This window comes from Streptomyces sp. NPDC008238, from assembly GCF_042956445.1.
Taxonomy (GTDB): Bacteria; Actinomycetota; Actinomycetes; order Streptomycetales; family Streptomycetaceae; genus Actinacidiphila.
Genome location: NZ_JBIBGK010000023.1, coordinates 1 through 111,245, shown reverse-complemented (window position 1 = coordinate 111,245; position 111,245 = coordinate 1). Strand labels below are relative to the sequence as shown.

The window sequence follows — 111,245 nt, the reverse complement described above, 5'->3', positions numbered from 1 at the left end:
CGCGGTCGTGAACCTGCTCACCCACCCCGACCAGCTCGCGCTGGTGCGGGAGGGCAAGGCGAGCTGGGAGTCGGTGGTGGAGGAGACCCTGCGGCACTCCACGCCCACCTCGCACGTGCTGATCCGCTTCGCCACTGAGGACGTCCCCGTCGGCGACGCGGTCATCGCCAAGGGCGAGGCGCTGATCGTCTCCTACGCGGCGCTCGGCGGCGACGAGAAGCAGCACGGCCCCAGCGCCGGCGTCTTCGACATCACCCGCGAGCACCCCATCCGGCACATCGCCTTCGGCCACGGCCCGCACGTGTGCCCGGGCGCCGCGCTGTCCCGGCTGGAGGCCTCGGTCGCGCTGCCCGCCCTCTTCGAGCGATTTCCCAAGCTCGACCTGGCGGTCCCGGCGACGGAGCTGCGGAACAAGCCCGTCGTCACCCAGAACGACCTCTATGAGCTGCCCGTCACGGTGAACTGACCTACCGTCGGTGGTCCGGCACCGCCCCGCGCCGCTCGAGCCGGCGCGCGGCGGTGCCGGTCCCGTTCCGCCCCACGGAAGGGCCGGCCGCCGTGCCCGGCGAACGGTCACCGTTCGGCGGGGGACTGGGTCGCGAGGGTCTGGGCCGTGCCGGTGGCGGAGGCCCGCTCGATGGCGTCGATGAGACGGTGCCGGTCCAGGGCGTGGCGGAAGTCGGGGACGGTGCGGACGCCCTCGGCCAGGTCGCGGGCGAGCCGGCCGTACAGACGGGCGACGTTGCCGGCCACGGAACGGGAGAGTTCGGCGGTCAGGCCGTCGCCGAAGTACGGTGCGGGGACCTCCAGGGGCGCGGCGGTGGCGTCGGCGCCACGGCCTCCGGCCAGGGAGAGGTCGGCGACCTGCATGTTGCCCCAGTCCGCGGTGATGACCAGATCGCCCTCGGTCCCGTTGATCTCCCAGCGGAAGTTGTCACCCCGGGAGGTGCCGCCGCGGTAGAACACCGAGGCGGCCGCGCCGCCGGCGAGCGTGCCGATCACGGCCACCTGGTCGGGAGCGGTGACGGGGACCGTGCCTCCGTCCTCGGTGATCCGCGCTCGCGTGCGACCGACCACGAGGTTGGCGCTCAGCGTCGTGAAGTCACCGAGCAGGTGGTTGAGCGGGTCGACGGCGTGTGAGAAGGGCGAGGTCAGCGGGGTCGCGCCGTTGGCGTTGTCGTAGAAGTAGGCCGCCTGCCGGGTGGCGGCCTCCGGACCCCAGACCATGCCCGAGCCGACCATGGTGGTGCCGATCACACGGCCGACGTACCCGTCCTTGATCAGGTCGTGGGCGTACCGCACCTGCGGCGCGTAGCGGCCCTGGGTGCCGATCACGCTGCGCACCCCGGCCTTCTCCGCGAGCTCCGTGAGGTGCCGGGCCTCGGCGAGGCCGTTGCCCAGCGGCCACTCGCTGTAGACGTCCTTGCCCGCCTCGATGGCGGCCGTGAGCAGTTCCAGGTGCTCGCTGACCTTGACCGCCACCACGACCAGGTCGACGCCCGGGTGGGCGAGGAGCTCGCGGTGGTCGTCGTAGGCGGCCACGCCGTACGTCGCCGCCGCGGCCTCCGCCGAGCTGCGCCGGGAGGTGCTGACGGCGCGCAGCTCGAACGCCGGGGACGCCGCGAGGGCGGGTACGTGCGAGATCGAGGCCCAGCCCGTGGTGCTGCCGCCGATGATGCCTACGCCGATCGTCTTCATGGGGGTTCTCCTCGTGCATGGCCTGCCGCCGCGGATCTGCGGTCACCGCCGCGCGGCTCTTACAGTGGGGGGACACGCGCGTCGCGCTCGGGCACCGCCGACTGCTCACGGTCGAGCGTGGTGCCGCGGGCGGACGGCGACAAGAGAGCACTTCGAAGTGCCCAGGTATCCCGGAGGGAACCGTGGCCGTGGCAACTGCAGGAGAACTCCGGTCCCAAGCGGCCCCCGGGGCCCCCGGATGCCGGGAGGAGTCCCGTCCGCTGATCCGCAGCGTGCTGGAGCGGATCGGCGACAAGTGGAGCGTGGTCGTCGTCTGCCAGCTGGGCGAGTCGACCTACCGGTTCAACGAGCTGCGGCGGCTGACCCGGCCCATCACCCAGCGGATGCTCAGCGTCACGCTGCGCGCCCTGGAACGGGACGGCCTGGTCGCCCGTACCGTGCACCACACCGTCCCGCCGCAGGTCGACTACGCGCTCACCGAGCGCGGCCGCTCGCTCCTCCACGTCGTACGCGACCTGGCCGGCTGGGCCGACGCCCACGCCGAGGAGATCAGCCGGTCCCGTGCCGAGTACGACACCCCCGATCCCTGATCCACGGCGGCCGCGGCGGGCAACGGGAGCACGACGCCGGCCCGCGCACCCCGAAGGGGTCGCACAGGCCGGCGTCACGCAGGGCCGGGCACGTCAAAGGCAACCGGCACCCGTGGATGTGATGTGTCGTCAGACTCCGACGTCGCGGCCGTCCTTGCGCCACACCACGACGACGGAGGGGCGGGGGATCCGCTTGCCGCCGTCGGGCCAGCGCGAGGACGGGTTGTCGTACGTGGAGCCGTCGGTCTCACCGGGGTGCTGCACGGCGACCAGCACGCGCTGGTCCTGGATGATCGGGCCGCAGGTCTCGGCGCCCTTGGGCACGCTCAGGAACTGTCGCACCTGACCGCGCTTCTCGCCCTTGACCGCGACGCCGAAGAGCGCGTCGTGGGTACCGAGGGTGCCCGGCGTGCCGTCGGTGGAGATCCACAGGTTGCCGTGCGGGTCGAAGGCCACGTTGTCCGGGCAGGAGATCGGGCTGACGTCGTCCTTCGGGAAGCCCGCGAAGTAGGTGGACGGGTCGGAGGGGTCGCCGGCCACCAGGAACAGCCGCCACGCGAAGCGGTCGGCGGCCGGGTCGTCGAAGAACTCCGCCAGTTCCAGCACGTGCCCGTGCTTGTTCTCGTTCCGCGGGTTGGCCTCGTCGGCACCGGGGGAACCGGCCTTGCCGCGGTTGGTGTTGTTGGTCAGCGCCACGTAGACGCGGCCGGTGCGCGGGCTCGGCTCGACGTCCTCGGGGCGGTCCATCTTGGTGGCGCCGGCCTTGTCGGCGGCCATGCGGGTGAAGAGGTAGACCTCCTCGGCGGTCATGCCCGCCACGAAGGACGTGGTACCGCTGGCGAGCTTGATCCACTCGCCGGAGCCGTCGAACTCGCCGTCCGAGGGCAGCTTCCCGCTGCCGTCGAACTGGCCGGCCGGGCTGTCGCCGGTGAGCCTGGCGACGTAGAGCGTGCCCTCGTCCAGCAGCGACAGGTTGTGCTCGCGGACGGCCCGCCCGCTGCCGTGCCGCATCGCCTTGCTCGCCACGAACTTGTACATGTAGTCAAAGCGCTCGTCGTCGCCCATGTAGACGACGGGACGGCCGTCCTCGGTGAGGCGGGGCTGCGCGGCCTCGTGCTTGAAACGGCCGAGCGCGGTGTGCTTGCGCGGTGTGGAGTCCGGGTCGAAGGGGTCGAGCTCCACGATCCAGCCGAAGCGGTTGACCTCGTTGGGCTCCTTGGCCAGGTCGAAGCGGTCGTCGAACCGCTCCCACTTGCGCTCGCTGGCCGCGCCGGCGACGCCGTAGCGCTTCAGCCGCTCCGCCGTCACCGGGTCGGTCACCGAGGCCGCGTTGCCGAAGTACTGGTTGAAGTTCTCCTCCCCGGAGAGCACCGTGCCCCACGGGGTGGTGCCGCCGGCGCAGTTGTTGAGGGTGCCGAGGACCTTCGTGCCGGTGGGGTCGGCCTTGGTGCGCAGCAGGGGGCTGCCCGCGGCGGGACCGGTCAGCCGGAAGGCGGTCCTGGTGTGGATCCGCCGGTTCAGGCCGTGCCGGTTCACCGGGTACAGGCGGCCGGAGTGCCGGTCCTCCTCGACCACGACGACGCTGAGGCCGTGCGCGGCCCAGGCGATCTCGACCTGTGCGCGGGTGGGGTTCGCCGCGTCGTAGCCCGGGAACATGAGGATCTCGTCGGTGTACTCGTGGTTGGCGACGAGTACCTGACGGCCGCGCTCACCGGGCAGGTCGAACAGGTGCAGGAAGTCGTTGTTGTAGCCGAACTGGGCGGCCTGCGCCGCGGCGGACTGCCGCGCCTGGTCGAACGCGGGGGCGCCGCGCAGGATGGGGTCGCCCCAGCGGATCACGACGCTCTGGGCGTAGCCCTCGGGGACGACGACGGCGTCCACGGTGTTCGGCGCCACGGGCCGGAAGCGCAGGCCCTTGGCGGCGTCGGGGTCGACGGTGCCGTGACCGCCGTGGCCTCCGTGCCGCGCCTCGGGTGCCGCGGCGGCCACGTCGGTGCCGGACCCGACGGCTACGCCGCCCGCGGCGGCGGCCAGGGTGACCACGGCGCCGGTGCGCAGCATGGTGCGGCGGGAGAGCGCCTCGGCGACGACGTCGCCGAGGTACGCGTTGCCGCTGGTGTTCGGCGCCTCGTGGGCGCAGGCGTCACCGCACTTGAAACGGCAGGTGAGGGCGGACCTGCCACCGTCGTGGCGGGGGAGCAGCGGAAGAAGTCTGTGCGGCCGCACAGTGCCTCCAAGTCTATGGTCCGGTATAGGGAATCCCATGGGACGGTAAAGAGGCGTCTTCTCGTGGGGGTGGCCGGAACATGAACCACGAATGAACCGGTGAGCGGACAACGGTCCGGTCCCCCCACGCGACCCGCGTGCCCCGCCTCCCCGGACGACCCCGGCGCACTCGCCGCCCGGCGCCGGCTGCTCCGGCACCACCAGGCTCGAGCGGCGCCCCCGGGCCGCCTGATCCGCGACGACGGGCCCGGTACTTCTGAACGGGTTCGCGCCCGGCGGCTCTGTCGGTGCTCGCTCGTACCGTGTTGTGCATGGGGTATGACCTGCACATCACGCGGCGCGACGACTGGTGGGACGACGAGGGACCGGAGATCGGTCGGCAGGAGTGGGAGGCCGCTGTCGCCGCGGATCCCGATCTGGTCATGCAGCCCGTCCCTGACGGCTGGCCGGCCGACGCCTTCAGTTCGGCCTTGATGACGACGCGACCGGAAGGGGAGGACGCCACCGAGGTGCTGCACTGGGACGAGGGTCTGGTCAGCGCCAAGCACCCGAGCGACGTGCTGATCGCCAAGATGTGCAATCTCGCGGGGCACTTGGGGGCAAGGGTGCAGGGCGACGACGGTGAGCACTACGACCGTTGAGTGTCCGGCGCCAGGTGGCGCGTCGAGTGCCGGGCGTCGAAGCCGGACGTGGTGGGGCCATGGCCGGGTCCGGCAGCGGCCGCGCGGTGCCGGCACGTCGCCCGGGCGTGATCGCGTCGCCCTTCCTCGCCGTCACGGCTGCCGACGCGAGACCGCTCAACATCAAGCCCGGCCGACCTGGCGCAGGTCCCCCGCTGGCGCACCCAGCTCTCACAGCCGAGCAGGCGGGACTCCCGCCTGAGGACGTCGAGCGCGGCCCGGAGCCCGTCGGCCGCGGCCTGGAACGCTCGCGTCGTCTCCGGGCCCAGCGTCGGATCGGGCGCCGCGTCCACACCGTTCGGGAAGTCGTCCGGGACGGCAGCGGCGAACCGTGCCCGGGCGCCCGTGTACAGACGCATGCACCGTTGGAGCTCGGCCGCGCAGTCCGCCCACACCGTCGGCGCCGGCCTCCCCTTGGTGCGCCCCAGGAGGTGGTTCAGCTCCGCATGGGCGGCGATCGACTCCCCGGCCAGGGTCCGCCTCTGGGCACCCGCGTGGCGGTGGGTCAGTACGTCGACGAACACCTGGTGAGCGCTCGTGCTCCGGTCCACGGCGTTCGGTCCCTTCGTTGTTCCCGGCCCGGCGTTGCCCGATCGACGACCGCCGCGGTCACGCCGGGGCGGCAGCGGGCAGCGTCACTTCCCAGGTGTCCACGGCGAAGTGGAGGCCCATGCCGTGTGCGGCGTAGAGCCGCGGCGCCCCCGTGGTGTTGTCGGTGTCGACCCCGAGGCCCAGGGTGTCGCGGCCGCGGGCGGCGTAGACCTGGAAGGCGTGACGCAGCAGATGGCCGGCGACGCCCCGGCCCCGCGCCTCCTTGCGCACTCCCACGTTGCGGATCCACGCCATGGCCGCCCGGTCGTCACGGGTCAGGGCCGCGCCGACGTCGCCGGCGCCCTCCAGCGAGGCGATCCAGACCAGGGACCAGTCCATGCCCGAGCCGAGGTCGTCGAGCCACTGCCGGTAGGTGCGCCGCTGGTGGTCGAAGTGCTCCGCGAAGGTCTCCTCCAGGAGTGCGTGGACGCGCCGGCGGTCCGTCTCGTCCACGCAGTCGCGCAACGTCAGTCCGGGCGGGGGCTCCGGGATGGTGTCCACGGAGGCGGACAGCGGCCGGGTCAGCACGTGGTAACGCCGGACGGTCCGCCAGCCGCGCCGCGTCAGGAGGGCGGTGTCCACCGTGGGCTCGGTGTTGAGGGAGAGGTGGACGACGGCCCGCTCCGCGCCGTTCTCCGCGGCGCGTTCGGCCGCCCGCTCCTGGAGCAGGTCCAGCAGCCGCTCGCCCGCCTCCTGGTGGGCGGGGAGGACGTAGTGGTCGACGTCGATGCGTTCGGCGCCGGAGTCGTCCCACAGCAGCCCGAACGCGACGGGTGTGCCGTCCTAGTGCACCAGCCAGGAGTTGCGTTCCAGGTCCGCCTCGGGGTGGACCAGGGACGTCTCGACCGTCCCCAGGTCGGTCTCGGGCCGCCCGAGCTCTGCGACGTCGACGGCGTTGAGCAGGTCGCAGATGACGGTCGCGTCCGCGGGGGTGGCCCGCCGCACGGTGATGGGCATGCCGCAACTCTCCGTACGGACACCGGCCCCGCGCAAATGCTTTTCGCGCGGGGCCGGTCCGGCCGGGGACGGCGTCCGTGTCGGGCGCCCGTGTCAGGCGTCGGCGGTCTCGTTCGCCGGTCGGTCGGCGTCGGTGCCGCCGTCCGTGTCCGAGGCGGAGTCGGTGCCGGTGTCCGCGTCACGCCGGGCGGGGACGGGAGCCTCCACGGCCTCGCCGGCCGCCTCCGCCGCGTCGTTGTCCACGCCGGCCGCAGTCGCCGGACGCGCCGCTGCCGCCGGAGCGGCGGACGACGCGGCGGACGACCCGGCGGGGGCCGCCAGGGGCACGGCGGGTGCCATGACGTCGAGCTGGCCGGGCCGGCGGTCGCGGCGGACGTCGCCGACGATGAGGGCGACCACCGCGGCCGAACCGACGAACTCCAGCAGGCTCTGCGAGGTGTCCACGGCCGTCACGGGCATCGTGCCGAACGCGTAGCCCCACAGGTCCGTGAACGCCGACGGCATCATGAAGAGCGACAGGCCCACCGAGAAGCCCGGGGCCGTGGGCCGCCGCCGGGCCGCGAGCAGCATGCCGGCGCCGCACAGCACGGTCAGGCACACCCACTGGTACGGCGAGGGAACCGCGAGGATCGCCCGGCCGCTGCCCTTGCCGACGATCAGGTCGGTGAGCACCCCGGGGCCGACCTGAACGGCCGTCACGGCGTTGCGGCCGATGTAGAAGACGTTGAGCACGGCGAGCAGCAGGCCGGAGGCGGTGGCCGTCACCTTCACCGGGCGGACGCCGCCCGTCACCGCGTCCGAGGCGGCGGCCTCGTACTCCATGTGCCGGGCCAGCAGCAGGAGCCCGCCCAGGACGAGGGCGAGCACCACGGCGAGGACGGCCGTGCTGCCGACCGCGTTCAGCGAGGCGCCCTTCAGGGTGCCGAACCACGGGTCGGAGGGCGAGTCGAGCAGCAGGTACCAGACGGCGGGGAGGCGGAAGCCGAGGGTCACGGCGCAGGAGGTCATCAGCAGGCCGCCGGCGCCGCGGGTGCGGAACAGGGCGGCAAGACCGGCGCAGAGCTGCAGCGCGGCGAGGCCGAGGTCGAGCGAGGAGGTCGCCGACAGACCCGGCACCCACCCGGTGGTCCACAGCGACCACGCACCCGGCAGACCGCGGACAACGATGTCGTAGAGCAGCCAGGACGCCGTCTGCGCGAACAGTGCGAGGCTGAGCAGTGCCACCGCTATCCGCAGTTGATTGATGGACATCCCCGGACGGTTCATGGCGCGCTGTCCCCTCGACGGCCAAACGTGGTTGAGTTCACAACTATCCCAATGACGGTGCAGAGCATAAACGGTCACCCAGGTACCCGCGCCAATCCGCCCCCGGCGCGCCCACCTTGCGGAACCCGGTGGGAACGGCAGGCCAACGGGAAATGAATGACGGCCCATCAGGGCGATTCGGCGGGCCCCGTGGAATGATGCCGGAGCCGTTGAACAGCCAACGAAAAAAGGGGAGTTGGGCATGACGGCGAGGACGCTGGCAGTAACGGGCGCGGCGGGCGCCATCGGGTCCGTGGCGCGCGCGGCGCTGCGCGGGGAGACGGCACGGCTGGTGCTGCTCGACCGGGTCCCGTTGGCCGTCGAGGCCCCGGGCGAGGAGGTCCACACGGTCGACCTGCGGGACGCCGGCGCCGTCCGGGCCGCCCTCGAGGGCGTCGACCTGATCCTGCACCTGGCAGGCATCCCCGACGAGGCCCCGCTCGCCGACCTGCTGGACGTCAACGTCCTGGGCACCCACCACGTGCTGGAGGCCGCCCCGCCGGGGCGGTGCGCGGCGAGTGGTGCTGGCCGGCAGCAACCGCGTCACCGGCTTCTACCCCGCCGGGCACCTCACCGGCCCGGAGGAGCCGGTCCGCCCCGACGGCCTGTACGGGGTCAGCAAGGCGGCCGTCGAGGCGCTGGGACGGCTCTACGCCGACAAGTTCGGGCTCTCCGTCGTCTGCCTGCGCATCGGCAGCTTCGAGGCGGAGCCCGGCGAGCCACGGCACCTGGCGACCTGGCTCAGCCACCGCGACGCCCTCGGCTGGATCAGGGCCGCCCTCTTCGCGCCGCCCGGCGTCCGCTTCGCCACGGCTTACGCCGTCTCCGCCAACACCCGCCGCTTCTGGGAGCTCCCCGACCCGTCGGTGCTCGCCTACACCCCCGTCGACGACGCCGAGCGGCACGCCCCCCGCCTGACCGCCTCCGGCGACGCCGCACCGGACCCCGCGGCGCCCCAGGGCGGCCCGTACGCCCTCCCCGAGGTCACGCTCGAACAGCTTCCGGACCGACCTGGGGGCGGCGCTGTCGGCGGCGCATGATGGGATGCCGGGGAACACCACCGCAGACGTCCCCGGGGAGAACATGCCGATGCCTCCGTACCCTTCGCTCACCCATGCCCTGGCGGACGCCTTGGTGGACCTCGCCTGGTTCGTCGAGGACACGGACGACGAGATCATGGACCAGGACGACGCCCTGAAGGCCCTGGAGGGCGTGGCCGCCGTCTTCGACCGGATGCCGGAGGCCCAGCGGGCCGCGTTCCTCGACCTGCTGGGCGAGATGACGGCGGCCGAGGCCGACCCCCGGCGCCGCGCGTTCCTGGAGGACTTCCCCGAGGACTTCGGCCTGGTGGACTAGGACGTCCCCCGCCGTATCGCGGGCCGGCGCGCGCCGTCGGGTGCCCGGCACGCGATGCGCGGGAGAGGGCCCGGCTCAGCCCGGCTCAGCCCGCCGCGAGCCGCGGGTCGAGGAGGCGGTGCAGACGGTGGGCGACGGGACGGAAGCCGCGGCGCGGCCAGAACGCCGACGAGAGCGGGTTCGCCGCCCGCCAGTCCGTCACGCACACGCGGAACCCGCGCCGGGCCGCGTCCGCGAAGGCGTGCTCGGTGAGCCGGCGCCCCACCCCGCTGCCCCGGCACTCGGGAACGGTCGCGGCGAGGAGCAGTTCGACGGAACCGCGCGGTGCCGTCAGCGACACCTCGTCATCGGGCACGGGCCGCATGACGCAGAAGCCCCGTACCCCCTCCGGCCCTTCGGCGAGCCAGTACGCCACGGCCGGGTCCGCCAGCAGCTCCGCGTGGCCCGGGCGCAGGCCCTCGTAAAAGGACGGCTCGACGAAGGCGAAGACCGGCGGGCCCGTGTGCGCGTCGGGGATCAGGCCGAACAGCGGCTCCAGCGCGGTGAGGTCCTTCGGCCCGGCGGCCCGTACGTCCTCATGGAAGCGGCCCGCCCCGGCCGCCAGGTCCGTCACGGCGTGGATCTGCTCGTAGGCGAAGCACTGCGAGAGCCAGGCCGGCAGGTCGTCGAGGGCCGCGACGGCGTAGTGGTGCAGCCGCCCCTCGCGCAGCCACGGGCCGGACAGGCCCGCGTACAGCCCGCGCAGGACGCCCTCGTCGCGTGCCGCGTAGTGTCCGGGACCCGTCCACACGTGCCGTCCGCGGACGTCGTCGCCGGGCACGGCGAGCAGGTACCCGGCGGGCGTGCCGTCCGCCGTCTCCGCGATCGCGCCGCGGGCGCCCCGTTCCCAGGCGTCCCGCAGCAGGGCCGCGCAGGCGGCCGGTTCGGCGAAACCCGGGCCGAGTGCCGCTTCGCGGGCGAGGTCGCGACGGTGGCGGGCGGCGAGGAGGCCGGCCGCGGCGTCGAGGTCGGACGCCGCGAACGGCCTGGTCGTCGGTGCGTTCACCGGTGTCTGCTTCCCGTGGTCAGCCCTTGCGGGCCTCGATCAGATAGCGCTGCGAGTACGCCACGAAGGGTCCGTGCCGTTCCATGAAGCCGTGCAGCTCGGCGAGCCGCTCGCGGTAGGCGTCCACCGCGAAGCCCGGCACGATCCAGATGACCTTGCGCAGGAAGTGGACCACGGCGGCGATGTCGTGGAACTCCATGCGCAGTGCCTCCTGGCGCAGGTCCACGACCTCCAGGCCCGCCGCCTCGGCGCGGGCGGCGGCCTCCACCGGGCTGGAGCCGGCGGTGGTCGTGAAGGGGTCAGGTGTCGCGTGCGCGGCGACCGGTCGCGGCCCCATCAGGTAGTCCGTCAGCTCGCGCACCGAGCCCGCGCCGACCTGCTGGGACAGGTAGGTGCCTCCGGGGCGCAGCACCCTGTGCACCTCGTCCCAGCGGGTCACCACCGGGTGGCGGCTGACGACGAGGTCGAAGCGGCCCTCGGGGAAGGGGAGGTCGGCCGAGTCCCCGGCCTCCACGACGGTGGCGCCGAAGGGCGCCAGGTTGCGGCGGGCGATCTCCAGGTTGGGCGGCCACGACTCCGTGGCCGCGACCACCGGCGGGGCGGTGGGCACGGTCGCCAGGACCTCCCCGCCGCCGGTCTGGATGTCGAGCACGGCCGCGGCCCGCGCGGCCCGCTCGGCGAGCAGCCGGGCGTAGCCCCAGGACGGGCGCTGCTCGGTGGCGCGGCCGGTGAACCAGGAGAAGTCCCAGCCCTCGGTCGGGACGGCCTCCCCCTCGGCGAGGAGATCACGGAACGCGGACATGGGCGCGAGGATGGCAGACGCACCCGACGCGGCGCACCCGTATTACGCCCGCGCCCGCCGTCCGGCGTCGCCCCGGGGCGTCAGCAGCCGCTCGCCAGCGGGGTGAAGGACATCGGGGTGCCCTCCTCGGAGCCGGCGGCCGTGCGATAGGTGGCGGAGTCGACCTTGTACCAGACGTCGTCGCGGGTGCGGTCGCCGCCGACGTCGTCCAGCTCCACGCACCAGCGCTCCGCCGACACCACGCGGCTGTAGGACTCGGTGCCCTGCTGGACCTTCCGGCAGTCCTTGTAGTGCTCGGTGGTGTACCAGGTCCGGGTCGACTTGCGCTTGCCGGAACCGCTCGAGGACGTGTGCCGCACCTGCCGCGTGCGGTCGGTGCACCGCTGCACCATGTGCGGGCGCCGCCCGGTGGTCGTCCTGCGCCCCACGTGCCGGTGGTCGTTCAGCCTCCCCGTGACGGGCGGGTCCGCCTTCGCGACCGCGGTGGGCGTCCCGGCGGAAGCGGCGGCCGACGGCCTGGATCCGGCCACGGCGACCGAGTCCGGGCTTCCGCAGGCGCCCAGCAGGGCGGCCAGGAGCGCGGCGGCCACGGCGGCGGAGTACGGGCGGCGTTGTCTGTGCACTTCTCTCCTCGATGAAGGTGACGGTGGACATGGAGATGAACGGTGATGTGGACATGGATGCGACGTGAAGGAGCGACGGACGTCCGGTGCCCGCCCGGATCATGACGCGACGGGGACGGAAAGGGTTCCCGCCTCATTCGCCCGACTGTGACGGTGTTCTGATGCCGCGTGCCCGTTCGTGGCGTCCGATGCCCGGACGCGGGGTAGGAACCGGGACGGGGATGGCTGGAATTCGTAGTCCTTGCCCGGGTCGCCAACGGCCCGGGAAGGGGGGATCTCGGTGGGCAAGACGTCTGCGTTCGTCCGTGTCGACGGCCCGGGAGGACGGGCCGCGCACAGCCGCGGGACGGTACGGGAGCGGGCCGGGGGGCCCGTCCACGTACCGGGCCCGTCACGGCTCAATCCCGCCCTGGGGCAGGTGGAGCCGCAGGTCATGGCGTGGGCCCGGCGCGCCGGCCTGCTCTCGGCGCCGACCTCGGGTCAGGCCGGCCGGGAACGGCAGGTCGCCATGGCCGGGCACGTGTGGCCGTGGGCGGCCCCGGCCCGGCTGACGGAGCTGGCCCGGCTGACGCTGTGGATGTTCGCCGTCGACGACGACAGCGACACCGGCCCGGTCACGGGCACCGGCGGCCGTCTCGACGCCATGGCACGTGCCGTCGGCGGCTGGGCGCGCGCCGTACCCGCGTCGGCGCCGCCGGCCGTCCGCGTCCTCGCGGAGGTGGTGCCGCGCGTGACCGCCGTCATGGGGCCCGCCTGGGGCGACCGCTTCCGCCGCCACCTGGCCGCCTGGATCCGTACCAACCAGGACTCGATCCGGATCCGGGCCGGCCACGAGGTGCCCACCCCCGAGGCGTACGTCGCCTGGCGGCGGGTCTCCGGTGCGACCGGCTGGTGCTTCGACCTCATCGAGTACGCCCAGGAGTCGGAACTGCCCGCGGCGGTCTGGTACTCGCCGGCCTGCCGCGCGCTGCGCGAGGCCGCCGCCGACGTCATCGGCTGGACCAACGACCTGTTCTCGGTGGAGAAGGAGCTGCGCTCGGGGGAGACCACCAACCTGGTCCTCGTCCTGCGCCGGCACCACGGCCTGACGCTGGACGAGGCCGTCGAGGAGACGCGGCTGTGGCACGCCCGCCGTGTCGCCGCCCTGCGCACCGCGACGCGCGACCTGTACGCCACCGCCCTCGCGGGCGACCTCAGTCCGGCCCAACTCGCGGCGGTCTGCCAGTACGCGGACGGCATCCACGCCTGGGCCCGCGGTTTCCTCGACTTCTCGTACGCCTCCGACCGCTACCGCGCCCCGGGGGGATAGCCCGCGGCGCCACCGGGAATGCACCACGGCAGGGAAGTACCGGGGGAACGGGGGGAGTACGCGATGGCTGCCGGGAGGGGCCGCAGCGCGGGCGCGGCGGGCTGGCTGCTCAGGATGCTCGCGGGGCTGGCCCGGCCGGCGCTGACCGTGCTGCTCGGCCCGCCTGGCGCGGTGGCCGGGGCGGCGACCGAGACCGCGGCCGCCTCGGGAGGCCGGGCGCTGGAGCAGACGGCCGGCCGCCGGCGCGCACTGCCCGGCCTGCTGCGGATCTCCCGGCGCGGCACGGCCCCGCTGGTCGCGGACGTGGCCGACCCCATCGGTCTCGGCGTCCACCCGGCCGCGCCGGGCGGCGGCGGGACGGCCGGCTTCGGCCGCGTCCCCGTGTTCGTCGGCCGTGACGCGATGCCGCAGGCGGAGGCGGTACTGAGCGGCGGCCGGGGCTTCCTGCTGCTGGTGGGGGACTCCACGGCGGGCAAGACCCGGCTGGCGTACGAGGTGGTGCGCAAGCACTTCCCGCGCCACCGGCTGGTCGTCCCGGACAGCCGCGAGGCGATGGTCGCGCTCGTCGACCCGGTGTCCCGGTGGCACCGGGCCGTGGTGTGGCTGGACGACCTGGAGAACTACCTCGGCGCGGGCGGGCTGACGGCAGGTCATGTGCAGCGGCTGCTCGACGCCGGATCGGGCCGGGTCGCCGTGGTGGCGACCATGAGCGCCCGCCAGCACATCCGCTTCGGCGCCCGCTCCGCCGCCGACGACGAGCCCGGCGGCGACGTCCTGCGCTCGGGCCGCGAGGTGCTGCGGCTGGCCTCCGTCGTCCGGGTCGACCGCACCTGGAGCGAGGCGGAGCTGGCCCGGGCCCAGCACCACACCGACGACCCGAGGATCAGGGCCGCCGTCAACGGCGCCCGGACCGGCAGCCGCGGGGTGACCGAGTACCTCGCCGCGGCGCCCCAGTTGCTCGACGACTTCCGCAACGCCTGGGCGGCCGGGGCCCGCCCGCGGGCCGCCGCCCTGGTGGCCGGTGCCGTGGACGCGCGGCGCGCCGGGCACCACCGGCCGCTGCCGGAGGACGTCCTGCGCCGCCTCCACGAGATCCACCTCGAACTCCACGGCGGCAGCAGCCTCCGGCCGGAGTCCTGGGAGGAGGCGCTGAGCTGGGCCACCGACCCCCTGCACGCCACCTCCAGCCTCCTTCTGCCCCGCGACGACGGCGCGTACCTCGCCTTCGACTACCTGCACCAGACGCTGGACGAGCAGGTGCCCCCGCCGCGCATCCCGGACGAGGTGTGGGAGATCCTCATCGACCACGCGGACCCGGTACGCGCCCTGGACATCGGCGCGACCGCCTACCAGCGCGGCGACCTGCACCACGCCATGGCCGCCTTCGACAAGGCCGGCGCCGACCCCGGTCAGCTGCCGCGTCAGTGGTACGCCACCTGCGTGGGGGAGGCGGGCGACCCGCGGCGCGCCGCGGACCTCTACCGCGAACTGGTCGAGGAGGCCGAGGGACGCGGCGGCCCCGACGCCAAGGAGACGCTGGAGAACCGCAACTCCCACGCACGCTACCGCGGCATGGCCGGCCACCCCGCGGAGGCCGTCGGCCTGCTGCGCGGTGTCATCGCGGACCGTACCCGCGTGCTCGGCCGCGACCACTCCCACACCCTCAACAGCCGCAACAACCTCGCGCTGTTCCTCGGCGAGACGGGACGGCTCGACGAGGCGGTCGCCGAGTTCCAGTCCGTGCTCGCCGACCGGACCCGTCTGCTGGGCGCGGACCACCCGCACACCCTCAGCAGCCGCTACGGCTACGCCTACCTGCTCGGCGACGCCGGCCGCCCGGGACAGGCCGCCCGGCTCTTCGACAGCCTGGTCGCCGACCGTTCCCGGACGCAGGGCCCGTACCACCCCTACACGCTCAACAACCGCCGCCACCACGCCCACTTCCTCGGCGAGGCGGGGCACGCCGCGCGGGCCGCGGGGCTCTTCGAGGAACTCCTGCGGGACTGCCTGAAGGTCCTCGACCCGCTCCACCCGGACACCCTCGCCGTCCGCCACGGCCGGGCCCGGTTCCTGGGCGAGGCAGGCGACCCCGGCCGCGCGGCGGCCCTGCTCGACGCCCTGATCCAGGACGGCCGCGGAGCCGGCGCCCACGGCCCGGACAGCCCCATCCCGCTGCTCTGGCGGCGCTACCAGGCGGTGTTCCTCAGCGAGGCCGGGGCGGCGGAGGAGGCCGTACGGCTCCTGGAGGCGCTGCTGACCGAGAGCGGCCAGATCCTCGACGCCGGGCACCCGCAGCTGTTCGCGGTCCGCGCCGCCCACGCCCGCTGCGTCCTGCGGGCCGGCCGTACGGCCGAGGCCGCCGACCGCTGCGAGCGGCTCGTCGACGACTGCCGCGAACGGCTGGGCGAGGACCACCCGCAGACGCTCACCGCCCGCGGCGGCCACGCCCGCTGCCTGGCCGCCGCCGGCCGCCACGGGGAGGCGGCGGCGCTGCTGGAGATCCTCGTCCAGGACCGCACCCGCGTCCTCGGCGACGACCATCCCTCCACCCTCAACAGCCGCAACGCCCACGCCTGTTCGGTGGGTGCGTCGGGCGACGCCGCGCGCGCCGCCCGGCTGCTGCGCCAGGTCCTCCAGGACCGCGTGCGCCACCTCGGCGAGGAGCACCCCTGGATCGCCAGGACCCGGGAGGAGCTGGCCCGCTTCCCGTGACCGCGCCGCGCCGCGCCGCACGGTCAGCCGCGGGTGACCTGCCCGTCCACCAGCCGCCACAGCCCGAGCGGGTTGTCCGGGGCCAGCGCCTCGGGGAGCAGGGCGTCGGGGAAGCCCTGGTAGGTGACGGGCCGCAGGAAGCGCTCGATCGCGCTCATGCCGACGGAGGTGAACCGGCTGTCGGTGGTCGCCGGGAACGGGCCGCCGTGGACGGTGGCGTGGCCGACCTCCTGCGGGTGGGCGAAGGCGTTCACCACGATCCGGCCGGTACGGCGCTCCAGGACCGGCAGCAGGCGGGCGGCCTGCGGGTGGTCCTCCTCCTCGAGGTGCATCGTCGCCGACAGCTGGCCGCGGAAGCTCCGGGCCACCTCCGTCATCTGCTCCGTGCCGCTCAGCCGGACGAGGAGCGCGGCCGGCCCGAAGACCTCCTCGGCCAGCGCGGGTTCGGCCAGGAACCGGTCCCCGTCGACCTCGAGCAGCTGTGCGCGGCCCTCGTGGGCGCCCTCCGCCTCCGGGCCCACCGCCACGGTGGCGGCACCCGAGTCGCGCAGGCGCTGCGCCCCGCGGCCGTACGCGTCGTGGATGCCGGGGGTGAGCATCGTCCGCGCGCCCATGGCGCCCACCCGTGCCGCGGCCGCCTCGCGCATCTCGGCGTACCCCGGGCCGTCGACGGCCAGCAGCACGGCGGGCTTCAGGCAGGCCTGGCCGACGTTGACGAGCATGCGCTCGGCGAAGCCGTCGCCGATCTCGCCGCCGCGCGCCGCCAGGGCCGCGGGGAGGACGAAGGTCGGGTTGACGCTGGTCATCTCGGCGAAGACCGGGATCGGGTCGGGACGCAGTTGCGCCCGCCGGTACAGGGCCATTCCGCCGCCCTCGGAGCCGGTGAAGGTGACCGCCTTGACCAGCGGGTGGTCCACCAGGGCCTCGCCGATCGCGTTGCCGGCTCCCCGGACCATCGAGAACACGCCCTCGTGCAGCCCGCAGTCGGCGACGGCGCCCTGGATGACGCGCCCCTGCAGCTCCGAGGCGCCGGGGTGGGCGTTGTGGGCCTTGAGGATCACCGGGCAGCCCGCGGCGAGCGCGGCGGCGGTGTCGCCACCCGCGACCGAGTACGAGACCGGGAAGTTGCTCGCGCCGAAGACCGCCACCGGTCCGATCGCGATCCTCTGCATGCGGTGGTCCGTGCGCGGCCTCGGCCGGCGTTCCGGCTGGGCCGGGTCGACGGCGGCCTGCCGGAAGCGGCCCTGCCGGACCACGTCGGCGAACTGCCGGAACTGGCCAGCGGACTTGACCGCCTCCGCCTCCAGTTGTGCGGCCGGCAGGCCCGTCTCCAGGGCCGCCCGCTCGGCCAGTTCGCCCTTGATCCCCTCCAGCCGGTCCGCGATGAGTTCGAGGAACGCGGCGCGCTCCGCGAGGCCGGTGCGGTTGTAGCTGTCGTAGGCCGCGTCGGCCAGTCGCGCCGCGCGGTCGACCTCGGCCGCTCCGCCGAGCGCGAACTCCGGTCCGAGCGGTTCGCCGGTCGCCGGGTCGAGCGCCTTCATCGTGCCCTCGGTCGCGGGGACGGACGACGCGCCTATGAGCATCTCTCCGGTCAGTCGCATGTCAGTGGTCTCCGTTCCCCAGGGTCTTCAGCAGGTCGGCGGTGGTGGTGATGGAGTGGGCGTAGGTGGGGCCGTTGAGCTCGTGGGCGGCGTGCATCATCTCGGGGCGGTAGGCCGCGGTGGCGTCGCGGACGAGCGTGACGTGGTAGCCGAGCTCCATGGCGTAGCGGCCGGTGGACTCGATGCAGGTGTTGGCGAGCAGACCGACGACGACCACGTGCGTGATGCCCTGCTGCTTGAGCCGGAAGTCCAGGTCGGTGTTGGCGAACCCGCTCTGCGACCAGTGCTCCTGGACGACCACGTCCCCCTCTGCGGGCCGGAAGTCGGGGTGGAACTCGCCGCCCCAGGTGCCCAGGGCGAAGGTGTGCCGCTCCTGGATGAGGCGGTGCGTCGGATTGGGGTGCCGCCAGTCCTCGTAGTCGCCCTCCTGCCAGCGGCGGTGGGGAACGAAGAAGACCTTGTGGCCCGCGGCGCGCCCCGCGCCGACGACGGCGCGCAGGTTGCCGAGCAGGCCGACCTCGGTGGCGACGGGCTCCAGCACGGGCCAGACCTTGCCGCCCTCGGACAGGAAGTCGTTGTAGGGGTCGACCAGCAGGATCGCCGTGCGCGTGGGGTCGTAGGTGTCGGTCATGACGGGTCCCTTCCCATCTGGATTATTTGCATCATCCTCATTCAGGATTACTCTCGTCATCCTGGAAGTCAAGGAACGACGGCGAGGCACCGAGATGACCCCTGACGAACTGCGCGCATCCCTGACCGGCGGCTGGCGCCTGGTCTCCTACGAGGCCACCGACGTCGTGACCGGAGAGGTCGTCGAGCCCTTCGGGCCGCAGCCCCGGGGCCTGCTCACCTACGGCCCGGACGGGTGCATGGCGGCCCAGATCATGCAGGCCGGGCGCCCGGAGTTCCGCCACGGGCGGCTGGAGGAGGGGCTGCCCGGGGAACTGGCCGCGGCGGCCGCGGGCTACCTCGCGTACGCCGGCACCTTCGAGGTCCCGGCGGCGGACACGGTCGTGCACCACGTCGAGATGAGCCTGTTCCCCAACTGGGTGGGCGGCTCCCAGAAGCGGATCGCCGACCTGGCAGGACGCCGGCTGCGGCTGAGCCTGCCCGGCCCCGGCAGGATCTGGGGCGCGCTCCGCACGGGCGTGCTGACCTGGGAGCGCGCGGGACGGTAGCGGCCGTCCCCGCTGCGCGACCCCGTACGCGGACGCGGAGCGCGGGCGCCATGGCCCGCGTTCCGCGTCCGCGTACGGGAGGCGACTACGCGCGTACGGCGGGAGCCGCGGCGCTGTCCGCGTCCGTCCCGCCGGGCCGGGCGTCGTCACCCCGGCGGGTGCCGGTACGGCGGGCGCGCAGGCCGTACCGGGCGAGCGTCAGGCCCGCGAGGAGCAGGAAGCCCAGGCCGCCCGCCACCACGCCGTGCCAGCCGCGGGCCGAGAAGAGCACGCCGGCGACGGCCGAACCGACGGCGCCGCCGGCGAAGACCGCGAACATGTACACCGTGTTGAGCCGCCCCCGGATCGCCGGTGCCGCGGTGAAGATGCGGGCCTGGTTGGCTATCTGGCCGCTGGTCACCCCGTAGCCGAGGAGGTTGCAGCCGACGGCGAGGACGACGAGCGACCGCCCCGCGGCCCCGAAGAGGACGAAGGCCGCCACCGCCGAGACGGCGGAGAGGGCGTTGACCGCGAGCGGGCCCCAGCGGTCGGTGAGCCGTCCCGAGTAGCGGGCGGCGAGTGCGCCCGGAACGCTGCACAGGCCGAAGAGGCCGACCACGGCCGGGCCCAGCCCGATCGGCGGTGCGGTGAGGTGGAAGGCGAGCGTGGACCAGAAGGCGGAGAAGGAGGCGAAGAGCGTCGCACCCAGCGCGGCCGACAGGCGCAAGGGGGCGTGGTCCACGAGCAGTCGGGGGAGCGAGGCCAGCAGCCGCCCGTAGCCGCCGGAGGCCGCGGCCCCGTCGGGCCGCCCGGCCGGCATGTAGCGGGGGAGGACCAGCAGCAGCGCGGCCGTGGCCGCCGCCGCGACCAGGAAGCCGGCCCGCCAGGTGCCCGCGGCCTCGGCGATGAGCCCGGAGGCGGTGCGCGAGAGCAGGGCGCCCATCGTCAGCCCCGTGCCGACCGCCCCGAGGACCCGTCCGGCCTGGCCCGGGGCGGCCATGGACGCGACCGTCGGCATGATCACCTGCGGGAGCACCGTGCTCGCCGACAGGACGAGGGTCGCCATGCCCAGCAGGGCGACGGACGGCGCCGCGGCACCCGCGAGGAGCGCGACGGCGGTCACCGCCAGCAGGACCCGGGACAGCCGGCGCAGCCGGGCCCGGTCGGCGAGCGGGACGACGGCCACGATGCCCAGCGCGTAGCCGATCTGCCCCGCCGTGGCCACGAGGCCCGCGGCGGAGGCGGAGATGCCGAAGCCCCGGGCGATCTGGTCGAGGAGGGGCTGGGTGAAGTAGATGTTGGCGACCGTGATCGCCGTCGCCGTGGCGAAGACGGGGAGGGTTCCCCGCTTGACGCCGGGCCGGGTTGCTGCGGTGGTCATGGGTCCTCGCGGAGGGTTCGCGGGCGGGAGGGGAGCGGTGGCGGGGCCTGCTCCGGTGGAGGCCCGCGACGGATGCGCTCCTGGATGATCGATGTCATCCTCACAAACAGGATGATGCGTGTCATCCTGAATGTCAAAGGCCCGCACGAGGGTCGTACGAGGGCCGTACGAGGGTCGTGCGGGCCCTGGGTGCGGCCCCCGGGGTGTTCCGGTGGGGCGGTGTATGATGTCCGTCATCCACATGGGTCGGCCCGGTCCGACGTAGCACCCGGGAGGTCAGGCGATGGGTCACTCGCAGGCAGCGAAGGCCGAGTCGCGTGAGAAGGTCCTGCGGATCGCCGCCCGCCGGATCCGCGAGGAGGGCATGACACGCCCGGGCGTCGCGGAGCTCATGCAGGAGGCCGGGCTCACCCACGGCGGCTTCTACAAGCACTTCACGTCGCGCGACGACCTGATCGGCCAGGCCGCCGCGCTGGCCCTGGCCGACGGCGAGGACAAGATGGCCGCGGCCGCCCGAAGGGACCCCGAGGCGCCCCGCTCGGGCCTCATCGACGCCTACCTCAGCGCCCGCCACCGGGACGCCCCCGGTACCGGCTGCGCCCTGGTGACCCTCGGCGCCGCCGCCGGTCGCGGCGACGAGGCGCTGAAGCAGGCCTACGAGCAGCAGGTCCGCAACTACCTCGAACTCATCGGTGAGGCGGCGCAGGGCGACGACCCCGAAGCCGCCCAGGCCGACGCCATGGTCACCCTCAGCGCCCTCGTCGGCGCGATGCTGATCTCGCGCGCGGTCGCCGACCCCGGGCTCTCCGACGAGATCCTGACCATGGTCGCCGGACGTCTGAAGGACGCGGACGCGCCCGCGCCCGCACCGGCCGAGGTCTGACCGCACCCCCCGCCCCCAGCGGCCCGGTGGGAATGAACCCTTTCATCCCCTTGTACGGTGGTGAGGGTACGAGTACCGGGAAGCCGCGAGGGCGGACCATGGCGACACGGATCCCCTCCCTGGTCGGCCGGCAGGCCGAGACCGAGGCGATCGAGGCCCTACTGCGCCCCGTGGACGGCCACGGCGGCGCATTGGTGCTGCGGGGCGAGGTCGGGATCGGCAAGACCACGCTGCTGGCCCTCGCCCAGGACCGGGCGGCCGAGCAGGGACGGCGGGTGCTCGCTCTGGCCGGTGTGCAGGCCGAGTCCCACCTGCCGTTCGCGGGGCTCCACCAACTGCTGCGCCCAGTGCTCCAGGACACCGGCCGCCTCCCCGGGCAGCAGCGCGAGACGCTGCTCGCTGCGGTCGGCCTGCGCGACGGCGGCAGCCCCGAGCCCTTCCGCATCGCCCTCGCCGTGCTCGACCTCCTCGCGGAGTGCGCCGCCGACCGGCCGCTGCTCCTGCTCGTCGACGACGTCCAGTGGCTCGACCGGTCCACCAGCGACCTGCTCGCCTTCGTCGCCCGCCGGCTGTCCTCGGACCCCGTCGTGCTGCTGGCCGCCGCCACCCAGGGAGAGTCGGAGCCGCCGCTGTGGGAAGGCGTCGGGGAACTGACGGTGAGTCGGCTCGACGCCGACCACGCCGCGCGACTGCTGGACGCCGGCGCGCCGGCGCTCGCCCCGTTCGTCCGCGCACGGCTGCTGGAGGAGGCCGACGGCAATCCGCTGGCCCTGGTCGAACTCCCCCTGGCCGCCGGGGGACTGGAGTCCGTCGCGGTCATCCCGCGCTGGCTGCCGCTGACCGTCAATCTCCAAGGCGCCTTCGAGACCCGTATCCTGGACCTGCCGGAGACGACCCGCACCCTGCTGCTGGCCGCCGCCCTCGACACCGAGGGGGCCACCGGTGACGTCCTGGCCGCCGCCACCACCGTGACCGGCGGCCCCGTCACCGTTGACGGCCTCGAACCGGCCGTGGACGCCGGGCTCGTCCACGTCGACCGGGACACCGTGCGCTTCCGGCATCCCCTGGTGCGCTCCGCGATCCACCAGGCCGCCTCCGTCACGCAGCGCAACGCCGTGCACGCCGCGCTCGCCACGGTCCACGCCGCTCGGCCCGACCGCGCCGTGTGGCACCTGGCCGCGTGCACCGTTCCCCCGGACGGGGCCGTCGCCGAGGGCCTGGAACGGTGCGGGGAACGGGCGCTGCGGCGGGGCGCCGTCGTCGCGGCCGTGCACGCCTTCGAGCACGCCGCCGCCTTCGCCGACGCCGGCCGTCAGGCCGACCTCCTGCTGCGCAGCGCGGAGTTGGCTGTCGGCCTCGGCCGCCGCGACCTCGTCCGCCGCCTGGTGCGCATCACCGAGCGGCTGGAGCTGACGCCCAAGGACACCGCCCGCCTGCTGTGGATCTCGGAGTCCCTGATCATCTGCGGAGGCCGGGAGCCGGTCGCCGTGCGCACGCTGCTCCGCACCGCCGAACGCATGCGCGCCGACGGCGAGACGGCCCTGTCGGTCCGGCTCACGGGTGCCGCCGCCGCCCACCTCTACCGGGGCAACGGGGAGTCCGCGCTGCACGAGGAGGTCCTGCGCGCCGCCGACCGGCTGGCCGCCGAACGGGACGGCCGCTGCGACACGGCGTGCGCCGCCATGCTGCTGATTGCCGCGCACGCCGCGCCCGTCGAGCGCGCCGCCGCGGTGCTGGACGCCGCCCGTGCCGTGGCCGACCGGACGGACGACTCCGCGGCGCTGCACACCACGGCCCGCGCGCTGTGGTGCGTCGGGGCGCCGGAACGCGCGGACCCCTTCCTCACCGCCGCCGTCGAACGCCTCCGCCACCAGGGGCGGCTGGCGTCCCTCGCGGAGGCGCTGGCCCTGCGCGCCTCGGGACGCGCGGCCACCGGCCGATGCGATCCGGCACGCCTGGACGCGGACGAGGCGCGCAGGCTCGCCCGGGAGACCGGCCAGCCCGAATGGGAGGCCACCGCGCTCACCGTGCTCGGCTGCGTCGCCGCCCTGCGCGACGACGCGGCGACCGCCCACCGGCTGATCGGGCAGGCCCGGACCATCGCCGTCCGCCTGAACTCGCCCCTCCTGCACGCGACGGTGCGCATGGCCCGCGGCACGGCGCTGTCCTGCAGCGGTGAACACGCCGAGGCCTACGCCCAGTTGCGGTGGCTGGCCGACCCCGCCGACGCCGGGCACCATGTGATGACGGCGCTGTGGACCGTGGGCGACCTCGCCGAGGCCGCCGCGCACTGCGGCGAGAAGGAGGACGCGCGAGCGGTGCTGGAACGTCTCGCACCGCTGGCCGGCCGGACGCCCGCGGCCCGCGTGCGGCTGGCCGCCCGTCACGCCCGGGCGGTGCTGGCCCACGGGGACGAGGGCGAGGCCGCCTTCGCCTCCGCCCTGGACGCCGACCTCGCGGGCTGGTCCCTGGAACGGGCGCGCCTGCGGCTCGCGTACGGCGAGTGGCTGCGCAGGCAGCGCCGCGTGCTGGAGTCCCGGGCCCCGCTGAGGGCCGCCCGGGACGCCTTCGACGACCTGGGCGCGGCGGCGTGGAGCCGGCGGGCGCGGCAGGAGCTGGAGGCCACCGGCGAGACCACCCGGCAGCGCTCGCCCCGCGCCGCCGACCGGCTCACCCCGCAGGAACTGCAGATCGCGATGCTGGCCGCCGAAGGGCTGTCCAACAAGGAGATCGGCGCGCGGCTCTACGTCTCCCACCGCACCGTCAGCACCCACCTGTCGCGGATCTTCCCCAAGCTCGGCGTCACCTCACGCAGCCGGCTGGCCCGCTTCTTCCCCCCGGGGTCCTGAGCGCCCGGGTCCTGAGACCCGGGGACTCCGAGCCACCGGGGCCCCCGAACCCGGCCGCGGCACGGATCACGCGGCGGCACGTCCCGCCGCGCCGCCGGCCCCGTCCTCCGTGTCGCCCCTGATGAGGTCGGCCGCCCGTTCCGCGACGGCCAGCACGGTCGCGTTCGGGTGCGCCGACACCGGGGACGGCATCACGGAGGCGTCCGCGACCCGCAGCCCCGACACGCCGTTCACCCGGAGCTCCGGATCGACGACGGCGTGGTCGTCGGACCCCATGCGGCAGGTGCCGCCCGGGTGGAAGAAGCTGCCGACGCTGCGCCGCACGTAGTCCTCCAGGAGCCCGTGGCTGAAGGCGGTCGGCCCCGGCAGGACCTCCTCCTTGCGCCACACGTTCAGCACCGGCTCGCTGCCGATCTCCTGGGCCATGCGCACCCCCCTGATCAGGCGCTCGACGTCGGAACGCGAGGAGAGGAAGTTCGGGTCGACCAGCGGCGCGCTGCGCGGGTCCGCCCCGGCCAGGCGGACCGAGCCGCGGCTGCGGGGCGTCATCAGGCCCACCACGAAGCTGTAGCCGTTCTCCGCGCCCCCCAGCGTCGGCGGCACATAGGGCGCGCACAGGAACAGCAGCTGGATGTCGGGGGCGGTGTCCGCGTGCGTGCTGCACAGCGCGGCGGCGGCGTCGAACGCGGGCCCCGTCGGGGCGGGTACCTCGCGGGAGGCGGAGAAGTTGACGACGGTGACCGGATGGTCGTGCAGATTGCCGCCGACCTCGCGGAGGTCCGCCTCGACGCCGATGCCGTGCGTCCGCAGTTCGTCGGCGGGGCCGATCCCCGACAGCATGAGCAGGTGCGGTGAACCGACCGCACCGGCGGCGAGGACGACCTCGCGCTCCGCCCCCGCCCGTTCGACGGCGCCGTCCCGGCGGTACTCCACGCCCGTGCACTGCCCGTGGTGCACCAGCAGCCGGTGCACCTGCGCCCCGGTGACCACGGTCAGGCCCGGCCGGTGCAGCACCGGCCGCAGATAGGCGTCGGCGGCGCTCTGCAGGGCCCCGTCGACGATGTTCAGGTCCAGCCAGCCGCCGCCCTGCTGGTGGCGGCCGTTGAGGTCGGTGCTGATGGGGTGCCCCGCCGCCTGGACGGCGCTCAGGCACGCGGGGGACAGCGGGTGGACCCGGTGCGGAGGCGCCACCCGCATGGGCCCTTCGGTGCCGCGGAACGCCGGGTCACGGCCCGCCGCCCGCTCGCTGCGCCGCAGATAGGGCAGCAGGGTGTCGAAGTTCCAGCCGGTCGCGCCCGCCCGCTCCCAAGCGTCGTAGCCGGTCCGGTGCCCCCGCAGGTGGACCATGGCGTTGATGGTGCTCGATCCGCCGAGCGCCTTCCCGCGCGGGTACGGCAGCACGGCACGGCCCGCCCCGCGCTGCGCCACCGTCCGGTCGCCCCAGTCCATGCCGCTGCCGACCGATCGCGTCCACCACGCGGACGAGCCCGTCGTGGCCCGGGCCGGCCCCGCCTCCAGGAGCAGCACCCGGAACCGTCCACCCTCCGAGAGACGCGCGGCGAGCACGCACCCCGCGCTCCCGCCACCGACGACGATGTAGTCGTAAGCCGTCATCGCAGACCTCCGTGTCGACGCGTCCGCGGTCGCCCGGTCCTCGGCCGCGGACACAGCAAAAACTAGGGCGAAACCCGCCGAAAGGCGTCCGTCAAGCTACGTAACGGCGCTCCGCGGGGCGCCCCGCCATCCGTACCGCCGTACGTCATCGGGCGCCTGCGGCGCCCCCCGCCGAGGGCCCTGACCGCAGGGATCCGCCCGTTACATCCCTTGTGCCCGGTGTGCGTACGATGGGAGGGGTTCAGGACGTTGGCCACCCGGCCCGGGCGCGGTCGCCGGAACACCGGCTCCGCGGGCGGGCGGCGAGGAGCACAGGGTGACGGTTCAGGACAGGGATCGGCTCGGTCACCGGATGCTGGCGGGCCTGCTGGCCGACAGCCACCTGATGCCCCTGGAGCAACTGCCGGCCAAGGTGGCCGAGCACGCCCTGCCGGCCGGCCTCGACCACGTGACGATCTACCTCGCCGACCTCCAGCGCCGTGTACTGCGCAATCTCGCCGAGGACGGCGCGGACGAGTGCCGGCGCAACCACAGCGCCGAGCTGCGGATCGAGGGCACGGTGCCCGGCCGCGCCTTCCAGTACGGCCGGCTGCTCCCCGCCGTCTCCTCCTGCCCCGGCAAGTGCCGCTGGTGGGCGCCGCTGCTGGGCGGTTCGGAACGGCTGGGCCTGCTCCGCGTGACGACCGAGGGCGACGACCTGCGCACCCGCGAGGACGTGCAGTCGCTGGCCGACGCGGTGGCCCTCATCGTCACCGCCAAGCGCGACTACAGCGACGTGTACGCCCGCACGGTGCGCACCGAGGCGATGAACGTGGCCGCCGAGATGCAGTGGCGCCTGCTGCCGCCGCGCTCGTACTCGGACGGCCGGGTGGTCATCTCCGCGGCGCTGGAACCCGCCTACCGGGTCGGGGGCGACGCCTTCGACTACGCGCTCGACGGGCCGGTGGTCCACCTGTCGATCTTCGACGCGATGGGGCACGACACCGCGGCCGGACTGACCGCGAGCCTCGCCATGGGCGCCAGCCGCAACGCGCGCCGCCGCAAGGCGGACCTGGTCGAGATCACCGAGGAGATCGAGCGGGCGGTGGTCGAGCAGTTCGAGGGGACGCGCTACGCCACCGGCGTCGTCGCCCGCCTCGACACCGGGACCGGCCTCTTCGAATGGGTCAACCGCGGCCACCACCCGCCGATCCTCATCCGCGGCGGCCGCTGGGTCGCCGAACTCGCCTGCTCGCCCGGCGACCCCATGGGACTGGGACTCGGCGTGGCACCGCAGGTGTGCCGTGAGCAACTGGAGCCGGGCGACCGCCTGGTGATGTACACCGACGGCATCCCGGAGGCGCGTACCGTCACCGGCGGGGAGTTCGGCCTCACCGGGTTCCTCGACTTCCTCATCCGCCACCACGCCGACCGGCTGCCGCTGCCCGAGACCCTGTGCCGGCTGATGCGCCGGGTGTCGGACCACCAGGTGGGCGAGTTCCAGGACGACGCGACGGTGCTGTTCTGCGCATGGCTGGGGTGCTCCCCGGACAGCACCGAAGGCGCGGCGGCCGTCGCCGGGGTGCCGCTGCCGCAGCGCGCGACGGACGGAGCCCTGCCCCCGGTGCCCGCGATCGGCGGTGAACTCCCCGGCGCGGCCGACGTCATGGCGCCGGACCGGCACTCTTGAGGGGGCACCCGGGTGAACCGCCGTTTCGCCCACCCCGCCCCTGGGGCAGGAGCCCCGACCGGGGCGGCGTCGCCGCATCCCGTGGCGGAGGGAGACTCCGATGACCGGCGGTTCCATGAAGGCGGTCGGCTGGGCGAGGTCCTTCCCGGCGTCGGGCGGGGCGCGCGCCGGCCGGCACTGGACGCGTGAGCATCTGGCCACCCTCGACTGGACGGCGCACGCCCCCGGAACGGTCGACGACGTGCTGCTCACGGTGTCGGAACTGGTGACCAACGCGCACGTCCACGCGCACAGCGCCGCCGACCTCGTCCTGACCTGGGACGGCAGCCGCCTGCACGTGAGCGTCCACGACGCCGACCACCAGGTGCCCGTCGTGCGGCTCCCCGAGTGGACCGCCACCGGAGGGCGCGGACTGGCGCTGGTGAACGCCGTCGCGGACCACTTCCACGCCCGAACCCGGACGAACGGCAAGACGATCACGGCCTGTTTCACGCCGCCCGGTGGCGAGCTCGCCGAGCCTTCACGAAATCTTCCCCGTCGCCCCGGCCCGGACCGCCCGTCCCGGGGCAAGCGCAGGGCAACGACATGCTGCTGAACGGCAACAGGGCCGAACGGCGACGCGGCCGAACCGGGCCCATGAGGGGGCGTCCATGCGAGCACTCACCGAGCGCCTGTCCCTGCGGCTGATCACCGGGACCCGGCGGTTCCTCGATCTGTCGGCGGACTGCGAGTACCGGGCCGACGACCCGTACACCGTCCGCATGCGCTTCGGCCCGGGCGGTGCCGACGAGGCGGAGTGGGTGCTCTCCCGTGAGCTGCTGCTGGCCGGGCTCGCGGCCTCCGCCGGGGACGGCGACGTCCACGTCGAACCCGGCGGCCACGCCCACACCCTGATCACCCTCGCCGGCCCCGGCGGCACGGCCGTCCTGCAGGTCGCCACGGGCGAGCTCGCCGCTTTTCTGGCCGCGACCGCGCGACTCGTCCCGCTGGGCACCGAGGGCACCCGCATCGACTGGGACGCCTGCATCGCCGGGCTGCTGTCGGCCTGAGGCGGGCCGCCTGAGCCACCCCTCAGGGGGCGGGCACGCCCATCGGGTTCGGGTACGGCAGCGCCACCGCGCAGGCCCGCGCCACGGCGGACAGCACCGTGACGAGCCGTTCGACGGCCTCCGGGGCCGACGCCTCCCACGGCCGCCCGGCGGCGCGGTCGGTGGCCTCCTCCAGTTCCCGGTGCGCCTCCCGCCCCGCGACCGTCGCGGACCCGTCCGCGCCGAGCAGGCCGCGGGCGGCGAGGCGGGCCGCCGCGGCGTCCCACTCCCCGTCGGTCCACCCGCGGTGCGGCTGAAGTTCCGTACGCGGCAGGTCGATGCCCGTGCGCAGCACCAGCGCCTCGCACCCGTCCAGGCCCGCGGCGACGAGCGCCGCGACATGGCCGTCGCCGCGGTGCTCGCGCAGCAGGGTGGCCTGGTGCCAGAGGGCGTCGAGCGGGTCGCCGGGGGAGGGGAGCGCCAGGTTCGCGGCGGCGAGGACGCGGCCCGCGATGTCGAGTCCGCCGGTCACCTGGCGCAGCAGCTCCACCGCCTCCGCCACCGCGGCCTCCCGCCCCGCCAGCAGCCGCCGCAGGGCGGCGCCCGCCCCGCGCCGTCGCGCCTCCAGCGCGCGCTCGGGCGGCGCGAGAGCCCAGACGCCGGGCAGGGCGCGGGCCACCATGCCCGGCGCGAAGCCGAAGAAGGCGGCCACGACGGGCTCCGGGCCGACCGGGCCGAGGGGTGCCGCGCGACCTGCGAAGTACCCGCGCCAGTAGCCGCGCAGCCCCGCCTCCTCGTACGCGGCGCGCGCCTCGGGCGCGAAGTAGGTGACGGCGTGCACCGGTTCGGCGAGCCGCCAGACGCGCCGGGCGGTGGCGGCGGCCTCCGCCGGCGTGACGGTCGCGCTCATCGCCGGCCACCTCCCTGCGGCACGTCGGCGACCAGGTCGCCGGAGAGGTCCGTCCTGGCCTCGATCGCCCGCAGGACGGCCACCATGTCCGCACGTCCGCCGCCCTGTTCCACGGTCTCGCCGAAGAGGGCGTGGCAGACGTCCAGCAGCGGCGAGGCCAGGCCGGACGCCCGGGCCGCCTCGGCGATGAGGCGGTTGTTGTGCAGCACGTCCGCCGCGGCGGCCTGCGCGGAGAAGTCGCGCTCCCGCAGTTTCGGTGCCTTCATCCGCGACACCGCGCTGGCCATCGGCCCGGCGTCCAGGACGTCGAGGAACTGCCCGGTGTCCAGGCCCTGGCGTTCCGCGAAGTGGAAGGCCTCGGTGAGCCCGGTGACCATCGTGATCAGGAAGAGGTTCACCGAGAGCTTCATCAGTAGCGCCCCGGGCACGGGACCGCAGACGAACGACTCCCGGCACACCGGGGCGAGCAGCGGCCGCACCTCCTCCACCGCCTCCGGGTCACCGGCGAGCATCGTCACGAGCTGCCCCGCCTCCGCGGGCTTGCGGGAGCCGGAGACCGGAGCCTCGACGTAGCGGCCGCCCGCCGCGCGCACGGCGGCCTCCAGGCCATGCGAGTACGCGGGCGAGGTGGTCCCCATGTGCACGACGACGTGCCCGGCGACCCGGGCCGCGAAGTCCGGGGTGCCGCGGCCCAGGACGGCGTCGACGGCGGCGCCGTCGGCGAGCATCAGGACCACCACGCGGGCCCGGTCGCACACCGCGCCGGGCCCGTCGGCCACCTCGGCCCCGGCCGCGCGCAGCGGGGCGCACCGGGCGGCCGTACGGTTCCAGACCACGAGCCGCGTCCCCGAGCCGGCCAGCCGGAGCGCCATGGGCTGCCCCATGATCCCCAGGCCGATGAAACCCACGTCCGTCACTGCCCACCGCCGTCCCCGGCCCGTCCGGCCGATCGACCCGCGCCTTATGACGGCTGTCATAAGCGCTATGACAGCGGTCATAATAGACCCGTGGCGCCGGCCGCCGGCCCCGTTGCGCGACGCGCGTCGCTAGGCTGACGCGCACCGGGCACGGCCGCCACCCCGGGCGCGGGCGGACGGAAGGGCAGAGGGCGGGAGGTCGGCGATGACCGGTTCGGAGCGGGGTCCCCGCGAGCGCATGGTCTTCAGCGCCGCGCAGCTCATTCGCCGCGGCGGCGTCACGGCGACCGGCATGCGCGACGTCGCCACCCACGCGGGGGCGCCCCGGGGTTCGCTGCAGTACTACTTCCCCGGCGGCAAGGAGCAGTTGGTCAACGAGGCCGTCGGCTGGGCCGGCCGCTACGCCGGCAACCGTGTGGCCCGCTTCCTCGCCGCCCTGCCCGAGCCCACCCCCGCGGGGCTGTTCGCCGCCATGGTCGGCCAGTGGACGGACGAGTTCCTGACCTCCGGCTACGACGCCGGCTGCCCGGTCGCCGCCGCCACCGTGGACTGCGCCGGGACCTCCGACGCCACCCGTACCGCGGCGGCCGCCGCCTTCGCGACCTGGACCGGGCCCGTCGCCGGGGCGCTGGAGGGGATGGGCGTGCCGGCCGGGCGGGCACCGTCGCTGGCGACGCTGATGATCAGCGCCATCGAGGGTGCCGTCGTCATCGCCAGGGCGGAACGTGACGTACGCGCCCTCACCGCCGTCACCCGCGAACTCGGCCCGCTGCTGGACGCCTCCGTCGCACCGCGCGGCTGAACCGGCGGGCCGCCGGCCCGTGGCGTGCGGCAGCCCGTCAGGCGTCGACCGCGCGGGTGGTCCCGGCCCAGGCGTCCAGCTCGGCCAGGCGCGCGCTCAGGGCGTTGCGCATCGCGTCCGCGCCGGCGACGCCGAGGGCCAGCCGCAGCGGCGGGCTGTCGCTCGCGGCGGCCGTCCGGATGCCCGCCGCGATGCGTGCCGCTGACGCGAAGGCCGACGCGGGCTGCGCGCCGATGGCCTTCTGGACCTCGCGGACGGTTGGGGTCGTAGTCGGGGATGGCGGCCGCGACGTCGAGGTTGCCGAGGAACCCGGTGGCGGTGGGCCCGGGCTGGACCATGGTGACCTTGATGCCGAGCGGGGCCAGCTCGTCGGCGAGGGCGTCCGAGAGGCCCTCGACGGCGTACTTGGTCGCCGCCAGGAGCCCGACGCCGGAGTGCGCGCTCTGCCCGTAGAGCGAGGAGCCCTGGAAGACGTGGCCGGACCGCTGGGCGCGCAGCACCGGCAGGGCCGCCCGGAGCACGTTGAGCACGCCGAAGACGTTCGTGTCGAAGATGGCGCGGGCCTGCTCGTCGGTGGCCTCCTCGACCGCCCCGAAGAGGCCGTAGCCCGCGTTGTTGGAGACCACGTCGATGCCACCGAAGCGGTCCACCGCCTGCGCGACGGCCGCCGCCACGGCCGCCTGGTCGCGCACGTCGGTGTCGATCAGCAGCAACCGGTCCGGGTGCGCCGCCCGCAGCTCGGCCAGCGACGCGGTGCTGCGGGCCAGCGCGGCGACGTTCTCCCCGGCGTCGAGCGCCTGGGCGGCCAGTTCACGGCCGATCCCCGACGTCGCCCCGGTGATCAGCCAGGTACGGGCCCGGGTCTGGGGTGACTCTGTCATGTTTACGACCGTAATACCCCTATCCGTCTTCCTCGACCCGACCGCCCTGGCCCGGGCCGCCAACGCCGAGCACCGTGCGGTAATCCGTTTGAAGCGGGGGCCGGTGGAGGTGCAGGCTTGCGCGGTGATTCCCGTGCTGTCCCCCGCCTCCCTGAGCTGGGACGAGGTGGACCCCGCCCGCCATTCCTTCGACGCCGCGTCCGCGGCGCAGGTGGTGCGTTCGCTCGGGCCCGCCCGGCGTGTGCCCCGCCGACCCGACGTCTCGGCCGGCGACCCGGCGACGAGTGCCTGGAGCGATGGTGCGGGGAGGCTCTGGGCCGACGCCATGTCGCACGCCCTCATGGAGCGCTGTGGCCGCTGGGCGACGGGCTGGCGCTGGGCCCACGACGAGGGCGACTTCGACGGCGGGCCGGTCGGCAGCTGGTGCTGCCCCACTCACTCGCTCACCACCCCGGAGGAGACGCTCGCCCGTGTCGCCGCGGCGCTGTGCGAGTGGCGCGGATGGCTGGAAAGCCTCGCCGGATGGTTCGAGGCGTACCCGCTGGACCTGGCGGCGGTCGAGGACCAGCGGATCCTGTGGGAGCGTGCTGCCCGCAACCTGATCCTCCAGGTGTCCGACCGCACCGGCGGCGGCATTGCCTGGTACAGCCACTGCGAGCAGGTGCTCATGTGGTTCCTCAGCCGCTGGGGAGTCGCGCCCGACGTCGCGCGGGAGCTGGTCGACGAGGCCATCGGCGGTCGCTTCCACAGTTGGGCCGGCGCCGACACGGTGCTCGCCGAGGAGGTCGCGGAACGGCTCGCCGTGTCCCTGCGGCCCGGCGACGGCGCGGGCACCGCCGGGCCCGCGCAGGATCATCTGCGGCGCTGGCTCGAGGTCCGCGCGACGGTGCCGTGGCGGAAGGCGCCGGACGCCGTCCCGGAGGGCCCGCTTGCTCCTGCCTCCGCCCTCGTCCCCAGCCGCGACGGCGCCGCGGAGGACATCCGCGCCTTCGACGGCGCTTTGGACCCCACGAGGGCGGAAGGCCTGCTCGCCGCCCTGGAACACGTGCGGGCCGACGCGGCACGCGGCGCCACACTCGACGTCGAACTGCTCCAGGGCTGGCAGCAGCACGTCCTGGGCACACCGCAACCGCCGCCGTTCCGGACCCTGCCCGCCTTCGCCAAAGGCGGCAGGGAACGCTACGGCATCGGCCCGGACACCCGCGACCGCCTCGACGCCTGCCTGGCCGGGAGCGCGGCCGGCGGCGAGGGGTCCCTCGCCCTGACCGCCCGTGCCGCCCGCGCCTGTCTGGACGTCTGCTTCTTCCATCCCTTCGACGACGGCAACGCCCGGTCCGCGTTCCTCGCCCTCGTCTTCGTGCTCGCCCGGGAGGGCGTCGTGTTGCGGAGAGTCGGCTTGCTGCGCCGCTGCACCTTCCGGGCAGACGACCCCCAGGACGCGCTGAGCCTCGCCCGGTACATCGAGGTCCACCTCGCGGGGACATGACACGGTTCCGCCGCCCTCGCCCCCCGGCCCGACGGCTAGGACGGCACCTCGGCGCCCGGTGCAGGCCGCAGGCCGGCCGCGGCGAGGAAGTCGGCGAGTTCGATGATGCCGCCGCCGGTCCCGTCGTCCCACCGTGCCCAGAGCGCGGACCCCTCGCCGTCCCACGTGTCGGGATCCGCGTCCGGATGCCGTTCGACGCTCCCTTCGCCGTGCCGGTACCGCAGGTACAGGTACTGACCGCCCGTGGTCCATGCGTCCCACTGGGACGGGAAGCCGTGGCAGGTCTGCACCACTCGTGCGAGGACCGAGTCCTCGTGCAGGTGGACCTCGACGGGGCCCAGGTGCCGTTCGTGGGCGAGGACCAACTCGTCGTCGAGGGCGAGCAGGCGCACGCTCCCGCCCGGGAACCCGAGCCGGAGACCGGCGGCGAAGTCCGTGCGGCCATCACGGTGGCGGATCTCGCGGACCCATCGGATCGGCAGGCCGACGAACCGGGTCACCGCAACGCCCGGTGCGCCGTCCGTGACGGTGACATGGCCGTACTGCCCCATCGTGCAAGGCTCGTGGGGCCGGTCGATCCTCAGCGACAGGCCCGTCCCCGGCGTGTGGAACAGGACCGGGCCGAGGCCGTCCACGTGGAGCCACAGCTGCAGCAGGGAAGGGACGTCGTCGGCGTAGTGGTGCCAGGCCGTGGTCACCCGCAGCAGTCGCTTGCCGACCAGGTCGGCGGCGAACAGCTCCTCGTCCTCGATCATGCGCCGATGTTCGCATGACGCGCACCCGCACCGGGTGCACCAGCACATACTGGTCGTTGTGCGCGCTCCGACCGGCCCGGCCCGGAACGCGGGCCGGCCTTAACCGCGCACCCATCCATCAGCCCATCAACACGCGGACGGTACAAGGACATGTGCGGCCGTTACGTCTCCACCCGACGCCCCGAGGACCTGGTGCAGCAGTTCCGGGTCACCGAATGGAACCCGGAAGCCCTCGTGGCGCCGAGCTGGAACGTCGCCCCGACGGACAGCGTCTGGTCGGTCCTGGAGGGCGTCGACCGGGAGACCGGCGCGCTGGAGCGGCGGTTGCTGCCGCTGCGGTGGGGGCTGGTCCCGTCCTGGGCCAAGGATCCCGCGGTCGGGTCCAGGATGATCAACGCCCGGATGGAGACGGTCCACGAGAAGCCGGCCTACCGCCGGGCGTTCAGCCGGCGCCGCTGCCTGCTGCCGGCCGACGGCTTCTACGAGTGGGTCCCCGTCCCGGCCACCGAGGAGCGCAAGGCCTACAAGCAGCCCTACTTCATCGGCCCCGAGCAGCAGGGCCAGGGCATGGCCTTCGCGGGACTGTACGAGTGGTGGCGGAACAAGGAGGTCGCCGGCGACGACGACCCGGGCGCCTGGCTGGCCACGTGCACGATCATCACCACCGAGGCCACCGACGCCGCCGGCCGGGTCCACCCCCGGATGCCGCTGACCATCGCGGCCGCCGACTACGACGCCTGGCTCGACCCCGAGCACCAGGACCCGGAGGAACTGCGCGCGCTCCTGACCGCGCCGGCCGACGGTCACCTGGCCGTCCGCCCCGTCGGCACGGCGGTGAACAGCGTCCGCAACAACGGCCCCCACCTGCTGGACGCGCCCGCCTGACCCGGGCCGCCCCGGCACGGCCACCGGAGGCCGGGCGGCCGGTCTCGGCGCGCCGCGACCTCGCCGCGACGTTACGGTTTGAGCAACGGCGTACTCGGCCCGGCCCGAGTGCGGGCAAGCCCGAAACCCTGCGTTCCCACCGGAGCGAGGAGGCCTCAGGATCATGCCCTACGCAACAGCCAAGGACGGGACCCGGATCTTCTTCAAGGACTGGGGGACCGGCCGGCCCGTCGTGTTCTCCCACGGGTGGCCGCTGACCGCGGACGCCTGGGACCCGCAGATGAAGTTGATGGTGGACCACGGTTTCCGTGGCGTCGCCCACGACCGCCGCGGCGGCGGGCGGTCCGACCAGCCGTGGGACGGCAACGACCTCGACACCTACGCCGACGACCTGGCGGCCGTGATCGAGGAACTCGACCTGCGCGACATCATCCTCGTCGGCCACTCGACCGGCGGCGGGGAGGTCACCCGCTACATGGGGCGGCACGGCACCGGCCGGGTCGCCAAGGCGGTGCTGGTGGGCGCGATCCCGCCGCTGATGCTGAAGACGGAGGCCAACCCCGAGGGCCTGCCGATGGAGGTCTTCGACGAGATCCGCGAGGGCGTGGCCACCGACAGGTCCCAGTACTACCAGGACCTCAGCGCCCCGTTCTACGGCGCGAACCGCGACGGCTCGACCGTCAGCCAGGGGACCCGCGACGAGTTCTGGCTGTGGAGCATGTCGGTGGGCATCAAGGGCGCCTACGACTGCGTCAAGGCGTTCTCCGAGACGGACACGACCGAGGACCTCAAGAAGATCGACGTCCCGACGCTGATCATCCACGGTGACGACGACCAGATCGTGCCCATCGTGGCCGCCGGCGCCAAGAGCTCGAAGATCGTCAAGGGAGCGGTCTACAAGGTGTACGAGGGAGCCCCGCACGGGCTGGCGATGGTGCCGAGGTTCGCCGAGCGCTTCAACGCCGACCTGCTGGAGTTCGCGGGCGGCTGAGCCGGCGGCGTACCTGCTCCCGGCGCACGGAGCCGTGGGGCGGGGCCGGGACACGGTGTCACACGACCGGGGGGTCGTCCGGTCATGAACTACCGGAAGCGCCTCCTGGCTCCCGCCCCGGCGTTGTCGTCGTGGCCGGGTCCGGGTGGCGCGGTAGACCCAGCCCCCGACCGTCCCAGAGGTCCCCGATGACCCTCCGGCTCGACTCCGCCGCCCAGAACCTCCTCTTCCGCGAGGCGCGCACCGCCAACGCCTTCACCGGGGAGCCGGTGACCGACGAGCAGGTCCAGGCCGTGTACGACCTGGTCAAGTACGCCCCCACCGCCTACAACCAGCAGCCGCTGCGCATCGTGCTGGTGCGTTCCCCCGAGGCCCGCGAGCGCCTGGTGCGCCACATGAACGAGGGCAACCGGGCGAAGACCGCCGCGGCGCCGCTGGTCGCGGTCCTGGCCGCCGACAACGAGTTCCACGAGGAGCTGCCCGCCCAGTTCCCGGCCTTCCTGGAGGCCAACGAGGTGCTCTTCGCCGAGCGCCCGGTGCGCGAGGCGTCGGCGGCCTTCAACGCCGCGTTGCAGGTCGGCTACTTCATCCTCGGCGTGCGGGCGGCGGGGCTGGCCGCCGGCCCGATGACCGGCTTCGACGCGGACGCGGTCGACAAGGAGTTCTTCCCCGACGGCGACCACTCCGTGCTGGCCGTGGTCAACATCGGCGAGCCGGGCGAGAACGCCTGGCGCGAGCGCGGCCCACGCCTGCCGTACGACGAGGTCGTCACCACCGTCTGACGTCGGCCGTCCGCCGGTGCGACCGGCCGTCATCCCGAGCGCGACCGGCCGTCGCCCCGGCACGCGACCGGCCGTCACCCCGAGCGCGACCGGTCGCGCGCCGGGCGGCGCCGGTCGCCCGGCGCGCGGCCCGGCCGGTCCGCACGGGCCGAGGGCACCGGCGGCCGTCCCGCACGCGTGTCCCCGCCGGGCGCCCCGCGGCCGCGACGGCGGCGCCGTACGCGCTCGCCGCGGGCCACGAGGCGCAGCCTGGCCAGTACGGCGAAGCGTTCCTGCTGCGCCCGGGCGGCCTCGTCCAGCTCCTCCATCAGCCGGTGCGAACGGTGTTCCAGGGCCAGCTCGTCGAGGATGCGGTCCACCTCGGCGAGCAGCGAGCCGTGCAGCTGCCACGCCCCCGGGTGCTGCCGCACCCGCTCGAGCAGCATGTCGGCGACCTTCTCCCGGCTCGCGCGGGCCGCCGTCAGCTCCGCGGCCAGCCGGCCCTCGGCCTCCTCGGCGTTGCTGCTGACCTGCGTCGTGACCAGGACGGCAAAGCTGACGAGCGCCCCTCCGAGATGCCCGAAGAGTTCCTCCAGGGCGACCGCCACGTCGCGGTCGAACAACGGCTCGCCGGTGCCGCGCCGCTTGGCGAGGTCGGTCAGCGACCGCGCCATGACCCGCAGCACGACGACGCAGATCTCCAGGGTGTCCAGACCGGTCCTCAGCACCACCCGCGACAACAGGCCCTCCTTGACGCGGGGATTGAGCCGCAGGCTGTCCTCGGCCCGGCGCAGCGCGGTGTCGACCTCGGCCACGTCCTGGTCGAGGCGGCGCGCCTCGTGCAGCCGTGCCGCGGCCCGTTCCACCGTGGCGGGGGAGTCCAGTTCCTCCGCGCAGCACAGCAGGAGGTGGCGCATGCGGCGGGCCAGGTCCTCGAGGGACGCCCCGGCGGTCCCCACCCACACCGGCGGCGCGAACAGGACGTTGAGCAGCAGTCCCACCCCGGCCCCGATCAGGGTCTCCAGCACGCGGTCCCAGGCCTGCACCGTCAGCTGGCTCACCCCGAGCACCAGCATGGCGCTGATCGCCACCTCGTTGACGAACTCGTCGACCCGCACGAACTGCCCGATGACCAGCGCCGCGAGGATGATCAGCCCCAGGCTCCACCAGGTCAGCCCCACCAGCGCGCTGAATCCGACGGCGATCAGCACCCCGACCACCACGGAGTTCACCCGGCGGATGCCCGTCGTGAGCGTCGAGTAGAGCGTCACCTGCACGACGAGCAGGGCGGTGAGCGGCGCCGTCAGCGGGGCAGACTCGCTACTGACGTGCACGGCGATCACGTACGAGATGGTCGCGGCGACGGTCGCCCGCGCGGTCAGGGTGACGACCGGGTCCCGGCTGCGGCCGGCCAACCAGGTCACGGCATCACGTATAGGCATCTTCTGCCTTTTCCCGAACAAACATCGCGTACACCTGTGAACATCAACTTCTGGTGCACGGGAGCCGGTGGCTACGCCGCGGAGGTGTCCAGCGGCTCCGCGGCCAGCAGCGCGGCGAGTTCGGCGCGGTGCAGGCCGGCTATCGGGGCCACCAGGTCCGGGTGGCGGAGGAGGACGGACGCCGCGCGGTCGTGGGCGCCGGGGGAGGTGAGCCGGAGGGCGTCGCCCGCCAGGGAGGGGCCGTGCTCGGTGGCCGCCACGGCCGCCACGGCGGAGGCGGCCAGGGCCGGGTCGGAGAGCAGGCAGGCCGCCCAGCTCACGACGACCTCGTCCACCCAGGTCCGCCAGCCGGTGGCGGCCTCCCCCACGGCCTCGTGGTCGGCGCCGGTGCCGGAGACCCGGTCCAGCCGGTCCGCGCCGCCGGGGGCGAGCAGCCCGAGCAGGGCGGCGTCCAGTGCGGTCGGGTAGCGCAGGGCGGCGGCGACCATGGCGGCCTGGCGGGCCTGAGCCTCGGCCAGGGCACGGCTGAGCGCTCCGCCGGTCGCCGGGTAGGCGGACAGCAGCCACCGGGTGGCCGCGGCGATGACCGACGAGAACTCACTGTGCATGCCGGGCGGACCGTCCTCCGTGCGCGTGGATGCCGCGCCCGTCCGGTGCGCGGCGCGCCCAGCGTACGCAAAACCTCGCTTTCGCGACATGAGCCGCATCACGCCCGCGACCCGCGAGGACCCGGCGCAGGGTCCCGGAAGGGACGGGAACCCTGCGCCGCCGCCCGTGTGCGGCCGGAGGTCAGGACCGGCCGCGGCCGCTCACGAAGTCGCGGGCGCGGTCGACGAGGCCCGCACCCGGGGCGAGGATCTTGTTGGCGGGAGGGGTGTCCGGCGCGGCGGGGTGCGGGCGGGTGGGGGCGAGGGACTTGGCGCGGCGCACCTTGTCGCCGAGGTCGTCGAGCGCCTCGGGGGTGCACGCGTCACCGAGCAGGGGGAACAGCCTGCCCTCCTCGTCCTGGACGTGCGCGGTCACCTCGTCCATCAGCCGCATCAGCAGGGGGTGGAACCGGCCGTCGTGCGGCGGCAGCTGTTCCAGTTCCTTCAGCAGTTCCTCGATCCTGGCGTGGTCCGCGATCTCCTTGTCCGCGATGCGGTCCCCACCCTCGACGTGCTCGCGGACGGCCGGGTAGAGGTACTGCTCCTCCGCCACCGAGTGCCGCACCAGCTCGATGGTCACCTCGTCCACCAGCTCCCGCAGCGCCGGGTCGCCGGTCGACATCGACTGCATGCGGTCGAAGACCTCCTCGACCTCGCGGTGGTCGGCCAGCAGCTCAGCGATCACGTTTCCGCCGTGTCCCATTCCCTCACGCCTTTCCGTGCGGCAGTACGGCCCGGGCGTGCGCCGGGGCCGAACCCCATGCATTCCACCCTCCCGGTGCCGAGCCCACCGGGCGGGGCGGTCACCACCCGCCCGGCGGCACCTGTTCAGGGACGTGCGCGGGGCCGGCGGCGCGGGTCCGCGCGGGCGATCAGAAGAGCCACGTCGTCGTGGTCGTCCGCGCCGCGCAGCTCGCGCAGCAGCCGGTCGCAGGTCTCCTCCACCGAGGGGTCCGGGGTGCCGAGCAGGTCCACGAGCAGGGCGAGGCGTTCGTCGATCGGGTCGTCGCGGGTCTCCACCAGCCCGTCGGTGTACAGCACCAGGCGGTCACCGGGCGCCAGCGTGACGTCCGTGCTCTCGAACGCGACGCCGCCGACCCCCAGCGGCGTCCCTGTGGGCAGGTCGAGCAGCTGCGGTGAGCCGTCGCCGTGCACCAGGACCGGGGGCAGGTGCCCGGCAGTCGCCAGCCGGCACTCGGCGCTGCGCGCGTCATACAGGACGTACACGCAGGTCGCGATGTAAGGGTCGAGGCCGCGCGTGATCTTGTCGAGGTGGCCCAGCACCCTGGCGGGGTCCAGGTCCAGCTCGGCCAGCGTGGAGGTGGCGGTGCGCAGCCGCCCCATGGTGGTGGCGGCGTCGATGCCGCTGCCCATGACGTCGCCGACTACGAGCGCGGTCCGGTCGTCGTCGAGCGGGATGACGTCGTACCAGTCGCCGCCCACCTTGCTCGTGGCCTGCGCGGGGCGGTAGCGGGCGGCCACCTCCAGGCCGGGGTGGAAGGGCTGCGGCTCCGGGAGGAGGCTGCGCTGCAGGGTCTCGGCGGTGTCGCGCACCTGCTGGTACCAGCGCGCGTTGTCGATGCACACGGCCGCGCGTGCGGCGAGTTCGCAGGCGAGGGTCAGGTCGTCCTCGTCGAAGGAGGTGTCCGTGCGGGCCCGGCTCAGGCCCAGCACGCCCAGCACCTCGCCGCGGGCGATGAGCGGGACCGCCATGCACGAGTGGACGCCCGCCTCGGCGAGCAGCCGTGCCGACCCGGGGTCGGGACTGATGCGTTCGAGGTCCTGCCTGTCGGCACGGGCGATCATGTGCGGGCGCAGCGTGCGCACGCAACCGGCCGAGAGGTGGTCGGCGTGGTACGTGACGGCCTCGCCCGGGGCCGGGACGGCCCGGGTCGCGTCCGTCGGGTAGGCGCTCCGGACCGCGAGGGAGCGGAACACCGGCGGGTCCCGGTGCGGGGCGGTGCCGCGCCGGTCCAGGACGGCGTCGAGGATGTCGACCGCCGCGAGGTCCGCCAGGTCGGGCACGACGACCTCGACGAGTTCCCGTACCGTCCGCTCCACCTCCAGGGCGGTGCCGATCCGGGCGGACCCCTCGGCGATCATCGCCAGCCGGCGCCGGGCGCGGTCGGCCTCCGCGGCAGCGCGGTGCCGGTCGGTGATGTCGACGACGACCTCGGCGACGCCCAGCACGTGCCCGCGGTGGTCCTCCAGCCGGTACAGCGACACCGCCCACGCGTGCTCCTCGCGCGGCCCCGACGGCGCGTGGCCGACGATGTAGCGGTCGACCATCGGTACGCCCGACGCCAGCACCTGCCGCATCTCGGCCTCCACCGCCCGGAACTCGGGCCCGGGCAGGACGCCGCGGAAGGTGCGGCCGAGGTGGTCCCGGACCGGGATGCCGTGGAACCGGGCGAGCGCGGGGTTCAGGGAGAGGTACCGCAACCCGGTGTCCAGCACCGCGATGCCGATCGGCGACTGCGAGATCAGCCGGGTGGACAGGGCGACCTCCTGCTCCACCTCGCGCATGGTGGAGCGGTCGGTGGCGAGGCCGAGGATGTAGTGGTCGCCCAGGCTGTCCATCAGGCGCATGTTGCGGAACTCCACCAGCCGCCGGCTGCCGTCCCTGCGGCGGACCGGGAAGGACCCCGCCCAGCTCTCGCCGGTCTTCATGATCTCGGAGAACAGCCGGTCGACGAGCCTGCGGTGCGCGTCGTGCACCAGCAGGTGGGCGGCGTGTCGGCCGACCGCCTCCTGCGCCGTGTAGCCGAACAGCTCCTCGGCCTGCGGGCTCCACATGTCGACCCGGCCGTCACCCTGCAGGAGCACCGCGGCCACGCCCAGGAGGTCCATCAGTCCGCTCGGGCCCGTGGAGACCTCGTCCTGCCCCTCCGGGCCGGTCGTGTGCCGATCCGCGTCGTCCATGGTGGGGGCCTCTTCCGCCTGCCGTTCCGGCCGGTCGGTCCGCCGTCCCCGCCGCCCTTGCCGGTGGGATTCCATGGTCCCCCCGCAGCCGTGGCGGCGCACCCCTCGCGGCGGCCCGGTACGGGGCCCGCGGCGCGCCCCGTCACGGCACACGTCGGCTTGCGGGGACCGCGAGGAAGACGCACACAATGGTCAGCAGGTGGGGCTTCTGACGCGGCCGGCGGCACCGTCCGTCCTGCGTGCCGGTCCGGGACCAGTGGAGGAAAGCCCTGTGAGTGTTCTACCGCCCTCGCTCGCGCGCCCCGAGGGCCCGCCCGCCGGTCCGCTGTCCGGCCCGGACGGAACGGACGAGGGCAGGCCCCCCGGCCAGGACCCGCCCGGGCGGCGGCGCCGGACCCCGACGGTCGTCGTGGGGGAGCCGCCCCCGCCACCGGGCGAACCGCCGGACGACGGCGGAGGCGGCGGTGGCGGCGACGGCGATGGCCCCGGACGTCCGTGGTGGCGCTCGGTGCCCAAGGTGGCGCTGCTCACCGCGGCCGTGGTGGCCGCGGTGGCCCTCGCCGTGGTGTACACCCGGCCCGGCGGGGTGTCGGGCGGCAAGCCCGGCGAGCTGTTCCTGCAGACCGCGGGCAGCGCGGGACCCGACCCGTTCACGCGGTCGACGGCCGAGGGGACCGCCGCCCCTTCGGCGCCGCCGGCCCTGCCGACCCCGTCGGCCACGGGGGGCACCGTGCGGCAGGTATACAGCGGCAGCACGCCGGGACTGTACGGCGGCACGCGCGACGTCGCGAGCTGCGACGTGGAGAAGCAGGTCAGCGCCCTGTCCGCGGACCCCTCGAAGAACAAGGCGTTCGCCAGAGTGCTGGGCCTCACGCCGTCCGAGGTGCCGGCCTACCTGCGGGACCTGACCCCGCTCCAGCTCCGCGCCGACACCCGGGTCACCAACCACGGCTACCGCGGCGGCCGGCCCACCGCCTTCCAGTCGGTGCTGCAGGCCGGGACCGCGGTCCTGGTGGACGACCGGGGCCTGCCCCGGGTGCGCTGCGCCTGCGGCAATCCGCTGACCCGGCCGGTCGAGCAGAAGGACGGCGCCGACACCGTCGGCCAGGCGTGGCCCGGCTACCAGCCGTCCAGGACGGTGGTGGTGGCGCCGGCGTCCCGGCCGGTGAAGGAGTTCGTGGTGCGCGACCCCGCAGGCGGCCAGTGGTTCACCCGGGACAGCGGCGACGGCAAGGCCACCGGCGACGAACGGACGACGGCGCCGCAGAGCGTGCCGTCCGGCAGCCCGCCGGGTTCCCCCGGGGGTTCGGCGGCGGCCTCCGCCACGCCCACGGGGGAACGGGGCGGGACCGCCCCGCAGTCCCCGCCGCCCGGTACGGGCCCCGCCCCGCGCACCCCCGGGCCCGGAACGCCCGCACCTCCGGGAGGGGAGAGTCCCCCGCCCGGCGGTACGGGCCCCGGACAGCCGTCCGGCCCGGCCGCGTCCAGGTGACGCCTGCCGGGCCGGCACCGGTGCCCCGGTCTCAGTACGTGGTGAAGTCCGCCATCATCGCCATGTCCTCGTGCTCGAGGTTGTGGCAGTGGATCATGAACTTGCCCGTGTAGTCCGTGAAACGGACCGCCACCTCGACGGTCTCGCCCGGGCCCGTCGCCACCGTGTCCTTCCACCCCGCGTCGAACGCCCCCGGCTTCTTGCCGTTGCGGGACAGCACCCGGAACGCGTCGAGGTGCACGTGGACCGAGTGGAAGAACACCGAGGTGAACTTCCAGATCTCGACCGAGCCGAGCTTCACGTTGGCCAGTGCGCGGCCGGGCTTGTACGGCAGGTCGTTGATCGTCCAGCCGTCACGCGAGTGCCGGAAGGCGAAGGTGCGGTGCGCCACGGCCTTGCTGGGGTCGAGCACGGTCGCCGGGTGGCGCGACAGCCGGTTGGGGATGTGGCTGTCGTCGTGCGGCTTCCGGGACGACGGCGAGACGTCGAAGCGCATGACCTGCGCGGTGCTGCCGCTGCCGTACCGGTTGACCAGGCGCACCTTGGTGCCGGGCCGGTAGCGGGCGAAGTCCACGACGATGTCGAAGCGTTCGGCGGGGGCGATGCGCAGGCTGTCGTGCGCCAGCGGGCGGCCCAGCAGTCCGCCGTCGCTGCCGATCTGCAGCAGGCCCTTGCCGCCGGGCGGCGGGGGGTCCAGCTCCAGGCGGAAGTCCCGGACGTTGCAGCCGTTGAGGAACCGCAGCCGGTAGCGCTGCCGCTTGACCCGGTGCACCGGCCACGGGGCGCCGTTGACCAGGATGACGTCGCCCATCATGCCGAAGTGGTGCGCGTGCACGACGCCCGGCTTGTGCATGCCCGAGTCGACCGCGGGGTAGAGCAGCGACCCGTTCTCGCCGAACGCCCGGTCGGCGAGCAGCAGCGGGATGTCGCGGGAGCCGCGCGGCAGGTCGAGCGCGTCCTCCTCGTCGTCCGTCAGCAGGTGGAACCCGGCGAGGCCGCGGTACACCGCCGGGCCCGTGTAGCCCATGCGGTGGTCGTGGTACCAGAGCGTCGCGGCGCGCTGCAGCATCGGGTAGGTGTAGCTGCGCTGGCCGTGGCTCATGCGGCCGGACGAGCCGTGCATCTCGGGCATGCCCGCCATCGCGTCGTCGTACGACATGCGGCTGCCGACCGGCATCGTCAGGTCGATCGGGTAGCCGTCGCTCTCCTCGGGCGTGTGGCCGCCGTGCAGGTGCACGACGGTCGGCTGGGGCAGCTCGTTGCGGTGCGTGACGACCGTGGTGCGCCCCGAGCGGGAGAGGATCGTGGGCCCGGGGAAGTAGCCGTCGTACGTCCAGCAACTGGTGCGCAGTCCCGGGAGGATCTCCAGCTTCGCCGCGCGCTGGGTCATGTTGTAGTAGTCGGTCGTCGGGGTCCGCAGCGTGGGCTGGAGGACCGGCGGGATCGGCAGGGGTACCTGGTACGGGCGGGGGAGCCGGGCCTTGCTCCGCAGGACCCCGCCCGGTGGTACATCGGCAAGCGGTGTGCCCGCCCATGCCCTGCTCGTCGCGCCCGCCCCTACGACGGCCGCCCCCGCGGCGAGAAAACGGCGCCTGCCGATGCCTTCGATCACGTAGGGCTCCCAAATGTGACGATTTGCGCAATTTTACGGTCGGCGACACAATAGCCCGCCCGAGCCGTGCGCAACGGCGCCACACGCGGGCCCCGCGAACAACCTCGGACCGGCCCGGCGCCCGTCCGGCCCGCCTTCCCGCCGTCCGGCCCGCCGCCCGGCGCCCGGATCAGGGACGTCGGCGGGCCCGTCCCACGACGTCGTGCCGGGGGTCGAGCACCGCCGCGCCGACGCCGGCCAGGACCAGCCCGGCCGCCAGCAGCAACCCTTGTGGCAGCACGATGCCGATCAGGATCCAGGCGAGCGCGACGGTCAGCAGGAACCAGCCCGTCCGCCGCCGGTACTCACGCGGCGCGCAGGGGCGGCCGGTCCGCAACCCCTCGACGAAGCGGGGGTCCGTGCGCCTCGTCTCGGCCGCGATGTCCTCGATGGCCTTGCGCGGGTGCGGCATGGTGTCCTCCTCCCGGAGACGGTGGGCCCTGTCACGTCCACCGTCGCCCGCGCCCGCCCGCGGAACCATCGGGTCCGGCACCCAATCCCGCGGTCCGGAAATGGGTGCCGGCCCCGATGGCGGCCACCCCCCGGGCCGGGGCAGGCTGGAAGCGGGACCCGGGTGCCCACCACCCGCGGCAAGAGGAGCGCGGCGTTCCCGCCCGGGCGTCACCGCGGTGCCGGCGGACGGTGGGGGTGGCCCCCCGGAGGAAGGCGGGACCATGTCGCTGTACTGGCGGATCTTCCTGCTGAACGGCGCGGTGCTGGTCGTCGCCACGGTCCTGCTGCTCGGGCCCGTTACCGTCTCCACCCCCGTCCTGCTGGGCGAGGCGCTGGTGATCGGCGTGGGACTGGCCGCGATGCTCGGCGCCAACGCCCTGCTGCTGCGGGTCGGCCTCGCGCCGCTGCAGCGGCTGAGCCGGGCGATGAACTCCGCCGACCTGCTCCGTCCCGGCGGCCGCCCCGCCGTCACCGGATCCGGGGAGGTGTCCGCACTCATCACGACGTTCAACGCCATGCTCGACCGCCTGGAGACCGAACGCGCCACCACCAGCGCCCGCGTGCTGTCCGCGCAGGAGGCCGAACGGCAGCGCATCGCCCGGGAACTCCACGACGAGGTCGGCCAGACCCTCACCGCCGTCGTCCTGCAGCTGGGACGCAGCGCGGACCTGGCCCCCGGACCCCTGGGCGACGACCTGCGGCAGGTGCAGGAGACCACCCGCGCCGGGCTCGACGAGATCCGCCGCATCGCGCGGCGGCTGCGCCCCGGCGTCCTGGAGGAACTCGGCCTGCGCAGCGCCCTGCGCGCCCTGGCCGGGGAGTTCTCCACCCCCGGGCTCACGGTCGTCGACGTGGACCATTCGGCGCCGGCCCTCCCGGCGCTCGACCACGAGACCGAGCTGGTGCTCTACCGGGTGGCCCAGGAGGCCGTCACCAACGCGGCCCGGCACTCGGGCGCGGACCGGGTGGAGATCCACCTGGGCGCCGTCCCCGGGGGCGGCGCCGAGCTGCTCGTCCGGGACAACGGCAAGGGCCTCGGCCAGGTCCCCGAAGGTGCCGGGATGCGCGGCATGCGCGAACGGGCCCTGCTCATCGGCGCCGCGCTGACCGTGGGCGCCGCCCCCGGCGGCGGCACCGACGTCCGTCTCGACGTACCCGCGCCGCCGGCGGACGGCCCCCGATGACCGCCCCGCCCCCCACCCGCATCCTCCTCGCCGACGACCACGCGCTGGTGCGGCGGGGGGTCCGGCTGATCCTCGACGGCGAACCCGACCTGACCGTCGTCGCCGAGGCCGGCGACGGCGCCGAAGCCGTCGCCAAGGCCCGCGCCGCGCCCGTCGACCTGGCCGTCCTGGACATCGCCATGCCCCGCATGACCGGCCTGCAGGCCGCCAGGGAACTGAGCAGGCTCCGCCCCGGCCTGCGCATCCTCATCCTGACGATGTACGACAACGAGCAGTACTTCTTCGAGGCCCTCAAGGCCGGGGCCAGCGGATACGTCCTGAAGTCCGTCGCCGACCGCGACCTGGTAGAGGCCTGCCGGGCCGCCGTGCGCGACGAGCCGTTCATCTACCCGGGCGCCGTCACCACCCTGATCCGCAGCTACCTCGAACGCGCCCGTCAGGGCGAGCCCCTGCCCGCCCGCGCCATCACCGAACGCGAGGAGGAGATCCTCAAGCTCGTCGCCGAGGGCCACACGTCCCAGGAGATCGCCGGCCTGCTCTTCATCAGCGTCAAGACGGTCGAGCGCCACCGCGCCAACCTCCTGCAGAAGCTCGGTCTGCGCGACCGCCTCCAGCTCACCCGCTACGCGATCCGGGCCGGACTCATCGAGCCCTGACCCCGCCCTGACCCCGGCCGCCGGGCTGCCTCACGCCCCGGCGAGGACCTTGTCGACCTCACCCAGGAAGGCGTCCAGGTCCCTCGGCGTGCGCGAGGTGACCAGCGGGTACCCGGCGGAGGCGTCGCTCACCACCGGCTCGTCGACCCAGGACGCGGCGCCCGCGTTGAGCAGGTCCGTCCGCACCGAGGCGTACGAGGTGAGCGTCTTGCCCTTCGCCACGCCCGCCTCGACCAGCGCCCACGGGCCGTGGCAGATCGCCGCGATCGGACGCCCCGACGAGGCGAACGCCCGCACGACGTCCATCGCCCTGCCCTGCAGCCGCAGGTTGTCGGCGTTGATCGTCCCGCCCGGGATGAGCAGCAGGTCGAAACCGGCGGGGTCCACCTCGTCGAGGGTGGTGTCCGGTTCCACGACCTTGCCCGGGTCCTTGTCGCCGACCAGTGTCTGTACGACGTCCCGCCGCGTCGCCGCGACGGTCACGTCGGCGCCCTTCTCACGGAGGTGCTCGACGGGGACGACCAGTTCGTCCTGCTCGACCCCGTAATTGCTGACGACCGCCAGGACGCGGCGGCCGCCCGGAAACTCTGCAGCCATGGGTTTTCCTCTTCTGTGCCTTATATGCCTTCTGTGCATTCTGCGCGCTTCTTGTGCGAAATAGGCACCTGCCCGGGAGTCGGCCGGGGAAACGTGGCCTACGGGCCGCCCGGCCGGCGACGAGCAGGACTCACTCGCCGCAGCCGGGGTAGGCGGACGGTCGGAAAGCGAGGAAGGGATCGGCGAAGGGGCGGGCGAAGAGGGAGCCTGCGATGAGCGAAGCGCGGCAGCCGCTCGGCGCCGATCAGCTCGAGGCCAGGGCACTCGGCCCCAGTGGACTCATGGACCTGCTGGGAGTCGCCGCGGTCCTGCTCGAGTCGGACGGGCGCATCGACATGTGGAGCCCGCAGGCGGAGCAACTGTTCGGCTACTCCGCGGGTGAGGCGGTCGGCCGTTACGCGGCGCCGCTGCTCGTCCGGCCCGAGCACCGCGACGACGCCATGAAGTTGTTCACCGAGGTGCTCGAGACCGGCCGCAGCTGGTCGGGGGCGTTTCCCGTGCGCCACAAGGACGGTTCGACCCGGCTGGCGGAGTTCCGCAACGTCCGACTGACGGACAGCCGCGGCCGCGTCTACGCCCTGGGGATAGCCACCGACCGCCCCGTGCTGCAACGGCTGGAACGCGGCCTCGCCCTCTCGCTCCAACTGGTCGCCCAGTCCCCGATCGGGCTCGCGGTGCTCGACACCTCGCTGCGCTACCTGTCCGTCAACCCCGCCCTCGCCAGGATGCACGGCATGACGGAGGGCGACCACATCGGGCGCCGCTTCCGCGAGGTGCTCCCCGGGCCCAGGTTCCGGATGGCCGAGGACGCGCTCCGGCAGGTCCTGCGCACCGGCACCCCGATCGTCGACCGGTACGTCGTCGGCCGCACGGCCGCCGACCCCACCGCCGACCGGGCCTGGTCGGTGTCCTACTTCCGGCTGGAGGACCGCAACGGGAACGTCCTGGGCATCGCCACCTCCGTGGTGGACGTCACCGACCGGCACCGCACCGCCCAGGAGGCCGACCGGGCCAGGCGGCGGCTCGCCGTGATCGCCGACAGCTCCGCCCGCATCGGCACGTCCCTCGAGGTGGAGGACACCGCCCGCGAACTCGTCGACGTCGTCGTCCCCGAGCTGGCCGACTTCGCCGCGGTCGACGTCCTCGACTCCGCGCTGCGCGACGACGGCGGTGAGCCCGGCCTCGACCGCCCCCGCTTCCGCGCGCTCTCCTCCAAGTGCGTCGACGCCGGTGACGCGGCCGGCGCCTTCGGCAGGGCCGGCCGGCTCGTCAGCTACGCCCCCGACCACCTCGCCGCGCGGTGCCTGGACACCGGCCGCCCGGGCCTGATCACCCACGCCGACGAGCGGAGCCTGGTACGTGTCGCCCGTGACCCCGACGCCGCATCGCTGCTGGCCCGCGCGGGCGTCCACACGGCCATGGCGGTCCCGCTCATCGCCCGGGGCGTGATCCTGGGCGTCCTCGGCCTGGCCCGCGCCGGCACCCCCCAGCCCTTCGACGAGGACGACCAGACCCTCGCCGGCGAACTGGCCTCCCGCGCCGCGGTGTCCATCGACAACGCCCGCCTCCACCAGCAACTGCGCAGCACCGCCGAGACCCTGCAGCGCAGCCTCCTGCCGCAGCTCCCGCCCGCCCACCCCCGCCTCGAACTCGCCGCCCGCTACTGCGCGGCCCAGGCCAGCAGCGAGGTGGGGGGCGACTGGTACGACGTCATCCCCTTCGACGACGGCCGGGTCGCCCTCGTCGTCGGCGACGTCATGGGCAGCGGCGTCCCCGCGGCGACCACCATGGGACGGCTCCGCACCGCCACCTCCACCCTCGCCGGCCTCGACCTCGACCCCGCCCAGGTCCTCGGCCACCTCGACCGGATCACCCACGGGCTCGACCCCTACATCGCGACCTGCGTCTACGCGGTCCACGACCCCGCGCGCGGGGTCTGCCACCTCGCCAACGCCGGCCACCTGCCCCCGGTCGTCGTCCGCGCGGGCAAGCGCCCCGAACTGCTCGACCTGCCCACCGGCACCCCGCTGGGGGTGGTCGGCGGCGTGCCCTTCGAGAGCACCACCGTCGACCTCGTCCCGGGCGACCGCCTCGTCCTCTACACCGACGGCCTGGTCGAGACCCGCGACCGCGCCATCGACGAACGCCTCGACGACCTGCTCCGCCTCCTCGACGCCCCCGACGAGCCGGTCGAGGAGACCTGCGACCGCCTCCTCGCGGCCCTGCGCCACCCCGCCGACCGTGACGACGTGGCCCTCCTCATCGCGCGCCCGAAGGACGTGTGACGAAGCGCAGGGCAGCGCAGAGCTCGCCGTCCACCGGGGGCAAGGCCCCGCCGCGATCGACGGGGCCGCGCCCCGCGAAACCGGGGTGCGGGACGGCGGTGCGGTGGTGTGGGATCGGGGCATGGCGATCGTGGTGGGCAGGCCGGGAGCCGACGGGCTGGGCGCGGCCGTGGGCGCGCTGGGGGAGTGGCAGTACGAGGGGGCGCCGATGCAACTGCACCCAGGGGACGTGGGCTGGTTCTGGCGGTTCGGCGCGGAGGCGACGGCCGCGGCGGTACGGACCTGGAGCCGGGGCGGACGGATCCTCGCCGTCGGACTGCTGGACGGTGCCGGCCTGTTGCGGCTGACCCTCGCGCCGGACGTCCTGCGGGACGAGGAGCTGGCGCGGCAGGTCGTCGCGGACGTGACCGACCCCGGACGCGGCGTGCTGAGGGCGGGCGAGGCGTACGTCGAGGCCCCGGCGGGCGCGCTGGTCCAGGATCTGCTCGCCGAGGCCGGCTGGGACACCGACGAGCCGTGGACGCCGCTGCGCCGTGACCTCACGCAGCCGGTGGAGGACCCGGGCGTGCGGATCGAGGTGACCGGGCCGGGGCGGGCCGGCGTGCGGGCCGCCGTGCAACGGGCCGCGTTCGAGGCGTCGACGTTCACGGAGGAGCGCTGGCACGCGATGGCGGGCGGGCTGCCGTACGCCGGCGCCCGGTGCCTGGTCGCCCACGACCACCGGGGTGACGCGGTGGCGGCGGTGACGGTGTGGTCGGCCGGCCCGGGGCGGCCAGGGCTGCTCGAGCCGATGGGCGTCCACCGGGAACACCGCGGGAACGGCTACGGTACGGCGATCAGTGTCGCCGCCGCGGCCGCGCTGCGGGAACTCGGCTCGTCGAGCGCGATCGTCTGCACGCCCAGTTCAAATGCCGTCGCCGTCGCGACCTACACCGCGGCGGGCTTCCGGCCGCGCCCCGAGGTCAGGGACCGGCGCAGGGACGCGTAGCCGGTCGCGGCCGTCGAGGCGGGCGCGTGCCGCTGACGGGCCGGGCCAGAAAACCCGTTGGTGGAACGGCGCGGGCGTTGCTACTCTCCCCGAGGCCGTGCGAGAGAACCAGGAGGTGGTACCCGTGAACATCATGTCGACGTGGGTGCTCCCCTCCGGGGTCACGGTCGGGCGATAGGTCGTCCGGGAGCGCCGTTCAACAGCCCTCCCGAAAGGCACGACCGTGCGATTCACTTCCGAACACCGCCTCGACGACGGCGTCCTCGAGCGCGAATTCCTCCTCGGCGAGACCCCCGGCACCCTGTGGACGCCCGGACCCGCACCCGTACCGCTGGTCCTGATGTCCCACAACAACGGCCTGCCCAAGGCCGATCCCCGGCTGGTGGCCCGGGCCCGTCACACCGCGGCGCGCGGCTACGCGGTGGCCACCATCGATGCCGCCGGCTGCGGTGACCGCCCCCGTTCCGCCGCCGACGAGCGGGCCCGCGCCGACCTCCGGCGGGCGATGCAGGCCGGTGAGCCGGTCGACGAGATCTTCGAGTCCTTCATCGGCCCGCTGGTCGAGAACGCGGTCCCGGAATGGCGGGCCACGCTGGACGCCCTCCTCGAACTGCCCGGGATCGGCGGCCCGGTCGGGTACTCCGGTGGGTGGACCGCCCTCGGTATCCGCCTCGCGGTGACCGAGCCGCGCATCGCCGCCGCGGGCTTCTTCGCCGGGGGGTACGTGCCCCGGGCCCAGCGCGAGGAGGCCCGGCAGGTCACCGTCCCGCTGCTGTTCCTGCTGCAGTGGGACGACGAGGGGAACCCCCGGCAGCGGGCGCTGGACCTCTTCGACGCCTTCGGCAGCAAGGAGAAGACGCTGCACGCCAACCTGGGCGGGCACACCGGCACCCCCTGGTTCGAGCTGGAGGACGGGTGCCGCTTCTTCGACCGGCACCTGAAGTGACGCCCCGCCGTCCGGCGCGCACCGGACGGTAGGCGGCAGCGGCAACGACCGGTACACCGCCGTCGAGGACGGGCCCCGGCCCTCCTCGACGGCGGTGACGGTCCCGCCGGTGCCGCGCGGTTCGAAGGCGACGCTGCCGCCCGCGGCCGGCCGGGGGAGGGGCCCGGCCGGGGGTGCCGCGGGCGACAGGGGGTGCGTCAGGTCGTGCTGAAGGTGAACCAGTTGACGTTCACGAAGTCGGCCGGCTGGCCGCTGGTGAAGGTCAGGTACACGTCGTGCTTGCCGGTGACGCCCGAGATGTTGGCCGGGATCGTCGTCCAGTTCTGCCAGCCGCCGGTGTTGGCGACGGAGAAGCTGCCGATCGGGGCGTTGCTCCGGCTGTCCAGCCGCACCTCGACCAGGCCGCTGACGCCTCCGGCGGCTCCGGAGGCGACCCGGGCCTTGAACTGCCGGGCCGCGGTGGTCCCGAAGTCGACGCCGGAGTAGAGCGCCCAGTCGCCGTTCGCGAGCGACGCGAGGTTCTTGCCGCCGCCGCTGTCCGTCGTGGTCTCCACGGTGGTGCCGGACTGCTGGGTGTACGACTCGGCCTGGAGGGTGCCGTACGCGCTGCCGGTGCCCCCGGTCGGCGGGGGATCGGTCGGGGGCTGCGTGCCGCCACCGCCGGAGCTGTAGACGGCGACGTAGTCGACCAGCATCGGCACGCCCGAGACGGTGGAGGCCGTCGGCGTCTTGTACCCGGCCACCGGGTCGGGGAAGGCCCCGCCCATCGCGACGTTGAGCAGGATGAAGTGGCCGTGCGCGGTGGCCGCGTTCCAGGTGGAGGCGTCCATCTGGCTTGAGTTCACCGAGTGGAACTGCACACCGTCGACGTACCAGCGCAGTTGCTGGGGGCTGACGCTGCGGTCCCACTCGAAGGCGTACGTGTGGAAGTTGCCCTGGCACGCGCTGCCGGGGCAGGCCCGGGTGGCGCCGAGGCCGGTGGTCTCGTTGCAGTAGCCGCCCGGGTTGGTGCCGCAGTGCAGGGTGCCCCAGACCTGGTTGACGCCGTTCACGTTCTCCATCAGGTCGAACTCGCCGATGGAGGGCCAGTTCCAGTAGTTGCCCCGGTAGGGCGCGCCCAGCGTCCAGAAGGCGGGCCAGTAGCCGGCCGCCGCCGCGCCGGTGACGTTCGGCATCTGGATGCGGGACTCGATGCGGAGCTTGCCGCCCGACGGGGGCTCGAAGTCGCTGCGGCGGGTCTCGACGCGCCCGGAGGTCCAGTTGCCCGCGGAGTCCCGGATCGGGGTGATGCGCAGGTTGCCGGAACCGTCCTGGCGGAGGTTGGCCGTGTTTGAGGTGTACGTCTGCACCTCGCCGGTGCCCCAGTTGGCGGCGCCGCCGGGGTAGCTGGTGCCGGTGTCGACGATCCAGTTGTCGCTCGACGGGAGGGTGTTGGCGGCGCCGCTGAAGTCGTCGCTCCAGACGGTGGTCCAGCCGGACGGTGCCGCCGGGACGGCGGCCGTGGCCGAGCCGAGCAGGCCCAGGCAGAGGGCGGTGGCGGTGGCTGCGGCAGCCATCACCAGGGTGATCGGTCCGGCGGCGTACCGCCTGCGGGTGGTCGTTCGCGTGGACACGGGGGTGATGCCTCCTCGGGATCGGTGCCGGGGAAGGGTATTCGGGGCTGAGCGTTGAGAGCGCTCTCATCTGGCGGGAACACCTTCCCGCCGGGGTGAACCGCGGTCAATACATGGAACAGAAGAAGTCGCACATGCGTCCCTGCCTTCACTGCTTGGAGGTGGCGGGTCCTGCCGGGAGAGGGGCGGCCCGCTCCGCAGGAGTCAAGTGGCCTTCCAAAGCGCGCTGTTGAGTCGTCCTCCGTGCCTCGGCAGGGCATGTCACCGGGAGTGTTCCGGCTGCTGAGAGCGCTCTCTCCCAGGGGCGGTGACCCCGTCCGGCATCGGGCCGGACCGATCGGGCCGTCATGAAACGCGCGGAGCCGGGTAGCCGATCCCTGTAGGAATGGGGGTGAATGCGAAGCCGGCAGGTCCACGCCGCGGGCGTGGACGGCGGGCGACGCCGAGGGCCGATCCCGTCCGAGCGGGACCCGGCCCGGCCGCGCACCGCGCGGTCAACGCCCCGGGGCCCGCCCCCGCGGCGCGTCCGGCCCGGTGCGGCAACGGCGACCAGGGCCGAACAAGGGAGTGCATCATGATCATCCTCGGCATCATCCTGCTGATCGTCGGATTCCTCGCCGGAATCTCCATCCTGTGGACCCTGGGAGTCATCCTCGTGGTCATCGGCCTCGTGCTCTGGGTCCTGGGTGCCATGGGGCACGCCGTCGCGGGGCGCCGCCACTACTACTGACGGCGGGTGAGCCCGCCCGCGTGCCGCGTCCCCCGGGGCGCGGCACGCCCATGGGTGCGGGGCCGCGGGCGCGGCCCCGCACGCCCGTCCGCCCACCCGTCCGCCCGGCCGTCCTCGCGCCTGCGCCCGGTCGCGGCGGGGGTCGCCCGGATGGGCCGCCTGCAGTGGTCACCGGCGCGCGCTGGGGATTGGTTGTGATATGTCCCCCCGACGCCCAGGTGCACTGGAGTATTCGCATGGAATCCGGTTCCTCCGCGCACAACTGCCCCTTCGACTTCGCCGAAGCCCTCGAGTTCGACCCGCAGCTGAAGCACTTCATGGAGAACGAGCAGATCTCCCGCATCAAGCTGCCGCACGGTGAGGGTGAGGCCTGGCTGGTCACGCGGTACGAGGACGTGCGTACGGTGACGACCGACCGGCGCTTCAGCCGCGCCGCCGTCGTCGGCAAGGACTTCCCCCGCATGACGCCGGAGCCGATCGTCCAGGACGAGGCCATCAACGTCATGGACCCGCCGGACAGCAGCCGGCTGCGCTCGCTGGTCTCCAAGGGCTTCACCCCCCGGAACGTCGAGCACATGCGCCCCAGCATCGAGCGGGTTGTCGCCGAACTGCTCGACGGCATGGAGCGGAGCGGCTCCCCGGCCGACCTCGTGGAGCACCTGGCCGCGCCGCTCCCGCTGGCCGCGATCTGCGAGGTGCTCGACATCCCCGACGAGGACAGCTGGGAGCTGCGGGGCCACGCCCGCACCATGATGGACTTCAGCCCCGACAACCGGGCCAACGCCGTCCACTCCAAGGCCTTCCTGCGGGACTACTTCACCAAGCTCACCGCCGACCGGCGCGCCCGCCCGGGCGACGACCTGGTCAGCGTGCTGGCCACCGCCCGTGACGGGGACGAGATCCTCAACGACAAGGAACTCGCCGTCATGGCGATGGTCCTGCTCATCACGGGCCAGGACACCACGTCCAACGAGATCGGCAACATCGCCTACACCCTGCTCACCCGCCCCCGCGAGCTGGCGATGCTGCGGGAGCGGCCGGACCTCATCCCGCAGGCCATCGAGGAGATGCTGCGCCACATCCCGTTCCGCAAGGGCGTCGGTATCCCGCGGATCGCCGTCGAGGACGTGGAGATGGGCGGTGTGCTGATCAAGGCCGGCGACGTCGTCCACGTCTCGTACCTGACGGCGAACCGCGACCCCGAGAAGTTCGACCGCCCCGACGAGCTGGACCTGGAGCGCACCGGCACGCCCCACATGACCTTCGGCTGGGGCGGTCACCACTGCCTGGGCGCGCCCCTGGCGACCATGGAGCTCCAGGTGGCCTTCAGGGAGCTGCTGCGGCGCTTCCCGGACCTGAGGCTGGCCAAGCCCGCCGACGAGGTGCGGTGGAGCGCCACGTCGATCTGGCGCTACCCGGTGGCCCTGCACGTCGCCTGGTGACCCGTCGCCCCGGCCCGGACCGGCCCCGCACCCCGCACGGGTGCGGGGCCGGTTCCGTCACGTCGTCCCTCGTGGCGACGGGTGCGGGCCGCTCCGACATGCGGAATCCGCCCAAGTGACGTACGTTTTCCTGGTGGACGCAAATCTGAACAGGCCATGAATCCACTTCGACAGCGGCCGGTCCCCTTTTGTGAACCGACTTTTGCCGGGACCTCCTGAGAGTCCCCCTGTGGGTGCGCCGATGAATGCGCCCGTACCCCCTACCGCATTTTCGTGACAGGTACGGGCCTGCTCCGGAAATCCCGGAGCAGCGCACCACATGGACCATAGCCCGCCGAGGGGCAGGAAATGGAGCCACCCATGGCTGTTCTGTGCAAGCCGGTGATTTCGGTACCCGACAACGTTATCACCTGCGAACAAACGCTCGAGCTGGCACGGCGGCTGCACAAGGACCACCCGCAACTCGGCCTGACCCTCAGGCTCATTGAGAACACGGGCGTTCAGAAGCGGCACCTGATCCAGCCGATCGAAGAGGTGCTCAAGCATCCGGGCTTCGACGTGCGCAGCCAGATCTACGAGGCGGAGTCGAAGGCACGGGTACCGGCCGTCGTACGAAAGGCTCTCGATCAGGCCGAGTTGGAGCCCGAGGACATCGACATCATCGTGTACGTCTCGTGCACGGGCTTCATGATGCCCTCGTTGACCGCGTGGCTCATCAACAAGATGGGCTTCCGCCACGACACCCGGCAACTGCCCATAGCTCAGCTCGGTTGTGCGGCGGGCGGCGCGGCCATCAACCGCGCCCACGACTTCTGCACGGCGTACCCCGAGGCCAACGCCCTCATCGTGGCCTGCGAGTTCTGCTCGCTGTGCTACCAGCCCACGGACCTCAGCGTCGGAACGCTGCTCTCCAACGGCCTGTTCGGCGACGGCATCGCCGCCGCCGTCGTCCGGGGCAGCGGCGGCACCGGGATGCGGCTGGAGCGCAACGCCTCCTACCTCATCCCGAACACCGAGGAGTGGATCTCCTACGCGGTGCGCCAGACGGGCTTCCACTTCCAGCTCGACAAGCGCGTCCCCGGCACCATGGAACCCCTGGCGCCGGTGCTGCGCCAGGTCGCCGAGGACCACGCGTGGAACGCCGCCAAGCTGGACTACTACATCATCCACGCCGGCGGCCCCCGCATCCTGGACGACCTGTGCCGCTTCCTCGGCGTCCCGCCGGAGTCGTTCCGGTTCAGCCGGGCCACGCTGACCGAGTACGGCAACATCGCGAGCGCCGTCGTACTCGACGCCCTCTACCGGATGTTCGAGGAGGGCTCCGCCCTCGACGGGCACCGCGGGCTGCTGGCCGGCTTCGGCCCGGGCATCACCGCGGAGATGGTCCTCGGTACCTGGGTCACCAACGGGCTCGACTCCACGATGACGCCGCAGCACTCCTACGGGGAGTACGACGTCATCACCTGAGCGACGGCCCGGTGGGCGACGGTCCCGGCCGGCGGTGGCCGGGGGCACCACGGTGTCCCCGCCACCGGCCGGCCCGGCCCTCACCGGACGGGCGCGGCCCGTCCAGCCCTGCGACGCGGCGGCCGCGCGGCCGCCGCGTCGCACCCGTTCCCCCGGTCCGTCAGGCGGGCACCGCCCCCTCGCGGGCGGTCACGAAGCCGACCACGGCCTCCGCGAAGCGCCCGGGCTCCTCGAGGTGGCCGAAGTGCCCGCTGTCCTCCAGGACCAGCAGCTCCGATCGGGGGATCAGCCCGTGCAGTTCATCGGCCCACCGCACCCCGCAGATCACGTCGTACCGGCCGACCACGACCAGCGCCGGGACGGTGAGGGCTCCCAACTGCCCGCGGTCGTCGATGACATCGGGGACGAGGCCGGTGTCCAGCCCCGAGATGTACGTGCCCGTCACCGCGGCGCGCAGGGGCGCGAACTCCTCCTCCCGGGCCCAGTAGTCGGCGAAGTACGCGGGCAGCAGGCCCTTGAGGGCCGCCGTCATCCCCGCGTCGTCGGAGATCGCGGACACCCCCTGCAGGGCCCCCAGGGCCTCCGGCAGACCGGGGTGCCCCGCGTTGCGGGCGGCGAACTCCGCCACCTTGCGAGCCGCCTCGGCGCCGAGCTCGGGGCCGGTGACCGGGGAGCTGTCGTAGAGGACGACCCCGGCGACGCGCGCGGGACGGCGCAGGGCGTGGTACTGGACGACGAAGCCGCCGTGCGAGTGCCCCAGGAGGTACACGCGCGGGGCGCCGAGGTGGTCGACGAGGGCGTCCAGGAACCGGCTGTAGAGCTCCCGGGTGTACCCGTGCGGGTGCGAGGGCAGCCGGCCCGAGCCGCCGGTGCCGACCGGCTCCGGGTAGACGACCGTGAGGTGCCGTTCGACCTCGGGCATGCGCAGGTACTCCCAGAACACGCCCGGCCCGCCCGAGTGCGCTATGCACACCGGACCGGTGCCGGTGCCGTGGACGTGGTAGCGCTGGACCACACCGTCCACCTCCAGGGTGTGCGTGCCGGGGGACAGGGGGTGGGTCGCGGACGTGGACATCCGTACTCCGTTTCCGAAAGGTGTCGAGGACACCGACAGGACGGCGGGCGGCACGCGAAGTTCGATCGGCGGCGGGTGACGGTCGTCACATCCCGGGCGGGGCCGCCGGGCGGGCCCCGCGCTCGGGGCGCGTACGCGCGGATGGGCCGGTCGGCCCCCTCCCGGGGCGGAAATGATCCGTGCGGCCCCTGCAACGGGAGCACCGGCGCGTGCGACGGTCGACGGACAGGGAAGGGAGCGCGGCCATGGGCGGCAGGGCGGTGTTCTGGCGCTGGCGCCGCAATCCGATGCGGCGGCGGTCCGATGTCCTGGAGGCCTGGACGGGTGTGGCGGCGGCGCTCCTGATCGCCGCGGGCGCCCCGGCCGCGGGAGCCGCCACGGCGGTCGCGGTCGAGCACTCCGAGCTGCGGCACAGCGCGGGCACCCACCTGGCGACGGCCGTCCTGACCGAGGACGCCGCGAAGGCCGTCGAGAACCCGTACACCGGCTCCATCGGCAAGGTCCTCACCACCGTCCGGTGGACCGCGCCCGACGGCTCCACCCGGACCGGCGAGGCGCGCGTCGAACCGGGCAGCCACGCGGGATCCCCCACGACCGTCTGGCTGGACGCCGGCGGCCACCTGCAGCAGAACCGGCTCACCCCCGCGCTGGCCGAGGCGCAGGGAGTGGTCTTCGGCACGGTCGCCGCGACGGGCGCCTGTGCGCTCGTCCTCGCCGGCCGCTGGATCGTCCGCCTGCGGATCGACCGTCACCGCGCCGCGGCATGGGACCGCGAGTGGGAGCGGACCGGCCCGTCCTGGGGCCACCGGAGGGCCTGAGGCCGGAGGCGGACGTGCGGCACGGCGGACGAGGAGGCGCGGTGGGCGGCCTGGTGGTCGTGGGAGCGGACGGCTCGGCCTCGAGCCTCGCCGCGGTGGAGACGGCGGCCATGGAGGCCGCGTGGCGCGGGGCGGCGCTGCGGGTGGTGCACGCCTTCCTGTGGCCGGCGATGCACGTGCCCCTGGGGCCCTCCGGCCTCGGGCCGCCCGAGGGCGGTCTGCGCAACGCCGCGCGGCGCGTGGTGGCGGAGGCCGTGGAACGCGCCAGGAGCGTGGTACCGGACGTGGACGTCACCCACGCCGTCGTGACCGGGGAACCCCTCACCGTGCTGGAGGCCCAGTCGCGCGCCGCGGAACTCGTGGTCGTGGGATCCCGCGGCATGGGCGGCTTCGTCGGCCTGCTGCTGGGCTCGACGGCCGTGCACCTCGCCGCGCACGGCCAGTGCCCCGTCATGGTGGTGAGTGAGCGGCCGTCCGCCGGCGGACCGGTCCTGCTCGGCGTCGACGGCTCCCCGGCCGGCGCGGACGCGGTCGGCTTCGCCTTCACCGAAGCCGCGTTGCGCGGCGCCGACCTCCTCGCCCTGCACGCCGGGCCCCACGCGGCGGGTGAGCCCGGCGAAGCCACCCGCGCCGGGGAACGCCTGGTGGCCGAGGCCGTCGCGGAACGGCGGGAGGACCACCCCGGGGTCACGGTCCGGACGAAGGCGGTGCGCGGCGGAACCCGCGAGACCCTCATCGAGGAGAGCCGGACCGCCCAGCTCCTCGTCGTCGGCGCACGCGGACGGGGCGGCTTCGCCGGGCTGGTGCTCGGCTCCGTCAGCCAGGCGCTGCTGCACCACGCGCACTGCCCCGTCGCCGTGGTGCGGGGATCCCTGGCCGCGCGGTGAGTCGTGACGCTGCGCGGGGGCGGGCTGGCGCGGCGGGGTGGGTGGCGGTGCGGCGGGGTGTGAGGTCGGTGGGCGCCTCTGTGCGGCCGACCGTGGCGGGGCGTCCGGTGACGCTTGACCCGGGTGCCCCTGTGGGCGGCCGGCGGTTTGCTGCGGTGCGGGCCCTCACCCGGTCGGGAGACCGAGGGCGACGTTCCCGGTATCGCTTCCGGTGACCGCGGGTGTCGTCGACGATGTCCGTGCGACAACCGCGTCAGTGCCCTGATGTCGGCCTTCGGTGTCCTCTGTCCTCGTCGGCCTGACGCTGCTCCTTCTCGGCGTCCGTGAGTACCGCTCCGGAGCGTCGGTCCTCCGGCTCGTGGCAGGGATCCGGATCTTCCTCATGGCCGTGCACACGCTCGTGCGGGACGTGCGGCGGCTCCGTGGCCGACCGCGAAGCCTGACGGCAGCCCCGCTCCGCGCCCCACCCTGTCCCGCCGCTCCGGGCCGGGGCGAAGCGGCCTACCCGGACGTGATGCGGCGGCCCGTGACGCCGGTGGGCACGACACGGATCCACAGGGTGCGGTCGCCGCCCGCCCACGGGCCGCTGTACTCGCGCTCCGCCAGGCTCCGGACCGCGGGCGGGTCGGTGACGGCGGTGGCGAGACCGCGGACGAGCACGCTCCAGCCCTGGCTGAGGGCCTCGTCCACGTGGTCGACCTCGAACGCGCACCGGGTGTCCGCGGCCGCCGCGGGCGTGGCGCCCGGGTCGGTGCGGAAGGCGATCACGCCCTCGGTGACCGTGTAGTTGACCGGCAGGACGGCGAGCCCGTCGGGTGTGTCCAGCCCGATCCTGCCGACGCCGTGGGTGGACAGCAGGGCCCAGCACTCCTCGGGGCCGAGTTCCACCAGTTCCGTCCGGGGCGCCGCGGTCGGCTCCTGTCCGACGTCCGGCAGGTGGCCCGGGGCGATGCCGGCGCGTTCCGCCGCCTCCTTCGGGGACGGGCCCGTCTCCTCCCGGCGGCTCGCGATCCGGCGCCCGATGTCCCCGGCCGCGGCGGCCGCGTCCTGCTGCGTCATGCCCGGTCACGTCCTTCCGTACGTCGCGGCTGCGTCACCCCCCACCGCCCCGTCCGGACCCGCCCCCGTACGCTTGGCGCAGCGGTGACCTGCTCCCACTGTCCCCGACGGCACGTGCCGTCGCCCATGGGCCGATCGGCCCATGGGCGGGCCCGGCGGGCCCCTGCCGGGGGCGTGCCGCGGGCGGGAGGCTGGGGGCGAACAGCCCACGCCCTTCGCCCCGTTCGCCAGGAGGAACGTCATGTCCCGTACGGTCACCGCCGGTCTCGACGGAACGCCCGAGAGCCGGGCCGCGGCGGACTGGGCCGCCCGCGAGGCGCTGCGCCGCGGACTGCCGCTGAGGCTCGTGCACGTCCACGAGTACCAGCCGTACGGCTCCGTCCACGCACCGCTGGCCGGGGCGGTGGCCGCGGTGGACCCCGACGCCCAGCGGCAGTGGGCCGAGTCGGTGCCCCGCGACGCCGCCGCGGAACTCGCCGCGCGCCATCCGGACCTGGAGATCACCGCCGGCCTGCTGAGCGGGCAGCCCGCGGCGGCCCTCGCGGCGGCGGCAGACGCGTCGGAACTGCTGGTGCTCGGCTCGCGCGGCCTCGGCGCGCTCGCGGGCTTCCTCGTCGGCTCGGTGGCCTCCGCGACCGTCGCCCGGACGGTGCGGCCCGTCGTGCTCGTACGGGCCGGCGAGACGGGTGAGGACGAGCACCGCCCGGACCTCGACGGGCTGGTGTCGGAGTACACCCCCTTCCGCGACGTGGTGCTCGGCATCGACCTGGCCCGGCCCCACGACGACCTGCTGGCCTTCGCCTTCGAGGCCGCCGTGGAGCGCGGGTCGGGCCTGCGCGCCGTCCACGGCTGGAACCTGCCGGCCTCCTACGGCTACAACCCCGCCGCGATCGCGCTCGACCTGGAGCACGAGCTGACCGACGCCCAGGCGAAGGCGCTGACGCAGGTGCTGGCGCCGTGGCGGGCGAAGTACCCCGCCGTCGAGGTCGTGGAGCACTCGCTCGCCGGAGGGGCGGCACACCACCTGGTCGAGGCGGCGGCCGACGCCTCCCTGGTGGTCGTCGGCCGCCGTGTGCGGCACGCGGCCGCCGGACTGCACATCGGCCCGGTGACGCACGCGGTGCTGCACCACGCGAAGGCGCCCGTGGCGGTCGTCCCGCACGACTGACCGCCGGTACGCCCGGTCCGGCACCGCCCCGTCTTATCCCGCCCCGTCCCGGCCCGTCCCGTTCAGCGGGCGGGGCGGCCGGCCGCGTCGATGAGCGCCGTCTCCCGCGCCGTCAGCCGCAGCGTGCCCGCGGCCAGGTTGTCGACCAGGTGCTCCGGATCCCCCGTCCCCGGGATGGCGAGCACGTGGTCGCCCTGCGCGAGCGTCCAGGCGAGCCGCACCCGCGCGGGCGAGACGCCGTGGGCGGCCGCGACGGCGAGGACGGCCTCGCTCTCGCCGCCGCCGGCGGCGCCGGGCCCGCGTTCGCGGCCCCCGCCCGCGATGGCGAAGAAGGGCACGAAGGCGATGCCCTGGGCGCCGCACTCCCGCAGCAGGTCGTCGCTGTCGCGCGCGTCGACGCCGTAGCGGTTCTGGACGCACACCACGGGGGCGATGGCCCGCGCCTCGGCCAGGTGTTCCGGGCGGACGTTGGAGAGCCCGAGGTGGCGGACGAGCCCGGCGTCGCGCAGCTCGGCCAGGGCGCCGAAGTGCTCGGCGACCGAAGCGCCGCCCATGAAGCGGAGGTTGACCAGGTCGAGGTGGTCGCGGCCGAGTTGCCGCAGGTTCTCCTCGACCTGGCCGCGCAGCTGGTCGGGGCGGGCGGCGGTGGCCCACTCGCCGGAGGCGTCCCGTGCGGGTCCCACCTTGGTGGCGATGACCAGGTCCCGCGGGTACGGCGCCAGGGCCGAGTTAATGAGTTCGTTGGCCGACCGCAGCCGTGAGAAGTAGAAGGCGGCGGTGTCGATGTGGTCGACGCCGAGTTCGACGGCGCGGCGCAGCACGCCGATGGCGCGCTCCCGGTCGCTGGAGGTGCCGAGGTGGAAGGCCGCGCTGCCGGTGAGCCGCATCGCGCCGAAGCCGATCCGGTTCACGGTCATGTCGCCGAGGAGCCAGGTGCCGGCCGCGGCCGCGGAGAGCCTGTCAGTGGTCATGGGTGAGTGCGTCCTTTCGCCGTTCCGGAGTATCCCCTCCCGTCCGGCGCCGCCGGACGACGGCCGGGTGCCCACGTCCGCTCCGGCCTCCGTGGTGCGGCACGGTGACCGCGCTTGCTGTTCCACCTCAGGACTTGAACGATTCAGTAAGTGACGGGCAGGAACATACGCGTCGGCCACCGCTGCCGCGACAAGACGCCGGGAGCCGCCAGCGTCTTTCCCCGCGCGTGGGGGCCCCGTGGGTTCTCCATCACCCGTGAATGGAACCTTTTGTGACGGTCCGTCGGACGCGTGGCGCCATGGGTGCCGGATCGGGGTGCGGCTCTTGACGGTCTCCGCGAAGCCACCCTAGGTTGCCGCTGGCTCTAAAAACGATTCATTCGCACTCAGGCCAGTGGCCGGGCATCGGGCTGCCCGGCAACCGCGTTCCACGGCCGCGCCACCGCCGGCCGGTGGTACTCCTCCGTGCCCGGAAGGAGTTCCGAGAATGTCCGCACCCCACCCCTCCCAGCCGTCCCGCAGGAACGTGCTGACCGCCGGCGTCGCGACGGTCGCGACCCTTTCGGCCGCCGGCCAGGCCGTGCAGGTGGCCCCGGCCGCCGCCGCGCCGAGCGCCCCCGGGCCGGCGGACGCCGTCCACGGCGGTGCGTCCCCCGCCGTGCGTCCGAAGCTCGCCCCGCTGCCGCTGTCGGCCGTGCGGCTGCTCGACGGCCCCTTCCGCGACAACATGCGGCGCACCGGCGCCTACCTGCGCTTCGTCGACGCCGACCGGCTCCTGCACACCTTCCGCCGCCCCGTGGGACTTCCCTCGTCCGCCGAGCCCTGCGGAGGCTGGGAGGCGCCCGACGTCCAACTGCGCGGCCACACCACCGGGCACCTGCTGTCCGCCCTCGCCCAGGCCCACGCCAACACCGCGGACGAGGCCTACGCCGACAAGGGCCGCGTCCTGGTCGCCGCGCTCGCCGAGTGCCAGGCGGCCTCTCCCGCCGCCGGGTTCCACGAGGGGTACCTGTCGGCCTTCCCCGAGGCGGTCTTCGACAGCCTGGAGGCGGGCGGCAAGCCATGGGCGCCGTACTACACCCTGCACAAGATCATGGCCGGGCTGCTCGACCAGTACACCCTCAGCGGCAACCAGCAGGCCATGACCGTGCTCCTGGGGATGGCCGGCTGGGCGGAGGCGCGCACCGCGCCGCTGTCGTACGAGCGCATGCAGTCCGTGCTCAAGGTCGAGTTCGGCGGCATGAACGACGTCCTTACCCGCCTCCACCTCGTCAGCGGAGACCCCGCGCACCTGCGCACCGCCCGCCGCTTCGACCACGAGGAGCTCTACGCGCCGCTCGCCGCCGGACGGGACGAACTCGCGGGCCGGCACGCCAACACCGAGATCGCCAAGGTGGTCGGGGCGCCGTACTCCTACGAGGCCACCGGCGACCGCCGCTACCTCGACATCGCGCGCACCTTCTGGCGCACCGTCGTGGAGCACCACACGTACGCCATCGGCGGCAACTCCAACCTGGAGTTCTTCGGGCCCCCGGACGAGATCGTCAGCCGTCTGTCGGAGAACACCTGCGAGAACTGCAACAGCTACAACATGCTCAAGCTCGGCCGGCAGTTGTTCCTGCACGAGCCGACCCGCACCGCCTACCTGGACCACTACGAGTGGACCCTGTACAACCAGATGCTCGGCGAGCAGGACCCCGACTCCGAGCACGGCTTCGTCACGTACTACACCGGGCTGTGGGCCGGTTCGCACCGGCAGCCCAAGGGCGGCCTGGGCGCGGCGCCCGGCAGCTACAGCGGTGACTACGACAACTTCTCCTGCGACCACGGCACCGGCCTGGAGACCCACACCAAATTCGCGGACACCATCTACTTCCAGTCCGGCGACGCGCTCTACGTCAACCTCTTCATCCCCTCCGAGGTGGACTGGCGGCGCCACGGGTCGAAGGAAGGGGTGACGTTCCGTCAGCACGCCGTCTCCGAGGACACCGTGCGGATCACCGTCGCCGAGGGCGGCGGCCGCTTCGCGCTCAAGGTACGGATACCGGGCTGGCTGGCGGACGGCCGGGCCCGGGCCCGCGTCCGCGTGGCCGGACACCCGTACACCGGCAGTGTCGAGCCCGGCACCCACCTCACCCTCGACCGCCACTGGCGGGCCGGGGACACCGTCGAACTCACCCTGCCCCGCGAACCCGTGTGGCGCCCCGCGCCCGACAACCCGCAGGTGCGCTCGGTGTCGTACGGCCCGCTCGTGCTCGCCGGCACCTACGGTGCGACTCACCTGACGACCGTCCCGGAGATCACCCCGCAGTCCCTGCGCCCCGTACGCGGCGGTGACGGCACCTTCACCGCCGAGACGGCCGGTGGCGCGGTCACCCTGAAGCCGTTCCACCGGGTCCACCACGAGAACTACACCGTCTACTGGGCCGTCGCCCCCCGTGCCGCCCGCGAGCGGGACGTCGCCCGCTACCCCCTCGACGAGGGCACCGGCACCACCGCCGCCGACACCACACGGACGTTCGCCCCCGCGACGCTCGCCGCGGGCGCCTCCTGACCGCGGACGGACCGGGCGGACGGCCCGCCGTCGCGCTCGACGGCGGCGGAGGGCACGTCGCGCTGGCCCCGGCCCTGCCGTCGGCACTGTCCGAACTGACCGTCAGCATGTGGGTGCGGGTGGACGTCCTGGCCAACTCCGCCCGCGTCTTCGAGACGAACCGTTCTTCGCCTCCGCCGAGGCGCACTTCAAGCGCCTCCCGTCGTCGCCGACCCTGGCCGCGGCCCTGCGGAAGACCGGCGCCGAGCCCGGCACGGCCTACGCGACGGCCTTCGACGACCTCGGCCGCACCGGGCGCATCACCCGGGGCCGCTACTGGCAGGCCGTCTCGGACCGCTTCGCGGGCTACTTCCGCAAGCAGTCCCAGTGGTACGAGAAGCGCGGCGTCGCACTCATCACCAACCCGCTGTACGACGAGACCGCGCCGTCCAAGCGGATCGTCTCCACCGGCGACCTGCACAAGGTCCACCAGTGGGCGCAGGTCCCCGGCGGCGACATCATCACCGCCGAGTACGTGGCCGGACAGCCCACCATGATCCCCCGCAACCCGGTGAGCGTCGCCCACCAGATGGGCCGCGACCGGGCGCTGCTGGAGTGTTTCGGCAACATGGGCTGGCAGGTCGCCCCGGACTTCGTACGGGCGCTGGTCGGCGCGAACGCCGCCCGCGGTGTCAACCTCACGGTGCTGCACGCGCTGTGGACCGACGAGCAGCGCGTCTTCTTCCCGCCGCCGTTCGGCCCGCGCGCGCCCTGGTGGTGGGCGATGGAGCCGATCGCCGACTGGATCGGCCGCGTCATGGAGGTGGCCCGCGGCACCTCCGGCGCCCGTACCGCCCTGGTCCAGCCGCAGCGGGCCGCCGAGCAGTGGCGCGGCACCACCCGCCAGGGCGAGGTCGACGGCGCCTTCACCGACGCCGCGTACGCCCTGGAGAGCGCTGAGGTGGACTTCGACCTCGTCCACGAGGGCGCCCTGTCCGGCGATCCCGAACTGCTCGCCCACGCCGGCGTCCACGGCGGGCGCCTCGTCGTCGGCGAGGCCGGCTACGACCTCGCCGTCCTCCCCGTCATCCCGACGCTCGACGCCGCCGCCGTCACCCGCCTCGAAGCCTTCGCCCGGCAGGGCGGCACCGTCGTCGCCGTCGGCACCCTCCCCCAGGAGGACGCCGGCGGGCGCGACCGCACCCTGGAGCGGGCGCTGTCCGCGCTCTTCGGCGACGCCGTCCCGGGCAGCCGGCGCGTCGGCGCGGGAACCGCCGTACGCGTCGCCGGCACCGCCGGCCTCGGGGACGCCGCACGCGACGCCGGCGTCGCCGCGGCCGTCCTCGAACCGCCGGCCCCGGCCGTACGGGTGCTGCGCACCACCCGCGGCAAGGACGTCGCCTTCCTCCTCAACAACGAGAGCGCGGCGCCCGTCGAGACCGTCGCCGTGCTGCCCGCCGACGGGGTCCCCGAACTCTGGGACCCCGTCACCGGCACCGTACGACCGGCGCCCGTCCACCGGGAGCAGAAGCACGGCGGCGTCCGGCTGCCGCTGCGCCTCGCCCCCTACGAGACCCTCGCCGTCGTCGTCCGCGCCGGCGCGAAACCCCGGCCGCACCTCACCGACAGCACCCTGCCCGCCGCCTCCATCGGCTCCGTCACGGCCGCGGGGCAGACCCTGCGCGTCGCCGCCGTCCTCGACGCGCCCGGCGACCACGTGCTCACCGGCACCGACGGCGGCCGCGCCTACCGGGGCACGGTGAGCGTCACCGACCCGCTCACCCCCGTCCCGGTGGGCGGCGACTGGACGCTCACCCTGCAGCGCCCCGGAGCCACCCCCGTCACGGGCCCGCTCGGCAGCTGGACGGCCGTGGAACCGCTGTTCTCCGGCAGCGGCGTCTACACCACCGAACTCGTCCTCGACGCCGGCACCCTCGACGGCCGGGGCTTCCGCCTCGACCTCGGCCAGGTCAGGGAGGTCGCCTCGGTCACCGTCAACGGCACCGAACTGCCCCCGCTGCTGTGGACCCCGTACACCGCCGACGTGACGGACCTGCTGCGCCCGGGCCGCAACACCCTCGCGGTGCGGGTCTCCAACACCCTGTCGAACGAGCGCAACAAGCCGCTGCCGTCCGGGCTTCTCGGCCCGGTCACGCTGCGGCCGTACCGCCGGGTCACCGCCACCCTGCACCGGATCTGACGTGCCGTCGCCGGCAGGGCCTGACCCGCAGCAACCGCCCACCGCACCACCGTCAAGGAGCACCCGCATGCCCCGACCCCCGCGCAGAGCCGCCCGGCGCGGCCCGGCCCTCGCCGTCGCCACCGGACTCACCGCGCTCGTCACGATCCTGCCCACCGCCGTCACCGCGGAGGCCGGCGCCCCCGCGTCGCTGACCGCGACCACCCTGCGCACCCAGAAGCTCACCCAGGCCCTCGGCATCGACGACACCACCCCCGAACTGAGCTGGGCCCTGACCGGCCGCTCCCGGGGGCTCGTCCAGACCGCCTACCGGGTCCAGGCCGCCACCTCGCTCACCAGACTCCGCCAGGGACGCCCCGACCTGTGGGACTCCGGGAAGGTCGGCTCCGCCGTCCCGCAGACCGTCTACGCGGGCAAGGAGCTCGGCTCCCGCACCCGGGTCTACTGGCGCGCGATGCTCTGGTCCGCCACGGGCTCGCACGGCGCCGGCCACGGCGGCGCCGGTCACGCCGCCGACTGGAGCGCGCCCGCGTCCTTCGAGACCGGCCTCACCAGGAGCGACGACTGGCAGGCCGACTGGATCACCAACGCCGACTGGCAGCTGGGCAAGCGCGAGGTCACCCCCGTGGTCGTCAAGTTGCCCCGCACCACCGCCCGTTACGTCCGTCTCGACGTCACCCGCCTCGGCCTGCCGCTGCAGGAGGACTTCCCGGGCCGCACCTGGCGCCTGCAGCTCGGCGAGATCGACGTCCGCGACACGGCCTCCGGCACGACCGGCCTCGCCAAGGGCGCCGCCGTCACCGCCTCCGAGTCCAACACCCTCCGCAAGACCTGGGAGCCGGCCCTCGCCGTGGACGGCCTGCCCAACAGCGGCCTCCAGACCGCCGCCGGCTACTCCAGCGCCGCGCACACCGGACCGGACGTCTCCCAGCAGCCCGTCACGCTCACCCTCGACCTCAAGTCCGCCAAGACCTTCGACGAGGTCGCGCTCTACCCCCGCGCCGACGTCCTCACCGACGACGGCCGCGTCCCCGGCTTCCCCACCGACTACACCCTCGCCACCGCGGACACCCCCACCGGGCCCTTCACCCAGGCCGCCGCCGTCACCGGACAGCAGCCGCCGAAGCCCTGGCTGCCGTCCGGACTGCCGCTGTTCACCAAGGGCTTCGCCCTGCCGGAGCACGTGCGCAGCGCCCGCCTGTACGTCTCGGGCCTCGGCATCCACGACGCCACCATCAACGGCAGGCAGGTCGGCGACGCCGTCCTCGAACCCGCCAACACCACCTTCACCCAGCGCGTCCAGTACACCACCTACGACGTCACCGACCTGCTGCGCACCGGCGGCAACACCATCGGCGTCTCCCTGGGCAACGGCATCTCCAACGTCGTCAGCACCGCGGACCGCTACCGCAAGCTCTACAGCAACATCAGCGACATCAAGCTGATCGCGCAGCTGGAGGTCACCCTCGCCGACGGCACCGTCCGCCGCATCAGCAGCGGCGACGACTGGCGCACCACGCTCGGCCCCACCACCTCCTCCAACTGGTACGGCGGCGAGGACTACGACGCCCGCCGCGCGATCCCGCACTGGGACGAGTCCCGCGGCAGCCGCGCCGGCTGGGACCCGGCCGTCACCGTCGCCGGTCCCGGCACCGCCGACGCGCCCGCCCGGCTCAGCGCCCGCGAGACCGAACCGATCCGGGTGATCGAGACGCTCACCGCCAAGGAGGTGCCCGGCGCCGAGGGCAGCCGCGTCTTCGACGTGGGCAGGAACATCGCCGGCTGGCCGAGATCACGGTGAAGGCCCCCGCCGGCACCACCGTCCGCATCGTGCCCGCCGAGAGCCTGAAGGACGGCCACGCCTTCCAGTCCATCAGCAACGTCGGCGGCCCGCTGTGGGACAGCTACACCACCGCGGGCCCGGGCGCCGAGACCTGGCACCCCGAGTACGGCTACCAGGGCTTCCGCTACCTGGAGCTCAAGGGCCTGCCCGCCGGGGCCACGGTCACCGTCCGCGGCAAGGTCCTGCACACCGACAACACCTCGGCCGGCGACTTCACCAGCTCCAACGACCTGGTCAACGGCATCCACTCCATCATCCGCCGCTCCATCGAGGGCAACATGATGAGCGTCCTCACCGACTGCCCGAGCCGCGAGAAGCTCGGCTGGCTGGAGCAGGACCAGCTCGTCTTCCCCACCCTCGCCGCGAACTACGACATGGAGTCCCAGCTCCGCAAGATCGTCCGCGACATGGCCGACGGCCAGACCCCCGAGGGCCTGATCACCTCCACCACCCCCGAGTACACGGCCCTGCCCGGCGGTTACCGCAACGACTCCAACTGGGGCGGCGCCTTCGTCCTGGTGCCGTGGCAGCTCTACACCACCTACGGCGACGAGCAGACCCTCGCCACCTACTACCCGCAGATGCGGAAGTACGTCACCTTCCTGGAGGAGAAGGTCTCCGGCGGCATCCTCGACTACGGGCTCGGCGACTGGTTCACCCCGGACACCACCTTCCCCCGCGCGGTGGCCGGCACCTACGGCTACTGGCGCGTCGTCGACGCCATGAGCCGCATCGCCACGCTCCTCGGCGACCAGGACGCCGCGGCGGAGTACCGGGCCAAGGCCGACGCCACCGCCAAGGCCCTCGCGGACAAGTACTACGACCCCGCGACCGGCACCTTCGGCGGCGGCGGGCACGGAGGTGAGGCGCTCGCCCTCGACATGGGAGCCGTCCCCGCGGACCAGCGCGAGCGGCTGCTCGGCCACTTCGTCGCAAGCGTCGAGGCGGCGGACTTCCACCTCAACCTGGGAGAGATCTCGCTGCCCGCCGCGTTCCGGGTGCTGTCGGAGTCCGGGCACGACGACGTCGTCGGCCGCATCGCCACCCAGACCACCAGCCCCAGCTACGGCTACCAGGTGCTGCACGGCAACACCACGCTCGGCGAGAGCTGGGACGGCGGCCCCGGCCAGTCGCAGAACCACTTCATGCTGGGCGCCATCGACGCCTGGTTCACCGCCCGCCTCGCCGGCATCCAGCAGGCGCCCGGCTCCGTCGGCTACCGCGAACTCCTCGTGGACCCGGCCCTCGTGGCCGGCCTCACCTCCGCCTCCGGCTCGTACCGCACGCCCTACGGCACGGTCAGCACCGCGTGGCGCCTGGACGGGGACGCGTACCGGCTGCGGCTCAGCGTGCCCGCGGGCACCACGGCCGAGGTGCACGTGCCGGTGACGTCCGGTCACGTCGCCGCGCCCAGGGACGCCCGCCTCGTCCGCTCCGGTGAGGGGGAGCGGGTCTACGAAGTCGGCTCCGGCGACTGGACGTTCAGCTCGACCTACCGCGCCGGCGCCTGACCCCGGCCGGTACGGCACGCCCCGGACGGCCGCTCCTCCCCATGCGGCCGGCCGGGGCGGCGGGGTCCGGCCCGGCCTGCGCCCGGCCTGCGCCCGGCCTATGCCCGGGTGGGCCGGGGCAGCAGCGACGCCGGGAGGAGGCCGAGGGCGGCGAGCGCGGCGAGGAGGAACACCGTGGCGCCCGGCACCCCGGCGGAGCCCGACGTCCCGGCCGCCACGGCGATGCCGAGGGCCGGCCCGACGTTCATCGCCGTCTGCTTCAGGCCCCCGACGACCCCGGCGTGACCGGGTGGCGCGTCGCCCACGACGGAGGCGGTGGCCGTCACCATGACGGTCGCGAAGCCCGCGCCGAGCACGGCGAACGCGGCGGCCATCGCGACCCACGCACCGCCCGCCCCCGACCGCGCGAGCGACGCGATGCCCAGGACGACCAGGAGCGTGCCGCTCACCGCGGTGCGGCGCGGGCCGTACCGGCGCAGCGCGGCAGCGGCGACGGGCGCCCCGAGCACCATGAGCGCCGTCAGCGGAAGCACCCGCAGGCCCGCGGCCAGCGGGTCGAGACGCAGTACGTCCTGCAGCTGGAACGTGGCCCGGAACAGGGTGCCGAACAGGCCCGCGGTGGTCACCAGCAGGATGCCGACGGACGCAATGACGGGCACCGAACGGGCCACCGCTCGCGGCACGTTGGGGTGCTCCGCACGCCGTTCGTACGCGACGAGCAGCGCGAGGGCGCCTGCCGCGGCGAGGAGTTCGAGCAGCGTCCCGCCGCCCGTCCACCCCCGCGCGGGGATGCCCGACAGCGCGTGGACGAGGGCCGCGAGCGCCGTCGCGAGCAGGGCCGCACCGGCCACGCCGACCCGCCCTCCGCCGTCCGGCCGCCGCGGCGCCGGCACGCGGACGGCGAGCGTGAGCGCGGCGATCGCGAGCGCCACGGGGACGTTGACCCAGAACACGGCGCGCCATCCCAGGTGCGTCACCACGAGCCCGCCGAGCACCGGGCCGGCCCCGGCGGCCACCGCGAGCGCGCTCGTACGGACGGCGATCGGCCCGTCCAGCCGGTCCGGCGGGTACGCCAGCCTCAGCAGCGCCAGCGTCGCGGGTTGCAGGAGCGCGCCGAACACACCCTGGGCCACGCGCAGCGCGATCACCCAGCCGACGCTCCCCGCGACGGCGATCCCGGCCGACGCCGCCCCGAAGCCGAGCGCCCCCGCGCAGAGCAGACGCCGGTGCCCGTAGCGGTCCCCGAGCCGTCCGGCGAGCACGAGCAGCGCCGCCACCGCCACCAGGTAGCCGGTGCTGGTCCACTGGACCTCGGCCACGCTCGCACCGAGATCCCGCTGCAGGCTGGGCTGCGCCACCAGCAGCACACCGCCGTCCAGGGCGACCATCGCGGCGCCCGCCACGCTCGCCGCCAGCGCGAGCCGCTGTCGTGCGGGGGAGATCACGCGGGCGCCGGCCCGAGGTGGGAGTGGAGGACGGCCGTGAGGAGTTGCTCCTGGCGCAGCGACGCCTCGCCCGGGTCGTCGGCGCCCAGAACCACCTGGAGACTGCCCCAGGTCCACAGCTGGACGAGGCCGTGCAGGTTCGACCAGAGGGCCGCCGCCGTCACGGCGGCGGGCGGCGCGGCGGCGGCCGTGGCGGCGTCCTGCTCGGCCCGGCACCGGGTGACGAGCTCGACGAGGGCCCCGAAGAGCGGCAGCGACGTCTCGCGCAGCCGCGGACCGCCGTCCGCCTGCGGCGCACCGTCGAGCAGGTCGTGGCGGAACATCAGCTCGAACATGCCGCGGTGGTCCAGCGCGTACCCGACGTACGCCCGGGCGGCGGCCTCCAGCCCGGCGCGCGGCGTGGCCGCCCCGGCGGTCGCGGTCGCGAACCGCCCGTGCAGGTCCTCGAAGCCGCGCCGGGCGATGGCGGACAACAGGGAGTCGTGCGTGGGGAAGTGGCGCCTCGGCGCGCCGTGCGACACCCCCGCCCGCCGCGCGATCTCGCGCAGCCCCACCGACGCGGTGCCCCCGGCCATCACGAGGTCCACCCCGGCATCGACAAGTCGCTCCCGCAGGGAGCCGCCATCGGTCATGGGGGAGTGTCTACCAGCCGACCGTAGACACTGTCTACGTGCGCGGCGTTCTCGTCCGTGACCGGCGGACACCCGGCTACCGGGGGTTGCGCTTCCGTGTCCAGTCCCGTTCCCCGAGGCGCCGGATCCGCCAGCTCGGCAGCGGGTGACGGGCCTCCGTGTGGAGGAAGGTCATCATGTCGATCAGCATGCGGCGAACGTCCGCAAGGGGGACGACCAGGTCTTCCCACTGCTTGTAGTGGGCGTGCAGGCGAACCTGATCCTCGGAGACGCGCTCCAGCCGGCAGCTTTCCACCCCCAGCCGGAGTTCCTCGCCGGCTTCGATCCTGAGCCACTGCAGGAGGACGGAGGACACCGCCCAGTCCGGCACGCATTGGGAGACGATCTCCTCCGCCGCCCAGACAAGTTCCTGGGGCGCGCCGTCGGGAGCGCTGATGACGGTGGTGCCGAAGGCACCGGCGACACGATGGAACGCCCCGTCCTCGCCCCGGTCGGTGGCCGGTATCTCTTCCAGACCGAAGATTCAACGGTCCCTCGAGACATCCTGGCGCTCGCTCATCTCGCTGATGCGCACGAGGATTCCAGGCCGCACACGTGACCGGCCCACCTGCCCCGTCCCTCGGGCGGCCGATCCGCCCGTGATCAGAGCTCGTAGTCCTGGGCCAGTTCCTCCCAGTGAACGCCGCGGAGCGCGGGACCGGCATCCTCACCTGACGGGACATCCGGGAGGGACTGGAACCAGATCACGGTGAGAGCGGAGCGGTGCAGCACCGGGTCGAGTTCAGGCGCCACCGCCGTCGAGCCGAAGCGCCCCGTGCACGCCACCGGCGGCAGCACCTCAACGGGGCCGAAGGCGCCGGCGGTCTGGTCCGGGTACTCGCGGGAGGGCGGGACGAGATGGACCGGCGTCGAAGGAAAAGTGCGTTCGGCCATCCGCTGCAGACCACTGACCCGCATGTCGTTGATGCGCTTGCACGGGTAGCCCTCCAACAACCCGTGGTAGGTCGACACCATGCGCAACTCGGTGAGCTCGATCGACCGACCCGAGAAGAGGACTATGCGGCTCAGTGACATGTCGACACCCTATGCGCCTGATCCACTTCCGATGCCCGCACAGCTGTACCGCGCCCGCCGGATCACGTCCTGGACCATGCGCGACGCGACAGGCCGGTGAGCGACGAGGCCGAGCCCCCCACGGCCGCGCTTCGTTCCCCACTCCGGCGACTCGCCGTCGGGACACCACGTCAGGTCGTGGACCGACCGTTGACGCGGTACTCCTCGGAGGGCAGCGAATCCCATTCCGTGTACGCGCCGTCGCGTGTCACCATGCGGGCGAGCTCCGCGAGTTGCGGGAGCCGTCCCGCACGGAGCAGCAGATCCATGTGCCACAGATGGGAGTTGTGCCTGTACGGATCGGGGGAGCAGCACTCGGCGTGGACCCCGACCAACGCGATGGCCGCATCCCGATCCCGGCGCTCCTCCGCTGCCTCGGCCTCGAACCAATCCACCGGACGGGTGTCGCGTGGCGCCGCGTCGCTCATTCCCCGCTCCGGTGAGCGGTCACGGAGACGGCCAGGTACGTCTCGCCCGGAGCGGGCGGGCGCGTCCACGACCGGGTACGGAAGGTGTGCAGACGTCCACGGGTCAGCGCGAAGCGCGGCAGCGACACCCCGAACTGCTCGGCCACGGCGCGGAGCGCCCGCAGTTCGCCCTCCGGGTGGAAGTCCTCCGGCGTGAACAGCCGCCCGGGCTCGAATGCCTCCGGGACGTACCCGCTGCTGCTGACCTCGGTCCTGCGTACCGTGAAGGCGTAGCGCTCCTCGCCGCCTTCGGCCATGGACAGGTGGAACACGTCCGGCGTCCCGTCGAAGCGTGTACCGGGGGCGCTCCAGACGACGAGCGCGCGCCCCGTGCCGGACGCGGCCGCCACCGGGGAGACGAAGCGCTGGTCGGCGAAACCGCCCGGCTGTGCGTCGAAGGCGAAGCTCCAGCCGTCCCCGGCGCTGCCGACGGCCACCAGTGCCTTGTCCTCGTGCGAGGAGCCCGACCGGCGCGGCCACATGGCCGACGATTGAACCATCACCGGTTCCTGGAGCCCGCCGCCCTCCGCGTCGCCCAGGCGGGCCGGCAGCTCCGCGGGCGCCACTCCCTCCACCAGGACGAAGCGGTACCCCCGCTCGTACTCCGGCTGGGCGGCGAGCCAGGCCAGGCCGTCCGGTTCGGTTTCGGCTTCCGGCGCCGGCGCCTCGCCGGGTTCACCGGCACGTGGGGTCGACAGGATCAGCCGTCCGCGGGCCTCCGTGATGACGGGAGCGAGAACCGGGTCCGCCAGCAGGCCGACGGGGGCGAGGTGGTCGGGGCCGAGCGGTTCCCACTGCGGGAGCGCGCGGGCCAGGACGCGCCACGCGGTGTCCGTGCGGCCCCAGCGGGCGTGCTCGCGAGCCTCGTCCACGGCACGTCCGAACACACCCGCGGCGGTGTACTGGAACGCCCCGTCGCGGGTCCGTTCCACGAGGGCGTCCCCCATTCGGCGGGCCTCGTCCGTCGCGCCGCGCATCCGGAAACCCCATGACGCCTCGTCGTGCGAGGAGCGGACGTGCTCCATGGCCAGCAGCGGCAGCAACTCGGCGCCGTACACCGGGTGCAGGGCCAGGCCCGCGAAGTCCGCAAGGTAACGGCGTCCCAGGAGCCACCGGATCTGGTCGAGCAGCGGCTTCGCCCGTGGCCGGCCGAACTCCTCGGCCCGCGCGAGCACGGCCTCGGCCCGAGCGTACCGTCCGGCCAGCGCATCGCGCCTGGCCGCCTCGATGTCCGCGTCGAGCGCCTCGGTCGTGGCGTTCACGAACCGCCGGCCGGAACGCTCGCCCCGGTGCACCGACAACTGGTGGAACTCGGCGTACATGGCCTCCATGAACTCCCTGAACGACCCGTGGCGTTCGGGGAGGTCACCGGACCATCCCTTGTAGTGGGAGACGGCCCACTCCCCGTCCTCGTCGACGTCGCCCGGGTCCATGAGGACATAGGTGATGTCGGACTCCACGTCCAACTGCAGTGCCCGGCCCCACATTCCGGCACGCCGCACCTCCTCGGGCGTCGAGTCCTCGTCCAGGGCGTCCTCGTAGAGCTCCGCGAAGCCGACCTCGTCCTCGAACCAGCGGGCACCCTGTGTGCCGGCCAGCAGCGAGACGAATCCGCCCGCGTGCCGCCAGCCGTCCGTCACCTCCAGGAACGCCCGGTAGGACGGCGGCAGCCGACGCCCCAACCGCCGCTCGGCCTCCGCTATGCGTTCCGGGCTCGCGGGGGCGAAGCCCAGCCGGCGTTCGCGCAGGGCGCGCGCCTCGTCCTCGGAGGGAGACGCGTCGGGATCCTGCGCATCGGCCCACTCCCCGCTCCAGCGCGCGAGGAAGGATGGCCAGTCGAAGTCGGTGTCCGTCACCTGTCGATCGTGACATCCGGCACCGACAAAGCCCCCGGTTCGATGGCCGCGGGGGACTGGGCCCTCCGGGGCGAACGGGACCGCGTCCGCCGGTACGTGCCGCGGCCTTGCAGAGAAGCTCTCCCGGTGCCCGGCCCCGGGCAGGTGGCCGCGTGGTCGCTCACTGGCCTACCTCCGTCCCTTCCGGCGCGGCGGAGAACTCCGCGCGGACGGCGTCGGTGTGCTCGCCCAGGGCCGGCACCGCCCCCATCAGGGCCTCGCGGCCGCGTACCGTCACCGGCGGGAGCAGCCCGCGCAGCGGGCCGGACGGTGTGGCGAAGTCCCGCCAGCGGTCGCGGGCCTCCAGTTGGGGGTGGGCCGCGAACTCCGCGACCGACCGCAGCCTGGCGTTGGCGATCCCGGCGCCGTCCAGCCGCTCCAGGAGTGCGTCCGCCGGGAAGGCGGCGAAGTGCTCCTCGAGGATCGCGGTCAACTCGTCGTCGTGGGCGTGGCGCAGCGGATTGTCCGCGAACCGCGCATCGCGGACGAGTTCGGGCCGCTCCAGCACCTTCTCGCACAGCGCGACCCAGTCCCGGTCGCTCTGCACGCAGACGAAGACCTCCGCGCCGTCGCCCGCCCGGTAGTGGCCGTACGGCGAGATCGACGGGTGCCGGGCACCGCTGCGGCCCAGTGGCGCGCTCCCGTACAGGCCGTGGAAGAGCGGCTGCCCCAGCCACTCGCCGAGCGCGTCGAGCATCGCCACGTCGAAGGCGCTGCCCTCGCCGGTGCGTTCGCGTTCGTACAGGGCGGTCAGGACGCCGGTGTACGCGTACATCCCGGCGGCGACGTCGGCGATGGAGACGCCCGCCCGCGCGGGGCTGTCCGGCGTGCCCGTGAGCGACACCAGCCCCGACTCGCACTGCACCAGCAGGTCGAACGCCTTCTTCGCCGCGTAGGGTCCGTGGTCGCCGTAGCCGGAGACACCGCACCAGATCAGCCGTGGATGCCGTGCGCGCAGTGCCTCCGCGCCCAGGCCCAGGCGGCCCGCGGCGCCGGGGGCGAGGTTCTGCACGAAGACGTCCGCCCCGGCCAGCATCCGGTCCAGCAGCGCCCGGTCGGCGTCCTGCTTGAGGTCCAGGACCACGCTCTCCTTGCCGCGGTTGCACCAGACGAAGTACGCCGACTGCCCGCGGGCCGCCCTGTCGTAGTCCCGTGCGAAGTCGCCGCCCGGCCGTTCCACCTTGATCACCCGGGCGCCCAGGTCCGCGAGTTGGCGGGTCGCGAACGGCGCGGCGACGGCCTGTTCCAGGGAGACGACGGTGACACCGTCCAGTGGCTGCCGCACTGCCCGGTGCTGAGACTGCTGCCGTGACTGCTGCAAGGTCGCACTCCTGGTCTGCGTGCGGTCGGGAACGGTCAGAGGTCCACGGTGGTGCCCAGTCCCTCCGCGCGGGCCACGGCGTGGACGACGTGGGCGGCGGCCACGTCCAGCGCCGCGTGCCCGGTGGACTTGAAGAGGGTCAGCCCGTCCCCCTTGCCGCGCCCGGGGTGGTCGCCCGCGAGCACCGAGCCGAGCAGGACGACGTCCCGGCCGGGGGAGAGGCCCTGCAGTTCGTGGGCCCCGGCCGGGGGCGGGGAGCCCGCGGCGCCCTGCCACTCGGCGAACAGGGCGGCGTCCCGTACGGTGTCCACGTCGATCTCGGGCCCGTGGGATCCGCCAACGGAGCTCACGTGCGTGCCCGGTGCGAGCCACGAGCGGCGTACGACCGGACGCGTCGCCCCGGTGCAGCAGAAGACGACGTCGGCCCCGCGCACCGCGTCCTCGACGTCCTCCGCCGCGCGCGCCCCCGGATGGCGGGCCGTGGCCTCGCGCACGGCCCGCGGATCGCGGCCGGCGACGACGACCTCCGCGCCCGGGTGGAGTTCCGCCAGCAGGCCGATCTGGGCGCGCGCCTGGGCCCCGGTGCCCACGACGGTGTGGCGCACCGCCCCGGGGCGGGCCAGCACGCGCGCGCCGAGCGTCGCCGCGGCGGCGGTGCGCACCGCCGTCAGCGACTCGGCGTCCATCAGGGCCAGGGGACGTCCGTCGTGCTCGTCGAAGAACGCGACCACGCCCCGGTGCGCACCGCGCCCGGGCCGCGCCGGGTCCCCGAACACCGACACGAGCTTCGCCGCCAGGCCCAGCCCCGGCACATGGCCCGGCATCGCGCCCAGCAGCCCCGCCGGGGTGCGCGCGGCGATCCGTGGCGGGGCGGACACCTCGCCGCGGCTGATCGCGACGAGGGCCCCGGCCACGGCGTCGACGACACGGCGCGCGTCGAGCGCGGCCCGGGTCTGCGCGCGGTCCAGGACGAGGACACCCCTCACGCCGTACCTCCCTGAGGTCCGGTCAGCACCCGCAGGAGTTCGTCGGCGGCGTCGCGCAGCGCGCGCTCCAGGGCGGGTAGCCGGGCCCCGTCGAACTCGGCGTCGGGCCCGACGACGGTCAGCGCACAGACGGGGGCGCCGGGGCCGGGCGTCACCGCGCGGCTGACCGAGGCGATCAGCCTCTCGTTGCGCCCGCGCTCCACGGCGACCCCGGTCCGCTCCGCGCGGGCGATGTCCGCCAGCAGGCCCGCCTCCCCGTCCAGCGGATGCCCGTCGGCTTCGGCGGGACGCAGGTAGGGTGCGCGGGCCGCCGGTTCGAGCGCCGCGACCAGCGCCAGCGGCCCGGCGAAACGGTGCACGGGCAGCGCCTCGCCCAGCAAGTGGCTGATCACCGCCAGCCGTTCCGGCCGGACGACGTCGACCACCCGGGACCGTTCGGCCTCCAGGACCTGAAGGTTGACCATCATCCCCGTGACGTCGGACAGTTCCCGCAGCACCGGCTTGGCCAGGGCGGTCAGCGAGTTCCCCGCCGCGGCCGCCGACATCCGCAGCACGGCGGTACCGGGCAGGTAGCGGTCGCCCGCCCGCAGCACCCAGCCCCTGCGCACCAGGTCCAGCAGGATCCGGTACGCCGTCGCCCGGTGCAGGCCGACCTCGACCGCCAGGTCCGTCAGGCGGACGGGACGCGGCGCGCGGGTGACGGCCTCGACCAGGTCGAGCGCCTTGTCCACCGCGGTGCGCGGGGCCTGGGACATCGCGGGCACTCCTCCTCGTCCCTACGGCGGCTGGAGTACAGTACCGACCGTTTCGGCAGACGATACAGATGTCACGCAGGCTGCAACAGTCGAGGTGAGCATGGCCGACCGGTCCCAGGGAGCAGCCACTCCCCACGCGGCGCCCGCCGCGGGCACGACCGCCGTCTACCGCGGCGCGACCCTCTTCGACGGCACCGGCAGCCCGCCCCGGCCCGCGACCACGATCGTCACCGACGGCGAGACGATCCGCGCGGTCGCGCCCGACACAGGCCTCGCCTCCCGGCTCCCCGCCGACGCCGAGGTGTTCGACCTCGGCGGACGTTTCGTCGTCCCCGGCCTGATCGACACCCACCAGCACCTGGCCACCCCGCCCGACCGCCCCGCGGCCGAGGCGGCGCTGCGCCGCCACGTGTACGGCGGCGTCACCGCCGTCCGGGACATGGCCGACGACCTGCGGCAGATCGGCGACCTCGCCCGTGCCACCCTCGTCGGCGAGATCCCCGGCCCCGACATCCGCTACGCCGCCCTGATGGCCGGCCCCGGCTTCTTCGACGACCCGCGCACCCACCAGGTCTCCCAGGGCGCCGTGCCCGGCGAAGTGCCCTGGATGCAGGCCGTCACCGCCGCGACCGACCTGCCCCTGGCCGTCGCCCTGGCGCGCGGCACGTACGCCGCCGCCATCAAGGTCTACGCGGACCTCGACGCGGACCTGGTCGCCGCCGTCACCGCCGAGGCCCACCGCCAGGGCATCCCCGTCTGGGCCCACGCCACCGTGTTCCCCGCGACCCCGGGCCAGGTCGTCGCAGCCGGCGTCGACACCGTCTCCCACGCAACCCTGCTCGCCTTCGAGGGCAGCCCGGACGGGCTCACCACCTACAGGACCAAACCCCCCGTGGACCACGCCCGGTTCGCCGCCGGGGACGACCCGCACCTGGAGCGGCTCTTCGCCCTCATGCGCGCGCGGGGCACCGTCCTGGACGCCACCGCCGCCATGTGGGAGAGCGACGAACTCGCCGGCAAGGGCCACGAGGACGCCGCCCGCGCCCGCGCCAACAGCGAACTCGCCGCCGCCGTCACCGCCCAGGCCCACCGGGCCGGCGTCGCCGTCTCCACCGGCACCGACCACGAGACCGCCCCCGGCGCCCCCTTCCCCGCCCTTCACGACGAACTCGCCTTCCTCGTCCGGCGCTGCGGCATCCCCACCGCCGACGTCCTCCGCTCGGCCACGCTCATCGGCGCCCGCGCCGCCGGCACCGAGGCCGTCATGGGCACCGTCGAACCCGGCAAGCTGGCCAACTTCGTCGTCCTGGACGAGGATCCGCTGCGCGACATCGCCCACCTGCGGAGCGTCACCCTGACCGTCAAGCGTGGACACCGCTTCCCCCGCGCCGAGTTCGAGGACGGCCGGTGAATCCGGCCAGGGAATCCGGCTCGCCGGACGGGACCGGAGGAGCACGACACGTGCGACTGACCGTCGACCTGGTGTACGGCGAGGTGGATCTCGCGGCGTCGGCGCGGGAGTCGGCGGCCCTGGCGGACGCGGTGGCCGCGGGCGACGGCTTCATCGGGGCCACGGCGCCGGCGGGCGACGGGTTCCTGGCCGGGGTCGACGTGCGGACGGCGGCCGGTCCGGGGGTGCGGATCGGGGTCGATGCCGCGCGGCGCGTCCTCGTGATCAGCGGTGACCCCGGTGCGAGGGCAGTCCTCGCGGACGAACTGCACGCGATGGCCGCCGCGACGGACGGCGGTCACCTCCACGTCGACCACTTCCCCGACCACCCCTACCTGGCCGAGGGATCGGTGTCCCTGGTGGTGAACAGCCCCCACGGCGGCATGCCGGCCAGGTGACCGGGCCCGGGCCGGCATCCGCGCCGGCGCGGCTGAGCGGACGGATCGCCGGGCCGCGCCCGGGGGATCAACCGCCGTACGGGACGGTGCCGGGCTCGCGCACCATGAACACGTCGACCGGGTCCTCGGTGTCGACGGTGAAACCGTGCCGCTCGTACAGCCGGCGCGCCGCGCTGCCGCGCAGCACGTTCAGCCGGACGGGGACGCCGGCGCGGTCGCACCGCTCCAGCAGCGTCCGCAGCACGGCCGTGCCGATGCCGCCGCCCTGCAGGTGCGGGGCCAGGTAGAAGTGCTCCAGCCAGTGCGCGTCGTCGGCGGGCCGCAGGGCGACACAGCCGGCGAACGCGCCGTCCACGTCGACGACCCAGGTGTGCTCCGGTACGAAGGCGTCGCGCAGGCGCTGCCGCACGCGCCGCTCGTCGTAGCGCCCGAGCCGTTCCAGGTCGGGCCGCATCACCACGGCGCGCAGTTCCGCGACCGCCTCGACGTCCGTCGCCGCAGCCGGCCGCATGTCCCAGTCCACCGTGATCACGAGGCCAGTGTGCCGTGCGCGCACCCTGCGCAGTGCACGGGGCCCGCCCCGCTCCGACGACGGCGCTTCAGGTGACGATGACGTCCACGCAGCCGCCGTCGACGCGCAGCGCGCCGCCGGTGGTGGCCGAGGCGAGGTCGGAGCTGAGGTACACCACCATGTTGGCGATCTCCGCCGGTTCGATGAGCCGTTGCAGCAGCGACTGCGGGCGGTGCTCGCGCATGAAGAGGCGCTGTGCCTCGTCCCAGGGCAACTCGTCGCCGACCAGCCCCCGGACGAACTCCTCCACCCCGGCGGTGCGGGTCGGGCCCACCAGGACCGAGTTGACCGTGACGCCCGATCCCGCGGCCTTCTTCGCGAAGCCGCGGCCGAGGGCGAGCATGGCCGTCTTCGTCATGCCGTAGTGGACCATCTCGACGGGGATCGCCACGCCGGACTCGCTGGAGACGTACTGGATGCGGCCCCAGTCCCGTTCCAGCATCCGCGGCATGTACATCCGGGTGAGGCGGACGGCGGAGAGGACGTTCACCTCGAAGTACCGGCGCCATTCGGCGTCGTCGATCTCGAGGGCGTCCCTGGCGCCGTAGACGCCGAGGTTGTTGACGAGGACGTCGACGTCCGGCACGGCCTCGCGGGCCCGTTCGGCGCCCTCCTCGGTGGCCACGTCGGCTGCGACGGCGACGAAATCGCCGTCCGGCACCTCGTCCCGCAGCTCCTTGAGCGCCTGGTCCACCCGCCCCGGGTCGCGGCCGTTCACGCCGACGCGGGCACCCGCCCGCGCGAGCCCGGCGGCGATGGCCGCTCCGATGCCCTGCGTCGACGCCGTCACCAAGGCGGTCCGTCCGGTGAGGTCGATGCGCATGTCCGCTCCCTGGGGCGAGCCGGTCGACGATCACGGCAGCACGCGCGTGCTCCTCCCAGTCTCCGCCCGGCGCCGTCCCGCCGCGCGGCGAGCGACGGGGACGCCGCTTCGCGACGGCGATGCCGCCAGGACACCGTGACCTGCGGAAGGACGCGTACCGCGGCGGCGGCGCCGGCCGGCACCCTCAACGCGGCCGGGAGCCGCGGCAGTCGGGGCGCCGGACGGACGCGCCCACGCCCCCCTCCGCCACGACAGAGCAGGGGTCGGCGAACGCGCCGTCCACGCGGGCCGGTTCGCCGTTCCGCGCCCCCCGGATCAGCCCTCGGCGTCCTTGCGCAGGCTCGCGAAGACCGCACGGACCCCGGTGCCGTCCGGCTGCTGCCAGCCCGCTTCGACGTGGCCCAGCACGTGGCCCGCGGCGCTGTCGGCCGCGCCGGGCCGCAGGGCACGCGTCAGGCGGAGGACCAGGCGGCCGGCCGGGCCCGCGTCGACGGTGACATCGGTGGTGGCCCCGGGGCCGTCGGCGACGGATGCGGCGCCGGAGACGGCGGCGTCCGCCGGTCCCGCGTAGTGGCGGACGACGGTCGGGTCGGGCGTGTCGCTGACACTCTGGGCCTGGGCCTCGGCCTCACCGCGCACCAGGGCGGTCAACTGGGCCACCACGACCGGGTCGTGCGCGCCGTCGTAGATCCAGCGCCGGCCCAGCACCCCGTGCTCCGTGGTCCCGATGAGCGCGCTCTCCGCGCCGGCGAGCGACGCGCCGCGGTAGGCCATGGGCACGTGGTAGGCGGCGCCCTCCTGGTCGGTGACCACCATGAACTCGACGCCGACCTCGCCCAGCGGGTCGTCCAGGCGGAAGCCGCCCGCCCTCACGAGCTCCGGTCGCCGCCCGGCGCCCGCGTACCAGGGCTGCCGGGGGAGCCAGTCGGTGAGCAGTTCCAGCTTGGTGGGCGTCAGAGTCGTGCGGTGGATGAGCGACATGGCCGGTGGATCCTCCCCTGAGTCCGTACGTGCGGCGGGGACATCGTCCCATCCGGGTCCGACACGCGGACGTCCGGCCGGCCGGGTGACGGTCGGCGCCCGCGGGGCCATACGTCGGTAAGGTGACCGTATGGCGAAACAGAAGGTCACCATCACGCTCGACGAGGACACCGTCGCGGCGGTCGACAAGCTGGCCGGCGGCCCCGGCGGCAACCGTTCCGCGTTCATCGAGGCGGCCGTCACCGAACGGCTCCAGCGCACCGAACGCGCCCTGCGCGCCGTCGACTGGCTCGCCGCCCGGGCCCGTCAGGACCACCCCGGCGAGTGGGAGGCCGCGCTCGAGGCCGTCGCCTCGGCCGACACGCGGCGCGGCTTCGAGACCGCGCCTCCGGCCGACCCGGGTCAGGCGGCGTGAGCGGCGGGTACATCCTCGACCACACCGCCGTCCGCGCCCTGGCCCTGGGGCGGCCGTACATGGTGGCCCGGGTCATCCGCTCGGCGCAGACCGCGGTGCCGCTGATCGTCCCGGCGGTTCCCTTCGCGCAGGGGCTGACCGAGTCGGTCCTGGGTGAGGTGTACGAACGGCTCCAGGACGCCCTGGCGGCGCCGTGCTTCGTCTTCCGGGCGCTCGGCGAGGCCACCTGCTGGTCCGTGGCCCAGATCGCCCACGAGCGCGCCACGGACATCGCCACCGCCCACGCCGCGCACCTCGCGCTCTCCACCGGCCTGCCGGTCCTCACCCAGCAGCCCGACGCCTACAAGCGCGTGGACGCCCGGATCGACACCGAGCAGATCCTCTGATCCGGCTGCCGGTCCTCGTCACCGCTCGACGAGCGCGGCCGCGGCCTCCACCGGTGCGGGCAGGCTCCGGCGGTCGCGCAGGGCGGCGGGCAGGCGGGTGAGCACGCCGGCCAGCGCGTCCCGCGCCACGGGGTCGTCCGCCGCGTCCGCCGCCAGGGTGCACGTGCGCCGCAGCGCCAGGGTCAGGGGACGGCGCAGCCAGGCGGTGAGCACCTCGTTGCGGCGCTGGACGGTGCGCCGACCCGGACGCGGGCCGGGGGACGGCTGGTGCACCGACAGGACCTCGGGGCAGTAGCAGCACGACCAGCCGCAAGCCGCCAGGTCATAGGCGAGGAGCACTTCCTCGCCGCCGATGAACAGCAGTGGGTGGTAGCCGCCCGCGTCGAGGTAGGCGGCCCGGCGGGCGACGGCGGCGCATGCCAGGAAGCCCATGACCTGGGGGCCCGGAAGATCCGGGGCGCGCCCGAGCGGGGACCCGGCCAGCACGTCGTCGAGCGGATCGGGGGCACCGCGCTGTCCGACGCGTGTCCGTGCGGCCAGCAGGCCCATCCGGGGATGGCGGTCGAGGAGGTCGCGGGCGGTGTACAGGGCGCCGGGCTCCCACCACGAGTCGTCGTCGCTGAAGGCGACGTAGGGCGTGCGGGCCCGCCGCACGCCCAGTGTGCGGCCGCAGGCGCCGAGGTTGGCCCCGGCCCGCACCACCCGGACCTGGGGGAAGCCCTGTGTCACCGCGTCGGCGCTGCCGTCCTCCGAAGCGTTGTCGACGACGATCACCGGTGGCCGTTCGGGGAGCGACGTCAGCCGGCCGAGCGTCTCCAGGAGTTCCGTCCGCCGGTTGTGCGTGATCGTGACGACAGTGGTGAGACAGTCCGCGCCCATGTGGATTCCCTCCGCGCTCCTGGGACGTCACCGCCGGTTCCCGTGCACGGTGCCCGACCGGCGGGACGCGCACGTTCACGGCACACCTTCTCGGGTACCCGACAGGCGCCGGCGATTCCCCGGCGGGCCGGATTCCCAGGAGGAGCGATGCGGGACGCGTTGCACGACGACGACCGGCAGCGGATCCGGTGCGAACTGACGGCCGTGCTGCAGGAGGCGCGTGACGCCCTGGCCCGGACCGAGCGCGCGCGGGCCGACCTCGCCGCCGACTGCCTCCTCGACGCCGCCGACGCCGCGGAGAGGGCGGCGGCGGGCGAGCGGCTGGACGCCGATGCCGCGCTGTGCGCGGACCGGATCCGGCGCGTCTCAGAGGCTCTGCACCGCGTGACCGAAGGGACCTGCGACCCCTGCGTGAACTGCGGCGAGCCGATCGGCCGGGAGCGCCTCCTGGCCCTGCCGACGACAACGTTGTGCGTCGACTGTTCGGCGGCACGGGCGGTCTGAGGAAGGCAGTGCCGGCCCTCCGGTACGGCTCGCGGAAATCTCCACGTCTCGACTGCCACAGCGTGGGTAAGTGTGGGGTGAAACGTCCGAAATGAGTGGGGATGGTTTAGATGGCCTCTACGCGACCGAGTATCGAGCAGCACCCCGACCTGCTGGCGCTGCGCGCGGAGTACGAAAGGACGACCGCCACCAACCGGGGCCAGGCGATCGAGGCCATGGGCCTGGTGACCGGCACCTACCTGGCGGCGTCCCCCTGGATCGTGGGCTTCAACGGACTGTCGACGATAGCCGTCGGCACCCTGATCGCCGGCATCGCGTACGCCATGCTCATGGGCGGCGTGGGCAGGGCCTTCGAGCGCACGCACTCCATGGCATGGGCCGCGGCCATCATCGGCCTGTGGACGATCATCTCGCCGTGGTGCATCGCCGGGAACGTCGCCACGACGCGCACGATCATCAACAACGTGGTCGTCGGCGTCATCGCGCTGGTGCTCGCCCTTGCGGCGGCCTCGATGCGGCCGTCCACGGGTCGTGGGACCCCCACGGACATGAGGGGACCCACGGGAGGCTCGCGCATCTGACCGGCTCCCGCCGGAAACCGTTCCGCCGGACGAGCGCCTCGTGCGCCCGCCCGGCGGTCGGCTTTCCGAGGCGGTCCGCCTACGGCGTCCCGCCCGCCGCGGGACCGAAGGTGACGGGCAGGCGCGCGGGGCCGCGCAGCACGCGGGGCCGCCAGTGCAGCTCCTCGGCCGGCACGGCGAGCGCGAGGCCCGGCAGCCGGCGCAGTACGGTGCCGACGGCGATCCTCCCCTCCAGCCGGGCCAGCGGCGCGCCCAGGCAGTAGTGGATGCCGTGGCCGAAGGCGAGGTGGGCGTTGTCCGCCCGCGTGACGTCCAGTCGGTCTGGGTCGGCGAAGCGTGCCGGGTCGCGGTCGGCGATGGCGGAGGCGACCACCACGGTCGCGCCGCGCGGGATCGCCACCCCGGCGATGGTCAGGTCCTCGCGGGCGAAGCGCGCGATGCCGGGGTTGACCGGTCCGTCCCAGCGCAGGAACTCCTCGATCGCGCCGGGCAGCAACTCCGGGTCCTCGCGCAGCATGCGCAGCTGGTCGGGATGGGTGAGCAGCGCGGCGATGCCGTTCCCGATGAGGTTGACGGTGGTGATGTAGCCGGCCACCAGGAGCAGGAACGTCATCGAGACGAGTTCGTGCCGGTCCAGCCGCTGCTCGTCGTCGTGGGTGGCGATCAGCGCGCTGAGCAGGTCGTCCCCGGGGTCTGCGCGCTTGGCCTCCAGCAGCGCGGTGAGGTAGCGGTGCATCTGCTGCCAGGCGGCCTCGATCTTGGCCGGGTCCGGGGGCTGGGGGCCCTGCAGGACCATGTCGTCGGTCCACCGCTGGAAGTCGTAGCGGTCGGAGACGGGGACGCCCAGCAGTTCGCTGATGACCGTGACGGGCAGCGGCACCGCGAAGTCCTCGACGAGGTCGGCCCGTCCGGCCGGGAGGATCGCGTCCAGGAGTTCGTCGGCGATGCCCTGGACGCGCGGCTCCAGTTCGGCCACGCGGCGGGCGGTGAACGCCTTGGAGACCAGCCGGCGCAGCCGGGTGTGGTCGGGCGGGTCGGCGCGCAGCATCGTGCGGATCATCGACTCGCGCTCGGTGGTCGGCAGCCGCTCCATCAGCCGCGGGTCGGCGGCGTCCCGGACGTCGCTGCTCAGCCGCGGGTCGGTGAGGGCTGCCAGGCCGTCCTCGTACCGGGTGACCAGCCAGGCCTCGAGCTCGCCCTGGATGACCGCGCGGCGCACCGGGCCCTCCTGGCGTAGTTCCCGGTACAGGGGGAAGGGATCGGCGGCGAAGTCCGGATCGGTGAACGGAAGAGTGACCGGCTGCTGGCTCATCAGGCCTCCGGGAGTGCGTGGCACCTCATGACGGCAACACCAATGTGCATCGTTCAAGGATAATATGTCCCGTTGTGTTCGGTCAGGATGCGGTCAGGGACGGCGGCGGAGGGCGGGGAGATGGAGCGGACGACGTGCTGCGTGGTGGGCGGCGGTCCGGCGGGGATGGTGCTCGCCCTGCTGCTGGCCAGGGCGGGGGTGGACGTCACCGTGCTGGAGAAGCACGGCGACTTCCTGCGCGACTTCCGGGGTGACACCGTGCACCCGTCGACCCTCACCCTGCTGGACGAGCTCGGCCTGGCGGAGCGCTTCGCGGCGCTGCCGCAACGCCGCGTGACCACCGTCCAGTTGCCGATCGGTCCCGGCCGGTCCCTGGTCACCGTCTCCGACGTCGGCACCCTGCGCGGCCCGTACAACTACGTGGCGATGGTGCCGCAGTGGGACCTGCTCGCCCTCCTGGCGGACGAGGCGGCCCGCGAGCCCTCGTTCACCCTGCGGATGGGCACCGAGGCGACCTCCTTCATCGAGGAGCGCGGCCGGATCACGGGCGTGCGCTACCGGGCCGCCGACGGCCGCACCGGCGAACTGCGCGCCACCCTGACCGTGGCCTGCGACGGCCGCGGGTCCCTCGCCCGGTCCCGTCCGGAGCTGGGCCTGCGGGAGTTCGGCTGCCCGATGGACGCGTGGTGGTTCCGGGTGCCGCGGCACCCCGACGACCCAAAGGGGCTGGTGGCCGGGGTCGGTGACCGCTTCCTCACCGCGATGATCGACCGCGGCGAGTACTGGCAGTGCGCCGCGCTGATCCCCAAGGGGAGCGACACGGGCCTCCGGGCGGCGGGCCTCGACAGGTTCCTCGCCGCCTTCGCGGCGGCCGTGCCGTGGCTGGGCGACCGCGTACGGGCGGTGCGCTCCTGGGACGAGGTTAAGCTGCTCGACGTGCGCTGCGACCGGCTGGAGCGCTGGCACCGCCCGGGCCTGCTGTGCATCGGCGACGCCGCCCACGCGATGTCGCCCGTGTTCGGGATCGGCATCAACCTCGCGGTCGAGGACGCCGTCGCCACCGCGCGCCACCTCGTCGAGCCGCTGCGCCGCGGCAGCGTCGGCCTGCGCGACGTCCGCGCCGTCCAGCTCCGGCGGTGGCCGACCACGGTCGCCACCCAGGGCCTGCAGCGGCTGGCGCACCGCCGCTTCATCGCCCCGGTGCTGGCCGGCCGCTCCCCGCTCGGCGACGCCGACCGGGCGGGAAGGCTCGCCGGACTGCTCAACTCGACGCCCTGGCTGAAGCGGGTGCCCGCGTACTTCATCGGCTACGGCGCCCTGCGCGAGCGCCCGCCGGGGGCGTGCGTGCGGTAGGCACCGGCCGGCCTCCGGGGCCGGCCGGTGGTGTCGTCCGCGGGTCAGGCGGCCCGGGCGGCGTTGCGGACGATCGCGTCCACGACCGCCGGCCACACCTCTTCGGGCAGGTCGTGGCCCATGCCGGGGATCAGCAGCAGTTCGCTGCCGGGGACCGCGGCCGCCGTGGCCCGGCCGCCGCTGTGGTCGACCAGGGGGTCCTGCTCGCCGTGCACGACCACCGTCGGCACCGCCACCGCCCGCAGACCCGGGGTGCGGTCGGGGGAGGCGAGGATCGCGGCGTACTGGCGTACGTAGCCTTCCGGCCGGTAGGCGCGGTCGTGCGCGGCCGTCACGCGCTCGCGCAGCTCCTCGGGGGACTGCGGGTAGCCGGGGGAGCCGATCACGGCGGCCCGGCGCACCCCCTCGTCGATGACGGCCTCACGCGTCAGGGGAACGCCGTTCGAGCCGGGCATCGCCGCGATGGCCTCCGCCGAGGCGCGGCCGACCGACCGGTCGCCGGTGGTCGACATGATCGAGCACAGCGACAGCACCCGGCCTGGGTGGTCGATCACCAGCTGCTGGGCGATCATGCCGCCCATCGAGGCGCCGACGACGTGCGCCGCCGGGATCTCCAGCGCGTCCAGCAGCCCGACGGCGTCGTCGGCCATGTCGGCCAGCAGGTAGGGGACGTTCGAGCGGTCGCCGGACAGCACGGCGCCGATGTCCGGGACGGGGTGCTCGTCGAGCCCGGTCGACAGGCCCGCGTCACGGTTGTCGTAGCGCACGACGAAGAAGCCGCGGTCCGCGAGCGCGGCGCAGAACTCCGGCCGCCACAGGGTCATCTGCGCACCGAGGCCCATGACGAGCAGCAGCGCCGGATCGCCGGGGCTGCCGAAGGTGTCGTACTCGAGCTCGATTCCGTTGGACTTCGCGCGGGGCATGCGTGGCTCCTGGGGGCTCGCGACGGGGGACCGGCTCATACCGTCCAGTCGGTACGATAGCCGCGCCGTCCCCGCGCGGCACCCCCGGTGCGACGGGTGGCCGAGGGCAAGGTTGGGTTCATGCTGCCCGCGGCGTCCGGGGTCCGCACCCTGGTGCGCGGGCCGTCCGCATGGTGAAGTGAGGGGTCGTTACATTACACTTATGTAATGTAATGCCCGCTATCGATCGGCACGGGGCCCGTGTCCCGGCACAGAGAGGACCGCGGATGAGCGGCGAGGACCGCGCCGGGAACGCCGGGGACGAGCGGGAGGCCGGCCGCGGTGCCGGCTCGCGGGCCGGTGGCCGGCCGCGGGACCCGGCGATCGAGGAGGCGATCATCCGGGCGACCCGCAAGCGCCTGGTCGCCGACGGCTACTCGCAGATGACCATCGGGGACATCGTGGCCGACGCCGGGGTCACCCGCCCCACGCTGTACCGGCGTTGGGCCAACAAGTACGACCTGGTCGTCGACGCGCTCGCGTACGGCTTCCGCGCCCAGCGCGAGGCGTACCCGGACGTCGACATGGACGCGCTGCCCGGGGTCGAGGCGTTCCGGGAGGCCGTTCGGCGCCTCGACCCCCGCTACCACAACAGGGGTGCGATGGCCCTGCACGGCAACTTCATGGCGGAGGTCGAGCGCGCCCCCGGCCTGCTGGAACAGCTGCGCGAGCACGGGGTGGGGCCCCGGTGCGAGGAGCTGACGCGGACCCTGCTGCGGCTGCGCGAGCGCGGTGAGCTGCGCGAGGACGTCGACCTCGACACCGTCGTGACGCTCTGCTTCGGCAGCTACTTCGCCGACTACCTGCGCACCGGCGGTTCCGGCGCGGACGTGGCCGACCGCGTCGTCGCCACCCTCTGGCCCGCCGTCGCCGCCCGTCCCGCCGGCTGACCGGCCGCGCTCCGGGCGTGCCGGGCGGCGGGTCCGTGTGACGATGGGTACCTGCGACGGAACCGCCACCCATGCCCTGGGAGCCGACCGGTGGACGTTCACGAGGCGCTCTACACGACCCGGATCATGCGCCGCATGAAGCCGGACCCCATTTCGCTGGACAGCCAGTGCCGGATCCTGGACGCCGCGATCCGCGCGCCCAACGGCGGCAACACCCAGCGCTGGCACTTCCTCGCCGTCGACGACCCCGCGCTCAAGGCCCGGCTCGCCGAGCTCTACGCCTCCTGCCGGCGGCAGGAGTACGACGACATCGCGGCCGGCCTGCTCGGCGCGGCGCCGCACGAGGACGCCGAGCTGCGCGCCGAGTCCCTGGCGCGCATCAGGAAGTCCGGGGACCGCTTCACCGAGCACTTCACCGAGATCCCCCTGCTGGTCTTCGTCTTCGCGGTGGACGACCACGGCGGCGCGAACATCTACCCGGCCATCTGGAGTTCGATGCTGGCCGCGCGTGCCGAGGGCATCGGCGCGGTGCTCACCACGGTGCTGCGCTACGAGGCCGGCACCGTGTGCGAACTGCTGGGCGTCCCCGCCGAGGACGGCTGGCGGATGATCGCCATGCTGGCCTTCGGCTACCCGCTGGGCCGCTGGGGGGTCGCGGCGAACCGGCGTCCCGTCCACGAGGTCTCGTCGCGCAACCGCTGGGGCGCCTCGTTCGGCGCCCGGGTCCCCGAGCCCCTGTGGCCGCCGGACGCCGACGGCGCCCGCATCGAACCCGACCCTCCGTCGTCCTGAGCGGGCGCGCCGCGGCACCGGCCGACGCCGCCGCACGTCAGGCGGCCGGCGGGCACCGCACCGCCACCAGCGCCACGTCGTCGTTGAGCCGCCCGTCCGTGTGGCGGAGCAGGTCCGCCAGCACCTCGTCGAGCAGCGACTCCGGTTCGCACGCGGCGGCGTCCCGGGGGATGCCGCGGTCGGCCACGGAGTGGACGGGGTAGAAGGCGCCCGAGCGGTCCCGGGCCTCGGCGAGGCCGTCGGTGTAGAGCAGGAGCAGGTCGCGCGGCGCGAGCGGGAAGCAGTCCTCCCGGTACGCGGCGGCGTCGAGGCCGGCCAGTCCGAGCGGCGGCGCCGGCGCCGGTCCCGCGAGGGCGGTGACGCGGCCGTCCCGCAGCAGCAGCGGCGGGGGGTGCCCGCAGCTGACCGTCCGTACGAGGCCCCCGCCGGCCGGGAACTCCACCAGGAGCGCGGTGACGAACCGCTCGGGCGCGTCCGCGTCGGCCTCGGCCGCCTCGGCCACGTGCCGGCGCACGCTGACCTCGAGGGCCGCGGCCAGGCCGGGCAGGGTGCGGTGCTGGTGCGCCGCCTCACGGAAGGCGCCGAGCAGCGCCGCCGCGTCGTCCAGTGCCCGCAGGCCCTTCCCCTTGACGTCGCCTATGAGGAGCCGGACGCCGTGCGGCGTCCGAGCCGCAGCGTAGAGGTCGCCCCCGACCTCGGCCATCCTCTCGGCCGCCCGGTACACCGAGGCGACCCTCAGGCCGTCGATCCGCCGGGGGAGGGGCCGCAGGACGACGTGCTGGGCGGCCTCGGAGATCGCCCGCAACTGGCGCGCCTCGCGGCGGCTGCGGTCGCGGGTGCCGCAGAAGGCGACGAGGAAGACGGAGACCACCAGGAGGGCGGCGAGGTGTATCGGCAGGACGGAGGACCGGAGCAGGCCGTCGTGGACGTCGCAGACCACCGCCGCCGCCAGCGACAGCAGGGCCACCCCGCAGGTGGCCCGCGCCGAGGAGATCGCCGCCGCCAGGGCGGGCGCGGCGATGAGCAGGGACCCCAGGTGCACGTTCGTGGACGTGACGAGACCGATCCCCGTGATGATCAGCACGAGCGCGACCGGGGCGCTCAGCTCGAAGAACCGCAGCGCCCGCCAGGTCCCGGACGGCCTCCACCCGCGGTGCGCCGCGGGACGCCCGGCGCGGTGGCCGTGGGGCGCCCTCGTGGCGACCGGGACGGATGCGGCGGGTGCGGGACCTGCCGCACGCCGGACGAGCTTGTGCACGGGTCTGACCTCCTCGCCCGGTCCGCCGCCTCGCTTCGGGAGAGCGGGCCTGGATGGGCGTTTCGTTACATTTAGGACATGTAACGTTAACCGATGTTTTGGGGATTCCGGCGCGGTGGTGGGTTTCGTTACAGTCATTGACGATAACGAAACCGGCTGGCAGGCTGACCCCGAGGGGACGACGGTCACCCCGGGCACCGAGGAGGACGGACGATGGACCACAGGCGAGAGCTGATCGAACGCAGCGTCCCGTTCCTGGACGAGGTCATGAACCGGACCCCGGGCAAGGAACTCGAGGACTGGCTGAACACGACCCACGGTCCGCACGGCGAGCTCTACGGCCACCTCTCGCGCCTGGCCGGGCTGGGCGTCGAGGAGGGCTGGGCCGCGAACGTCGAAGTGGACGGCCCGGACTACCGGCGCAGCCTCATCGCGCCGCCCTCCGCCGAGACGCGGTACTTCAGCATCACCGCGGTCTACATGAACGCCGAGGCCCGCTACCGGGGTCAGTACCACGCCCACCCCTACGGCGAGATCAACCTCGTGGCCCCCGTCGACCCCGGGGCGCAACTGGCCGGCCCCAGCGGCTGGCAGGGCCCGGGCTGGACCGCCCCCGCCCCCGGCAGCCACCACTACCCCGAGGTCCGCGGCGGCGCCCTCATCGCGCTGTTCTACCTGCCCGCCGGGCGCATCTCGTACGACATCAGCGCGCCGGGCGGCGACTAGGGTGCGGGCGTGGACTCCGTGGAAACCCCTCGTCGCCGGGCCGCCGGCGACGACGCGCGGCGGCACCCGCTGCCCGGCCGTCAACTGATCGTCCCCGCGCGTCGGGTCGGCGCGGCCCGGCTGCCCGGCGCCGGACCGGTGACCGCCGGCCACGCGCTGCTGCGGCATCCCGGCGGCGCGCACCACGCGCTGCTGCACCAGGACGGCGCCATCGCGCTGGTCGACCTGGAGGCCGCCTTCGCCGGCCGGCCCGCGGTGCTCGCCACCGTCGCCGACCCCTGGCCCGGGTGGCGCAACAGCGCCTGCTCGGCGAGCGCCGACGGCGCACTCGTCGTCCTCTCCGGGCAGCGTTCGGTGCTGGCCCTGGACGCCGACGGCCGTACCCGCTGGGAGTACCGGCACGGCTGCTGGGGCGACGGACCCCACCGGCACGACGGCCCCGCGCCGTGCCCCGGCCTCGCCCGGGGGTCCGTCCAGGTCGGCGCGGACGGCGGGCTCGTCTGGGCGCACGTCCTCCCGGACATCGACCACGGGGACCCGGCCGCCGACTCGTACGAGCAGTGGGTCGTCCTGGACGCCGCGGACGGCACCGTGCTCGGCCTCGCACGCGTCGAGGGCGGCTCCCAGGGCTCCCACCAACTTCCGCACCCCGACGGCTCCCGGATGATCCTCGGCACGGGCCAGGGCCAGGACGGCTCCCCGGCCTACGCCGGCCACTGGGACGGCTCGGCGCTCACCGTCCAGGAGGTCGGCGACGGCTTCCGCGTCCCCGTCGCCGTCCATCCCGGCGGCGGCGCGTTCCTGAGCACCCCGCACGGCCACGACCCGCTCCTGCTGCACCGTTTCGCGGACGGCCGCGTCCTGATGGAACGGGACGCCGCGGACCTCGCGGGCGTCCACGGTGAGCACGAAGGCGACGACGACCACGACGGCGAAGGCACCGAGCCGGCCTGGGACTTCGTCGCGGGTTTCGTCGACGGGCACACCGTGATCGCCAGCGCCTACGAGGCCCGTCACCACTGGGCGGCCGCGCGGCACTGGCTGCTGGACGCGCTCACGCTGCGCCCGCTCGGCCCGGTCGCCTACCCCGGCGGGGAGGGGGGCACGGGCAGGAGCGACTACCCCGTCGCGCTCGGGGACGGCACCTGGCTCACCCTGGCTTCCGACGGCACCACCCTCAACCGTTGGTCCGCAGAACGCCGTTGACCGCGGGAGGGATCACGGACCGCCTCCCTCCGACGCGCCCGGACGTGTTCGTGCCCCGCTCCTGGGCCCGCCCCCGCCGGGTCCGCGCAGGTCGGCGGCCCTACCATGTGTGTCATGCACACACGTGGGCGAGCGGTCGGCGCCCGGCCGTACGCACCCTGGCGGTGAACCCATGCAGCGGAACGTCCCGGATCCCGCCGAGACGGACACGTCGTTCGCGGAACTGCTGGCCCTGGAGCGGCTGGAGGAGAACCTCTACCGCGGCTCCTGCCACGCCGGGATGCCGTTGCGGGCGTTCGGCGGCCAGGTCGCGGCGCAGTCGCTGATCGCCGCGGGGTCGACGCTGCCCGCCCCGAGCACGCCTGCCGCAAGCGCGCCCGCTCCGGCGGCCCCCGTCGCGCCCGTCCCGGACCTGCTCGTCCACTCGCTGCACGGCTACTTCATTCGCGCGGGCCGCACCGACCGCCCCATCGTCTACGAGGTCGACCGCACCCGGGACGGACGCTCCTTCGCCACCCGGCGGGTGGTCGCGATCCAGGACGGCGAGGCCATCTTCAGCCTCTCCGCCTCCTTCCACCGTCCCGAGGACGGCGACGAGCACCAGGCGGACGCACCCGACGCGCCCGGGCCCGAAGGGCTGCCCGAACTGTGGGAGTCCGGGCGGCGGGGACGGGGCGTGTCCGTCTTCGAGGCCGTCCTCGAGTCGCGCTGCGTGGGCGACCCCGTCAAGGGGCTGCCCGGCATCGGGCAGGGGCCGCGCCAGCAGCTGTGGGTGCGCACCCGCGCCCCGCTGCCCGGGGGGGCCGCTGCTGCACGCCTGCGCGCTGACGTACATCTCCGACATCCGGCTGCTCGCGACGGCCGGCCTGCCCTACGCCGACCACCCCGGTGAGCGGCAGGCCGCCTCGCTCGACCACGCCGTGTGGTTCCACCGGCCGTTCCGCGCCGACGAGTGGCTGCTGTTCGCCATGGAAAGCCCGACGTACGCGTCCTCCCGGGGTCTGGCCAGGGGCCAGTTCTTCACCAGGGACGGCCGTCTGGTCGCCTCCGTCGTGCAGGAGGGCCTGTACCGGCGGCGCCCGCCCCGCTGAACCGCCGCCCCCGAGGAAGGAAGGACGTCATGCCGCAGTCCCCCGACGGCCCGACCGCGCACGCCTGGCAAGCCCTCGGCGGCGCCCCCGAGCCGGCCCACCACGTGACGTACCGGGAGGCCCGCGGCGTGCTGCCCGCGCGGTTGCCGGTCCGCCGCCTGGCCCGGGCCACGGTCGGGGTCTGCTCCCTCGCCGCCGCCGAACTGCTGGCCCTGCGCTCCGGCGGGCCGCCGCCCCCGGTGCGGGTGGACGAGGGGGCCGTGGCCACGGCCTTCGTGAGCGAGCGGCACCTGCGGATCGACGGCCGGGCGGGCACGTCCTTCGCGGCGCTGTCCGGTTTCTGGCGCACCGCGGACGGGTGGGTGCGCACCCACGCCAACTACCCGCACCACCGTGCCCGGTTGACGGCCGCCCTCGGCATCCCCGACGCGGGTGAGGGCGGCGCCGCGGACGGAACGTCGCGACTGCTGGCGGCCGAACTGGTCGGGCGTACGGCCGCGGAGGTCGAGGAGACCGTCTACGCGGCGGGCGGACTGGCCGTCGCCGTACGGGAGGAGCCGGGCCCCGCCGCGCAGCCCCTCGTGGAGACCGAGCGGACCGACGACGCCCCGGTGCGCCCCCTGCCCCCGGCGGAGCTGCCCGCGGCGGGCGTCCGCGTGCTCGACCTGACACGGGTCATCGCCGGCCCGGTCGCCACGCGCACGCTGGCGCTGCTCGGCGCGGACGTCCTGCGGGTCGACAGCCCCTCCCTGCCGGAGGACGAGTGGGCCCACGCCGACACCGGGTTCGGCAAGCGGTCGGCGCGGCTCGACCTGTCCGGGCCGGGCCGCACCGTCCTCGAGGAACTCCTCGCCACCGTCGACGTGGTCGTGACCGGCTACCGCCCCGGCGCGCTGGACCGCCACGGACTGGCGCCGGAGGCACTGCGCGAGCGCCGCCCGGGACTGGTCGTCGCGCAGCTCCGCGCCTGGGAGCGCTCCGGACCGTGGGCCGGGCGGCGCGGATTCGACAGCCTCGTGCAGGCGCGCTACGGCATCGCCTCGGCCGAGGCCGGACCGGACGGCCGCCCCGGCGTCCTCCCCGCCCAGGCCCTCGACCACGGCACCGGTTACCTGCTGGCCGCGGCGGTCCTGCGCGCCCTGACCGACTCCCGCCGGCACGGCGGCGGCCGGCTGCTGAGGCTGTCGCTGGCGGGCACGGCCTCCTGGCTGACCCACGGCATCGGCCCCGGTGACGCCGTTTCCGGCGAGGACCACGACCCCGCCCCCTGGCTCTCCGCCGTCGACTCCGCGTACGGACGCCTGGTCCACGCCCGGCCGCCGCTGGGCTACCGCGGGGCCCCGGCGGACTGGAGCCGTCCGCCGGGCCGCTGGGGCACCGATCCCGCGGTCTGGCGGCAGCCCTGACCGGACCCCGTCCGTGAGCCCGGCCCCGGCCCCGGCCGTCCGCCGCGTAGGGCCGCTGGCCGATCCCCTACGATGCCCCGGCCGAAGACGATCAAGGGGAGGGGCGGCATGGAGACCGACGGAGGAAGACCGTGCCCGCAGTGCGGGCAGCGGCTGACGGAGGACGAGCGGTTCGTCGTCTGGTGTGCGGCGTGCGACTGGAACGTGCGGGGCGGGAACGAGGACGACGAGGAGCACGACGGTCCCGTCGGCGCGCTCCGCCGGCGCCTGTCACGGGCGTACGGCGAGGAGCTGTTCGCCCGGATGACCTCGGAGCGGCCGCCGCGCCCGGGCCGGGGTGCCGCCTACGCCGGCGCCTACGCGATCGCCGGCCTGGTGCATCTGCTGACGCTGGCGGTGGCCGGCTCCGGCGTGTGGCTCCTGGTGACCGGCTGGCGGGCGATCATCCCCGCCGTGCTGGGCGCCCTGCTGTTGGGCCTGGCATGGCTGATGCGTCCCCGGCTGGGGCGGATGCCTCGTCACGGCGTCCACCTGCGGCGGGCGGACGCGCCCGCGCTGTACGAGCTGCTGGACGAGGTGGCCGACACCCTCGGAGCGCCACGGGCGGACGTGGTCGTCGTGGACGCCCACGTCAACGCCTCCGTCGAGGCCGTCGGCCTGCGCCGGCGCAAGGTGCTGGCGATCGGGCTGGGACTGTGGGAGGTGCTCACCCCGCAGCAGCGGGTGGGCCTGCTGGGCCACGAGTTCGGTCACTTCGTCAACGGCGACACCAGCGAGACACCCGTCATAGGCTCCGCCCAGCGCACGCTCGTCGAGTGGTACGTGCTGCTGCGTCCGCGGAACGACAGCCACGGCCTGGGGCTGGTGGAGACTGCGGCACGGCTGTTCATGTACGTTCCCGCCTCCGCCGTGCTGTTGCTCCTGCACGTCATGGCACACCTGACCCTGCGAGCGAGCCAGCAGGCCGAGTACCTCGCGAACGACCTCGCGGCGCGGACCGGCTCGACGGACGCCGCCCGGGGCATGCTGGACGTCCTGCTGCTCGGGGACGCCGTCTCCTTCTGGCTCGACCAGCAGTACGTCACCGCCGGCACGGTCCACCGCGCCGCACGTGGAGCCGGCCGGGAACCGGACGAGGCGGTCTGGGAGCGGCTCAAGGAGTACGTCGCGTCGATCCCGCCGCACGAGTTCGAACGCCGGCGCCGGGTGTCCGCCCTCACCGGCCACACCGAGGACCAGACCCACCCGCCGACCCACCTGCGCCGCGCCGCCGTGGAGCGCCGGGAGCACCACCCCGCCGCCGTCGTGCTGGACGTCGCGCGGAACAAGGAGGTCGACGCCGCGCTGGACCCGGCCCGCCGCCGGCTGGGCCGCGAGGTCCTGCGCGGCTGAGGGGCGGGGCTCAGGGCCGTCCGCCGCGTTCCAGGGGGATCCTCTCGCCCGCCTCGACGGCGAACGGAAGCCGGTTGCCGGCGGGCGGGAGGGGGCAGGTGGCCAGGTCGGTGTAGGCGCAGGGCAGGTTGGCCGCGCGGTTGAAGTCGAGGCGCACCCGTCCCTCGGCGTCCGGGGGGCCGATCTGCAGGGAGCGGTTCGCCGCGTAGGTGGTCACCCCGGACGTCGCGTCCGTGAACAGGGCCATCAGGGCGCCCGGCCGGGAACCGTTGAAGACGGTGAGCCGGTACGTCGCGCCGTCCACCTCGAACTCCACGTGCCCGGGGGCGTCGTAGACGTGCTCCAGCCCCTCCACCGTCGCGCCCACGGTCACCGGACGCGGGGCGTCGTAGGGCACGAACCGGCCCTCGCGCACCCAGCGGGGATCGGGTGCGTAGGCGGGCGTCCCGGTGAAGCCGGTGCGCAGTGGGTTGTCCGGGTGGCGCGGCCGCAGCACGTCGTGCCCGCCGCGCTTGGCGACCTCGACGACGGCGTCGCCGAACCCGGCGTACACGCTGTCGCGCTCGGCGATGACGCCGAAGTCGTGGCGTCCGCGCACGGCCGCCCCGTCGACGGTCAACTCCTCGCCGTCGCCCAGCTCGACCACCACACGGCCGTCGGCGGCCGACCAGGCGCCGGGGGCGTCGTCGAAGCGTTCGGCCCGCGGGCCGAGCCAGCGCAGACTGGTGATCGCCAGGAAGCCGTGCGGACCGGCGAGCACCTCCTCCTTGGCGCGGTGCCAGTGCTCCCAGTCCTCGGCGAATCCGGTGCGGTCGACGTCCTGCGCGGTCATGTCCGCTGCTCCCTCGCGTGCCGGGTGTACTCCCTGCTCCGTACAACCGCCGCGGACCGCGAAGTCATCCCGCCGGCGTCGGAGGCAGTGCCGGCAGACGGCAGCGGCCCACCCGGTCGGCGTGCGAGGACGACCGGGCGGGCTCCGTCCTCCAGGCTGCCCCGTCCGCGCCGGCCGCGCAGGCCGGAGGGCGTGGCGATTGCGCCGGACGGGGTGGTGCCTCCTCCGGCGCGGGTCAACGCGCCCGGCCCGTGCGGAGGTTGCCGGCCACCGTCGGGCGCCGCGGGCGGACGGGCCGGTCCGTGACGAGGCGGCGGACCGGCTCCACGACGACCCGCCTGCGCTCCGGCGCGGGCACCGGGGAGCGGACGATCCTCGCCCCGGCCGGGCAGCCCCGTCGAGGCGGTCGCTGCACGCCGCGACCGGCCCCGCTACCGTGGCCGGCCATGGACACCGACGACTGGCTGGCGGACACCCGCGCCTCCTACGACACCGTCGCGGAGGACTACGCCGACCAGGTGCGCGGCCTCCTGGACGGGACACCGTACGAACGCGCGGTCCTCGGGCTCTTCGCCGACCTGGTCAGGAGCGGTGGCGGGGGGCCGGTCGCGGACGTGGGCTGCGGACCCGGGAGGATCACGGCGCACCTGCACGGCCTGGGCGTGGACGCCTTCGGGATCGACCTGTCACCGGCGATGGTCCGGGTAGCCCGGCGCGAGCACCCCGGCCTGCGGTTCGACGTCGGGTCCATGACGGACCTCGACCTCCCCGACGCCTCGACGGCGGGCCTGGTCGCCTGGTACTCCCTGTCCACGTCCCCGACGACGCGCTCGGCGCCGTCCTCACGCACTTCCGGCGCGTGCTGCGGCCGGGCGGCCCGCTCCTGCTCGCCTTCCACGTCGGCGAGGAGACGCGCCTGAAGACGCAGGGCTACGGCGGCCACCCGATGAAGGTCCGCGTCCACCTCCGCCGGACCGGCCACATGGCGGCCCGGCTCGCCGACGCCGGTTTCACCGTCGAGGCGAAGATGACGCTCACCTCGGCCGAGAGCAGGCTCGGCGGGATCCTCCTCGCCCACCGCGACGCGTGAGTCCACGGGCCGGTACGGCCCCCGGCCGGCATCGGAGAACGCCCCCGTGCCGGACCGGTCCGCTGCGGTCAGAGCGGGGACAACGCGCGCTCCAGCGCGGTCCGGTCAGCCGGTGCGCCGTGTGCGGGCAGGACGAACCCGACCGGGAGGGCGAGCAGTGGGCGCAGGCGTTCGACCACCTGCTCGCGCGTGACGCCGTCCCGCAACCGGTCGTTGATCTGCAGGCCGCGGCCGAAGTCGACCAGGGTGTCGCCAGGGACGACGGCCCGCGCCCGGCCGTCCCAGAGCACCAGGTCGTTCCGCTCCCGTCCGGCGAACGCCTCGACCCCCGCCGGGAGCCGGTCGCCCGCTGCGTACAGGTGGCCGGGGCCGTCGCCGCCCGTGCGGAGCCAGGTGAGGTCGGGGCTGCCGTCCCCGGCCTGTTCGCGCGTGACGCCGAACTTCCGCACGAGGTCGTCGGCGGTGTCGGGCGGCGGCGTGAACACCGGTGCGCCGAGGCGCTCGACCAGACGCCGCGCGTCACGCTCGTGCCAGGGCGCCGTGAGCACCACCACCGGCTCCCGGTCGGCGGCGAGCGCGAGCAGTCCGGGCGGTACGGACAGCGGGTCGAAGAGGAGCAGCCGGGTGCCGTCGTCGATCGCGGACGACGACACCTCCCGCGGCCACCGCTCGCCGGGCGTCCACTCCGGGTGCGGCGCCTGCCAGTGCCAGACGCCGCGGGCGAGTTCGCGCATGCGCGGACCCTACCGGCACACGCCGTCCGGGTCGTCCGGTTCAGTGCTCCGCGGCCGCGCCCAGGTTCGCGGCGAAGAACGCGGCGAGCGTCTCGACCGCGGGCCCGACGTACTGCTCCCGGTCGTAGAGGTCGACGTGGCTCGCGCCCTCGATCCAGTGCAACTCCTTGGGCCCGGTGGCGCGCTGGAACGCGTCGACGCTCATCCAGGCGGTGACCGCGCGGGATCCCGCGACCATCAGCAGCGGACGCGGGCCGATCAGGGGGACGGCGGCGAAGGCGTCGAAGGCCGCGAACCTGTCGACGCTGGACCAGGTGAAGAAGTCGGCCGACCGGGGGTGCCGGGCGCGCGGGGTGCGGTAGTACTCAAAGCCCTCGACGCCGTGTTCCCCGCCCAGCGCGCGGGCCTGTTCGGCGGTGCCGGGGAACAGGGTCAGGACGGGCGGCTCCTCGCCGCGCGCCTCGGCGGTACGCGCGGCGGCGGCGGCCTCCAGCATCCCCTCGAACACGGCCGCGTCCTGGGTGCCGTCCGCCCCCAGGCGGAACTGGCGCGAGATGTCGGCCGCGCTGACGGTGGCGACGGCCCTGATCCGCCGGTCGCCGGCCGCGGCGGGAAGGACGTAGCCGCCGGAGGCGCAGATGCCGAGGGCGCCGATGCGCCCGGCGTCGACGTCCTCGCGGGTGGTGAGGTAGGAGACGGCCGCCTTGAGGTCCTCGACGCGCTGGGCCGGGTCCTCCAGGCCGCGGGGCTCGCCGCCGCTCTCGCCCTGGTGGGCCGCGTCGAAGGCGAGCGTGACGAAGCCCTCCTCGGCCAGGCGCCGTGCGTAGAGGCCCGCGGTCTGCTCCTTCACGCCGGTGCCGGGGTGGCCCACGACGATCGCGGGCCGCGGGCCCGCCGCGTCGGGGGCGTCGGGGGAGTGGATGTGGCCGGCGAGGGGGATGCCGGCGCTGTCGAAGGTGACGGTGGTCTGGGCCACAGGATGCTCCGTGTCTCGTGTCGCGTGTCTCGTGTCGCGTGTGCGGTGTTCCGCGGGGCCGCGCCCGTCCGGCGGGCCCGCCGCGGCCCGGCTCCGTGCCGGGCACTTCCCGACCATCCGCCCTGGCCGGGGCGGGCGGGAGAGGCGGGTTCCTGCCCGGGAAGAAACCTGCCCCCTCACAGGCGGGGAAGCCCGCGGGAGAATGGGGCACATGACTGCGGCATCTGGTCCTCGCGAACTCGGAGCCTTCCTCAAGGCCCGCCGGGCACAGCTCGCACCGCACGAATGCGGACTGCCGCCGGCGGATTCCGCGCGCAAGGTCGCGGGCCTGCGCCGCGAGGAGGTCGCGCAACTCGCCGCAATCAGCGTCGACTACTACACGCGGCTGGAGCAGGGCCGGGTACGCGCGTCGGCGGCGGTCCTCGCCCCGCTCGCCCGTGCACTGCGCCTCGACGAGGACCAGCAGCGGTACCTGTACGAGCTGGCCGGCAAGGCCGACGCACATCCGCGGCGGCGTCGTCCGCCGCAGCGCGTCAGGCCCGCGATGCGGCGCCTGCTGGACCGGCTCACCGCGACGCCCGCCGTCGTCCTCGGCACGCGGATGGACGTCCTGGCCTGGAACGACGCGGCCGCGGCCCTCTACACCGACTTCGGACAGGTCCCGCCGGACCGCCGCAACTACGTGCACCTGCTGTTCACCCACCCCGTCGTCCGCGGCATGCACCGGCAGTGGGAGCACGACGCCCGCGACGCTGTGGCCGCGCTGCGCATGCAGGCCGCAGCGGACGCGGACGACCCCGAACTCGCCCGCTTGGTGGGCGAGTTGTCGGTCCGGGACGCCGACTTCCGTGCCTGGTGGGCGGAGCACCGCGTCATCACCGCCGCCTACGGCACCAAGCACTACCGGCACGGCGTGGTCGGCGACCTCACGCTCGACTGCGACACGTGGAGCAGCCCCGACGGCTCGGGACAGCGCCTCATGGTGCTGACCGCCGAGCCCGGCACCCCGTCGTACGACGCCCTGCGCATCCTCGCCTCGTGGACGGCGGGGCAGCCGGGCGGCGACGGGGCGCGGGAGGGCGACGCGACGCCTGACGGTACGGCCCCGGGGCGGGCACGCCGGGGTGGCGGCCCGGCGTCAGCCCTCGGGAACTGACGTCCCGGCGGCGGCCGTCCTGACCTGCCGTGCGAAGCCCGCGACGGTGTAGCCCGCGGGGACCGCGTCGATCAGCACCAGGTCGGAGATCGCGTTCCTGGTGCGCAGCGGCAGGATCTCCCGGTACTCCGGCGAGTCGTACCAGCTCTCGGCCGCGGCCCGGTCGGGGAACTCCAGCAGCACCACCAGGCCGGGCCATGCGCCCTCCACCACCGTCGGCTCGCCGTTCGCGAGCCATGCGCCGCCGTAGGGCCGCAAGGTGGCGTCGACGCGCTCCAGGTACCTCAGGCCCTCCTCGTTCGGGATGCCGCCGGGGATGCGCAGGTGGTTGATCAGGTACGTGCTCATGCCGGACCTCCGTGGTGGGTGTCGTCGGCGTGCCTCCGGCCACGGGCCTTCGGCCGCCGTCACCAGGCGACGTGACGCGCCCGCCCGGCCGCCGCACGACGCGCCGCCCGGGCTCCGGGATGCGCCCTGTCGGGTGACGTGCCTGGTCCCCGTGTTCCCAGGAACGGCGGGGCACTGCCACCCACGCCCGGGGCCGCGCACAGTGGGTGGCGGCCGCCGTCGACCGGCTCGTCACCTTGTCGGCGGCGCGCCGCCGACCCCGGGCGGTGGGGGTCGCCCGGGGCACCCTGCCGCGGGGGTGGGCCGGATCCCCGGGGCACCCCCGCGGCCGTCCGGCCCTCGGACGCGTACGGGGTCGGCGGGCACCGCGCAGTAGCATGCGAAGGACGGCCCCGCCGACAGCACAGTCCATCGATCCGGAGATACCGACGCGCACATGGTGACCATCGCCTACCAGGGAGAACCCGGATCGAACTCGGCCGCCGCCGCCCAGAGGCTGTACCCCGACAGCCGGGAGCTGCCCTGCACGACCTTCGAGCAGGCGCTTGAGGCGGTCACGCTGGGGACCGCCGACCTGGCCGTGATCCCCGTCGACAACTCGGCCGCCGGCCGTGTCGCGGACGTGCACCACCTGCTGCCCGAGGCGGACCTGTCGATCATCGCGGAGTACTTCCTGCCGATCCGCTTCGACCTGATGGGTGTGCCCGGCGCCGCGCTGGAGGACGTCGCGTGCGTCCGCAGCCATGTGCACGCGCTGGGGCAGTGCCGGAAGATCATCCGCGAGGGCGGCTGGCAGACGCTGGTCAGCGACGACACGGCGGGCGCCGCCCGCGAGGTCGCCGAGCTCGGCGACCGGCGGCACGCGGCCCTGGCCCCGCCCGGAGCCGCGGAGCTCTACGGGCTGCAGGTGCTGCGCGGCGGCGTCGAGGACACCTCGGACAACACCACCCGCTTCGTCGTCCTCGCCCGCGACGCCGCGTTCCCGCAGGACTCGGGCACGCCGATGATGACCAGCTTGTTCTTCTCCGTGCGCAACATCCCGAGCGCGCTCTACAAGGCGCTCGGCGGGTTCTCCAGCAACGCGGTGAACCTCACGAAGATCGAGAGCTACCAGGTGGGCGCGGGCCTCAAGGCCAGCCGCTTCTACATCGAGATCGAGGGCCACCCGGAGGAGAGCAGCGTGGCCCTGGCCCTGGAGGAGCTGCGGTTCTTCTCCTCCGAGGTGCGGATCATGGGCGTCTACCCGGCGCATCCGCACCGCACCCTGGACCACGGCTGACGCCGGATCCGGTCGTACGGGGCGGGGCCCCGAGGGCTTCATGCCCGCTCTTCGCCGTTCCGGTCGCCGTGCCCTGCCGTGGGTACGGCGAAGGCCGCCGTACCGCTGCCGCCGAGTGACGTGACGCACCGTGGACGTCACACCCTCCGGGGCCGGGTTTCACCCCGACGGCCCCCGCACGTGACCCGGTCGGCACACGCGGCCGGGCCTGTCGCCGCCGGGCCGTGAACACTCAGGTGCCGTAGGGCCCGGGGCCGTCGGGCCCCGCCCTGAGCCCCGAGGAAAGCGAGATACGGCATGGCGGCAACTCTGGATTCCCGTTCCCGGCGTCGCATACGTCGCGCCCACGTGGCCGCGGCCGGCTGCGCCCTGGCCCTGAGCGCGTCCGCCGCGGCCCCCGCCGCCGCGGACGGGGACACGGCCGGCGCGAAGCCGACGGTCGTCCTGATCCACGGGGCGTTCGCGGACGCCTCCAGCTGGAACGGGGTGATCGAGCGGCTCGAGGCCCGCGGCTATCCCGTCATGGCCCCCGCCAACCCGCTGCGCGGGCTGCACAGCGACGCCGAGTACGTCGCCTCCGTGCTGAAGAGCGTCAAGGGCCCCATCGTCCTGGCCGGTCACTCCTACGGCGGCGCCGTGATCAGCTCCGCCGCGGCCGGGAACCCCCACGTGAAGTCGCTGGTGTACGTCTCGGCGCTGATGCCCGACGTCGGCGAGAGCGGCATGTCGCTGGCCGAGCGGTTCCCCAGCGCACTCGGCACCGCCACCAGGTCCGTGCCGTACCGGGCGGGCGGCGGGGTCAGCGGTACCGACCTCTACCTCGAGCGCGACAAGGTGCACCCGGTGTTCGCCGCCTGCCTTTCGGAGGGGCAGGCGAACCTGCTGGGCGTCACTCAGCGGCCCGCGGCCACCACCGCGTTCTCGGAGAAGGCCGAGGTCGCGGCCTGGAAGACGATCCCGTCCTGGGCGCTCGTCGGCCGCCAGGACATGACCATCAACCCGGAGCAGGAGCGCTTCCAGGCGCGCCGCGCGCACTCGCACACCGTGGAGCTCGACACCTGCCACGTCTCACTGATCGCGCGGCCCGACGCCGTCGCCGACCTGATCCTCCAGGCCGCCGGCGCCGCGGAGGGCGGCCGCCCCGAGCTGGCGGACACCGGCTCCGCGGAGCGTCGTTCCGGCGTCGCCGCACTCGCCTCCGTCGCCGCGGGCGCGCTGGCCGCCGGTGCGGGAGCCCTGTTCGGCGTCCGTCGCCTGCGGCGTCGCTCCGCCTGAGGGGCGAGCCCGCGGACGGCGCCCGCCGTCAGTGGCCGTGGCCACCGCTGCCGCCGTCCGCGTCGGCGTGCCCGTGTTCCCCGCCCTCGCCGGCCGTGACCGTGAAGGCGGCGGTGCGCACCGTCCCCCGGTGCTTGAAGTCGAGGAAGAGCCGGTACGTGCCCGCGCTCGGGGCCGTGGCGGTGAAGGAGACCTCGGGCCCGGGCGCGGTGCGGCCGTCGCCGGGGGTGCCGCCCGGGTGCACGTGAAGGTACGCGAGGTCGCCGGCGCGCAGGGCGACGAGGTGGCCGTACGCACCGAGGTACGGCTGCAGGTCCGTGACCTCGCGGCCGTCCCTGGTCACCGTCAGCCGGAGCTCCCGCTCGGCGCCGGACCGCAGGGACCCGTCGAGCGTCACGGTGTAGCCGTCGACGGTCGCGGTCCGGGAGGCCGGCGCGGGGGCGGCGGGACGGTGGGCCCCGGTCACCGACAGGTCGCGGGCGAGCGTCAGTTCGCGGCTGCCCTCCGCGGCGGGGGTGAAGTCGGCGAGGACCCGGTAGTCCCCGGCGCGGGGGAGGCCGACCGCGGTGCTCCATGTGCCGTCGGCCGCGCGGACCGGATGCAGATGGCGGTATTCGGTGAGGTCGCGCGAGACGAGGACCAGGTGCAGTTCCTTCTCGTGGGCGCGCCGGTACGACGTGAGCGGGTGGCCGTCGGCGTCGCGTATGACGAAGCGCAGGCGGTCCGGGCGGCCGGAGCCGACCCGCGGTGTGAGCAGGTCGAGGGTGTAGCCGGCCTCGGTGGCGGCCAGGCCGGCCACGGGATGCGCCGCTGACGCGTCGCCTGTGGAGTTGGCGGTGCTGGCGGTACCGGTGCCGCCGTGCGCGTGCGCCGCCTCCGGCGCGTTCGCGCCGGAGCCCGGGGCGCGCACCGGGTCCAGGGCCGCGCCCACGCCGTAGGCGCTGCCGAATGATGCCGCCAGGACGACGGCGAACGCGGTGATCTTCGCTCCGGTGTTCAAAGGGTGCTCCGTGGACGGCGTGGCCGGGGACGCGTGCCGGGTGGCCGCGCGGCACCAACATATACCCCCAGGGGGTATGTGCCAAGGCGCGGGGAGCTTTCTCGGGATACGGGGTGGGGGTATATCGGTCAGGCGGGCGTCATGCGGTCGCCAGGGCCGGCACCAACGCGACGTACCCGGCAGAGCGGGACGGACGGGGCGGTGCGGGGGCGCCGGGAGGCGCGCCGTCGCATGAGAGCATCGCGGGCATGTTCCCGCAGACCTCCCGGCTGCGCCTGCGCCGCTTCCGCCCCGACGACGCGCCGGCCCTGGCCGCCTACCGCTCCGATCCCGCCGTCGCCCGGTACCAGGGCTGGAGCGAACCGGTCTCCCCGGAGGGCCGCGGACCTCGTCGCGGCCTTCGCGGCGGGCGATCCGGCGGAGCCCGGATGGTTCCAGTACGCGGTGGAGCTCGTCGCCGGCGGCGAGCTGATCGGCGACATCGGCGTGTGCCTGCACGACAACCGGATGCAGGCCGAACTCGGCTTCACCCTCGCCCGCGCGCACCAGGGCCACGGCTACGCCGCCGAGGCCGTCACGACGCTGCTCGACCGGCTCTTCACCGAGTGCGGTCTGCACCGCGTGTCCGCCGAGTGCGACGCCCGCAACAGCGCCTCGGCACGGCTGCTGGAACGCGTGGGGTTCCGGCTGGAGGGCCGCCGGCCGGCCCACTCGTGGATCAAGGGCGAGTGGACCGACGACCTGCTGTTCGGCCTGCTCGCCGACGGCTGGGAGCGGCGGCACCCCCGCTCCGGACCCGGCGGGGGATGACGGGAACGGCTCCCGGTCGACGCCGGCCGGTCCCGGGCCTGTCCGCGACGCGTCGGCCCTCACCGCATCGCCGCCCGCCACGAGCGCCCGGACGGCGGCGGTACGGGCAGTACGGCGCGTCGGACGGCGGCGGCGACGGGGGAATGACGGGGTCCGCCGCACGGTTGGACCGGGTGCGGGAGACCTGACGCGGGACTCCGCCGGGGACCGACGAGCGGTCCGGCCCCCACGGAGCCCGCGGTCCAGGAGAACGGCCCCGCTTCGATCCGGCGCCGGCCCGGCCCCCCTTCCGGCCGGCGCCGATCGTGTGCGGCGCCGCCCCCCGCCGTGCCGCGCGGCGTTCCGGACACCCCGTCACACCGCTGGTCCCGGTGCCCGGTTGACCCCGGGTGGGTCAGCCCGGCTCGCAGGAAGGTGCCGGCGGGTGTCTGATGGCATCAGCGGCCCGGGGCCCCGGAGTGGCCCCCGATGAAACGGCCCCGGGCCCGCTTCGTACCTCCCCCGCCCCCGCTCACCGGCCGACTCCGCGCCGTCGCACATGTTCTGACGCCGCATCAGGCGGCGATGGGCTGCCGGGCCTCACTGATCGCCCACGCGGCGTTGACCAGGCCGATGTGGCTGAACGCCTGCGGGAAGTTGCCGAGCAGTTCACCGGTGACCGGGTCGATCTCCTCCGCCAGGAGGCCCACGTCGTTCACGTACGACGCCGCCCGGGCGAAGACGTCGCTGGCCCGCTCCGCCCGGCCCGCCAGCGCCAGCGCCTGGGCCAGCCAGAAGGTGCACAGCAGGAAGGTGCCCTCTTCCCCGGCCATGCCGTCGAGCCCCTCCTCGGGGCGGTAACGGTAGACCAGCCCCGCGCCGTCCGTCAGTCCCCGCTCCGTCGCGTCGATGGTGGCACGGATCCGCGGGTCGTCGGCGGGCAGGAAACCGACGATCGGCATCATCAGGTTCGATGCGTCGAGCGCGGTCGAGCCGTAGTACTGCGTGAACGCGCCCGCCTCCTCGCTCCAGCCCTCGCGCAGCACGGTCCGGTGGATCTCGTCCCGCGTCCTGCGCCAGCCCACCACCTTCGCGCGGGGCGCGCCGAGAGGCGCGGCGAGCCTGACGGCCCGGTCGAGCGCCGTCCAGCACATCACCTTGGAGTACAGGAAGTGGCGGGGCTCGCCACGGACCTCCCAGATGCCCTGGTCCTTCTCGGTCCACCGCTCCGCGGCGGCGTCCGCGCAGGCCACGAGGAAGCGCCGGGTGTCGTCGTCGATCCGGTCCAGTTGGTCCGCGAGACGGTGCACCGCGTCGAGGAGTTCCCCGTAGACGTCGATCTGCTGCTGGCACCACGCGCCGTTGCCCACCCGCACCGGCCGGCTGTCCCGCCATCCCCGCAGGTGGGGGAGGGTGCGCTCGCTCAGGTCGTGTTCACCGCCCACGCCGAACATGATCTGCAGCGTCCGGTCCTCGCCCAGCGACGGCGCGGCCGTCGCCAGGAAGTCGAAAAAGTCGTGCGCCTCGTCCGGGCAGGCCGCCACCCACAGGGCCTCCATCGTCAGACAGGCGTCCCTGACCCAGGTGTAGCGGTAGTCCCAGTTGCGCGCGCCGCCCACGCCCTCCGGCAGCGAGGTGGTCGCGGCGGCGATGATGGCACCGCTGGGCTGGAAGGACAGCGCCTGCAGCACCCGTCCGCTGTGGTGCACCAGGTCGCGCCAGGGTCCGTCGTAGGCCTGGTGCAGGTCCGACCACGACTGCCACGCCGCGATCGTGGAGTCCAGGAGGGCGGAGAGTCGGTCCTGCGTCCAGACGTGGGCCGGGGGTTCCTCGAGCGTCGAACGGTGCAGACCGAGGCAGACGGACTCGCCTGCCCGCAGGGTGAAGGCGCCGCGGGCCGTGGCGTCGGCGAGGTTCATGCGGTGCGGGGTGGTCAGCACCAGCCACTCGGCCCCGCCGCGCGACGTCACCCCGCCCTCGGTGCCCGACAGGATCGGCGCCACGAGCCCGTACTCGGGGCGCGGACGGTATTCCGTCTCCACCGGCACCTCGCCCTCCGTGCAGGTCAGCCGGCGGGCCAGCAGGCGTGGTGCGCCCGCCCCGAGGCTGTGCCCGTCGCCGCCCGGGCCGGTCAGCAGCGCGTCGGTGAGGGTGACGGTCCCCGACCCGGTGCGGAAGGTCGTCTCCAGCACCATGGACCGGTCCACGTAGGTCCGTGTCGCCTCGTACGGGACCGACGGCCGGACCGACCAGTGACCGGCCGCGCCGTCCAGCAGCCGCGCGAAGACCGAGGGGCTGTCGAACCGGGGGAAGCACAACCAGTCGACGGAGCCGTCCCGGCTGACGAGCGCGGCGGAATGCCGGTCGGAGATCAGTGCGTAGTCGGCGATCGCGGTCGAACTCATGGCAGCTCCCACGGACGGTGCCCCGGTGGACCGGCCGGCCGGCCCCGTACCCGGCGGCCCGTGCCGGCCACGCGAGCACCGTCGGCGGCTGCGCCAACACCGCGGGCCGCGGGCGGAGTTCGGCCACGGCCGTCCCGATGTCCCCGGCCCGTCACGGCGGACCGGTCCCGCCGGCCACGTCCATTCCTCCAGTGTGCCCCGCACGGCGGCGGGCGACCGGTCGTGCGGGGGTGTGCGGTGTTTGATTCGCCGGTCGGGGGGTGTGGGGGGATGCTGGTGTATATGGGTACGCGTGTTCCTGCGGGGTCGGTGGCTCGGTCGGATCTG

At 74.4% G+C, this 111,245-nt stretch carries 101 protein-coding genes and 3 pseudogenes (1 of these 104 running past the window's edge); 56 read left to right on the top strand and 48 right to left on the bottom strand.

The genetic code is table 11. The features are described 5' to 3' along the window. Window positions 1-466: the final stretch of a cytochrome P450 family protein gene (locus ACFZAU_RS32775; RefSeq protein WP_500555190.1), read on the top strand. 779 nt of this gene lie to the left of the window's left edge; the window shows 466 of its 1,245 coding nt (coding positions 780-1,245); its start codon lies off the left edge, out of view; it ends in the stop codon at window positions 464-466. 107 nt (window positions 467-573) lie between these two features. Here ACFZAU_RS32775 and ACFZAU_RS32770 read toward each other — a convergent pair whose 3' ends face one another. Continuing rightward, window positions 574-1,698: a Gfo/Idh/MocA family protein gene (locus ACFZAU_RS32770; protein ID WP_500555189.1), complete on the bottom strand. Its 1,125-nt coding sequence runs from the start codon at window positions 1,696-1,698 to the stop codon at window positions 574-576. Window positions 1,699-1,886: 188 nt separating this feature from the next. On the opposite strand from ACFZAU_RS32770, the gene ACFZAU_RS32765 reads away from it, so the two are divergent. Beyond that, entirely contained in the window at window positions 1,887-2,288 is a 402-nt protein-coding gene (locus ACFZAU_RS32765; protein ID WP_500555188.1) for a winged helix-turn-helix transcriptional regulator, read from the top strand. A 129-nt stretch (window positions 2,289-2,417) separates the two neighbouring features. On the opposite strand, the gene ACFZAU_RS32760 is transcribed toward ACFZAU_RS32765, so the two are convergent. After that, window positions 2,418-4,514: a PhoX family protein gene (locus tag ACFZAU_RS32760; RefSeq protein ID WP_500555187.1), complete on the bottom strand. Its 2,097-nt coding sequence runs from the start codon at window positions 4,512-4,514 to the stop codon at window positions 2,418-2,420. A 311-nt stretch (window positions 4,515-4,825) separates the two neighbouring features. Here ACFZAU_RS32760 and ACFZAU_RS32755 point away from each other — a divergent pair, with 311 nt between their 5' ends. Continuing rightward, complete coding sequence (locus tag ACFZAU_RS32755; protein ID WP_500555186.1) at window positions 4,826-5,155, top strand: hypothetical protein; 330 nt, start codon at window positions 4,826-4,828, stop codon at window positions 5,153-5,155. Between the two features lie 648 nt (window positions 5,156-5,803). Here ACFZAU_RS32755 and ACFZAU_RS32750 read toward each other — a convergent pair. Next, a pseudogene (locus ACFZAU_RS32750) lies at window positions 5,804-6,742 on the bottom strand (GNAT family N-acetyltransferase). A gap of 93 nt (window positions 6,743-6,835) precedes the next feature. Next, window positions 6,836-7,993, bottom strand: coding sequence for a hypothetical protein (locus tag ACFZAU_RS32745; RefSeq protein ID WP_500555185.1), 1,158 nt, complete (start codon window positions 7,991-7,993; stop codon window positions 6,836-6,838). Window positions 7,994-8,249: 256 nt separating this feature from the next. Between ACFZAU_RS32745 and ACFZAU_RS32740 the strand changes: the two are divergent. The 3 genes and pseudogenes from ACFZAU_RS32740 to ACFZAU_RS32730 form a co-directional block, all read left to right on the top strand. Beyond that, window positions 8,250-8,483, top strand: a pseudogene (locus ACFZAU_RS32740) (NAD-dependent epimerase/dehydratase family protein); the annotation flags it as partial. Between the two features lie 82 nt (window positions 8,484-8,565). After that, window positions 8,566-9,087 (top strand): NAD-dependent epimerase/dehydratase family protein, encoded by a 522-nt coding sequence (locus ACFZAU_RS32735; RefSeq protein ID WP_500555184.1) that lies wholly within the window; start codon window positions 8,566-8,568, stop codon window positions 9,085-9,087. Window positions 9,088-9,136: 49 nt separating this feature from the next. After that, window positions 9,137-9,403 carry a hypothetical protein gene (locus tag ACFZAU_RS32730; protein WP_500555183.1) on the top strand — a complete coding sequence of 89 codons (267 nt, stop codon included), beginning with the start codon at window positions 9,137-9,139 and terminating at the stop codon, window positions 9,401-9,403. Between the two features lie 85 nt (window positions 9,404-9,488). On the opposite strand, the gene ACFZAU_RS32725 is transcribed toward ACFZAU_RS32730, so the two are convergent. From ACFZAU_RS32725 to ACFZAU_RS32715, 3 genes are all read right to left on the bottom strand, one after another. Further along, the gene (locus ACFZAU_RS32725) at window positions 9,489-10,448 is read right to left on the bottom strand and encodes a GNAT family N-acetyltransferase (RefSeq protein ID WP_500555182.1); all 960 of its coding nucleotides are present in this window, start codon (window positions 10,446-10,448) and stop codon (window positions 9,489-9,491) included. A gap of 19 nt (window positions 10,449-10,467) precedes the next feature. Beyond that, on the bottom strand, window positions 10,468-11,250 hold the full coding sequence (locus ACFZAU_RS32720) for a class I SAM-dependent methyltransferase (RefSeq protein ID WP_500555181.1): 783 nt from the start codon (window positions 11,248-11,250) through the stop codon (window positions 10,468-10,470). Between the two features lie 80 nt (window positions 11,251-11,330). Then, window positions 11,331-11,873, bottom strand: coding sequence for a hypothetical protein (locus ACFZAU_RS32715; RefSeq protein ID WP_500555180.1), 543 nt, complete (start codon window positions 11,871-11,873; stop codon window positions 11,331-11,333). A 280-nt stretch (window positions 11,874-12,153) separates the two neighbouring features. On the opposite strand from ACFZAU_RS32715, the gene ACFZAU_RS32710 reads away from it, so the two are divergent. Beyond that, window positions 12,154-13,182 carry a terpene synthase family protein gene (locus tag ACFZAU_RS32710; RefSeq protein WP_500555179.1) on the top strand — a complete coding sequence of 343 codons (1,029 nt, stop codon included), beginning with the start codon at window positions 12,154-12,156 and terminating at the stop codon, window positions 13,180-13,182. A 63-nt stretch (window positions 13,183-13,245) separates the two neighbouring features. Continuing rightward, window positions 13,246-15,894 carry a tetratricopeptide repeat protein gene (locus ACFZAU_RS32705; RefSeq protein WP_500555178.1) on the top strand — a complete coding sequence of 883 codons (2,649 nt, stop codon included), beginning with the start codon at window positions 13,246-13,248 and terminating at the stop codon, window positions 15,892-15,894. Between the two features lie 23 nt (window positions 15,895-15,917). Here ACFZAU_RS32705 and ACFZAU_RS32700 read toward each other — a convergent pair whose 3' ends face one another. Both ACFZAU_RS32700 and ACFZAU_RS32695 read right to left on the bottom strand, forming a co-directional pair. Further along, window positions 15,918-17,495: an aldehyde dehydrogenase (NADP(+)) gene (locus tag ACFZAU_RS32700; protein WP_500555177.1), complete on the bottom strand. Its 1,578-nt coding sequence runs from the start codon at window positions 17,493-17,495 to the stop codon at window positions 15,918-15,920. Between the two features lies 1 nt (window position 17,496). Then, window positions 17,497-18,126 (bottom strand): cysteine hydrolase family protein, encoded by a 630-nt coding sequence (locus tag ACFZAU_RS32695; RefSeq protein WP_500555176.1) that lies wholly within the window; start codon window positions 18,124-18,126, stop codon window positions 17,497-17,499. A gap of 94 nt (window positions 18,127-18,220) precedes the next feature. On the opposite strand from ACFZAU_RS32695, the gene ACFZAU_RS32690 reads away from it, so the two are divergent. Then, a complete protein-coding gene (locus ACFZAU_RS32690; RefSeq protein WP_500555175.1) occupies window positions 18,221-18,673 on the top strand; it encodes a lipocalin-like domain-containing protein in 453 nt (150 codons plus the stop codon). 85 nt (window positions 18,674-18,758) lie between these two features. Here the strand turns inward: ACFZAU_RS32690 and ACFZAU_RS32685 are convergent, their stop codons facing one another. Then, the gene (locus ACFZAU_RS32685; RefSeq protein WP_500555174.1) at window positions 18,759-20,033 is read right to left on the bottom strand and encodes an MFS transporter; all 1,275 of its coding nucleotides are present in this window, start codon (window positions 20,031-20,033) and stop codon (window positions 18,759-18,761) included. Between the two features lie 283 nt (window positions 20,034-20,316). Between ACFZAU_RS32685 and ACFZAU_RS32680 the strand changes: the two genes are divergently transcribed. Beyond that, window positions 20,317-20,916, top strand: a complete 600-nt coding sequence (locus tag ACFZAU_RS32680; RefSeq protein WP_500555173.1) for a TetR/AcrR family transcriptional regulator — start codon at window positions 20,317-20,319, stop codon at window positions 20,914-20,916. A 98-nt stretch (window positions 20,917-21,014) separates the two neighbouring features. After that, entirely contained in the window at window positions 21,015-23,765 is a 2,751-nt protein-coding gene (locus ACFZAU_RS32675; protein ID WP_500555172.1) for a helix-turn-helix transcriptional regulator, read from the top strand. Between the two features lie 66 nt (window positions 23,766-23,831). Here ACFZAU_RS32675 and ACFZAU_RS32670 read toward each other — a convergent pair whose 3' ends face one another. Beyond that, a complete protein-coding gene (locus tag ACFZAU_RS32670; RefSeq protein WP_500555171.1) occupies window positions 23,832-25,379 on the bottom strand; it encodes a GMC family oxidoreductase in 1,548 nt (515 codons plus the stop codon). Between the two features lie 316 nt (window positions 25,380-25,695). Here ACFZAU_RS32670 and ACFZAU_RS32665 point away from each other — a divergent pair, with 316 nt between their 5' ends. The 3 genes from ACFZAU_RS32665 (at window position 25,696) to ACFZAU_RS32655 (ending at window position 28,097) form a co-directional block, all read left to right on the top strand. Then, entirely contained in the window at window positions 25,696-27,048 is a 1,353-nt protein-coding gene (locus ACFZAU_RS32665) for a PP2C family protein-serine/threonine phosphatase (RefSeq protein ID WP_500555170.1), read from the top strand. Between the two features lie 100 nt (window positions 27,049-27,148). Continuing rightward, the gene (locus tag ACFZAU_RS32660; RefSeq protein ID WP_500555169.1) at window positions 27,149-27,643 is read left to right on the top strand and encodes an ATP-binding protein; all 495 of its coding nucleotides are present in this window, start codon (window positions 27,149-27,151) and stop codon (window positions 27,641-27,643) included. A gap of 55 nt (window positions 27,644-27,698) precedes the next feature. Continuing rightward, window positions 27,699-28,097 (top strand): SsgA family sporulation/cell division regulator, encoded by a 399-nt coding sequence (locus ACFZAU_RS32655; RefSeq protein ID WP_500555168.1) that lies wholly within the window; start codon window positions 27,699-27,701, stop codon window positions 28,095-28,097. 22 nt (window positions 28,098-28,119) lie between these two features. Here ACFZAU_RS32655 and ACFZAU_RS32650 read toward each other — a convergent pair whose 3' ends face one another. Continuing rightward, window positions 28,120-28,986, bottom strand: a complete 867-nt coding sequence (locus ACFZAU_RS32650) for an SCO6745 family protein (protein ID WP_500555167.1) — start codon at window positions 28,984-28,986, stop codon at window positions 28,120-28,122. Beyond that, window positions 28,983-29,903 carry an NAD(P)-dependent oxidoreductase gene (locus tag ACFZAU_RS32645; protein ID WP_500555166.1) on the bottom strand — a complete coding sequence of 307 codons (921 nt, stop codon included), beginning with the start codon at window positions 29,901-29,903 and terminating at the stop codon, window positions 28,983-28,985. The genes ACFZAU_RS32650 and ACFZAU_RS32645 overlap by 4 nt, the downstream gene beginning before the upstream one ends. Window positions 29,904-30,108: 205 nt before the next feature. Between ACFZAU_RS32645 and ACFZAU_RS32640 the strand changes: the two genes are divergently transcribed. Then, window positions 30,109-30,705, top strand: coding sequence for a TetR/AcrR family transcriptional regulator (locus tag ACFZAU_RS32640; RefSeq protein ID WP_500555165.1), 597 nt, complete (start codon window positions 30,109-30,111; stop codon window positions 30,703-30,705). Window positions 30,706-31,058: 353 nt separating this feature from the next. Here the strand turns inward: ACFZAU_RS32640 and ACFZAU_RS32635 are convergent. Next, window positions 31,059-31,586: pseudogene (locus ACFZAU_RS32635) on the bottom strand (SDR family NAD(P)-dependent oxidoreductase); the annotation flags it as partial. 124 nt (window positions 31,587-31,710) lie between these two features. Between ACFZAU_RS32635 and ACFZAU_RS32630 the strand changes: the two are divergent. Next, entirely contained in the window at window positions 31,711-33,072 is a 1,362-nt protein-coding gene (locus ACFZAU_RS32630) for a Fic family protein (protein ID WP_500555164.1), read from the top strand. A 35-nt stretch (window positions 33,073-33,107) separates the two neighbouring features. On the opposite strand, the gene ACFZAU_RS32625 is transcribed toward ACFZAU_RS32630, so the two are convergent. After that, entirely contained in the window at window positions 33,108-33,827 is a 720-nt protein-coding gene (locus ACFZAU_RS32625) for a hypothetical protein (RefSeq protein ID WP_500555163.1), read from the bottom strand. Between the two features lie 150 nt (window positions 33,828-33,977). On the opposite strand from ACFZAU_RS32625, the gene ACFZAU_RS32620 reads away from it, so the two are divergent. The 3 genes from ACFZAU_RS32620 to ACFZAU_RS32610 all read left to right on the top strand — a co-directional run bounded on the left by ACFZAU_RS32620 (window position 33,978) and on the right by ACFZAU_RS32610 (window position 36,485). Next, entirely contained in the window at window positions 33,978-34,712 is a 735-nt protein-coding gene (locus tag ACFZAU_RS32620; protein ID WP_500555162.1) for an SOS response-associated peptidase, read from the top strand. Between the two features lie 163 nt (window positions 34,713-34,875). After that, a complete protein-coding gene (locus ACFZAU_RS32615) occupies window positions 34,876-35,703 on the top strand; it encodes an alpha/beta fold hydrolase (protein WP_500555161.1) in 828 nt (275 codons plus the stop codon). A gap of 188 nt (window positions 35,704-35,891) precedes the next feature. Beyond that, the gene (locus tag ACFZAU_RS32610; RefSeq protein WP_500555160.1) at window positions 35,892-36,485 is read left to right on the top strand and encodes a malonic semialdehyde reductase; all 594 of its coding nucleotides are present in this window, start codon (window positions 35,892-35,894) and stop codon (window positions 36,483-36,485) included. A 74-nt stretch (window positions 36,486-36,559) separates the two neighbouring features. On the opposite strand, the gene ACFZAU_RS32605 is transcribed toward ACFZAU_RS32610, so the two are convergent. From ACFZAU_RS32605 to ACFZAU_RS32590, 4 genes are all read right to left on the bottom strand, one after another. Further along, window positions 36,560-37,906, bottom strand: coding sequence for an FUSC family protein (locus ACFZAU_RS32605; RefSeq protein ID WP_500555159.1), 1,347 nt, complete (start codon window positions 37,904-37,906; stop codon window positions 36,560-36,562). Window positions 37,907-37,977: 71 nt separating this feature from the next. After that, window positions 37,978-38,514 (bottom strand): hypothetical protein, encoded by a 537-nt coding sequence (locus ACFZAU_RS32600; protein ID WP_500555158.1) that lies wholly within the window; start codon window positions 38,512-38,514, stop codon window positions 37,978-37,980. Window positions 38,515-38,695: 181 nt separating this feature from the next. Beyond that, the gene (locus tag ACFZAU_RS32595) at window positions 38,696-39,256 is read right to left on the bottom strand and encodes a hemerythrin domain-containing protein (RefSeq protein WP_500555157.1); all 561 of its coding nucleotides are present in this window, start codon (window positions 39,254-39,256) and stop codon (window positions 38,696-38,698) included. Window positions 39,257-39,381: 125 nt separating this feature from the next. After that, window positions 39,382-41,475 carry a SpoIIE family protein phosphatase gene (locus ACFZAU_RS32590; RefSeq protein ID WP_500555156.1) on the bottom strand — a complete coding sequence of 698 codons (2,094 nt, stop codon included), beginning with the start codon at window positions 41,473-41,475 and terminating at the stop codon, window positions 39,382-39,384. Between the two features lie 271 nt (window positions 41,476-41,746). On the opposite strand from ACFZAU_RS32590, the gene ACFZAU_RS32585 reads away from it, so the two are divergent. Next, window positions 41,747-42,967, top strand: coding sequence for a DUF6777 domain-containing protein (locus ACFZAU_RS32585; protein WP_500555155.1), 1,221 nt, complete (start codon window positions 41,747-41,749; stop codon window positions 42,965-42,967). A 31-nt stretch (window positions 42,968-42,998) separates the two neighbouring features. On the opposite strand, the gene ACFZAU_RS32580 is transcribed toward ACFZAU_RS32585, so the two are convergent. Further along, window positions 42,999-44,579, bottom strand: a complete 1,581-nt coding sequence (locus ACFZAU_RS32580; RefSeq protein WP_500555154.1) for a multicopper oxidase family protein — start codon at window positions 44,577-44,579, stop codon at window positions 42,999-43,001. 169 nt (window positions 44,580-44,748) lie between these two features. Beyond that, window positions 44,749-45,030 carry a DUF3040 domain-containing protein gene (locus tag ACFZAU_RS32575; protein WP_500555153.1) on the bottom strand — a complete coding sequence of 94 codons (282 nt, stop codon included), beginning with the start codon at window positions 45,028-45,030 and terminating at the stop codon, window positions 44,749-44,751. 262 nt (window positions 45,031-45,292) lie between these two features. On the opposite strand from ACFZAU_RS32575, the gene ACFZAU_RS32570 reads away from it, so the two are divergent. Both ACFZAU_RS32570 and ACFZAU_RS32565 read left to right on the top strand, forming a co-directional pair. Continuing rightward, window positions 45,293-46,255 carry a HAMP domain-containing sensor histidine kinase gene (locus ACFZAU_RS32570; RefSeq protein WP_500555152.1) on the top strand — a complete coding sequence of 321 codons (963 nt, stop codon included), beginning with the start codon at window positions 45,293-45,295 and terminating at the stop codon, window positions 46,253-46,255. Further along, on the top strand, window positions 46,252-46,911 hold the full coding sequence (locus ACFZAU_RS32565) for a response regulator (RefSeq protein ID WP_500555151.1): 660 nt from the start codon (window positions 46,252-46,254) through the stop codon (window positions 46,909-46,911). The genes ACFZAU_RS32570 and ACFZAU_RS32565 overlap by 4 nt, the downstream gene beginning before the upstream one ends. A gap of 30 nt (window positions 46,912-46,941) precedes the next feature. On the opposite strand, the gene ACFZAU_RS32560 is transcribed toward ACFZAU_RS32565, so the two are convergent. Then, window positions 46,942-47,508 carry a type 1 glutamine amidotransferase domain-containing protein gene (locus ACFZAU_RS32560; protein WP_500555150.1) on the bottom strand — a complete coding sequence of 189 codons (567 nt, stop codon included), beginning with the start codon at window positions 47,506-47,508 and terminating at the stop codon, window positions 46,942-46,944. A gap of 212 nt (window positions 47,509-47,720) precedes the next feature. Between ACFZAU_RS32560 and ACFZAU_RS32555 the strand changes: the two genes are divergently transcribed. From ACFZAU_RS32555 to ACFZAU_RS32545, 3 genes are all read left to right on the top strand, one after another. After that, window positions 47,721-49,793, top strand: a complete 2,073-nt coding sequence (locus ACFZAU_RS32555) for a SpoIIE family protein phosphatase (protein ID WP_500555149.1) — start codon at window positions 47,721-47,723, stop codon at window positions 49,791-49,793. Window positions 49,794-49,914: 121 nt separating this feature from the next. Next, window positions 49,915-50,781, top strand: a complete 867-nt coding sequence (locus ACFZAU_RS32550; RefSeq protein ID WP_500555148.1) for a GNAT family N-acetyltransferase — start codon at window positions 49,915-49,917, stop codon at window positions 50,779-50,781. 223 nt (window positions 50,782-51,004) lie between these two features. After that, entirely contained in the window at window positions 51,005-51,727 is a 723-nt protein-coding gene (locus tag ACFZAU_RS32545; protein WP_500555147.1) for a dienelactone hydrolase family protein, read from the top strand. 197 nt (window positions 51,728-51,924) lie between these two features. On the opposite strand, the gene ACFZAU_RS32540 is transcribed toward ACFZAU_RS32545, so the two are convergent. Then, entirely contained in the window at window positions 51,925-53,283 is a 1,359-nt protein-coding gene (locus ACFZAU_RS32540) for a glycoside hydrolase family 16 protein (RefSeq protein WP_500555198.1), read from the bottom strand. A gap of 631 nt (window positions 53,284-53,914) precedes the next feature. Here ACFZAU_RS32540 and ACFZAU_RS32535 point away from each other — a divergent pair. The 3 genes from ACFZAU_RS32535 (at window position 53,915) to ACFZAU_RS32525 (ending at window position 56,979) form a co-directional block, all read left to right on the top strand. Further along, complete coding sequence (locus tag ACFZAU_RS32535; protein ID WP_499609476.1) at window positions 53,915-54,070, top strand: DUF6131 family protein; 156 nt, start codon at window positions 53,915-53,917, stop codon at window positions 54,068-54,070. Window positions 54,071-54,306: 236 nt separating this feature from the next. Continuing rightward, window positions 54,307-55,512, top strand: a complete 1,206-nt coding sequence (locus ACFZAU_RS32530) for a cytochrome P450 (RefSeq protein ID WP_500555146.1) — start codon at window positions 54,307-54,309, stop codon at window positions 55,510-55,512. A gap of 360 nt (window positions 55,513-55,872) precedes the next feature. Next, window positions 55,873-56,979, top strand: coding sequence for a type III polyketide synthase (locus tag ACFZAU_RS32525; protein WP_500465294.1), 1,107 nt, complete (start codon window positions 55,873-55,875; stop codon window positions 56,977-56,979). Between the two features lie 160 nt (window positions 56,980-57,139). On the opposite strand, the gene ACFZAU_RS32520 is transcribed toward ACFZAU_RS32525, so the two are convergent. Continuing rightward, entirely contained in the window at window positions 57,140-58,054 is a 915-nt protein-coding gene (locus ACFZAU_RS32520; RefSeq protein WP_500555145.1) for an alpha/beta fold hydrolase, read from the bottom strand. A 245-nt stretch (window positions 58,055-58,299) separates the two neighbouring features. On the opposite strand from ACFZAU_RS32520, the gene ACFZAU_RS32515 reads away from it, so the two are divergent. Both ACFZAU_RS32515 and ACFZAU_RS32510 read left to right on the top strand, forming a co-directional pair. Beyond that, window positions 58,300-58,872, top strand: coding sequence for an Rv1733c family protein (locus ACFZAU_RS32515; protein ID WP_500555144.1), 573 nt, complete (start codon window positions 58,300-58,302; stop codon window positions 58,870-58,872). A 41-nt stretch (window positions 58,873-58,913) separates the two neighbouring features. Further along, window positions 58,914-59,759: a universal stress protein gene (locus tag ACFZAU_RS32510; RefSeq protein ID WP_500555143.1), complete on the top strand. Its 846-nt coding sequence runs from the start codon at window positions 58,914-58,916 to the stop codon at window positions 59,757-59,759. Window positions 59,760-60,260: 501 nt separating this feature from the next. Here ACFZAU_RS32510 and ACFZAU_RS32505 read toward each other — a convergent pair. Next, complete coding sequence (locus ACFZAU_RS32505) at window positions 60,261-60,818, bottom strand: pyridoxamine 5'-phosphate oxidase family protein (protein ID WP_500555142.1); 558 nt, start codon at window positions 60,816-60,818, stop codon at window positions 60,261-60,263. A gap of 241 nt (window positions 60,819-61,059) precedes the next feature. On the opposite strand from ACFZAU_RS32505, the gene ACFZAU_RS32500 reads away from it, so the two are divergent. Next, complete coding sequence (locus tag ACFZAU_RS32500) at window positions 61,060-61,986, top strand: universal stress protein (protein WP_500465290.1); 927 nt, start codon at window positions 61,060-61,062, stop codon at window positions 61,984-61,986. 62 nt (window positions 61,987-62,048) lie between these two features. Here the strand turns inward: ACFZAU_RS32500 and ACFZAU_RS32495 are convergent, their stop codons facing one another. Further along, a complete protein-coding gene (locus ACFZAU_RS32495; protein ID WP_500555141.1) occupies window positions 62,049-62,957 on the bottom strand; it encodes an aldo/keto reductase in 909 nt (302 codons plus the stop codon). A 487-nt stretch (window positions 62,958-63,444) separates the two neighbouring features. On the opposite strand from ACFZAU_RS32495, the gene ACFZAU_RS32490 reads away from it, so the two are divergent. The 4 genes from ACFZAU_RS32490 (at window position 63,445) to ACFZAU_RS32475 (ending at window position 71,044) form a co-directional block, all read left to right on the top strand. Then, entirely contained in the window at window positions 63,445-65,511 is a 2,067-nt protein-coding gene (locus ACFZAU_RS32490) for a glycoside hydrolase family 127 protein (protein ID WP_500555140.1), read from the top strand. 109 nt (window positions 65,512-65,620) lie between these two features. Beyond that, window positions 65,621-67,690, top strand: a complete 2,070-nt coding sequence (locus ACFZAU_RS32485) for a glycosylhydrolase-like jelly roll fold domain-containing protein (protein ID WP_500555139.1) — start codon at window positions 65,621-65,623, stop codon at window positions 67,688-67,690. Between the two features lie 67 nt (window positions 67,691-67,757). Beyond that, window positions 67,758-69,491 carry an alpha-L-rhamnosidase N-terminal domain-containing protein gene (locus ACFZAU_RS32480; protein WP_500555138.1) on the top strand — a complete coding sequence of 578 codons (1,734 nt, stop codon included), beginning with the start codon at window positions 67,758-67,760 and terminating at the stop codon, window positions 69,489-69,491. Continuing rightward, a complete protein-coding gene (locus ACFZAU_RS32475) occupies window positions 69,488-71,044 on the top strand; it encodes a family 78 glycoside hydrolase catalytic domain (protein WP_500555137.1) in 1,557 nt (518 codons plus the stop codon). The genes ACFZAU_RS32480 and ACFZAU_RS32475 overlap by 4 nt, the downstream gene beginning before the upstream one ends. 98 nt (window positions 71,045-71,142) lie before the next feature. Here ACFZAU_RS32475 and ACFZAU_RS32470 read toward each other — a convergent pair whose 3' ends face one another. The 9 genes from ACFZAU_RS32470 to ACFZAU_RS32430 all read right to left on the bottom strand — a co-directional run bounded on the left by ACFZAU_RS32470 (window position 71,143) and on the right by ACFZAU_RS32430 (window position 79,658). Further along, entirely contained in the window at window positions 71,143-72,489 is a 1,347-nt protein-coding gene (locus ACFZAU_RS32470) for an MFS transporter (protein ID WP_500555136.1), read from the bottom strand. Beyond that, complete coding sequence (locus tag ACFZAU_RS32465) at window positions 72,486-73,121, bottom strand: TetR/AcrR family transcriptional regulator (RefSeq protein WP_500555135.1); 636 nt, start codon at window positions 73,119-73,121, stop codon at window positions 72,486-72,488. Before ACFZAU_RS32465 ends, ACFZAU_RS32470 begins: the two co-directional genes overlap by 4 nt. 76 nt (window positions 73,122-73,197) lie before the next feature. Then, window positions 73,198-73,476, bottom strand: a complete 279-nt coding sequence (locus ACFZAU_RS32460) for a hypothetical protein (protein ID WP_500555134.1) — start codon at window positions 73,474-73,476, stop codon at window positions 73,198-73,200. 287 nt (window positions 73,477-73,763) lie between these two features. Further along, window positions 73,764-74,195 (bottom strand): hypothetical protein, encoded by a 432-nt coding sequence (locus tag ACFZAU_RS32455; protein WP_500555133.1) that lies wholly within the window; start codon window positions 74,193-74,195, stop codon window positions 73,764-73,766. 170 nt (window positions 74,196-74,365) lie between these two features. Then, window positions 74,366-74,629 (bottom strand): hypothetical protein, encoded by a 264-nt coding sequence (locus tag ACFZAU_RS32450; protein ID WP_500555132.1) that lies wholly within the window; start codon window positions 74,627-74,629, stop codon window positions 74,366-74,368. A gap of 29 nt (window positions 74,630-74,658) precedes the next feature. Continuing rightward, the gene (locus ACFZAU_RS32445) at window positions 74,659-76,557 is read right to left on the bottom strand and encodes an SMI1/KNR4 family protein (protein WP_500555131.1); all 1,899 of its coding nucleotides are present in this window, start codon (window positions 76,555-76,557) and stop codon (window positions 74,659-74,661) included. A gap of 160 nt (window positions 76,558-76,717) precedes the next feature. After that, complete coding sequence (locus ACFZAU_RS32440; RefSeq protein ID WP_500555130.1) at window positions 76,718-77,881, bottom strand: CaiB/BaiF CoA transferase family protein; 1,164 nt, start codon at window positions 77,879-77,881, stop codon at window positions 76,718-76,720. 71 nt (window positions 77,882-77,952) lie between these two features. After that, a complete protein-coding gene (locus ACFZAU_RS32435) occupies window positions 77,953-78,903 on the bottom strand; it encodes an ornithine cyclodeaminase family protein (protein WP_500555129.1) in 951 nt (316 codons plus the stop codon). Then, window positions 78,900-79,658: an IclR family transcriptional regulator gene (locus ACFZAU_RS32430; protein WP_500555128.1), complete on the bottom strand. Its 759-nt coding sequence runs from the start codon at window positions 79,656-79,658 to the stop codon at window positions 78,900-78,902. The genes ACFZAU_RS32435 and ACFZAU_RS32430 overlap by 4 nt, the downstream gene beginning before the upstream one ends. A 100-nt stretch (window positions 79,659-79,758) precedes the next feature. Between ACFZAU_RS32430 and ACFZAU_RS32425 the strand changes: the two genes are divergently transcribed. Together ACFZAU_RS32425 and ACFZAU_RS32420 are read left to right on the top strand one after the other, a co-directional pair. Next, window positions 79,759-81,069 carry an amidohydrolase family protein gene (locus tag ACFZAU_RS32425; protein ID WP_500555127.1) on the top strand — a complete coding sequence of 437 codons (1,311 nt, stop codon included), beginning with the start codon at window positions 79,759-79,761 and terminating at the stop codon, window positions 81,067-81,069. A gap of 50 nt (window positions 81,070-81,119) precedes the next feature. Continuing rightward, the gene (locus tag ACFZAU_RS32420) at window positions 81,120-81,506 is read left to right on the top strand and encodes an Imm32 family immunity protein (protein ID WP_500555126.1); all 387 of its coding nucleotides are present in this window, start codon (window positions 81,120-81,122) and stop codon (window positions 81,504-81,506) included. A gap of 67 nt (window positions 81,507-81,573) precedes the next feature. Here the strand turns inward: ACFZAU_RS32420 and ACFZAU_RS32415 are convergent, their stop codons facing one another. The 3 genes from ACFZAU_RS32415 to ACFZAU_RS32405 form a co-directional block, all read right to left on the bottom strand. Beyond that, window positions 81,574-82,017 (bottom strand): GNAT family N-acetyltransferase, encoded by a 444-nt coding sequence (locus ACFZAU_RS32415; protein ID WP_500555197.1) that lies wholly within the window; start codon window positions 82,015-82,017, stop codon window positions 81,574-81,576. 88 nt (window positions 82,018-82,105) lie between these two features. Then, window positions 82,106-82,900, bottom strand: a complete 795-nt coding sequence (locus ACFZAU_RS32410; RefSeq protein WP_500555125.1) for an SDR family NAD(P)-dependent oxidoreductase — start codon at window positions 82,898-82,900, stop codon at window positions 82,106-82,108. Between the two features lie 315 nt (window positions 82,901-83,215). Further along, window positions 83,216-83,881 (bottom strand): maltokinase N-terminal cap-like domain-containing protein, encoded by a 666-nt coding sequence (locus ACFZAU_RS32405; protein ID WP_500555124.1) that lies wholly within the window; start codon window positions 83,879-83,881, stop codon window positions 83,216-83,218. Between the two features lie 130 nt (window positions 83,882-84,011). Here ACFZAU_RS32405 and ACFZAU_RS32400 point away from each other — a divergent pair, with 130 nt between their 5' ends. Together ACFZAU_RS32400 and ACFZAU_RS32395 are read left to right on the top strand one after the other, a co-directional pair. Then, window positions 84,012-84,296 (top strand): ribbon-helix-helix domain-containing protein, encoded by a 285-nt coding sequence (locus ACFZAU_RS32400; RefSeq protein WP_499609416.1) that lies wholly within the window; start codon window positions 84,012-84,014, stop codon window positions 84,294-84,296. Continuing rightward, complete coding sequence (locus ACFZAU_RS32395) at window positions 84,293-84,682, top strand: hypothetical protein (RefSeq protein ID WP_499609414.1); 390 nt, start codon at window positions 84,293-84,295, stop codon at window positions 84,680-84,682. Before ACFZAU_RS32400 ends, ACFZAU_RS32395 begins: the two co-directional genes overlap by 4 nt. An 18-nt stretch (window positions 84,683-84,700) precedes the next feature. Here the strand turns inward: ACFZAU_RS32395 and ACFZAU_RS32390 are convergent, their stop codons facing one another. Next, a complete protein-coding gene (locus tag ACFZAU_RS32390; RefSeq protein ID WP_500555123.1) occupies window positions 84,701-85,561 on the bottom strand; it encodes a glycosyltransferase family 2 protein in 861 nt (286 codons plus the stop codon). Between the two features lie 147 nt (window positions 85,562-85,708). On the opposite strand from ACFZAU_RS32390, the gene ACFZAU_RS32385 reads away from it, so the two are divergent. Continuing rightward, window positions 85,709-86,065: a TraR/DksA C4-type zinc finger protein gene (locus tag ACFZAU_RS32385; protein WP_500555122.1), complete on the top strand. Its 357-nt coding sequence runs from the start codon at window positions 85,709-85,711 to the stop codon at window positions 86,063-86,065. Between the two features lie 110 nt (window positions 86,066-86,175). After that, the gene (locus tag ACFZAU_RS32380; protein ID WP_499609406.1) at window positions 86,176-86,646 is read left to right on the top strand and encodes an SPW repeat protein; all 471 of its coding nucleotides are present in this window, start codon (window positions 86,176-86,178) and stop codon (window positions 86,644-86,646) included. A gap of 79 nt (window positions 86,647-86,725) precedes the next feature. On the opposite strand, the gene ACFZAU_RS32375 is transcribed toward ACFZAU_RS32380, so the two are convergent. Beyond that, entirely contained in the window at window positions 86,726-87,958 is a 1,233-nt protein-coding gene (locus tag ACFZAU_RS32375; protein ID WP_500555121.1) for a cytochrome P450 family protein, read from the bottom strand. 120 nt (window positions 87,959-88,078) lie between these two features. Here ACFZAU_RS32375 and ACFZAU_RS32370 point away from each other — a divergent pair, with 120 nt between their 5' ends. Further along, window positions 88,079-89,311, top strand: coding sequence for an FAD-dependent oxidoreductase (locus ACFZAU_RS32370; protein WP_500555120.1), 1,233 nt, complete (start codon window positions 88,079-88,081; stop codon window positions 89,309-89,311). A gap of 44 nt (window positions 89,312-89,355) precedes the next feature. Here the strand turns inward: ACFZAU_RS32370 and ACFZAU_RS32365 are convergent, their stop codons facing one another. Beyond that, window positions 89,356-90,234: an alpha/beta fold hydrolase gene (locus ACFZAU_RS32365; RefSeq protein ID WP_500555119.1), complete on the bottom strand. Its 879-nt coding sequence runs from the start codon at window positions 90,232-90,234 to the stop codon at window positions 89,356-89,358. Between the two features lie 266 nt (window positions 90,235-90,500). Here ACFZAU_RS32365 and ACFZAU_RS32360 point away from each other — a divergent pair, with 266 nt between their 5' ends. After that, a complete protein-coding gene (locus ACFZAU_RS32360) occupies window positions 90,501-91,163 on the top strand; it encodes a TetR/AcrR family transcriptional regulator (RefSeq protein WP_500555118.1) in 663 nt (220 codons plus the stop codon). A 90-nt stretch (window positions 91,164-91,253) separates the two neighbouring features. Beyond that, window positions 91,254-91,955 (top strand): nitroreductase family protein, encoded by a 702-nt coding sequence (locus tag ACFZAU_RS32355; protein WP_500555117.1) that lies wholly within the window; start codon window positions 91,254-91,256, stop codon window positions 91,953-91,955. A gap of 37 nt (window positions 91,956-91,992) precedes the next feature. On the opposite strand, the gene ACFZAU_RS32350 is transcribed toward ACFZAU_RS32355, so the two are convergent. Continuing rightward, on the bottom strand, window positions 91,993-93,213 hold the full coding sequence (locus ACFZAU_RS32350) for a PP2C family protein-serine/threonine phosphatase (RefSeq protein WP_500555116.1): 1,221 nt from the start codon (window positions 93,211-93,213) through the stop codon (window positions 91,993-91,995). Window positions 93,214-93,426: 213 nt separating this feature from the next. On the opposite strand from ACFZAU_RS32350, the gene ACFZAU_RS32345 reads away from it, so the two are divergent. The 6 genes from ACFZAU_RS32345 to ACFZAU_RS32320 all read left to right on the top strand — a co-directional run bounded on the left by ACFZAU_RS32345 (window position 93,427) and on the right by ACFZAU_RS32320 (window position 99,034). Then, window positions 93,427-93,939 carry a 4-hydroxylaminobenzoate lyase gene (locus ACFZAU_RS32345; RefSeq protein WP_500555115.1) on the top strand — a complete coding sequence of 171 codons (513 nt, stop codon included), beginning with the start codon at window positions 93,427-93,429 and terminating at the stop codon, window positions 93,937-93,939. Between the two features lie 9 nt (window positions 93,940-93,948). Beyond that, window positions 93,949-95,145, top strand: coding sequence for a hypothetical protein (locus ACFZAU_RS32340; RefSeq protein ID WP_500555114.1), 1,197 nt, complete (start codon window positions 93,949-93,951; stop codon window positions 95,143-95,145). Window positions 95,146-95,317: 172 nt separating this feature from the next. Continuing rightward, entirely contained in the window at window positions 95,318-96,037 is a 720-nt protein-coding gene (locus ACFZAU_RS32335; RefSeq protein WP_500555113.1) for an acyl-CoA thioesterase, read from the top strand. Then, window positions 95,952-96,236: an acyl-CoA thioesterase gene (locus tag ACFZAU_RS32330; protein ID WP_499609568.1), complete on the top strand. Its 285-nt coding sequence runs from the start codon at window positions 95,952-95,954 to the stop codon at window positions 96,234-96,236. The genes ACFZAU_RS32335 and ACFZAU_RS32330 overlap by 86 nt, the downstream gene beginning before the upstream one ends. 29 nt (window positions 96,237-96,265) lie before the next feature. After that, entirely contained in the window at window positions 96,266-97,642 is a 1,377-nt protein-coding gene (locus tag ACFZAU_RS32325; protein ID WP_500555112.1) for a CoA transferase, read from the top strand. 108 nt (window positions 97,643-97,750) lie between these two features. Further along, on the top strand, window positions 97,751-99,034 hold the full coding sequence (locus ACFZAU_RS32320) for a M48 family metallopeptidase (protein ID WP_500555111.1): 1,284 nt from the start codon (window positions 97,751-97,753) through the stop codon (window positions 99,032-99,034). A 10-nt stretch (window positions 99,035-99,044) separates the two neighbouring features. Here the strand turns inward: ACFZAU_RS32320 and ACFZAU_RS32315 are convergent, their stop codons facing one another. Next, the gene (locus ACFZAU_RS32315) at window positions 99,045-99,866 is read right to left on the bottom strand and encodes a DUF1684 domain-containing protein (RefSeq protein WP_500555110.1); all 822 of its coding nucleotides are present in this window, start codon (window positions 99,864-99,866) and stop codon (window positions 99,045-99,047) included. Between the two features lie 446 nt (window positions 99,867-100,312). On the opposite strand from ACFZAU_RS32315, the gene ACFZAU_RS32310 reads away from it, so the two are divergent. Continuing rightward, window positions 100,313-100,786: a class I SAM-dependent methyltransferase gene (locus ACFZAU_RS32310; RefSeq protein ID WP_500555109.1), complete on the top strand. Its 474-nt coding sequence runs from the start codon at window positions 100,313-100,315 to the stop codon at window positions 100,784-100,786. Then, the gene (locus ACFZAU_RS32305; RefSeq protein WP_500555108.1) at window positions 100,726-100,956 is read left to right on the top strand and encodes a hypothetical protein; all 231 of its coding nucleotides are present in this window, start codon (window positions 100,726-100,728) and stop codon (window positions 100,954-100,956) included. The genes ACFZAU_RS32310 and ACFZAU_RS32305 overlap by 61 nt, the downstream gene beginning before the upstream one ends. Window positions 100,957-101,024: 68 nt before the next feature. On the opposite strand, the gene ACFZAU_RS32300 is transcribed toward ACFZAU_RS32305, so the two are convergent. Both ACFZAU_RS32300 and ACFZAU_RS32295 read right to left on the bottom strand, forming a co-directional pair. Beyond that, window positions 101,025-101,690, bottom strand: coding sequence for an MBL fold metallo-hydrolase (locus ACFZAU_RS32300; protein ID WP_500555107.1), 666 nt, complete (start codon window positions 101,688-101,690; stop codon window positions 101,025-101,027). Window positions 101,691-101,730: 40 nt separating this feature from the next. Then, window positions 101,731-102,666 carry an alpha/beta hydrolase gene (locus tag ACFZAU_RS32295; protein ID WP_500555106.1) on the bottom strand — a complete coding sequence of 312 codons (936 nt, stop codon included), beginning with the start codon at window positions 102,664-102,666 and terminating at the stop codon, window positions 101,731-101,733. A 211-nt stretch (window positions 102,667-102,877) separates the two neighbouring features. Here ACFZAU_RS32295 and ACFZAU_RS32290 point away from each other — a divergent pair, with 211 nt between their 5' ends. Beyond that, window positions 102,878-103,822, top strand: a complete 945-nt coding sequence (locus ACFZAU_RS32290; protein WP_500555105.1) for a helix-turn-helix domain-containing protein — start codon at window positions 102,878-102,880, stop codon at window positions 103,820-103,822. Here ACFZAU_RS32290 and ACFZAU_RS32285 read toward each other — a convergent pair. Further along, window positions 103,805-104,170, bottom strand: a complete 366-nt coding sequence (locus ACFZAU_RS32285) for a DUF1330 domain-containing protein (protein WP_500555104.1) — start codon at window positions 104,168-104,170, stop codon at window positions 103,805-103,807. The genes ACFZAU_RS32290 and ACFZAU_RS32285 overlap by 18 nt on opposite strands. Window positions 104,171-104,606: 436 nt before the next feature. Between ACFZAU_RS32285 and ACFZAU_RS32280 the strand changes: the two genes are divergently transcribed. Both ACFZAU_RS32280 and ACFZAU_RS32275 read left to right on the top strand, forming a co-directional pair. Next, entirely contained in the window at window positions 104,607-105,449 is an 843-nt protein-coding gene (locus ACFZAU_RS32280; RefSeq protein ID WP_500555103.1) for a prephenate dehydratase, read from the top strand. 297 nt (window positions 105,450-105,746) lie between these two features. Beyond that, window positions 105,747-106,724, top strand: a complete 978-nt coding sequence (locus ACFZAU_RS32275; protein ID WP_500555102.1) for an alpha/beta fold hydrolase — start codon at window positions 105,747-105,749, stop codon at window positions 106,722-106,724. A gap of 28 nt (window positions 106,725-106,752) precedes the next feature. On the opposite strand, the gene ACFZAU_RS32270 is transcribed toward ACFZAU_RS32275, so the two are convergent. After that, window positions 106,753-107,724, bottom strand: coding sequence for a DUF8832 domain-containing protein (locus tag ACFZAU_RS32270; protein WP_500555101.1), 972 nt, complete (start codon window positions 107,722-107,724; stop codon window positions 106,753-106,755). A gap of 141 nt (window positions 107,725-107,865) precedes the next feature. Between ACFZAU_RS32270 and ACFZAU_RS32265 the strand changes: the two genes are divergently transcribed. Further along, on the top strand, window positions 107,866-108,534 hold the full coding sequence (locus ACFZAU_RS32265; protein ID WP_500555100.1) for a GNAT family N-acetyltransferase: 669 nt from the start codon (window positions 107,866-107,868) through the stop codon (window positions 108,532-108,534). A gap of 554 nt (window positions 108,535-109,088) precedes the next feature. On the opposite strand, the gene ACFZAU_RS32260 is transcribed toward ACFZAU_RS32265, so the two are convergent. After that, complete coding sequence (locus ACFZAU_RS32260) at window positions 109,089-110,918, bottom strand: glycoside hydrolase family 15 protein (RefSeq protein ID WP_500555099.1); 1,830 nt, start codon at window positions 110,916-110,918, stop codon at window positions 109,089-109,091. Window positions 110,919-111,245 lie beyond the last annotated feature (327 nt).

What these genes read in the sequence shown, in the direction of transcription:
- ACFZAU_RS32770 (WP_500555189.1), bottom strand. Translation starts at nt 1,698, where the DNA reads ATGAAGACGATCGGCGTAGGCATCATCGGCGGCAGCACCACGGGCTGG.
- ACFZAU_RS32755 (WP_500555186.1), top strand. Translation starts at nt 4,826, where the DNA reads ATGGGGTATGACCTGCACATCACGCGGCGCGACGACTGGTGGGACGAC.
- ACFZAU_RS32745 (WP_500555185.1), bottom strand. Translation starts at nt 7,993, where the DNA reads ATGTCCATCAATCAACTGCGGATAGCGGTGGCACTGCTCAGCCTCGCA.
- ACFZAU_RS32730 (WP_500555183.1), top strand. Translation starts at nt 9,137, where the DNA reads ATGCCTCCGTACCCTTCGCTCACCCATGCCCTGGCGGACGCCTTGGTG.
- ACFZAU_RS32720 (WP_500555181.1), bottom strand. Translation starts at nt 11,250, where the DNA reads ATGTCCGCGTTCCGTGATCTCCTCGCCGAGGGGGAGGCCGTCCCGACC.
- ACFZAU_RS32705 (WP_500555178.1), top strand. Translation starts at nt 13,246, where the DNA reads ATGGCTGCCGGGAGGGGCCGCAGCGCGGGCGCGGCGGGCTGGCTGCTC.
- ACFZAU_RS32700 (WP_500555177.1), bottom strand. Translation starts at nt 17,495, where the DNA reads ATGCGACTGACCGGAGAGATGCTCATAGGCGCGTCGTCCGTCCCCGCG.
- ACFZAU_RS32695 (WP_500555176.1), bottom strand. Translation starts at nt 18,126, where the DNA reads ATGACCGACACCTACGACCCCACGCGCACGGCGATCCTGCTGGTCGAC.
- ACFZAU_RS32690 (WP_500555175.1), top strand. Translation starts at nt 18,221, where the DNA reads ATGACCCCTGACGAACTGCGCGCATCCCTGACCGGCGGCTGGCGCCTG.
- ACFZAU_RS32685 (WP_500555174.1), bottom strand. Translation starts at nt 20,033, where the DNA reads ATGACCACCGCAGCAACCCGGCCCGGCGTCAAGCGGGGAACCCTCCCC.
- ACFZAU_RS32680 (WP_500555173.1), top strand. Translation starts at nt 20,317, where the DNA reads ATGGGTCACTCGCAGGCAGCGAAGGCCGAGTCGCGTGAGAAGGTCCTG.
- ACFZAU_RS32675 (WP_500555172.1), top strand. Translation starts at nt 21,015, where the DNA reads ATGGCGACACGGATCCCCTCCCTGGTCGGCCGGCAGGCCGAGACCGAG.
- ACFZAU_RS32670 (WP_500555171.1), bottom strand. Translation starts at nt 25,379, where the DNA reads ATGACGGCTTACGACTACATCGTCGTCGGTGGCGGGAGCGCGGGGTGC.
- ACFZAU_RS32660 (WP_500555169.1), top strand. Translation starts at nt 27,149, where the DNA reads ATGACCGGCGGTTCCATGAAGGCGGTCGGCTGGGCGAGGTCCTTCCCG.
- ACFZAU_RS32655 (WP_500555168.1), top strand. Translation starts at nt 27,699, where the DNA reads ATGCGAGCACTCACCGAGCGCCTGTCCCTGCGGCTGATCACCGGGACC.
- ACFZAU_RS32650 (WP_500555167.1), bottom strand. Translation starts at nt 28,986, where the DNA reads ATGAGCGCGACCGTCACGCCGGCGGAGGCCGCCGCCACCGCCCGGCGC.
- ACFZAU_RS32640 (WP_500555165.1), top strand. Translation starts at nt 30,109, where the DNA reads ATGACCGGTTCGGAGCGGGGTCCCCGCGAGCGCATGGTCTTCAGCGCC.
- ACFZAU_RS32625 (WP_500555163.1), bottom strand. Translation starts at nt 33,827, where the DNA reads ATGATCGAGGACGAGGAGCTGTTCGCCGCCGACCTGGTCGGCAAGCGA.
- ACFZAU_RS32620 (WP_500555162.1), top strand. Translation starts at nt 33,978, where the DNA reads ATGTGCGGCCGTTACGTCTCCACCCGACGCCCCGAGGACCTGGTGCAG.
- ACFZAU_RS32615 (WP_500555161.1), top strand. Translation starts at nt 34,876, where the DNA reads ATGCCCTACGCAACAGCCAAGGACGGGACCCGGATCTTCTTCAAGGAC.
- ACFZAU_RS32610 (WP_500555160.1), top strand. Translation starts at nt 35,892, where the DNA reads ATGACCCTCCGGCTCGACTCCGCCGCCCAGAACCTCCTCTTCCGCGAG.
- ACFZAU_RS32605 (WP_500555159.1), bottom strand. Translation starts at nt 37,906, where the DNA reads ATGCCTATACGTGATGCCGTGACCTGGTTGGCCGGCCGCAGCCGGGAC.
- ACFZAU_RS32600 (WP_500555158.1), bottom strand. Translation starts at nt 38,514, where the DNA reads ATGCACAGTGAGTTCTCGTCGGTCATCGCCGCGGCCACCCGGTGGCTG.
- ACFZAU_RS32595 (WP_500555157.1), bottom strand. Translation starts at nt 39,256, where the DNA reads ATGGGACACGGCGGAAACGTGATCGCTGAGCTGCTGGCCGACCACCGC.
- ACFZAU_RS32590 (WP_500555156.1), bottom strand. Translation starts at nt 41,475, where the DNA reads ATGGACGACGCGGATCGGCACACGACCGGCCCGGAGGGGCAGGACGAG.
- ACFZAU_RS32575 (WP_500555153.1), bottom strand. Translation starts at nt 45,030, where the DNA reads ATGCCGCACCCGCGCAAGGCCATCGAGGACATCGCGGCCGAGACGAGG.
- ACFZAU_RS32570 (WP_500555152.1), top strand. Translation starts at nt 45,293, where the DNA reads ATGTCGCTGTACTGGCGGATCTTCCTGCTGAACGGCGCGGTGCTGGTC.
- ACFZAU_RS32565 (WP_500555151.1), top strand. Translation starts at nt 46,252, where the DNA reads ATGACCGCCCCGCCCCCCACCCGCATCCTCCTCGCCGACGACCACGCG.
- ACFZAU_RS32560 (WP_500555150.1), bottom strand. Translation starts at nt 47,508, where the DNA reads ATGGCTGCAGAGTTTCCGGGCGGCCGCCGCGTCCTGGCGGTCGTCAGC.
- ACFZAU_RS32555 (WP_500555149.1), top strand. Translation starts at nt 47,721, where the DNA reads ATGAGCGAAGCGCGGCAGCCGCTCGGCGCCGATCAGCTCGAGGCCAGG.
- ACFZAU_RS32550 (WP_500555148.1), top strand. Translation starts at nt 49,915, where the DNA reads ATGGCGATCGTGGTGGGCAGGCCGGGAGCCGACGGGCTGGGCGCGGCC.
- ACFZAU_RS32540 (WP_500555198.1), bottom strand. Translation starts at nt 53,283, where the DNA reads ATGGCTGCCGCAGCCACCGCCACCGCCCTCTGCCTGGGCCTGCTCGGC.
- ACFZAU_RS32535 (WP_499609476.1), top strand. Translation starts at nt 53,915, where the DNA reads ATGATCATCCTCGGCATCATCCTGCTGATCGTCGGATTCCTCGCCGGA.
- ACFZAU_RS32530 (WP_500555146.1), top strand. Translation starts at nt 54,307, where the DNA reads ATGGAATCCGGTTCCTCCGCGCACAACTGCCCCTTCGACTTCGCCGAA.
- ACFZAU_RS32525 (WP_500465294.1), top strand. Translation starts at nt 55,873, where the DNA reads ATGGCTGTTCTGTGCAAGCCGGTGATTTCGGTACCCGACAACGTTATC.
- ACFZAU_RS32520 (WP_500555145.1), bottom strand. Translation starts at nt 58,054, where the DNA reads ATGTCCACGTCCGCGACCCACCCCCTGTCCCCCGGCACGCACACCCTG.
- ACFZAU_RS32515 (WP_500555144.1), top strand. Translation starts at nt 58,300, where the DNA reads ATGGGCGGCAGGGCGGTGTTCTGGCGCTGGCGCCGCAATCCGATGCGG.
- ACFZAU_RS32505 (WP_500555142.1), bottom strand. Translation starts at nt 60,818, where the DNA reads ATGACGCAGCAGGACGCGGCCGCCGCGGCCGGGGACATCGGGCGCCGG.
- ACFZAU_RS32500 (WP_500465290.1), top strand. Translation starts at nt 61,060, where the DNA reads ATGTCCCGTACGGTCACCGCCGGTCTCGACGGAACGCCCGAGAGCCGG.
- ACFZAU_RS32495 (WP_500555141.1), bottom strand. Translation starts at nt 62,957, where the DNA reads ATGACCACTGACAGGCTCTCCGCGGCCGCGGCCGGCACCTGGCTCCTC.
- ACFZAU_RS32490 (WP_500555140.1), top strand. Translation starts at nt 63,445, where the DNA reads ATGTCCGCACCCCACCCCTCCCAGCCGTCCCGCAGGAACGTGCTGACC.
- ACFZAU_RS32480 (WP_500555138.1), top strand. Translation starts at nt 67,758, where the DNA reads ATGCCCCGACCCCCGCGCAGAGCCGCCCGGCGCGGCCCGGCCCTCGCC.
- ACFZAU_RS32465 (WP_500555135.1), bottom strand. Translation starts at nt 73,121, where the DNA reads ATGACCGATGGCGGCTCCCTGCGGGAGCGACTTGTCGATGCCGGGGTG.
- ACFZAU_RS32455 (WP_500555133.1), bottom strand. Translation starts at nt 74,195, where the DNA reads ATGTCACTGAGCCGCATAGTCCTCTTCTCGGGTCGGTCGATCGAGCTC.
- ACFZAU_RS32430 (WP_500555128.1), bottom strand. Translation starts at nt 79,658, where the DNA reads ATGTCCCAGGCCCCGCGCACCGCGGTGGACAAGGCGCTCGACCTGGTC.
- ACFZAU_RS32425 (WP_500555127.1), top strand. Translation starts at nt 79,759, where the DNA reads ATGGCCGACCGGTCCCAGGGAGCAGCCACTCCCCACGCGGCGCCCGCC.
- ACFZAU_RS32415 (WP_500555197.1), bottom strand. Translation starts at nt 82,017, where the DNA reads ATGCGGCCGGCTGCGGCGACGGACGTCGAGGCGGTCGCGGAACTGCGC.
- ACFZAU_RS32410 (WP_500555125.1), bottom strand. Translation starts at nt 82,900, where the DNA reads ATGCGCATCGACCTCACCGGACGGACCGCCTTGGTGACGGCGTCGACG.
- ACFZAU_RS32405 (WP_500555124.1), bottom strand. Translation starts at nt 83,881, where the DNA reads ATGTCGCTCATCCACCGCACGACTCTGACGCCCACCAAGCTGGAACTG.
- ACFZAU_RS32400 (WP_499609416.1), top strand. Translation starts at nt 84,012, where the DNA reads ATGGCGAAACAGAAGGTCACCATCACGCTCGACGAGGACACCGTCGCG.
- ACFZAU_RS32390 (WP_500555123.1), bottom strand. Translation starts at nt 85,561, where the DNA reads ATGGGCGCGGACTGTCTCACCACTGTCGTCACGATCACGCACAACCGG.
- ACFZAU_RS32385 (WP_500555122.1), top strand. Translation starts at nt 85,709, where the DNA reads ATGCGGGACGCGTTGCACGACGACGACCGGCAGCGGATCCGGTGCGAA.
- ACFZAU_RS32380 (WP_499609406.1), top strand. Translation starts at nt 86,176, where the DNA reads ATGGCCTCTACGCGACCGAGTATCGAGCAGCACCCCGACCTGCTGGCG.
- ACFZAU_RS32375 (WP_500555121.1), bottom strand. Translation starts at nt 87,958, where the DNA reads ATGAGCCAGCAGCCGGTCACTCTTCCGTTCACCGATCCGGACTTCGCC.
- ACFZAU_RS32370 (WP_500555120.1), top strand. Translation starts at nt 88,079, where the DNA reads ATGGAGCGGACGACGTGCTGCGTGGTGGGCGGCGGTCCGGCGGGGATG.
- ACFZAU_RS32365 (WP_500555119.1), bottom strand. Translation starts at nt 90,234, where the DNA reads ATGCCCCGCGCGAAGTCCAACGGAATCGAGCTCGAGTACGACACCTTC.
- ACFZAU_RS32360 (WP_500555118.1), top strand. Translation starts at nt 90,501, where the DNA reads ATGAGCGGCGAGGACCGCGCCGGGAACGCCGGGGACGAGCGGGAGGCC.
- ACFZAU_RS32345 (WP_500555115.1), top strand. Translation starts at nt 93,427, where the DNA reads ATGGACCACAGGCGAGAGCTGATCGAACGCAGCGTCCCGTTCCTGGAC.
- ACFZAU_RS32335 (WP_500555113.1), top strand. Translation starts at nt 95,318, where the DNA reads ATGCAGCGGAACGTCCCGGATCCCGCCGAGACGGACACGTCGTTCGCG.
- ACFZAU_RS32325 (WP_500555112.1), top strand. Translation starts at nt 96,266, where the DNA reads ATGCCGCAGTCCCCCGACGGCCCGACCGCGCACGCCTGGCAAGCCCTC.
- ACFZAU_RS32320 (WP_500555111.1), top strand. Translation starts at nt 97,751, where the DNA reads ATGGAGACCGACGGAGGAAGACCGTGCCCGCAGTGCGGGCAGCGGCTG.
- ACFZAU_RS32315 (WP_500555110.1), bottom strand. Translation starts at nt 99,866, where the DNA reads ATGACCGCGCAGGACGTCGACCGCACCGGATTCGCCGAGGACTGGGAG.
- ACFZAU_RS32310 (WP_500555109.1), top strand. Translation starts at nt 100,313, where the DNA reads ATGGACACCGACGACTGGCTGGCGGACACCCGCGCCTCCTACGACACC.
- ACFZAU_RS32300 (WP_500555107.1), bottom strand. Translation starts at nt 101,690, where the DNA reads ATGCGCGAACTCGCCCGCGGCGTCTGGCACTGGCAGGCGCCGCACCCG.
- ACFZAU_RS32290 (WP_500555105.1), top strand. Translation starts at nt 102,878, where the DNA reads ATGACTGCGGCATCTGGTCCTCGCGAACTCGGAGCCTTCCTCAAGGCC.
- ACFZAU_RS32285 (WP_500555104.1), bottom strand. Translation starts at nt 104,170, where the DNA reads ATGAGCACGTACCTGATCAACCACCTGCGCATCCCCGGCGGCATCCCG.
- ACFZAU_RS32280 (WP_500555103.1), top strand. Translation starts at nt 104,607, where the DNA reads ATGGTGACCATCGCCTACCAGGGAGAACCCGGATCGAACTCGGCCGCC.
- ACFZAU_RS32275 (WP_500555102.1), top strand. Translation starts at nt 105,747, where the DNA reads ATGGCGGCAACTCTGGATTCCCGTTCCCGGCGTCGCATACGTCGCGCC.
- ACFZAU_RS32265 (WP_500555100.1), top strand. Translation starts at nt 107,866, where the DNA reads ATGCGGTCGCCAGGGCCGGCACCAACGCGACGTACCCGGCAGAGCGGG.
- ACFZAU_RS32260 (WP_500555099.1), bottom strand. Translation starts at nt 110,918, where the DNA reads ATGAGTTCGACCGCGATCGCCGACTACGCACTGATCTCCGACCGGCAT.